Source organism: Mycolicibacterium bacteremicum (assembly GCF_002086115.1).
Classification (GTDB): Bacteria; Actinomycetota; Actinomycetes; order Mycobacteriales; family Mycobacteriaceae; genus Mycobacterium; species Mycobacterium bacteremicum.
Genome location: NZ_MVHJ01000008.1, coordinates 1 through 115,011, shown reverse-complemented (window position 1 = coordinate 115,011; position 115,011 = coordinate 1). Strand labels below are relative to the sequence as shown.

The following is a 115,011-nucleotide window of genomic DNA, read 5'->3' as shown; positions in this document are numbered from 1 at the left end:
ACCCGGTGCTTGCTGTAGTCGATGTAGAGATCGCCGACGGTCAGGGTGAGCTCGGTGCCGCGGGCCGGATCCTCGTCGAAGAGCTCCCGAAGATTCTTCGACGCGATCGCCTCGTGGTGGCGGTGCAGCGAATGCCATGCGGCCGTATCGGTGATGTCAGCACTCATTCTTCTGACCTTAGTGCGGCGTCCGGATCAAAGGTGTACATGATGGATGTATGGGCATTGAAGAGTTGATTTCATCCGTACCCACCGGTCTGTGGATCGGCGGTGAGGAACGCGCAGGTTCGTCCACGTTCGATGTGCTCAACCCCGCCACCGACGAGGTGATCACCTCGGTGGCCGACGCGACCGCCGCCGACGGGATCGCTGCGCTGGACGCCGCGGCCGCCGCGCAGGCCGACTGGGCCGCCACCCCCGCCCGGGAACGCGGCGAGCTCCTGCGCTCGGTGTTCGAAACCCTCACCGCACGAAGCGAAGACCTCGCGACACTGATGACCCTGGAGATGGGCAAGGTGCTCGCCGAGAGCCGCGGTGAGGTCAAGTACGGCGCCGAGTTCTTCCGCTGGTTCGCCGAGGAGGCCGTGCGCATCGACGGCCGCTACACCCACAGCCCGGCCGGAACGGGGCGCATCCTGGTGACCAAGATGCCGGTCGGTCCCTGCTACGCCATCACCCCGTGGAACTTCCCGCTGGCCATGGGCACCCGCAAGATCGGCCCCGCGCTGGCCGCCGGCTGCACCATGATCGTCAAACCGGCGCAGGAGACGCCGCTGACCATGCTGCTGCTGGCCAAGCTGATCGACGAGGCCGGCCTGCCCAAGGGCGTGCTCTCGGTGTTGCCCACCACCAAGCCCGGGGACCTGACCGGCGCGCTGATCGACGACGGCCGGCTGCGCAAACTGACCTTCACCGGATCCACCGGCGTCGGCAAGGCCCTGGTGAAGCAGTCCAGCGACAAACTGCTGCGCACCTCGATGGAGCTCGGTGGCAACGCGCCGTTCGTGGTGTTCGACGACGCCGACATCGACGCCGCGGTGGAGGGCGCGCTGCTGGCGAAGATGCGCAACGGCGGCGAGGCATGCACCGCGGCCAACCGCTTCCACGTCGCCAATACCGTGCGCGAGGAGTTCACCGACAAGCTGGTCAAGCGGATGAGCGAGTACACCCTCGGCAACGGCCTGGAGGAGTCCTCGACGCTGGGGCCGCTGATCTCGGCCAAGCAGCTCGGCATCGTCGCCGACCTGGTCTCCGACGCGGTGTCGCGCGGCGCCGAGGTGGCCGTGGGTGGGGTCGCGCCCGGCGGCCCCGGGCACTTCTACCCGGCCACCGTGCTGGCCGACGTGCCCGCCGACGCCCGCATCCTCAAGGAGGAGGTGTTCGGGCCCGTCGCGCCGATCACCGGGTTCGACACCGAGGAAGAGGGCATCGCCGCGGCCAACGACACCGACTACGGGTTGGCGTCCTACATCTACACGCAGTCACTGGACCGGGCGCTGCGGGTCGCCGAGTCCGTCGAGGCGGGCATGGTGGGCGTCAACCGCGGTGTCATATCGGACGCGGCCGCGCCGTTCGGCGGGATCAAGGAATCCGGGTTCGGCCGCGAGGGCGGAACCGAGGGCATCGAGGAGTACCTGGAGACCAAGTACATCGCCTTCACCCCCTAGTGATTTCGGTGAGGAAACGCGCGGTCAGCGCCCGTTTCCTCACCGAAATCGCGGGGTGACTAGTGGCCGAGCCGGCCGCGGCCCAGCCGCAGCAGCAGCATGGCCAGGTCCTTGCCCTCCGGGCCCAGTTCGCTGTACCGCTCGATGACCTTCATCTCGCGGCTGTGCACCAGCCGGGTGCCGCCGGAGGCCATCCGGGCCTTGCCGATGATGCGGGACACCTCGGCGCGGCGCTTCACCGCGGCCAGGATCTCCGCGTCCAGGCGGTCGATCTCCAGGCGCAGTTCGTCGATGTCGGCGGCCGTCTGCGTTTCGGCACTCACGGGGTTCTCCTCGCTGTTGGTGGGTTCTTGGTTCATCCGGTTCGGGCCTCACACAACAGAGCCCCCGATCCGGACGCGGACCGCGGGGCTGAAGGGAAAGCAGCTAGACCACGGGCACCGCGGACCGGTACCCGTAAAAAAATCGTCGCCGCTGATCGAGCACGAAACGAGTGTGCCACCGAGGGCCGATGCGTGGCAAAGGCCGCCCGGCGGTGAACGTGGGCCGTCACCGTGGATGTCACCGTTCAGCGGTAGATTCGAGACCGAAATGACATCTCTTTTTGACGCGCCGGCTCAGGGGTCCGATACCGAACAGCTGCTCGACGGGCTCAACCCGCAGCAGCGCCAGGCCGTCCTGCACGAGGGCTCGCCGCTGCTCATCGTGGCCGGTGCCGGATCGGGTAAGACGGCCGTGCTGACCAGGCGTATCGCCTACCTGCTGGCCGCCCGCGAGGTCGGCGTCGGGCAGGTGCTGGCCATCACGTTCACCAACAAGGCCGCCGCCGAGATGCGCGAACGCGTCGTCACACTGATCGGCCCGCGGGCCCGCAACATGTGGGTGTCCACCTTCCACTCCACCTGTGTGCGGATCCTGCGCAACCAGGCCTCGCTGCTGCCGGGGTTGAACTCCAACTTCTCGATCTATGACTCCGACGACTCGCGCCGGCTGCTCATGATGATCGCCAAGGACATGGGGCTGGACACCAAGCGCTACACCCCGCGGCTACTGGCCAACGGCATCTCCAACCTGAAGAACGAACTGATCGATCCGGACCAGGCGCTCGCGGACCTGACCGACAGCTCCGATGACATGTCCAAGACCATCGCCTCGGTGTTCGGCGAGTATCAGCGCCGACTGCGGGCCGCCAACGCCCTGGACTTCGACGACCTGATCGGCGAGACGGTGGCGGTGCTGCAGGCCTTCCCGCAGATCGCCCAGTACTACCGCCGCCGGTTCCGGCACATCCTGGTCGACGAGTACCAGGACACCAACCATGCGCAGTACGTGCTGGTGCGCGAGCTCGTCGGCGTCGAGACCACGCCGGACGGCGTGACCCCGGCCGAGCTGTGCGTGGTGGGCGACGCCGACCAGTCGATCTATGCGTTCCGCGGTGCCACCATCCGCAACATCGAGGACTTCGAGCGCGACTACCCGAACGCGACAACCATTCTGCTGGAACAGAATTACCGCTCCACCCAGACCATCCTGAACGCGGCCAACGCGGTCATCTCGCGCAACACCGGCCGACGCGAGAAGCGGTTGTGGACCGACTCCGGGGAGGGCGAGCTGATCGTCGGCTACGTCGCCGACAACGAGCACGACGAGGCACGGTTCGTCGCGGGCGAGATCGACGCGCTGGCCGACCAGAACCAGATCTCCTACAACGATGTCGCGGTGTTCTACCGCACCAACAACTCCTCGCGCGCCCTGGAGGAGGTGTTCATCCGGTCCGGCATTCCCTACAAGGTCGTCGGCGGGGTCCGCTTCTACGAGCGCAAGGAGATCCGCGACATCGTCGCCTACCTGCGGGTGCTCGACAACCCCGGGGACGCGGTGAGCATGCGCCGCATCCTGAACACCCCGCGCCGCGGTATCGGCGACCGTGCCGAGGCCTGTGTCGCGGTGTACGCGGAGAACAGCGGTGGCAGCTTCAACGATGCGCTGCAGGCCGCCGCCGAGGGCCGGGTGCCGATGCTGAACACCCGCTCGGAGAAGGCGATCGCGTCCTTCGTGCAGCTGCTCGACGAACTGCGCGGCCGGCTCGACGGTGAGCTCGGCGACCTGGTCGAGGCGGTGCTGGAGCGCACCGGATACCGGCGTGAACTCGAATCCTCCAGTGATCCACAGGATCTGGCCCGGCTGGACAACCTGAACGAGCTCGTCAGCGTCGCCCACGAGTTCAGCATCGATCTGGCCAACCGGCAGGCGCTGGCAGAAGAGGAAGACCGCGACGAGGACATCCCCGACACCGGGGTGCTGGCCCAGTTCCTCGAGCGTGTCTCGCTGGTGGCCGACGCCGACGAGATCCCCGAGCACGGCTCCGGTGTGGTCACCATGATGACCCTGCACACCGCCAAGGGCCTGGAGTTCCCGGTGGTCTTCGTCACCGGCTGGGAGGACGGCATGTTCCCGCACATGCGGGCGCTCGGCGACCCGACGGAACTGTCCGAGGAACGCCGGCTGGCCTACGTGGGTATCACCCGGGCGCGGCAGCGGTTGTACCTCAGCCGGGCCAAGGTGCGCTCATCGTGGGGCCAGCCGATGCTCAACCCGGAGTCGCGGTTCCTGCGCGAGATCCCCGAGGACCTGATCAACTGGCGCCGGGTGGAGGCGCCGTCGGCCGCGCTGAGCGCACCGCGCGTCGGCCGGTTCGCCGAGAACGCCCGGCCCGCACCGGGTAAGGCGCGCAACCGCGCGATCATCACGCTGGAGCCCGGCGACCGCGTCAGCCACGACAAGTACGGGCTCGGCCGGGTCGAAGAGGTGTCCGGGATGGGCGAGTCGGCGATGTCGCTGATCGACTTCGGCAGCGCCGGGCGGGTCAAGCTGATGCACAACCACGCCCCGGTGCAGAAGCTCTAACCCACCCAGCGGCCGGTGGCCGGCAGCAACGTCGCCACCGTCGCGGCGACCGGCAGCACCGGCATGGCGTACACGACGGGATGCAGCTTGGCGCCGGCCAGGAACAGGCTGCCGAAGATCAGCAGCCCGATGGCCGCGCCGACGATGATCAGCAGCCGGCCCATCCGGCGTCGCAGCAGCAGCGCGATCAGCCCGGCGATACCGGCGCCGGCCGAGATCGCGGTCAGGAAGCCGATCGCGATGCAGAACAGCAGATCGGTGTTCCACCAGCCGGCGATCAGGTCGGTGGCGATGACGGCGGTGGCCCACCCGCTCAGGATGCTCAGAATGGTGGCGATGATCGCCGCGGCCGGGCCGTTGCCGGGACGACGGGGGACGGCCACCGGGACGGGACGCGGGATGTAGGTGGTGTGTCCGGCATCGGTCCCGGACAGTTCGACAGGCGGAACGAGAGCGGTCTGATCGTCAGCCGGTGTGAGCGCCGGGAAGGAGCCGGTCGGGTGCCGGCGGATGATGCGTGGTGATTCGGGTGGGGGATCGAGCGTCACCCCGACCACGGTAGTTAACCGACGTAGTTGCCGGGGGAAAGACCCCGCTGCGCCAGCCACGGCACCGGGTCGATCCGGTTGGAGCCGTTCATCAGCACCTCGAAGTGCAGGTGCGGGCCGGTCGAATTGCCGCGGTTGCCCATGGTGGCGATCTGATCGCCGGCCATCACCCGCTGGCCCTTGCTGACCAGCCAGGTGTTGATGTGGCCGTAGAGGGTGACGGTGCCGTCGGAGTGGCGCAGCTTGACCAGCGCGCCGTAACCGGCGGTCGGGCCGACCTCGACGACGACGCCGTCGCTGGCCGCCAGGATCGGGGTGCCGATCGGGCCGGCGATGTCGATACCGCCGTGCAGCACACCCCAGCGGTAGCCGAAGCCGGACGTCCACACACCCTTGGTCGGCATCGCGAACATCGGGCGGGTCAGCCGCGCCTCGCGGTCGGCGCGCTCGGCGGCGAACGCGGCGGCCTTGGTGATCTCCTCGGCGTGCACCGCGGACGAGGCCACCGGCTGCACCGCGACGATCTGGACCCCGTCCGAGGATCCGGTGATCGAGGCGCCCTCGATGAGCGCGCCGTCGGCGGCCAGCACGGTATCGGGGGCGGGGGTGGCCTCGGCGGGGTTGGACAGCGAGTAGGCGCCGGACGCAGTGGCTCCGGCGGCCATCGCAGCGATCATCAGTCGGCTCTTGACCGCGCCGACGGTCTGCTTGCGGTGCGCCCCGCCGGTGCGGTGCGCGCGCATGTCGATGACGTCGGTGAGCGCGGTGCCGTCGCTGAGGTCGGTGTGGCTGTCGCGGTAGGCGTGGGCCGAGGGCTCACGGTCGGAGGCGAACTCGCTGGGGATGGCCAGGCGCAGCGGCACCAGATCATCGGTGTCGTGCATGTCGTCGAGTTCGGGAGCGGCGATCACCCGCTGCTCCTTGTCGAACGCGGAGCTGTCCCGGAAGTCGAGTTCGTGCAGGTCGCCGAACTCGTTGAACGGGATGATGTCGGTGACTTCGGCAGGACTGGTGGCGGCGTGTCCTTTCGTCGCTGCTCCCCGGGGGGATCGGGACGAACTGTGCTCAGCCAACCTGAATATTCCTTAGTGCCGTGACCTGACCGTTACCAAGACCAAGAGGCACGTTAACCAAATCCCAATGTTGCTGGCAACTTATGAACCCATTCCCTTCCCGAATGTGACCTGTATCACCGGAGGGCGTCGGTGAGATGTACCACATGAACGGCAGGCGGTGCGGGCGCCTGACACGCGGGTGGATACAGTGCCAGCGAGCCAGTCACGGCCATCGGTCAGTCCGGCCCATTACCTGTGAAGTCAGTTCGAAACGTCACCTAGACAGACACCCTTTAGGAAACTCATGGATCTGTTCGAGTACCAGGCGAAGGAACTCTTCGCCAAACACAACGTACCGACCACGCCGGGCCGGGTCACCGAGTCCGCCGAGGACGCCAAGGCGATCGCCGAGGAGATCGGCCGCCCGGTCATGGTCAAGGCTCAGGTCAAGGTCGGCGGTCGCGGTAAGGCCGGCGGCGTGAAGTACGCGGCCACCCCCGCCGATGCGCTGGAGCACGCCAACAACATCCTCGGCCTGGACATCAAGGGCCACATCGTGAAGAAGTTGCTGGTCGCCGAGGCCAGTGACATCGCCGAGGAGTACTACATCTCCTTCCTGCTCGACCGCTCCAACCGCACCTACCTGGCCATGTGTTCGGTCGAGGGCGGCATGGAGATCGAAGAGGTCGCCGCGACCAAGCCCGAGCGCCTGGCCAAGGTGCCCGTCGACGCCGTCAAGGGTGTCGACCTGGCCTTCGCCCGCGAGATCGCGGAGAAGGGCCACCTGCCCGCCGAGGTGCTCGACGCCGCGGCCGTGACCATCCAGAAGCTCTGGGAGGTGTTCATCGGCGAGGACGCCACCCTGGTGGAGGTCAACCCGCTGGTGCGTACGCCGGACGATCAGATCCTGGCCCTGGACGGCAAGGTCACCCTGGACGCCAACGCCGACTTCCGCCAGCCCGGCCACGAGGAGTTCGAGGACAAGGACGCCACCGATCCGCTCGAGCTCAAGGCCAAGGAGAACGACCTCAACTACGTCAAGCTCGACGGCGAGGTCGGCATCATCGGCAACGGCGCGGGTCTGGTCATGTCGACCCTCGACGTCGTCGCCTACGCCGGTGAGAAGCACGGCAACGTCAAGCCCGCCAACTTCCTCGACATCGGCGGCGGCGCCTCGGCCGAGGTGATGGCCAACGGTCTGGACGTCATCCTGGGCGACAGCCAGGTCAAGAGCGTGTTCGTCAACGTCTTCGGCGGCATCACCTCCTGCGACGCGGTCGCCAACGGCATCGTCAAGGCGCTGGAGATCCTCGGCGACGAGGCCAACAAGCCGCTGGTCGTCCGCCTCGACGGCAACAACGTCGAGGAGGGCCGCCGCATCCTGGCCGAGGCCAACCATCCGCTGGTCGTACAGGCCGAAACCATGGACTCCGGCGCCGACAAGGCCGCCGAGCTGGCCAACAAGTAAGGGAGCCAACAAAATATGTCCATCTTCCTGAACAAGGACAGCAAGGTCATCGTCCAGGGCATCACCGGTGGCGAGGGCACCAAGCACACCAAGCTGATGCTCAAGGCCGGCACCCAGATCGTCGGTGGCGTCAACGCCCGCAAGGCCGGCACGACCGTCAAGCATGAGGACAAGGACGGCAACGAGATCGAGCTGCCGGTGTTCGGTTCGGTCGCCGAGGCCATCAAGGAGACCGGCGCCGACGTGTCGATCGCCTTCGTGCCGCCGGCCTTCTCCAAGGACGCCATCATCGAGGCCATCGACGCCGAGATCCCGCTGCTGGTCGTCATCACCGAGGGAATCCCGGTGCAGGACACCGCCTATGCGTGGGCCTACAACGTCGAGAAGGGTCAGAAGACCCGGATCATCGGCCCGAACTGCCCCGGCATCATCACCCCGGGTGAGTCGCTGGTCGGCATCACGCCGAACAACATCACCGGCAAGGGCCCGATCGGCCTGGTCTCCAAGTCCGGCACCCTGACCTACCAGATGATGTACGAGCTGCGCGATCTCGGCTTCTCGACCGCCATCGGCATCGGCGGCGACCCGGTCATCGGCACCACCCACATCGACGCCCTGGAGGCGTTCGAAAAGGATCCCGAGACCAAGCTGATCGTGATGATCGGTGAGATCGGTGGCGACGCCGAGGAGAAGGCCGCCGCCTACATCCAGGCCAACGTCACCAAGCCGGTCGTCGGCTACGTCGCGGGCTTCACCGCTCCCGAGGGCAAGACCATGGGACACGCCGGCGCCATCGTGTCCGACGGTGCGGGTACCGCGGCCGGTAAGCAGGAGGCCCTCGAAGCCGCCGGTGTCGCGGTCGGCAAGACGCCGTCCGAGACCGCCGCCAAGGCACGCGAGCTGTTCAACGCGCTGTAATTCGCTGCGCGCGCTGGGGGCACCTCCCGCTCGCGAACAGACGCAAAACCCCCTTTTCCACCTCGGAAAAGGGGGTTTTTGCGTCTGTTCGGCGAGGGCAGGTCAGGGGCGGCCGCCCAGATGTTCGGCCAGGAACCGCTCGACGGCGTGATACATGTCGATGTTGTTGTCCGGGTTGACGAATCCGTGCCCCTCGTCCTCCTTGACCATGTACTCGACCTCGACACCGCGTTCGCGCAGGGCGGCCACCATGTTGTCGGACTCGGCCTGCACGACGCGAGAGTCGTTGGCGCCCTGCACCACCAGCAGCGGGGTGCGGATCTGGTCCACCCGGGTGATCGGTGAGCGGGCCAGCATATCGGCCTCGGCCGCCGGATCGGCCGGGTTGCCGACATACAGATGCCAGTTGGTGGCCAGGAAGCGCCGTCCGACGTTGGGCAGGGTCTTCATGAAGTTCAACAGGCTGGAGATGCCGACGTAGTCGATGGCGGCGGCGAAGACATCCGGGGTGAAGGTGACACCGACCAGGCTGGCGTAGCCGCCGTAGGACCCGCCGAAGATGGCGACCCGGTCGCGGTCGGCGTAACCCTGTTTGACCGCCCAGTCCACCGCGTCGATCAGGTCGTCGTGCATCTTGCCGGCGAACTCGCCGATCGCGGCCTGGGTGAAGGACTTGCCGTATCCGGTGGAACCCCGGAAGTTGACCTGCAGCACCGCATATCCGCGATTGGCCAGCAGTTGGACGTCGGGCTGATACGACCACACGTCGCGTGCCCACGGGCCACCGTGCACCAGCAGCACCATCGGCAGATCTTTCGGCTCCACCCCGACCGGCAGGGTCAGGTAGCCGTGCACGTCGAGTCCGTCGCGTGCGGTGAAGTGCACGGGCGTCATCGGTGCCAGCGCGGCGGGATCCAGGTTCGGATACGGCCGGAACAGCAGCCGGCTCTCATCGGTGCGGCGGTCATAGAGGTAGGTGACGCCGGGCTCGCGGTCGTGTTGGAAGCTGACGACCCACCGTTGCCCGCTGTCATCGCACGAGATGGCGGACAGGTCACCGTCGGAAAGGCCGGTCAGCCTGTCCAGTACTGCCGCGAAGTCGGAGTCCAGCGCGTGGATCACCTGTCGCTCACCGTAATAGCGGGCGCCGATCAGCTCGCCGGTCTGCTCACTGATGATGAACGGGGACGGCAACATGATCTGGGCCCCGAGGTCGAAGTCGGGGTGGCTGTCCACCTCGGTCTCGGTACCGGTGCCGACATCCAGGCGTACCAGCCGCATCCGGTCACTGCCGTCGTAGGAGCCCAGCCAGATCCCGGTGCCGTCGGGGGTGGGGGCGATCGGATGGATACCCAGCGGGTAATCGCGGCCGTCGTAGACCTTGATGGGCCGCAATGATCCGGTGGCGGCATCCCAGCAGGAGATCTCGACATCGCCGTCGGCGGTCAGGGTGTTGGTGAACAGGTCGCCGTTGGGGCCGGTGACCCACCCGATGGCATTGCCGGGATTCTCGGCCAGCAGGGTGAGTTCGCCGGTGGCGATGTCCAGTTCGTAGGCATCGACCAGCTCTGGATTGCGCGCGTTGTGTTGCACGATGGCCTTGCCCGGCCGCGCCTTGAGCAGCTCGTAGCTGACCCGGGTATTCGGGAACGGCGTGAGATCGACTGCGGCGCTTCCCGGCTCGTCGAGGTCGACGCGGTGCAGGTGCCAGTTCTCGTCACCGCCGGTGTCCTGCATGTACAGCAGGTGCCGCGAGTCGTGGGTCCAGCTGTAGAGGTACACACTGCGGGTCTCGTCGGCGGTGACGCACCGTGGTTCGGTCGCACCGTCGAGGTCCTGAACCCAGATGTTGAGGCGGTTGCGCCACGGCGCCAGGTAGGCGATCCGGGTGCCGTCGGGGGAGATGGTGGCGCCGGCGCGTTCCGGCGGGCTGAAGAACTCCTCGACGGAGATGCGTTGCGGCAGTGTGGTATCGGAGGCGCGGAGGGCCACGTGGGTCCTTTCTATGGGTCGATCGGTGCGCCGATGCGCCCATTGGTGGCGTCGAGCACGGCGCGGTCGATCAACGACAGGATGTCTTGGCTTTCGAATGTCTGCCCGTGGATGACGACGGCGGTGCTGACGTCCTCGTCGACCACCCGTAGGGCGGCGGTGGTGGCGGCTGCGCACAACCGCACGGTCAGGTCCTCGGCGGGCAGGCCGAGGCGTTTGGCGATCACCGGGATGAACCCGCGTTCCATCTCGTCGTGCACCATGAGATAGGCGGTGCGCAGGGCGGGTTCGGTCGCCGACATCGCGGCGATGCGCATGGCCGCCGTCTCGTCGGCGATGTCCTGCTCGGAGAAGGGATGCGCGACGGCATCGGCGCGCATGTGCTGCCCCAGGGACAGGTCGGCGGGCCAGCGGTCGAGCACGCCGATGAAGCGGTGGGTCGATTTGGCCAGCACGGGCTCTACGCACGCTTCCTTCGAGCGGAAGTAGCGCCAGATGGTCCGGGTGGAAAGCCCTGCGGCGGAAGCGATGTCGTCACCGCTGGTGGCCGAGACGCCGTGCTCCCAGAACAGTTCCGCGGCGTGCCGGGACACCCGCAACCGCGCCGCGGCGGCCTTGTCGTCGATTTCTGATCACCTCCTCCTGTCACTTGGTGACATCTCCACCATGTCACTAAGTGACAGATCGGTCAAGCATCAGCGGTCGCGGAAGCGCAGCACCTGGCCCAGCAGCGGATCGGTCAGGTCGTACCACGACGCTCGGCGATCGGTGTCGTCCTTGCGCGAGGTGACCCAATGCCCCTCGGCCAGCCGACCGAGCACGGCAGCCGCTGACTGGTTTGAAACGCCCACCGCCGCAGCCAGATCCGATACCGTGCGCGGCGCGCCGGCGCGGGCGAGTTCGACGATCAGGCGCTGCTCGCCGGGCGGCAACTCCCACAGCCGCTGTTGGTGCAGCGGGGCCAACCGGTCCAGCACCGCTTCGACCGCGGGGGTGACGGCGGCCAGCATCGGGGCGTCGGCGACCTCGGCCAGCAACTGCCAGGTCCGCGGCGCGCCGCCCAGGACGGCATGGATGTCTGCGATCCGGCCGGCGCCCTCGGCCGTGTCCGCGAAGGTGGCCAGGGTGTTGTCGCGCTGTGTGAGGATCCGGGTCACCTCCGGCACGCTCAGGTCTGGCAGCGTCTCGACCATGAACGACCCGTACCAGGGGTACGTCCGGGAGGTCACCGCGGCGAACAGTGCCGGCGCGGTCGCCAGGATCGTGATGGCCGCCGACGTCTCCACCCAGGCGCGCAGGCTGCCCTGCCCGTCGCTGCCCAACCGGTCGAAGACGCGGTCCAGATTCTCCACCGCGAGCAGCAGCATGCGGTCGTCGGCGGCGGCGACGATCAGCTGCTCGATGCCGATGGCGTCCCGATCGCGGCGCATCGACCGGGCCGCGCCGGCGGTGTCGGCACCGATCGCCCGGGCGATCTCCACCAGCAGGTCCAGGTAGCCACCGATGGCCAGGGTGTCCTCCGGGATGAACGCGGGCAGAACGGCTTTCGCGGTGGCGGTATCGGTGAGAGCGCGGTGCACCGCGAGCCGCAGCGTGTGCGTCTTACCCGAACCCCGCCGTCCGACCAGCATCGTGTGCGGGCGGGCGCCGTCGCGGGCGGCGCCCCGGATGCGGGCGGTCAGGGTGTCCAGCAGATCCGCCCGGCCCACGGTGACCGCCTCCAGATCGGCCGGATCGGCGGCGGCGGGGGAGTACACCGGATGCATCATCGCGTCACCGCCTGATGGTGCGCCAGGCCCGTTGCACGAGCGCGGAGGCGAAGCGGTCCCGGTCGCCGGTGCGGATCAGATAGTGGTCGAGTTCCAGGCGCTCGATGAACGACACCAGCTCGTCGCGCCCGGCGACCGGGATACCGGTGCCGCGAACCTGTGTGAACACGGTGTCGACGTCCAGTGGCGCGGCCGCATGGGCGTAGATGTCGAGGAGTTTGGCGATGACCGATGCGTCGGCCCCGTAGTAGTGCGCCAACCGGTCCCGGTAATGACGGAGGTCCCACGGATCGGTCGGATCCTCGATGGCCGCCGTCACCAGCTCGGGGATCTGCCCGGGACCGGGAACGCCACCACCGGCCCGCGCCCGCGCCAGGGAAGCCGCCACCAGGTGCTGGATGTAGTAGGGGACGTTCTCGGCCGACTCGGCCACCGCGGGCGCCACCTGGTGCGCCGTCTCGGCGGTCAGGCCGCCGCCGACGAGCAGGCAGGCGGCCAGATAGGTCGCGTGGTCGGCCCGGATGGGGCCGACGGTGATCTTGCGGATGTCGTTGACGGTGCTGGGGGCATCGGCGGACACGTGATGGAAGCCGATCGATCCGGACAGCACCGTGGCCACCTTGCCGCCGTACTGCTGGCGGAACCGGCGCAGCGTGTGCAGGAAGCTGTCACCGGAGCCGGGCTCCCGGCGCTCCAGGTTGCGGGCGAGCACCGTCACCTCGTCGATGAACAGGACCACCTGACGGTGGCCGGCACGGTCGACGGTGCGCTCGAGCAGCTGATCGAGTGCGGCGGCCGCGCGTCCGTCGCGTTCCACCCGGACCGGTCCGGCCGTCAAGGTGACCCGCAGCCTGGACAACTCCTGCGCCCAGGCCGGTTCGGCTCGGGCCAGCTCGGCGGCCAGCGCGGCGACGAACTCGGCGTAGGTCTCCCGTTCGGCGCTGGCGGCGATGACGACGGCGCCGGCCCGGCGGGCGTCGCGTTGCACCACCCGTGACAACGATGTCTTGCCGTGCCGGCGGTCGCCGACCAGGACCGCCCCGCTGCCGGGCAACGAGTCCATGACGGCCCGGGCGTCCCGCAGGCGGCCGACGACGTCGTCGGGCTGGACGACGCCCCCGACCACCAGCGACATCGGGCGGATGGGCCAGGTCATGGACCGATCCTACGCTCGATCTGTTGTACGACTCAATATTTGTACATATATCCGGTTGTACATCGACACAGTCGTGGACATGACCGCGGGTCCGGGGTCGCCGCTGATCGGTTAGCCTGACGAACTAACACGTGTCAGGAGGTCAGTGATGGTGGATCCACGAACCCCGGTGATCGTCGGTGTCGGGCAGTTCACCGAGCGCATCGACGCCGAGGACTATCGCGGCATGTCGTCGGTGGACCTGGCCACCGAGGCGGCCCGGGCAGCCCTGGCCGACACCGGTGCCGACCCCGACGCGATCGCCGCGGCCATCGAGGTCTTCGTCGCGCTGCGACAGTTCGAGATCTGCACCCCGTTCTCCGAGGCGCCGCTGGGGTGCTCGGACAACTATCCGCGCTCGGTCGCCGCCCGGATCGATGCGAACCCGGCCCGCGCCGTGCTGGAACCTCTCGGCGGACACGGATCGCAGAAGGTGGTCACCGAGTTCGCCGGCGCCATCGCCGCCGGGGACCACGAGGTGGTGCTGGTGCTCGGATCCGAAAACGGTTCGACATTGCGCTATTTCGCGGGCCGCGAGGACAAGCCCGACCACTCCGAGACGGTCGGCGGTCAGCTCGAGGACCGTGGCTACGGCTTCGACCAGTACATGAACGAGTACACCGCCACGCACGGCCTGACCGGCGCGCCCGTGCAGTACGGCCTGCTGGACAATGCACGCCGGGCGCGCCTGGGCGCCACCGTGGCCGATTACCGCCGCGCGATGGCGGAACTGTTCGCGCCGTTCTCGGAGGTCGCGGCCAAGAATCCGCTGGCCTCCTCGCCGGTGCAACGCTCGGTGGACGAACTGGCCACCGTCACCGCCGAGAACCGGATGATCTGCGATCCGTACCCGCGACTGATGGTAGCGCGCGATCAGGTCAACCAGGGTGCGGCGGTACTGATGATGTCGGTGGCCGCGGCGCGCCGACTGGGCGTGCCGGAGGGCAACTGGGTGTATCTGCACGGCCACGCCGACCTCGTCGAGCAGCCACTGCTGGACCGGGTGGATCTCAGTGCCAGCCTGTCGGCGGACAAGGCTGTCGCCGAAGCGCTCCGGGTCGCCGGCCTGACCCTCGACGAGGTGTCCACCTTCGACCTCTACAGCTGCTTCCCGTTCCCGGTGTTCTCGGTGTGTGACTCCGCCGGGCTGGCCACCGACGACCCGCGCGGGCTCACGCTGACCGGTGGGCTGCCGTTCTTCGGCGGCCCGGGCAACAGCTACTCGCTGCACGGCATCGCCGAGACCGTGCTCAGCGCGCGGGAGCGGCCGGGGCAGTTCGGTCTGGTCGGCGCCAACGGCGGTGTGATGAGCAAGTATTCGGTGGGGGTGTACTCGAGCACGCCGGTCGAGTGGGCCGCCGATCACAGTGCCGAGTTGCAGGCGCAGATCGACGAGCAGCCCACCGTCGCGGTCACCCGGCACCCCGAGGGGCCCGGCACCATCGAGACGTACTCGGTGCGGTACGACTGGCCGACGACCACCGGCGTCATCATCGGTCGCCTCGACGCCGACAACAGCCGGTTCATGGCGCTCACGACCGATGCCGATCTGCTCGCGCTGATGGCCGACGGGGATCCGCTGGGCGCGGCGATCACCGTGACCGCGGGCGCGAAGGAGAATTACGCGACGCTCGCCTGAATCGCGAATGTCGGGTTGTGATCGAAGAATTCGTCTGAAATTCGATCACAACCCGACGTTCGTTCTCGCCGAAGCTCAGACCAGCTGGGTGAGCTTGCCGGCCAACCGTTCCACGTAGCCGGCGACCTCGGACTCGGACTTGTCGGGCAGGCCGAACAGCACCTCGGTGACGCCGAGATCGCGCCAGCGGGCCAGTTTTTCGGGATCGGGCTTGAAGTCCAGTGCGACGATCTGCGGGGCGCCCTCGCGGCCGGCGGCGGCCCAGGTGTCCTGCAGCAGCTTCACCGGCCCGTCGATGTCGAAATCGCGCGGGGTGGTGATCCAGCCGTCGGCCGAGCGCGCGATCCACTTGAAGTTCTTCTCGGTGCCCGCGGCGCCCACGAGCACCGGGATGTGTGACTGCACCGGCTTGGGCCAGGCCCAGGACGGTCCGAAGTTGACGAATTCGCCGTCATAGGCGGCTTCTTCCTGGGTCCACAGCGCGCGCATGGCCTCCAGGTATTCGCGCAGCATGGTGCGCCGGCGGCCCGGCGGCACCTTGTGGTCGGCCAATTCGTCGGTGTTCCACCCGAATCCGACGCCGAGGCTGACGCGGCCACCGGACAGGTGGTCCAGTGTGGCGATGGACTTGGCCAGGGTGATCGGATCGTGCTCGACGGGCAGGGCGACAGCGGTGGACAGTCGGACCCGGCTGGTGACCGCCGCCGCGGTGCCCAGCGAGACCCAGGGATCCAGCGTGCGCATATAGCGGTCGTCGGGCAGGGTCTCATCCCCGGTGGTCGGGTGCGCGGCCTGCCGCTTGATCGGGATGTGGGTGTGCTCGGGCACGTAGAAGGTGGTGAAGCCGTGGTCGTCGGCCAGCTTGGCCGCCGATGCCGGGGCGATGCCGCGGTCGCTGGTGAAAAGTACAAGCCCGTAGTCCATGCCAGAATTAGAACGTGTTCTAGTCGATAGGGCAAGGGTGGAATTCCCTCGGTGTTCGACATGACTGCAGGAAGGGCGGGTATGCGGCGGCGCCGCGCCGATCGCGGGCCGTCAGAATTGAACGCGGCGGCCGCGCTGTGGACGGGGCGGCGGCGCGTTCTCAGACTCAGGCAGATCGTTAACCGTGACGGCGGGGTCCGCTGCTGCTGGCATGACAATATGACCACCGAACGCATCGCCGATGAGATCAAGTTCGCCTACTGGGTGCCCAACGTCAGTGGCGGCCTGGTCACCAGCGATATCGAGCAACGCACCGACTGGAACTACGAGTACAACAAGAAGCTGGCGCAGACCGCGGAGAACAACGGTTTCGAATACGCGTTGTCCCAGGTGCGGTACGAGGCCAGCTACGGCGCCGAGTACCAGCATGAGTCGACCAGCTTCAGCCTGGCCCTGTTGCTGGCCACCGAGCGGCTCAAGGTGATCGCAGCGGTGCACCCCGGTCTGTGGCAGCCCGCGGTGCTGGCCAAGCTCGGGGCGACAGCCGATCACCTGTCCGGCGGCCGCTTCGCTGTGAATGTGGTGTCAGGTTGGTTCAAGGACGAGTTCACCCACCTGGGTGAGCCGTGGCTCGAACACGATGAGCGCTACCGGCGCAGCGCGGAGTTCCTGCAGGTGCTGCGCAAGATCTGGACCGAGGACGATGTGGACTTCCGCGGCGACTTCTACCGGATCCACGATTTCACCCTCAAGCCCAAGCCGCTGAACACCCCCGAGCGCCCGAACCCGGAATTGTTCCAGGGCGGCAACTCGACCGCGGCCCGGCGTAACGGCGGCCACTACGCGGACTGGTACTTCTCCAACGGCAAGGACTTCGACGGCATCACCGAGCAGATCGTCGAGGTGCGTGACCACGCCCGGGATGCAGGCCGGGAGGTCAAGGTCGGGCTGAACGGGTTCATCATCGCCCGGGACTCGGAAAAGGAAGCGAAAGAGGTCCTCCGGGAGATCATCGCCAAGGCCAACAAGCCCGCCGTCGAGGGCTTCCGCGGGGCAGTTCAGCAGGCCGGTAACTCCACCGGCGACAAGAAGGGCATGTGGGCCGATTCCTCGTTCGAAGACCTGGTCCAGTACAACGACGGGTTCCGCACCCAGCTGATCGGAACCCCCGAGCAGATCGCCGAGCGGATCGCCGCGTACCGCAAACGTGGTGTCGATCTGATCCTCGGCGGCTTCCTCCACTTCCAGGAGGAAATCGAGTACTTCGGCGACAAGGTGCTGCCGCTGGTCCGCGAAATCGAAAGCTCCGAAATCGGCACCGCGGAGCGCCTCGACGGGGCCCCGGTGCCCGTATCGGTCTGAGTGGCCGCGCCGGCGGGTGCGCTAGCGTGGGTCGAAACCGCCCACACAGGAGAGTCATGACCTACCCACCCGGTGGCCCCGGATATCCGCCTGCACAGCAGGGCAACCAGTACGTCGCACCGACGCAGCAGTTCGGCAAGGTCGGCGAGCCCGAACAGGCCGGACCGAGCAAGCTGCCCGCGTATCTGAGCGCGGCGGTGGCGGTTTTCGGTCTGGGCACCTATGCCTTCAACTTCGGTCCGCTGCTGACCATCAGCAACTCGGACTTCCCGCAGTTCGGCAGCGCCAGCGGCAGCACCCCGGGCCTCGGCCTGGCGGTGGCGGCCTCGGTGCTGGCCGCGCTGCTGGCCGGCATCGGCCTGCTACCCAAGCAGAAGTCCCGCGCCGGGCTGGTGGCCGTCGTCGCGACGCTGTCGCTGCTGCTGGTGCTGGCCGAGGTCATCAACGCCCCGGCCGGGTTGTCGATCGGCTGGGGTCTGTACCTGATCATCGTCACCACGGTGTTGCAGGCCGGCGCCGCGATCGCGGCGCTGCTGTTCGACGCCGGGGTGCTGACCCCGCCGGCGCCCAAGCCGCGCTACGAGCAGCCCTACGGCCAGTACGGCCAGCAGCCCTACGGCTACGGACAACCCCAGGGACAACCCCAGGGACAACCCCAGGGGCAGCATCAGCCGCAGCAGTACGGCCAGCCGCAGCAGCCGCGTCCGGGCTACCCGACGCCGTACGGCACCTACCCCGGTGGCGGCCCCAACACCGGCGGCTTCGCCGGCGCCGGTGGGTCCTACTCGGATGCCAACACCGATTCGCACGCCGCGGGTGGGCATTCCGGCCCGCCGACCCCGCCCACCGGCTTCCCGGCGTTCGGGCAGCCGGGCGGGACGGGTGAACCGACCGGATACGGCCAGCCGCAGGGATCGTCGGCGCCCACCACCGCGGTGCCGACACAGTCGCCGACACCACAATCGCAGTCCGAGTCCGCACCCCAGTCCGGGCCGCCCTCGTCGTAGTCTGGGCGTCGCGCGCCCGGACAAGGCGGACCGGGCGTGCGTGAACCCAGTGTGCGAGGAGCGACCCAGCTAGTGGATAACCGATCGGTCGGCACCCGGCAGGCACGTGACCTGCTGCGGGTGGCGTTCGGGCCGTCGGTTGCCGCGCTGGGGATCATCGCCGCGATCACGCTGCTGCAGCTGCTGATCGCCAACAGCGATATGACCGGGGCCTTCGGCGCCGTGGCCAGCATGTGGCTCGGGGTGCATCAGGTCCCGGTCTCCATCGGCGGGCGCGAACTCGGCGTGATGCCGTTGCTGCCGGTGCTGCTGATGGTGTGGGCCACCGCCCGCACCACGGCGGCCGCGGCGGCCCGCTCCTCCTGGTTCGTCACCCGCTGGGTGGTGGCCTCCGCCCTCGGCGGGCCGCTGCTCATCGCGGCCATCGCGCTGGCGGTGATCCACGACGCCTCCTCGGTGATCACCCAGTTGCAGACGCCCGACGCGGCACGGGCCTTCGCCGGGGTGTTCGTCGTCCACGCCATCGGTGCGCTGCTCGGCGTGCTGATGACCGGTCGGCTGGCCGGCCTGACCTGGCTGCCGCGCTGGTTGCCCGAGGCGCTGCGCGCCGCCGCCACCGGCGTGCTGGCGCTGCTCGGACTGTGCGGTGTGGTCGCCGCGGGGTCGATCATCGTGCACTGGGGCACCATGCACGACCTGTTCGGGATCACCGACTCGCTGTTCGGCCAGCTCAGCCTGACCCTGCTGTCCATCCTGTACATCCCGAACGTGCTGGTGGGCACCGCGGCGGTGGCCGTCGGGTCCAGCGCGCACATCGGCCTGGCCACCTTCAGCTCGTTCACCGTGCTCGGCGGTGACATCCCGGCGGTGCCGGTGCTGGCCGCGGTGCCGACCCCACCGCTCGGACCGATCTGGGTGGCGTTGTTGATCGTGGCGGCCGTCGCGGCGGTCGCGCTGGGCCAGCAGTGCTCCCGGCGGGCGGCGCCGTGGCCGATCGCGCTGGCCAAACTGGCCGTCGCGGCCGGCACGGCCGCCCTGACCATGGCGTTGCTCGGCTACGCCGGGGGCGGCCGGCTGGGCAACTTCGGTGATGTCGGCGTCGACCAGGCCACCTTCGGCCCGGCCGTGTTCGTGTGGTTCGCCGTGGTCGGTGGGCTGACCGTGGTGATGGCCGGTGGGCTGACGCGACGGCCCCGGCGGGCCAGGCCGGCGCCCGTTGCCGACGCCCCCGATGCGGAGGAGACCGACACCGGGGCGTTCGGCACCGGCGCGTTCGACACCGCGGAGGCCGATACCGAGGTCATCTTCCAGGGTGGTGACCCGCGCGGCGCCGACGGCGAGTACCGGGACGAGGACGTCGCGGCGGACGGGTTTGTCGACGCGCAGTTCGTGGATGCGGAGTTCGTGGACGCCGACATCCTGGACGCCGAGATCGTGGACGTCGACGAACCGCGGCAGGTGCGGGCGCGCGTGGAGGACGAGCCGCCGCTGGATCCCGAGGATCACTTCATGGTCGACGGGGACGTACCGGACGTGGTCGCCGATAAGCGCCGCGAGCAGGGCGACTAGGCTGCTGCGCGTGCAGCAGCCAAGCCTCCGAGTGCCGCCCAGCGCACCGGCCCGGCTGGTGGTGCTGGCCTCGGGGACCGGTTCCCTGCTCGACGCGCTGCTGGAGGCCGCGGTCGGCGACTACCCGGCCCGCGTGGTCGCCGTCGGCGCGGACCGGGCGTGCCGGGCCCTGGAGATCGCCGAGTCGGCCGGTCTGCCCACCTTTCAGACCCGCCTTGCCGATCACCCCGACCGGTCCGCCTGGGACGCCGCGCTGACCGAGGCGGTCGCGGCGCATCAGCCGGATCTGGTGGTCAGCGCCGGATTCATGAAGATTCTTGGGCCGCAGTTCCTTTCCCGGTATCCGGGCCGGGTGCTCAACACCCATCCGGCGTTGCTGCCGGCGTTCCCGGGCGCGCATGCGGTGGCCGATGCGCTGGAGCACGGGGTCCGGGTGACCGGTTGCACGGTGCATCTGGTCGACGCCGGCGTGGACACCGGGCCGATCCTGGCCCAGCAGGCGGTGGCCGTACGCGACGATGACACGGAAGAGACCTTGCACGAACGCATCAAGATCGTCGAACGGACGTTGTTGGTGGACGTGCTGGCCGCGCTGGCGACGCGCGGCCTGACCTGGAACGGACGAAAGGCAATCCTGGGATGAGCGAACGTAAGCCGATCCGGCGGGCGTTGATCAGTGTGTACGACAAGACCGGTCTGGCCGATCTGGCTCGCGGCCTGCACGCCGCCGGCGTGAGCATCGTGTCGACCGGGTCGACCGCGAAAACGATTGCCGACGCTGGTGTTCCGGTGACCCCGGTCGAGGATGTCACTGGTTTCCCCGAGGTGCTCGACGGCCGGGTGAAGACGCTGCACCCGAAGGTGCACGCCGGACTGCTGGCCGACCTGCGCAAGCCCGAACACGAGAGTGCGCTGGCCGACCTGGGTATCGCGCCGTTCGAGCTGGTGGTGGTGAACCTGTACCCGTTCACCGAGACGGTGGCCTCCGGCGCCGCGCCCGACGAATGTGTGGAGCAGATCGACATCGGCGGCCCGTCGATGGTGCGCGCCGCCGCCAAGAACCATCCGAGTGTGGCCGTCGTGGTCGACCCGCTCGGGTATGACGGCGTGCTGGCCGCGGTGCGCGACGGCGGCTTCACCCTCGCCGAGCGGAAGAAGCTGGCGGCGTTGGCCTTCCAGCACACCGCCGAGTACGACGTGGCGGTGGCCAGCTGGATGGTCGCGGTGCTGTCCCCCGAAGAGGATGCGGCGGCGCTGCCGCGCTGGGTCGGGTCCACCTCGCGGCGCACCGCGGTGCTGCGCTACGGCGAGAACCCGCACCAGCGCGCGGCCCTGTACCGGGACGACTCGGCCTGGCCGGGCCTGGCCCAGGCCGAGCAGTTGCATGGCAAGGAGATGTCCTACAACAACTACACCGATGCCGACGCGGCCTGGCGCGCGGCATTCGACCACGAGCAGACCTGTGTGGCGATCATCAAGCACGCCAACCCGTGCGGTATCGCGGTGTCCACGACGTCGGTCGCCGATGCGCACGCCAAGGCGCACGCCTGCGATCCGCTCTCGGCGTTCGGCGGGGTCATCGCCACCAACACCACCGTCAGCGTCGAGATGGCCGAGACGGTGGCCGATATCTTCACCGAGGTGATCGTCGCGCCGGCGTATGAGCCCGGCGCGGTCGAGGTGCTGTCCAAGAAGAAGAACATCCGCATCCTGGTCGCCGGTGAACCCGAGGGCACCGCCACCGAGTTGCGCCCGATCAGCGGCGGTCTGCTGGTCCAGCAGCGTGACGCCCTCGACGCCGAGGGTGACGATCCGAACAACTGGACGCTGGCCACCGGCGAGGCCGCCGACGCGCAGACGCTGGCCGATCTGGTCTTCGCCTGGCGAGCGGGCCGGGCGGTGAAGTCCAATGCGATCGTGATCGCCAAGGACGGTGCGACGGTCGGGGTGGGCATGGGTCAGGTCAACCGGGTCGACGCCGCCCGGCTGGCCGTCGAGCGGGCGGGGGAGCGCACCCAGGGCGCGGTGGCCTCCTCGGATGCGTTCTTCCCGTTCCCCGACGGTCTGCAGACGCTGATCGACGCCGGGGTGAAAGCGGTTGTACACCCGGGTGGTTCGGTGCGCGACGACGAGGTGACCGCGGCCGCGACGGCGGCGGGCATCACGCTGTACCTGACCGGGGCGCGGCACTTCGCGCACTAGGCACACGCCCCATCGGCGATCGTCGCCGGCGGCTCAGCGGCCGGCGACGATATCGGCGATCCGCGCGATCGGCGAGCTCGACCGCCGACCGCGGGCCTCCTGTCGGTCGGCGGCCCGGTAGGCCGCGTAGATGCCCTGCACCGCAAGGTAACGCAACGGTTCGAACTCCCACTTGCGGGCGCGGTGGCCGACCCAGGGCAACCGGGTCAGGTCGGTGTCACGGCGCAGCACCAGGTCCGCCAACGTGCGGCCGGCCAGGTTGGTGGCGGTGACACCGGTGCCGACGTAGCCGCCCGCGTATCCGAGTCCGGTGCGGTGGTCGTAGGTCACCGTGGCCGACCAGTCGCGGGGCACACCGAGCACACCGGACCAGGCGTGGTCGATCGCCGCGCCAGCGGCCGCGGGGAAGAACCGGCGCAGCAGTGCGGCCAGACCGGCGATCGCCGATGGTTGCGTCGAACCGTCGGTGTCGACGGTCGAGCCGAACCGGTACGGAATCCCGCGGCCGCCGAAGGCGATCCGGTCATCTGCGGTGCGCTGGGCGTACATGTACACATGCGCGAAATCGCCGAGGGTGTCGCCGTGCTCCCAGCCGACGGATTCCCAGACGCGGGCGGTCAGCGGTTCGGTGACGATCATCGACGAGTTCATCGGCAACCAGGTTCGGTGTTCACCGGCCAGGTTGGCGGTGAATCCCTCGGTGGCGCGCAGCACATGCGCGGCCCGCACCGTGGCCGACACCGTGCGGGCCCGCCCCGGCTCGATCGCGATCACCGGGCTGTTCTCATAGATCGCCACGCCGAGGCGCTGCACGGCATCGGCCAACCCGCGCACCAGCTTTGCCGGATTCACCCGCGCGCAGTGCGGATGCCAGATGCCGCCGAGGGTCCCGGCCACATTGACCCGGGCGGCACTCTCGGAGGCCGACAGCAACTCGACATCGGTGTGCGACCACTGCCGGGCCGCCGCCGCGGCGGCGGTGAGCCGGCGCAGTTGCGCCGGCGTGTAGGCGACGTTGAGCTCACCACCCTTGCGGATGTCGGCATCGATGCCCTCGGCGCGGGCGACATCGATGACCTCGTCGACGGTCTGATTGAGCGCGAGCTGATGGGCGTCGGTGGCGGTACGGCCGGCGGCGGCGGCCATCCGGTCGTGACCGCCGGTGATCGAATTGGTCAGCCAGCCACCGTTGCGGCCGGAGGCGCCGAAACCTGCAAACCTGGCCTCCAGCACGGCGATCCGCAGATCCGGTTGGGCCCGCTTGAGGTAGTAGGCCGTCCACAGACCGGTGTATCCGGCCCCGATGATCGCCACGTCGACATCGATGGAGCCGGTCAGCGCGGGGCGGGGCCGCGGGATGCCGAGCTGTTGCCACCAGAACGAGACACCGCCGTTGACGGTCACTGCGCACCCGCCGATTCCGGCCTGGACGACTGGGCCTGCCAGGCGCGTGCCGCCAGCAGTTCGGGCACCAGTGTCTCGGTGAGCAACCGCACGTCGTCGTCGGTGTCACCGGGGTAGCGCAGCGTGGCGGTGGCACCGGGGACATCGCCACTGACACCGACGACCGTGGTCTTCCGGAGGCCGGTCCACTCGAACATCTGTGCCTCCCAGGCCGACCCGGCGAACACCAGCATCCGCAGGTCGGTGTTCTTGGTGCGGTAGACGTCCACGTGACTCCAGTCGCCTGTCTCGCAACCGATCGCACTGCGCCGCGGCCCCTCCCGCAGCATCAGCGCACCCTGCTGGGCGGAGGAGAATCGTCGTGCCGGCGCGCACAGCTGGATCTCGTCGGGACCCAGGAGCTTATGCGCAACCTCGGGCAGCCAGTTGTCCTCCTCGCCGAGCAGCCATTCGGCGGCGTGCGCGGCCGCTCGGACGGTGCGCACCACGGTGTCGGTCGGCGTGCCGGTGAGGTGGCATTCCAGCGCCAGGTACAACGCCAGCGTGTGCGCGAAGCTGCGGCAGGCGACCCCGCCGACCTCCGGGCCGGCCACCAGATCGACCGTCGCCGAGCACTGCTCGGTGATGGCAGAGCCGGGCGTATTGGTCAATGCCACCGTGGTCGAGGTGGGGTCGATGCGCCGCAGCGCGTCCAGGGTCTCCACCGATCCACCCGTCGCGGAGGTCGCGACGACCAGCGTCGTGGGCCCCCACTGCGGCAGCAGATCGGTCGAGGCGATATCGGACACGGCGCACACGCCGCGGGCGCGCAATCGGGCCGCCGCGACGCCACCGGCATACGCCGAGGACCCCATCCCGAGGTAGACGACCCGGTCGATACCGGCCGGCACCACGTCGGCCCAGGGGTTGTGCGCGGCCAGCCCCTCGGCCAGCGCGGTCAGCGTCTCGGGCTTGCGGGCCAGGTCCCCGGCGAACTCATCGGGATTCAAGGTCGTCACCTTTCAGAAGGGCGGGTAGCGCGGCGTCCGGCACGTACATCCAGCGGGGCAGATGCCGGCCCGCGTAGACGATTTCGCGTAACACCTGCTGGAGCCGGAAGGCGCCCATGGCGTGGGCGGTGAACAGGTGCAGATGGCCGTTCTCGGCGAGGCGGGCCGTATAGGAGTCCAGGAAGGCGGCCCGGGCGGCGCGGCCGATGCGGCGCAACGAGATCGGGTCGAGTTCGTGATACCTGGGTACCACGATCTCGACGTGGGCCAGCGACTGCACCAGGCCCGCCACGTCGAGCGCGGCCGGCGCAGGCAGCGCCCGCTGCCCCGGCGGCAGCACCGGGTTGCCGTCGAAATCGGTGATGACGAAGCGGTCCTGACTGCGCAGCACCTGGCCGACATGCAGATCACCGTGCGCGTCCAGGATAGGTACGCCGACGAGGTCGCCGATACCGGCCAGCGTGTCCGCGATCTGCGACCCGTATCCGTCCAGCACGGCCGCGGTATCCGGCCCGGCCAGGGCCGTTGCCGCCGCGAGGGTTTGGCGCGCACCGTCGAGCCAGCGACCGGCATCCTCGGCTGTCGACACGGTGACGGTGGCGGCCAGTGCGCTGTGCATGTCGGCGACGGCGACACCCACCTCGGCGCACGCGGCGGTGGCCGGGCGCGGATCGCCCGCCTTGGTGGCTGCCGCGAACAGTTCGATACCCCAGGTCCACCCGTCGCTCGCCGCGGGCAGGTAGGCACTCACGCTGGCCACCAGGGTTTCGGCGCCCCCGTCGGGGCACCAGGTCACCAGACCCCACGGTGCGGGCATCGCCGTGAATCCGGCCGCGGTCAGTGTCGACAACCGGCCGGGCGCCGGATGCGGTCCGGGCTCGAGGTGGGTGGCCCACTTGACCACGGCCGCGTCGCCGACGATGACGGATTCGTTGGTCTGGTCGACGGTGATGGCGCGCTCGCCGCGGGTGTCGCGGCGTCCGGTCCAGGACGTGATCACGAACCGGCCCTGCTCGGTCCGGCCGGGTGCCCGGGTGAGCAGGCGGATCAACGCTTCTGCCGTGCCATCACCGGCGCCCGCGCGGCGCCAACCACCGTGCTCCGCGCGGGCCGGCACGGCCGACAGCGCACCGTCCCGGTTGATGACGGCCAGGGCGTGGCCGTCACCGAGAACCAACAGATCGGACGGGTCGAGGTACACGGTCAGGTCGCGGCCGTCCGGTGGGTGTGCCCGATGCGTTCGATGACGTCGGCGGCCACCCGCAGCCCGTCCCGCTGGCGCACCGCGGCACCGATGGCCGCGACGCGGTCCCGCATCTGCGTGTCGGCCAGGATGCGGTCGAGGGCCCCGATGAGTTCGTTGTCGGCGAAGTGATAGGTGTCCAGGCGGACACCCAGGCCGAGTTCGTCGATGCGCTGGGCATTTTCGTACTGGTCCCAGAACAGCGGCAGCACGATCAGGGGCTTGCCGAAGTGCAGTGACTCGGTGGTGGTGTTGTTGCCGCCGTGCGAGATGACGGCGTCGACCAACGGGATGATCCTGGTCTGCGGCAGCATCTGCGCGCCGGTCATGTTGTCGGGCAACGTGATCTTGTCGGCCTGCGGACCCTTGCTGACGATGAACCGGTGTGGTGTCCGGCCGAGTACGTCCACCAACCGCTGCATGAGTGCGACATCGGCCGATCCCAACGATCCCAGCGACAGGAACACCAGTGCGCTGTCCGCGGGGCGGTCGGCCATGGCCGCGGGTAGCTCGTAGTCCTCGTCGGTTTCCCGGACACTGGAATCCAGGCGCGTCCAGGATGCGTCCAGGGGACGACGGTCGGTGTAGTCGGCCTCGGCGGGGTAGACGTACAGTCCGGCCGCCATATCGCGGGGCATGAACTCCAGGTCGGGCAGCTCGGCGCCACCCTGGGCCTGTACCCAGTCGTTGAAGTCGGCCCAGAGCGGGCGCAGCCTGCGGTCGAATTCGGCGCGGTAGTCCTCCCAGGCGGCGGGGTCATCGCTGGGCAACCCGGAGAAGGGCGGCGGGACAGCGCTTCCCGGGATCTCCAGCGGGCTGCAGGACACGATGCGCACGAAGGGCTTACCGGCCGTCGTCAGCGCCGGAAAGATCACCACGTTGTCCTCGACGATCACATCGGGTCGATGGGTGGCGATGATCTGCCGCAGTCGCGGCTCGCAGTACTTCGCCCCGTCGATGAGCGCCTGATAGGTCGGCACGATGAAGGTCTCGAGCTGCTCGATGGTCGGTTTGGCGAACTCCGGCGCCGTTTCGGCGATGAAGTCGGTCCAGAACTGACCGGCGTCCTCGTCGGCACCGTCGGCCGCCGGGGGTGCCAGGTCCACGAGTTCTTCGATGAAGCCGTACTTCTCGATCTTGCCGGCCCACGAGGACTCGGCGGCGAAGACGATCGTGTGCCCGCGCTCGCGCAGCTTGGCGGCCACGCCGATGCACTGATTGGTCGGTCCGTATGCCGATTCCGGCCAGAACATCACGGTCAACGGTTCGGTCATCATGGTCCTTTCACCGATGTCAGGGGCGGGTGCGCGGGAGCGGATGAGCGGTGGCGACGCGCGCATAATCGAGAATGAGGTCGATGCTGGCGTTGGCATCGAGGCTGGGGTGGCGGGCCACCATGCGGTAGCCGTAGGCATCCTCGAGCGCGACGATGTTGCGGGCGATCGCCAGTGACGGCGATGCCAGGGTGAAGGTCCCCTGCGCGGCACCGGATTCCAGGATCACCTGATACATCGCCACCTGCCGGTCGAAGAGAGCGGTCAGTAGGACCGCATACGAGGGGTACCTGCCTGCGGCGCCGCCCAATTCGCAGAGCAGTTTGACGGCGGGATCGTCGGAGTCCACGGGCAGCCCGGATTCGATGGTCATGACCAGCCGACGGTCCGGCTCGGCCACGCCCTCGATGGCCCGCATCCGTTCGTCGTAGAACCGCTCCATGCCGGCCCGGTTGGCCTCGACGAGCAGCGTCTGCACATCAGGGAAGTGGTAGAGCACGGCGCCGGAGGTCAGCCCGGCTTCGGCGGCGACCTGCTTCAACTGGACGTCGGCGCCATGCTTCATGACGGCGCGCTGGGCTGCATGCAGCAGCTTCGCCCGCCGTTCGGAACGACTCACCGGCACCCGTGGACCTCCTGGCAATGTGTTCCGGTCACTCTGCCACGACTCGGCCGATCATGCGCGGTTTCCCTGAACTGCGCATCAGTTTTAGGTTGGCTAGGGCATCTGATGTGCGAATTCACCGCTTGCCAAGATTGAAGGTTGGTGCAACTATCACTCGCCATGAGTGCCGATCTGCGCGACGCCGAGCCACGGCCGGTGTGGTGGGAGGGCGCCGACACCGGCCCCCGGTCCGAGCCGCCGGCGGGCCGGCACAACGCCGACCTGGTGGTCATCGGCGCCGGTTACACCGGTCTGTGGGCGGCCATCGAGGCGCTCACCGACGATCCCTCGCTCGATGTGGTGGTCCTGGAACAGGACTGGGTCGGCTCGGCCGCCTCGGGACGCAACGGTGGATTCGTCTCGGAGTCCCTGACCCACGGCATCGCCCACGGCGAGGCGATGTGGCCCGATGAGGTCGACGAGCTGATGCATCTCGGCCGCCAGAACGTCTCGCAGATCGTCGAATTCGTCGAACGGCACGGAATCGACGCCGACCTGCGCATGGTGGGCAAGACGACGCTGGCCCGCACCACCCACCAGGCGGACGCGCTGCGCGCCGCGGTGCACACCCACACCCGCCGCGGCGAGAAGGTCGAATTCCTCGACCGCGCGGCGGTCCGCGCCGATATCGATTCACCGGCCTTCGTGGCCGGGCTGCGCTCCTACTCGGGCGGGCTGGTCGACCCGATGGCACTGGTGCAGGGACTGCGCCGGGTCGCCGAGTCCATGGGGGCGCGGATCTTCGAACAGACCCGCGCCACCGGTCTGCACGCGTCACCGGGTGGGCTGACCGTCGCCACCGATCGCGCGCAGCTCCGGTGTGCCCGGGTACTGCTGGCCTCCAATGCCTTTCCGCCGCTGCTGCGCCGACTCAAGGCGTGGGTGCTACCCGTCTACGATTACGTCCTGGCGACGGCGCCGCTGTCCGGTGAGCAACTGGCGCGGGTGGGCTGGAGCCAGAATCAGGGACTCACCGATGCGGGCAACGAATTCCACTACTTCCGGCGCACCCGCGACGACCGCATCCTGTGGGGTGGCTATGACGCCGTCTACCACTTCGGTAACAGGGTCGCGTCCGAACTGGAGTTGCGCCACGCCTCACACCGGCTGCTGGCGCAACACTTCCGGCAGACGTTCCCGCAACTCCACGATGTGCCGTTCACCCACCGCTGGGGCGGGGTCATCGATACGACCAGTCGCTTCACGCCGATCTTCGGGACCGCCCATCAGGGTCGGGTGGCCTATGCGGTCGGGTTCACCGGCCTGGGTGTGGCCTCCACACGGTTCGGCGCGCGTGTCGCATTGGATCTGCTGGCGGGCCGGCGCACCGAACGGACCCGTCTGAAGGCGGTGACCGGGATGGCGGTGCCCTTCCCTCCCGAGCCCCTGCGCTGGCCGGCCGTCGCGCTGACGCGCGCCGCACTGGCCCGCGAGGACGAAACCGGCCGGCGGGGAACGCTGCTGCGCGTTCTCGACCGGTTCGGTGTGGGCTTCAACAGCTGAGGAGCGGGAGCACGATGATTGCAGGACGATTCCACCGGGGCCGACGCGTCGAGGGCGGCGGCGACAGTCGGGTGCTGTTGGACCCGGCCACCGGCGAGCCGACCGGTACGGTCGCCGAGGCATCGATGGCCGATGCCGACGCCGCGGTTGCCGCGGCAGCCGACGCGTTCGGCCCGTGGTCGCAGCGCCCGGCCGGAGAGCGGGCCAGGGTGATCCTGCGCTGGGCCGACCTGATCGACGAACACGCCGAACAGCTCACCGCGCTGGAGGTGGCCGAGACCGGGAAGCCGGCGGCCGTCTTCCGGGACGGCGAATTACCCTTCGGCACCGACAATCTGCGATTCTTCGCCGGCGCCGCGCGTTCCCTGGAGGAGACCGGTGCGGGGGTGCTCAGCGCGGGCTACACCTCGATGATCGTGCGCAGGCCGGTCGGTCCGGTCGTGGGCATCGCACCCTGGAACTTCCCGTTGATCATGGGGCTGTGGAAGATCGGGCCGGCGATTGCCACCGGTAACACCATCGTGGTCAAGCCCGCTCCGACGACCCCGAGCAGCACGCTGTATCTGGCCGAACTCGCCGTCGAGGCCGGCCTGCCCGCCGGTGTCCTGGAGGTGGTCACCGGCGCCGAGGGAGTCGGTCAACGGCTGGTCGCCGACCCGCGGGTGCAGCTGATCTCGATCACCGGGTCGACGCGGGCGGGCCGGCAGGTGATGTCCGCCGCGGCCACTCGCGGCGCCCGGGTGCACCTCGAATTGGGCGGCAAGGCACCGTGTCTGGTGTTCGAGGACGCCGATCTCGACGGTGCCGCGCACGGCATCGCGATGGGCGCCACGTACAACTCGGGCCAGGACTGCACGGCGGCGACCCGGGTGTACGCGCATGCGGACATCTTCGATGAGCTGGTCGAGAAGATCACCGCGCAGTTTGCCGCCATCCGGGTGGGGGATCCGCACGATCCCGATACCGATATCGGGCCGCTGATCGGGGTGCAGCATCGGGCGCGGGTGCACGGATTCGTCGAGCGTGCGGTCAGCGCGGGTGCCACGGTGCGCATCGGCGGTGCCATCCCGCAGGGCCGCGGCGCCTACTATCCGCCGACACTCGTCACCGGGGCCGCCCAGACCGACGAGATCGTGCAGGACGAGGTGTTCGGACCGGTGTTGGTGGCCTTGCCCTTTGCCGATGAACAGCAGGCGATCGAACTGGCCAACGACTGCCGGTACGGTCTGGCGTCCTCGGTGTGGACCCTTGACGGTGCCCGCTCGCTGCGGGTGGCCCATGCCATCGAGGCCGGGGTGACCTGGGTCAACGATCACCTGCCGATCGCGTCGGAGGCTCCGCACGGCGGGGTGAAGGCCAGTGGCTTCGGCAAGGACATGAGCCAGGCTGCGGTCGCGGAGTACACCGTGGCCCGCCACATCATGGTCAAACACGCTGCGCGGGCGGCGAACACGTCATTCCGTCCCGCCTGAAACTTCATAGCTGACAGGAGTGTCACCCGCCGCTGCTGCGGCGGGTGAGAGGCGTGTGACCAGATCGCCGCCGATGAACGAAATATGTTGTAGCGGTTGCGAGTTCGCTGCCACCGCACTAACGTCTGTGATCGACGCCACGTCGCCGGATCACCGGTCCGCCACGGCGTCTGACTTCCACCGCACGGTTCACTGCCGAATCGGCGCTTCCAGCCGAGCAAGATCACGACTCGCTCAACCCTTTTCGGAGGTTCGATTCCATGACAACGGACAACCGTCCACCCGCACCGCTACAGACCGAGGTGTTGCCGCGCAAGATGCGTTGGTTCGACGGATTCGCGATGGCGATGACGATGCCGGCCGCGCTGGTGGCCACCCTGGGCGCGTCGATTGCGGGACTGGGCGGTTGGGGCGCGGCCGTACTGTGGGCCATCTCGATGGTGATCGCGCTCGGGGTGAACTGGATCTACATCGAGCTGGCGGCGATGTTCCCCGACGCGTCCGGCGGTATATCGGGCTACGCAGCCGAGGCGTGGAAGCGGCGGGTGCCGTGGTTGGCGCCGCTGGCCGGGGTCGGGTACTGGCTGCCCTGGGGTTCGAACCTGGCGACCTACGGTTCGCTGACCGGTCTGCTGGTGCAGTCGCAGTGGTTTCCCGACCAGCAGTGGACCTACGACATGGGCCCGGTACACCTGAGTTTCCCGATCCTGATCGGCCTGGCCGTCATCTTCATCCTGTACGGCATCAACATCATCGGCGTGCGGGTGACGATGGCCTTCGTCTACGTGACCGCGGCGATCCTGATGGTGCCACTGACCGTGTTCGTCATCTTCCCGCTGTTCAATGCCGACTGGGCGCCGATGGATCTCACCTGGAAGCTCAGCGGATTCGAAGGGCTGCACACCGCGATCGTGTGGCTGTACGTGATGGCGTGGACCACGCTCGGGGTCGAGGTGTGCGCGACATTCGCCTCGGAGTATCGCGACCCGGTCAAGGACACCTCGCGGGCCATCCGGGCCTCGGCGCTGTTCTGTCTCGGGGTGTTCTTCATCGTCCCGCTCACCCTTGGTGGCTTCGCCGGGGAGGCCGCCATCGAGGCCGACCCGTCCACCTTCTTCGTCGAGAGCTTCTCCAGGCTGACCGGCGCGGGCGCGAGTGTCATGGTGCTGTGCCTGATCGGCTCGCTGCTGCTGGTCATGTTGACCTCCGTCGCGGATGCCTCGCGGGTGCTGTTCAACATGGGCAAGGAGGGCATCACGGTCCGCTCGGTGGGCAAGCTGAACGGCCGTGGCGTTCCGGTGCGGGCGCTCAACGTGATGCTGGTGCTCAACGTCGTGCTGCTGGTGGTGCTCCAGCAGCCGCTGGCCATCATCGTGACCGGCAACCTGGGTTACATCCTGGCCCATGTCCTGGCGGTGTCCGGTTTTGCGTTGCTGCGCAAGGATCGCCCCGACGCGCCGCGCCCGATCCGGCTGCCGGATGCGTTCGTGCCGCTGTCCATCGCGCTGACGGTGGTGCTCGTGGTGATGCTGGTCGTCGGTGCCACCGGATTCTCGATCACCGGTTACGGCGGCATCCTCGAACTCGGTATCGCGGTCTCGATCCTGGCCTTCGGTGTGCTGCTGTGGTGGTTCGTCCAGCGCCGCGACCGCGCGCTCGCCGACAGTGGTGCCGCGCCAACCGATTAAGCGGCCTTGCTGGCCTTGCCGGTGACGTGTTCCACGAAGGAGGCGATCTCGGCGATGGCGCGCCGGGCATCGGGGTTGACGTCGAAGGACAGCTGGAACATGTGCATCGCCTTGTCCCACACCTGGACCCACACCGGCACGCCGGCTGCCTCCAATTGGTCGGCAAGGACGAAGGTGTCGTTTCGCAGCATCTCGTTGGTGCCGATCTGTAACAGGAACGGTCCGAGCCCGGCGGCGTTGGACTCGGCGGGCATGACCGGCACCGGCCGGGTCCCGTTCACCGTCGCGAACACGTCATAGATGAACTTCACCGTCATGAACGGGAACAGCACGTCGCGATGCTGCTTGAGCGCCCGGTACTTCAGATCCATGTCCGCCGATGTCAAGGCCGACAACAGGATCTGCCCGGCCGGCACCGGTAGCCCGGCGTCGCGTACGGCCAGTGCGGTGTCGGCGGCGATCAGTCCGCCGGCCGAATCACCGGCGAACACGATGCGCCCCGGCGCGAAGCCGAGATCCAGGGCGCGCCGGTAGGCGTCGAGACCGTCCTCGACAGCCTCCTCGATGGTGGCCTGCGGCGCCAGCCGGTAGCCGACGTTGAGGACCCGGGAACCGGTTTCGGCCGACAGCTTGGAGACGAATCGGCGATGGGAGTTCAGCCCGAGCGTGACCAGGGCCGAGCCGTGGAAGTAGATGATCAGGTCGGTCGAGTCGCGCGCGGCCGGGGCGGCCACCCATTCGGCCGGACAGTTCGGCAGCGCCTCGCGGGTGACCGTGGTGCCGGGCAGTGCACCGATCACCGACAGCGGCCGGTCGATGACGTCGAGGTGGGCGCGTTGCACGCCATCCGGCCAGACGCGGTTGACCGCAAGGCCCAGCAGGGTGGCCATCCCCAGGAGCGGCCGCAGCGTGAGGGCGGTCAGCACACCCAGCAAGCGCGACTGCCAGGACGCCGGTCCGAAGTGCATCGTCATCGGCCGGTTGTGCCATTCGAGCAAATTCACGGTACCGATGGTACTGGGTAGTTCGCGATGGGCGAAAGCGCCCGTTCGCCGGGTGACCATGCCAGGGGCCGCCGGCAGTCGTAGCGTGGAGGTCGTGACATCACCTAACGACTTGCCCCGTACTCTCGGCGAGCTGCGCGCCTCCGGTCATACCGAGCGCGGGATCAAGGAGGAGATCCGGACCAACCTGCTGGCCCGGCTCGCGGATGGTGACGATATCTGGCCCGGCCTGTTCGGTTTCGAGGACACGGTGCTGCCACAGGTCGAGCGCGCGCTGATCGCCGGACACGATCTCGTCCTGCTCGGCGAGCGCGGGCAAGGAAAGACCCGGTTGCTGCGCTCGCTGGTGAACCTGCTCGACGAGTGGACCCCGGTGATCGAGGGCTCCGAGCTGCACGAGCACCCGTACTCGCCGATCACCCCGGAGCAGATCCGCCGCGCCGCCACCTCCGGTGACGATCTGCCGGTCGCCTGGGTGCACCGCAGCGAGCGCTACACCGAGAAACTGGCCACCCCCGACACCAGCGTCGCCGACCTGGTCGGTGACATCGACCCGATCAAGGTCGCCGAGGGGCGCAGCCTGGGCGATCCGGAGACGATCGCCTATGGGCTGATCCCGCGCTCGCACCGCGGCATCGTCGCGGTCAACGAACTGCCCGATCTGGCCGAGCGCATCCAGGTCGCGATGCTCAACGTGATGGAGGAGCGCGATATCCAGGTGCGCGGATACACGCTGCGGCTGCCGCTCGACGTGCTGGTGGTCGCCAGCGCCAACCCGGAGGACTACACCAACCGCGGCCGCATCATCACCCCGCTCAAGGACCGCTTCGGTGCCGAGATCCGTACCCACTACCCGCTGGAACTCGATGCCGAGGTCGGTGTCATCGCCCAGGAGGCACACCTGAGCGCCGAGGTGCCCGAACACCTGCTCGCCGTGGTGGCCCGGTTCGCCCGCGCGCTGCGCGAATCCACCGCCGTCGACCAGCGTTCCGGGGTGTCGGCGCGGTTCGCGATCGCCGCGGCCGAGACCGTCGCCGCCTCCGCCCGTCACCGGGGCGCGATCCTCGGGGAACAGGAGCCGGTCGCCCGCGTCGTCGATCTGGGCACCATCATCGACGTGCTGCGCGGCAAGCTGGAGTTCGAATCCGGCGAGGAGGGCCGCGAGCAGGTGGTGATGGAACACCTGCTGCGCCGGGCCACCGCCGATACCGCGGCCCGCGCCCTCGGCGGACTGGACGTCGGCCCGCTGGTCGCCGCCGTGGAGGAGGGCTCGCCGGTGACGACGGGGGAGCGGGTCAGCGCCAAGGATGTGTTGGCCGCACTGCCCGACCTGCCGGTCATCGACCAGATCGCCGAACGCCTCGGTGCGCACAGCGAGGGGCAGCGGGCCGCCGCGGTCGAGCTGGCCCTGGAGGGGCTGTACCTGGCCAAGCGCATCGACAAGACCTCCGATGACGGTGAAACCGTCTATGGCTAAACGCAGTTCGCGATACTCGCGGTACACCGGCGGGCCCGACCCGCTGGCGCCGCCGGTTGATCTGCGCGAGGCGCTGGACCAGATCGGTGAGGACGTGATGTCCGGCTCCTCGCCGCGTCGCGCCCTGCAGGAGCTGATGCGCCGGGGCACCCCGAACATGCCCGGCGCCGACCGGCTGGCCGCCGAGGCCAACCGTCGTCGCCGGGAACTGTTGCAGCGCAACAATCTCGACGGCACGCTCGCCGAGGTCAAGAAGCTGCTCGACGAGGCCGTGCTGGCCGAGCGCAAGGAACTCGCGCGCGCGCTCGACGATGACGCCCGGTTCGGTGAGATGCAGATCGAGGCGTTGTCGCCGTCACCGGCCAAGGCTGTGCAGGAGCTCGCCGACTACGACTGGCGTTCGGCCGAAGCACGGCAGAAGTACGACCAGATCAAGGATCTGCTCGGCCGCGAGATGCTGGACCAGCGCTTCGCCGGCATGAAGGAGGCGCTGCAGAACGCCACCGACGAGGACCGGCAAGCGGTCAACAAGATGCTCGACGACCTCAACGACCTGTTGGAGAAGCACGCCAGGGGTGAGGACACCGACGAGGACTTCGAGAAGTTCATGGCCGAACACGGCCGACATTTCCCGGACAACCCCCGCAACGTCGACGAACTGATGGACTCGTTGGCCAAACGTGCCGCCGCCGCCCAGCGCTTCCGCAACAGCCTCTCCGAATCCCAGCGCGCCGAGCTGGACGAGCTGGCGCAGCAGGCGTTCGGGTCGCCGTCGCTGATGAGCGCGCTCAACCGGCTCGACGCCAATCTGCAGGCCGCCCGGCCCGGGGAGGACTGGGGCGGTTCGGAAGAGTTCAGCGGCAACGACCCGCTGGGAATGGGTCAGGGCACCCAGGCGCTGGCCGACATCGCCGAGCTGGAGCAGCTGGCCGAACAACTCTCGCAGAGCTACGCCGGGGCGACCATGGAGGATGTCGACCTCGACATGCTGGCCCGCCAGCTCGGTGACGAGGCCGCCGTGAACGCCCGCACGCTGACCGAGCTGGAACGCGCGCTGACCGAACAGGGCTTCCTGGACCGCGGCTCCGACGGCCAGTTCCGGCTCTCACCCAAGGCGATGCGCCAACTCGGCCAGACCGCGCTACGCGATGTGGCACAACAGCTCTCCGGCCGGCACGGGGAACGCGACACCCGTCGCGCAGGTGCCGCGGGTGAGCTGACCGGCGCCACCCGTCCGTGGGCCTTCGGGGACACCGAGCCGTGGAACGTCACCCGCACCATCACCAACGCCGTGCTGCGCACAGCGGGCGCCGGCAGCGTCGAGCGGCCGGTGCGGATCAGTGTCGACGACGTCGAGATCTCCGAGACCGAGACCCGCACCCAGGCGGCCGTCGCGTTGCTGGTGGACACCAGCTTCTCGATGGTGATGGAGAACCGCTGGCTGCCGATGAAGCGCACCGCGCTGGCGCTGAACCATCTGGTGAGCACCCGGTTCCGCTCCGACGCGCTGGAGATCATCGCCTTCGGCAGGCACGCCCGTACCATCAGCGCGGCCGAGTTGACCGCCCTGGAGGGCGTGCGCGACCAGGGCACCAACCTGCACCACGCGCTTGCGCTGGCGACCCGGCACCTGCGGCGGCATCCCAACGCCCAACCGGTGGTGCTCGTGGTCACCGACGGTGAGCCGACCGCGCATCTGGAGGACTTCGGCGACGGGGCCGAGGCATTCTTCTACTACCCGCCGCACCCGCGGACCATCGGGCTGACCGTCAAGGGCTTCGACGATCTCGCCGCACTCGGCGCGCAGCTCACGATCTTCCGTCTGGGCAGCGACCCGGGGCTGGCCCGGTTCATCGACCAGGTCGCCCGCCGGGTCGGCGGCCGCGTGGTGGCCCCTGATCTGGACGGCCTGGGTGCCGCGGTGGTGGGGGACTATCTACGGGCCCGCAAGCGCTGAGGGTTTCCCGTCACTGCGCTTGCGCGCGCGATTTCAGCAAAGGGTGTTCAGGTGTTCTTGCGCTTCTTGCGTTTGATACCGACGCTGCCCCACAGCGAGAAGCCGCGGATGGTGACCCGCGGGGCGCCCGGTGTGCCCTGCTCGCCGACGTGATCGAAGGAACCCATCACCCCGTGGCCCCGGATCGCGACGTTCACCTCCGGCGGCACCAGGATGGTCTGACCGCCGAAGATCGAGATCGAGTGGATCTCCACATCGGGTGAGGTGAAGTCGGCATACCGCAGATCGATGACACCGCCGCCGAACAACGCGAACGATGTCAGCCGCTTCGGGACGTTCCACCGGCCGCGCCGTTCGAACCCACTCAGAATGGCCAGGAGCAGCGTCGATGGCGCGGGCTTGCGGGGTCCGCAATTCGAGGTGGTCGCGAAGTCGGGCAGGTCCGCCGACAGCCGTGCGAGCTCGCCGTGCGTGGTGGCGGCATAGGCCTTGGCCAAGCGCTGCTCGTACTCGTCGATGCTGAGCCGACCCTGCGCGGCGGCATCGGTGAGCAGCTGGGCAGCCTGCGCCCGATCGGCATCGCCGGCTCGGGGCGAACCGGGTTCGGCGGCTGAGGTGCTCATCGGTGACGAGCCTACGACGCATACTGCTGAATGCAAGCTCGTGGGCAAAACTGCTACGGCAAACATCCCCGCTGGGGTGCCGGTCTGGCAAACGGTCGCGGCGCCGTCACGCCCACGACGGCTGACGTTTCTGCAGGAAGGCGAGCATGCCCTCGCGCGCCTCGTCGGAGACGAACAGCCGCGCAGATTGCTCGGTGAGCCGCTCGGCGTGCGCGTCGAAGTCGGCCAGCACCGCCGCGGTGGTGAGCGCCTTGGACACCGCCAGCCCCTGCGGCGAGGCCTTCGCGATGTTCGCGGTGAGTCCGGCGACGGTGGTGCCGACGTCATCGGCGGCCATGGTGATCAGTCCGATGTCCGCAGCCTCGGCCGGTCCGAACTTCTCCCCGGTGAGGAAGTACCGACCGGCGGCGCGCGCGGAGAGCCTCGGCAGCAGCGTCAGCGAGATGATCGACGGCGCCACCCCGATCCGCGCCTCGGTCAGGGCGAATGTGCTCGACGGCCCGGCCACCGCGATATCGCAGGCGCCGAGAAGGCCCATGCCGCCGGCCCGCACGTGCCCGTCGACGGCCGCGATCACCGGGACCGGCAGCTCCAGGATCGCGCGCAGCAGCCGGGTCATCTCGCGGGCCCGGTCGACCGCCACATCACCCGGATCCCGGCCGGCCGCCTCGGACAGGTCGGCGCCCGCACAGAACGTCGTGCCGGTGTGGCCGAGCACCACGGCCCGCACATCGGCGGCCGCGGCGTCGGCGAATCCCTGGTGGAGTTGTTCGACGAGCGCGGTGGACAGCGCGTTGTGGTTGTGCGGGGAGTTCAGTGTCAGGCGCGCGACCCGACCCTCGACCGCGTAATCGACCGACATCGCTTGAGGTCCCTTCGTCAGTACGACCTGGGCAGGCCGAGCGAGGTCTGCGCCACGAAGTTCAGGATCATCTCGCGGCTCACCGGCGCGATACGCGCCAGGCGGGACGCCGTCAGCACCGAGGCGATGCCGTACTCCTTGGTCAACCCGTTGCCGCCCAGGGACTGCACGGCCTGGTCGACCGCGCGCACCGACGCCTCACCGGCGGCGTACTTGGCCATGTTCGCCGACTCGGCGGCACCGAAGTCGTCACCGCTGTCGTACAGCGCGGCCGCCTTCTGCATCATCAGCTTCGCCAGCTCGATCTCGATGTGGTTCTGCGCCAACGGGTGCGCGATGCCCTGGTGCGCACCGATCGGCGTCTTCCACACCTGGCGGGTCTTGACGTACTCGGTGGCCTTGCCGATGGCGAACCGGCCCATCCCGACCGCACTGGCCGCCCCCATGATGCGCTCGGGATTCAGCCCGGCGAACAACTGGGCGATCGCGGCGTCCTCGGAGCCGACGAGTGCGTCCGACGGCAGGCGCACCTCGTCGAGGAAGACCTGGAACTGGTATTCGGGACTGAGGATCTCCATCTCGATCTTGGTCCAGGACAGGCCCGGGGTGTCGGTCGGCACCACGAACAGGGCCGGCTTCAGGTTGCCCGTCTTGTGGTCCTCGGTGCGGCCGACGACCAGGATGGCCTGCGCCTGGTCGACACCGGAGATGTAGACCTTCTGACCCGACAGGATCCAGTCACTGCCGTCGCGGCGCGCGGTGGTGGTGATCTTGTGGCTGTTGGACCCGGCGTCGGGTTCGGTGATGGCGAACGCCATGGTGATCGAACCGTCGGCGATACCGGTGACCCAGTGCTTCTTCTGCTCCTCGGTGCCGAACTTGGAGATGATGGTGCCGTTGATGGCGGGGGAGACCACCATCATCAGCAGCGGACAACCGCCCGCCGACATCTCCTCCATCACCATCGACAACTCGTACATGCCGGCGCCACCGCCGCCGTACTCTTCGGGCAGGTTCACCCCGATGAAGCCCAGTTTGCCTGCCTCCGACCATAATTCGTCGGTGTGCTGTCCGGCGCGGGCCTTCTCCAGGTAGTAGTCCTGGCCGTAGTTGGCGGCCATCGCGGCGACGGCCTTGCGCAGCGCCTGCTGCTCCTCGGTTTCGATGAATCCGGTCATGACATCTCCTTTTCTGGGCCCGACTCCGGACCGTGGATACGGGCGAGCACGGTGCCGACCTCGACCTGTTGGCCGGCCTGCACATTGAGTTCGGCGAGCACGCCGTCACCCGGTGCGGCGATGGTGTGCTCCATCTTCATCGCCTCCAGCCAGATCAACGGTTGGCCCGCGGTGACGGTGTCACCGGCGGCGGCGCCCACCCGGACCACCGATCCGGGCATCGGGGCCAGCAGTGATCCGTGCGCCACCGCCGCATCCGGATCGGGGAACCGCGGCAGCCCGGTCAGCCGGGCCGTGCCCAGCGCCGAGTCGACGAACACCTCTGCGCCGTAGCGGGCGACGTCGAAGGCGTGCTCGGCGCCCTCGACCGCTAACACCACGCGCGCCGGGCCGCTCGACACCACGGCGACGTCATCGCGGTCGGGCACCTCGACCCCGCCGCGCCCGAAGCGGTAGCGGACCAGGTGCTCCCGGTCATCGGCATCGCGGAATGTGCGGGACTGGTAGCCGGAGAACAGGTTGCGCCATCCACTCGGTGCGGGGCCGAAAGCCCGTGCGGTGGCCCGGTTGTGCGCGGCGTCGGCAATTGCGGCGGCCAGTGCCGCGAGCGCGCTGATGTCCCTGCCGGCGGCCAGTTGGACCAGCCCGTGGGTGTCGAAGAAGGCGGTGTCGGTGTCGCCGGCGATGAATGCCGGATGGCGCAACACGTTGACCAGCAGGTCGCGATTGGTGCCCGGGCCGTGGATCACGGCGCGGGACAGCGACTCGGCCAGGACGGCGGCGGCCCGCTCCCGGGTGGCGGCGAAGGAGATCACCTTGGCCAGCATCGGGTCGTAGAACACCGAGATCACCGATCCGTCGACCACACCGGAATCCAGTCGCACGCCCGTGCGGCCCAGCGTGTCGAACTCGGCGCGCGCGGCCGGCACGGCGAATCGGTGCAGCGCGCCGGCCTGGGGCTGCCAGTCCTTGGCCGGATCCTCGGCGTACAGCCGGGCCTCGATCGCATGCCCGCGGGCCGGCGGGGGCTGGGTGGGCAGGCGGGCGCCGTCGGCGACGTCGATCTGCAACGCCACCAGGTCCAGGCCGGTGGTCTCCTCGGTGACCGGATGCTCCACCTGCAGCCGGGTGTTCATCTCCAGGAAGAAGAAGTCACCGTGTCCGTCGGCCATGAACTCGACGGTGCCCGCGCCGGTGTAACCGATCGCGCCGGCGGCCAGCCGGGCGGCATCGAAGAGCTTGTCCCGCATGCCCGGAGTCCGCTCGACCAGCGGGGACGGCGCCTCCTCGATCACCTTCTGGTGCCGACGCTGGATCGAGCACTCCCGCTCACCCACGGCCCACACGGTGCCGTGCCCGTCGGCCATCACCTGCACCTCGATGTGATGACCGGCGGTCAGGTAGCGCTCGCAGAAGACGGTCGGATCACCGAATGCCGACTGCGCCTCGCGTTGGGCCGCGGCCACCTCGGCCGGCAGCGCGGACAGGTCGCGCACCACCCGCATGCCGCGGCCGCCGCCACCGGCGGACGCCTTGATCAGCACCGGCAGCTGGTCGGCGGTGACCGAGTCGGGGTCCAGCTCGGCTAGCACCGGCACACCGGCGGCGGCCATCAGCTTCTTGGCCTCGATCTTGGAGCCCATGGCCTGCACGGCGGGCACCGGCGGTCCGATCCAGGTCAGCCCGGCGTCCTGCACCGCCGCGGCGAAATCGGGGTTCTCGGAGAGGAACCCGTAACCCGGGTGCACCGCGTCGGCACCGGCGGTGCGCGCCGCGGTGATCAGCTGGGCGGCATCGAGATAGCCGTTACGGCCCTCGAGCCGGACCCGGACGTCGGCCTCGGCGACATGCGGGGCGTCGGCGTCGGGATCGGTGTACACCGCGACGGTCCCGATGCCGAGGCGACGGCAGGTGGTGAACACCCGGCGGGCGATCTCACCACGGTTGGCGACGAGAATCTTATGAATCATCGCTGTGCTCTCTGCTCTTCGCGCAGGCGCTCATCGCAACCTCCTACATCCGGAAGACGCCGAAGTTCGACGTCCCCTCGATCGGGCCACTGGCGATGGCGGACAGGCACATTCCCAGCACGGTGCGGGTATCGCGCGGGTCGATCACCCCGTCGTCGTAGAGCCGCCCGGATAGGAACATCGGCAACGACTCGGCCTCGATCTGCGCCTCGACCGCGGCGCGCAGGGCGGCGTCGGCGGCCTCGTCGACCTGCTGACCGCGCGCCTCGGCGGCGGCCCGACTGACGATCGAGAGCACACCGGCCAGCTGGGTGCCGCCCATCACCGCGGACTTGGAACTCGGCCAGGCGAACAGGAATCGTGGGTCGTAGGCGCGCCCGCACATGCCGTAGTGCCCGGCACCGTACGAGGCGCCGATCAGCAGCGAGATGTGCGGCACCGTGGAGTTGGAGACGGCGTTGATCATCATCGATCCGTGCTTGATCATCCCGCCCTCCTCGTACGCCCGGCCCACCATGTAGCCGGTGGTGTTGTGCAGGAACAGCAGTGGGGTGTCGGACCGGTTGGCCAGCTGGATGAACTGGGTGGCCTTCTGGGACTCCTCGGAGAACAGCACCCCGCGCGCATTGGCCAGGATGCCGACCGGGTAGCCGTACAGCGTGGCCCATCCGGTGACCAGCGACGAGCCGTACAGCGGTTTGAACTCGTCGAAGTCGGAGCCGTCGACGATACGGGCGATCACGTCGCGCGGGTCGAAGGGGATGCGCAGGTCGGCGCCGACGATGCCGAGCAGTTCCTCGGCGTCGTACTCGGGTTCGGTGACCGGCCGCGGCGCCGGTCCCTGTTTGCGCCAGTTCAGCCGCGCCACGACGCGGCGACCGATGCGGATGGCATCCAGTTCGTCGTTGGCCAGGTAGTCGCCCAGACCCGATGTGCGGGCGTGCATCTCGGCCCCGCCGAGCGACTCGTCATCGGATTCCTCGCCGGTGGCCATCTTGACCAACGGCGGGCCGGCCAGGAACACCTTGGAGCGGTCCCGGATCATCACGACGTGGTCGGACATGCCCGGGACGTAGGCGCCGCCGGCGGTGGAGTTGCCGAAGACCAGCGCGACGGTCGGGATGCCTGCCGCCGAGAGCCGGGTCAGGTCGCGGAACATCTGCCCGCCCGGGATGAAGATCTCCTTCTGGGTGGGCAGGTCGGCACCACCGGATTCCACCAGGGAGATGACCGGCAGCCGGTTCTCCATCGCAATCTGATTGGCGCGCAGGATCTTCTTGAGCGTCCACGGATTGCTGGTGCCGCCCTTGACCGTCGGGTCGTTGGCGACGATCAGGCATTCGGTGCCCTCGACGGCGCCGATACCCGTGACGACGCTGGCGCCGACGGTGAAGTCGCTGCCCCACGCGGCCAGCGGGCTCAGCTCCAGGAACGGGGAGTCGGGGTCGACCAACAGCTCGACACGTTCCCGCGCGGTCAGCTTGCCGCGGGCGTGGTGACGGTCGACGTATTTGGCGCCACCGCCGGCGAGGCTGCGCTCGTGCTCGGTCGCCAGTTCGGTCAACTTGGTCGTCATCGCCTCGGCGGCCTCGGCGTAGGCCGGCGAGCGCGGGTCCAGGGTGGACTTCAGGCGTGTCATTGGAACCCCAGCGTCTTGGCGGCCAGCGAGGTCAGGATCTCGGAGGTGCCCCCGCCGATACCCAGGATGCGCATATCGCGGTATTGGCGCTCCACCTCGGATTCGGCCATATAGCCCATCCCGCCGAACAACTGGACCGCCTGGTTCGCCACCCATTCGCCGGCCTCGACGGCGGTGTTCTTGGCGAAGCACACCTCGGTGATCAGATTGGACTCACCGGCCATCTCGCGTTCCACCAGCCGATGGGTGTAGACGCGGGCGACGTCGATGCGACGGGCCATGTCGGCCAACGTGTTCTGCACGGCCTGCCGGGTGATGAGCGGTCTGCCGAACGTCTCGCGGTCGCGGCACCACTGCACGGTCAGGTCCAGGCAGCGCTGCGCACTGGCGTAGGCCTGCGCGGCCAGTCCGACCCGCTCGCTGACGAACGCGCCGGCGATCTGGAGGAAGCCGGTGTTCTCCGCGCCCACCAGGTTCGCGGCGGGCACCCGCACGTCGGTGTAGGACAGTTCGGCGGTATCGCTGGACCGCCAGCCCATCTTCTCCAGCTTGCGGCTGACCTCGAAGCCTTCGGAGTTCTTGTCGACCACCAGCAGCGACACCCCCGCGGCACCCGGGCCGCCGGTGCGCACCGCGGTCACCACATAGTCGGCGCGCACGCCGGAGGTGATGTAGGTCTTGGCGCCGTTGACCACGAACTCGTCTCCTGAGCCGTCCCGCACCGCCCTCGTCGTCAGATGCCCGACATCGGATCCGCCCCCGGGTTCGGTGATGGCCAGCGATCCGATGAGCTCGCCGCTCAGCGTCGGACGCACGTAGGTCTCGATCAGCCGCTGGTCGCCCGAGGCGATCATGTGCGGTACCGAGATGCCGCAGGTGAACAGCGAGGCGAACACCCCGCCGGGCACACCGGCCTGGTGCAACTCCTCGCAGATGATCACCGCGTCGGCGCTGTCACCACCGCCGCCGCCGACCGCTTCGGGGTACGGCGCGCCGAGCAGTCCCGCGGCACCGGCCGCCAGGTGCAGCTCGCGGGGCAGTTCGCCGACGCGTTCCCATTCGTCGACGTGCGGCAGGATCTCGCGTTCGGCGAAGGCCCGCACGGTCTTTCGTAGATCCTCGCGTTCGGGGCCGTGCCAGATGCTGGTCACAGGCTCGTCCTCATCACAACAACTCCTCCGGGATGTCGACATATCGGGATCTCAGCCATTCGCCGAGACCCTTGGCCTGGGGGTCGAACCGTGCCTGGTAGGCCACGCCGCGCCCCAGGATGTCGTCGATGACGAAGTTCACGGCACGCAGGTTGGGCAGTACATGCCGGGTGACCGGCAGGGCGGAAGTCTCGGGCAACAGTTCGCGCACCTTGTCGACGGTCAGAAAGTGCGCCAGCCAAGCCCATTGCTCCTGCGTACGCACCCAGACGCCGACATTCGCCGATCCGCCCTTGTCACCGCTGCGGGCGCCGATGATGCGGCCCAACGGTGCGCGGACGGTGGGGCCGACGGCGGGCGGGGCGGGCAGTGCGGGATCGGCCACCGCGGCCAGTTCGCGGGTGTCGGCCGCCGGGGCGATCGGGACGCGGGTGCCGTCGGCGTGCACCGCGATGTGGGGCACCTCGGCGGCGTCGACGTATCCCGGGGTGAAGATCCCGTACACCTGGCCGTCGCCCGGGGGCGCGGTCGCGGTGAAGCCCGGATAGCTGGCGAGAGCGAGTTCGACACCGGCAGAAGAAAATTGGCGTCCCACGACGGCCGGGTCGGGGTCGCGGACCACGCAGTGCAGCAGCGCGCTGGCCGCCTCCTCGGTGTCGGCATCGGCGTGATCGGTGCGCGCCAGCGTCCATTCCAGTTCGGCCGGAAGGGTTTTCAGCGCTCCTTCGAGCTGGCGGCGCACCAGCGCGGCCTTGGCCTCGATGTCCAGCCCGGTGAGCACGAACGTGGTCGCGTTGCGGAAGCCGCCGATGCTGTTCAGTGACACCTTGAGTGTCGGCGGTGGGGCCTCGCCGCGCGCACCGGAGACCCGCACCCGGTCGGGCCCGTCCTGGTGCAGGGTCACCGAATCCATCCGCAGTGTCACGTCGGGGTTGGCGTACCGGGCGCCGGTGATCTCGTAGAGCAGTTGGGCGGTGACGGTGCCGGTGTCGACCAGCCCGCCGGTGCCAGGATGCTTGGTGATGACCGCGGAGCCGTCGGCGCCGATCTCGGCGATCGGAAACCCCGGGTGGTCCAGATCCGGCGGGAAGAAGGCGTAGTTGCCACCGGTGGCCTGGGTGCCGCATTCGATGATGTGTCCGGCGGCGACGGCACCGGCCAGCGCGTCGTGGTCGGTGGCCGTCCAGCCGAAGTGGGCGGCGGCCGGGCCGACGATCACCGAGGCGTCGGTGACCCGGCCGGTGACCACGACATCGGCCCCGGACTGCAGACAGTCGACGATGCCCCAGGCGCCGAGGTACGCGTTGGCCGAGAGCACGCTTCCGAACCCGAGCTCCTCGGCCCGGCCCACCAGGTCGTCACCTTCGACATGGGCGACGTTCACCGTGAGTCCAAGCCGGCCGGCGAGTTCGCGGACGGCGGCGGCCAGGCCGGCCGGGTTGAGCCCGCCGGCGTTCGCGACGATCTTCACCCCGCGGTCCAGCGCGAGCCCCAGATTGGCCTCCAGCTGGCGCAGGAACGTCTTGGCGTAGCCGAGGTCGGCGTTGCGGGCGCGGTCACGTGCCAGGATGAGCATGGTGAGCTCGGCGAGGTAGTCGCCGGTCAGATAGTCGAGTTCGCCGCCCTCGAGCATCTCGCGCATCGCCGACATGCGGTCCCCGTAGAAGCCCGAGCAGTTGCCGATCCGCACCGCTTCCGACGCCACCCGCACTCCCATCGCTTCTCCGACCAACCGGTCAGTAGATTAGTCGGTACCGGCGGTATCGAGTCAAGGGGTCGGGCCCGATCCGGCCGCCGCCCCAGTCTGGCTCAGCCGGTGGCGCCGATTCGGCGGTTTGGAGGCATCCCGCGGTGCGGGCTATCCTGTACTGCACATTGCCGTCGCTGTTGCTGCGCGGCGGAAACCCCGCAAGAGGAGATCTCGAACATGGCTGTGCCCAAGCGCCGGATGTCGCGCTCGAACACCCGTAGCCGCCGCGCGCAGTGGAAGACCGAGGCCACCGGCCTGGTCAACGTCACCGTCGCCGGCGCCCAGCGCAAGGTGCCGCGTCGCCTGCTCAAGGCCGCCCGCCTGGGTCTGGTCGACCTCGACCGCAAGTAGGACGGCGCGCCTCTCAGGTCGCTCTCAGATGGAGGGGCGACACTGTGGCTGTGCGCATTCTTGTCGTTGACGACGATCGCGCGGTGCGCGAGTCCCTGCGCCGGTCGCTCTCTTTCAATGGTTACTCCGTCGAGCTCGCGCAAGACGGTGTCGAAGCCCTGGAGGCCATCTCCAGCGACCGACCGGACGCCTTGGTTCTCGATGTCATGATGCCCAGGCTGGACGGCCTCGAGGTGTGCAGGCATCTGCGCAGCACCGGTGACGATCTGCCCATCCTGGTCCTGACCGCCCGCGATTCGGTGTCCGAGCGGGTCGCCGGCCTGGACGCCGGAGCCGACGACTATCTGCCCAAGCCGTTCGCGCTGGAGGAACTGTTGGCGCGGATGCGGGCGTTGTTGCGCCGGCGGGCGGCCCCGGAGGAGACCGCCGACAACCGCGCGCTCACCTTTTCCGATCTGAGCCTGGACCCGGTGACCCGCGAGGTCACCCGTGGTGATCGCGCCATCAGCCTCACCCGCACCGAGTTCTCGCTGCTGGAGATGCTGATCGCCAATCCCCGCCGGGTGCTGACCCGCAGTCGCATCCTGGAAGAGGTGTGGGGCTTCGACTTCCCGACATCGGGAAACGCGCTGGAGGTCTACGTCGGCTACCTGCGTCGCAAGACCGAGGCCGAGGGTGAACCCCGGTTGATCCACACCGTGCGCGGCGTCGGGTACGTGCTGCGCGAAACTCCGCCGTGAAACTGAGGCTGCGCCCGCTACCCCGGCGAGATGCCGACGGCCCGACCCCGCGCCGCTACACCCGCAACGTCAGCGCGGTCTCGCTGCGCTGGCGCGTGATGCTGCTGGCGATGTCGATGGTGGCCATGGTCGTCGTGCTGATGGCCGTCGCGGTGTACGCCGTGGTGTCGCGCTCGGTCTACGACGATATCGACACCCAGCTGCACAGCCGGGCCCAGTTGCTGATCGAGAGTGGCTCGCTGGCCGCCGATCCCGGTAAGGCGATCGAGGGCACCGCCTACTCCGATGTGAACGCGATGCTGGTCAGCCCGGGCCGCTACATCTACACCGCCAACCAACAGGGGCAGACGCTTCCGCTGGGGGCGCCCGAGAAGGCGGTGGTGCAGGGCGATCTGCTGATGTCGCTGCGCACCGCCAACAATCAGCGGGTACTGGCCGTGCACCTGGCCGACGGTAATTCGCTGTTGATCTCCAAGAGCCTGGCACCCACCCTGGCGCTGCTCAACCGCCTCGGTACGGTGCTGGCGATCGTCGGTGCCTCCGGCATGGCGGTGGCCGCCATCTCCGGTGGCATGGTGGCCCGCGCGGGGCTGCGGCCGGTGGCCAGGCTGACCCAGGCCGCCGAACGCGTCGCCCGGACCGATGATCTGCGCCCCATCCCGGTGGTCGGCACCGATGAGCTGGCCCGGCTCACCGACGCCTTCAACATGATGTTGCGCGCGCTCGCGGAATCCCGGGAGCGCCAGGCCCGCCTGGTCACCGATGCCGGGCACGAGTTGCGTACCCCGCTGACCTCGCTGCGCACCAATGTCGAGCTGCTGATGGCGGCGATGGCCCCGGGGGCGCCGCGGTTGCCCGACGGCGAGATGGCCGAGCTGCAGGCCGACGTGATCGCCCAGATCGAGGAATTGTCCACGCTGGTCGGCGATTTGGTGGACCTCACCCGCGACGATGCCGGTGTGCTGATCCGGGAGAAGGTCGACCTGCCCGATGTGGTGGACCGGGCGCTGGAGCGAGTCCGGCGCCGCCGCAACGACATTGACTTCGACGTCCAGTTGATCGACTGGCAGGTCGACGGTGACGCCGCCGGCCTGTCGCGGGCGGTCCTCAACGTACTCGACAATGCCGCCAAGTGGAGTCCGCCCGATGGCCGGGTGCTGGTCCGGCTGTGGCAGCGTGACGCCCTGCATGCCGAACTGGCCATCACCGATTACGGACCCGGAATCCCGCCGCACGAACGCGACCTGGTGTTCGAGCGCTTCTACCGGTCCACCTCGGCGCGGGCCATGCCGGGATCGGGCCTCGGGCTCGCGATCGTCAAACAGGTTGTGCTCAAACACGGTGGCACCCTCTCCGTGGAAGAGGCCGTGCCCGGCGGTGACCCGACCGGCACCTCGGTGCGCATCGTGCTGCCCGGCCGGCGGGTGTTGCCCGACGGTGACGGTGGTGCGGCGACCGCCCCGGTGCCGACACGCGGGGACTGAGCGTTGGACGCGGCGGGTGTGGGCACCCACAATTGACGGTGCGGACGAAACCGTGGGGGGAATTCTTGGGTAATTCACGGGGGTCAGGCGGGTATTTCTCTAAGTGGATTCTCAGCCCGATTCGGCACTGTGAGCCTGGCCGACGCGTTGTACGTAGTAACCGAACCGCTGAGAAGAGAGAGCGCCGAGACTTATGACGAACCACCCGAGGTACACCCCGCCTCCGTCCCAACCGGGCGGCTATGAGCCCGGCTATGAGGCGCGGTCCACGGGCTACACCGGTGGTTACTCGCAGCCCTATGACTGGCGGTACGCCCAGCAGCCCCAACCCCATCAGCAGCACGGCCAGCAGCCCCGGCCGCAGTACGATCCGTACCGGCCGGCGCAGACTCCGCCGGCGGGTCCCCAGAAGCGTTCCCGCGCAGGCGTTTTGACCGCCGGTGCGGTCGCCATCGCGGTGGTGTCGGCGGGTATCGGTGGCGGGGTGGCCCTGCTGGCCGCCCCGGATTCGCCGACCACCAGCTTCTCCAGCAGCAGCGGCGCGACCCCCGGCCAGCCGGCGGCCAGCGTGCCGGCCGGATCGGTCGAGCAGGTCGCGGCCAAGGTGGTGCCCAGCGTGGTGAAGCTGGAGACCAACCTGGGCCGGGCCTCCGAAGAGGGGTCGGGCATCATCCTGTCCAGCGACGGGCTGATCCTCACCAACAACCACGTGGTCGCCACCGGGGACACACCGGGCGGTCGGCCGCAGACCAAGGTGACCTTCGCCGACGGCCGCACCGCGCCGTTCCGGGTCGTCGGTACCGATCCGAGCAGTGACATCGCCGTGGTCCGGGCTGAGGGCGTCTCCGATCTGACCCCGATCGCGCTGGGCTCCTCGGCGGATCTGCGGGTCGGCCAGGACGTGGTGGCGATCGGTTCGCCGCTCGGCCTGGAGGGCACGGTCACCGTCGGCATCGTCAGCGCGTTGAACCGACCGGTGGCCGCCGGCGGGGACAGCCGCAATCAGAACACCGTGCTGGACGCCATCCAGACCGATGCCGCCATCAACCCCGGAAACTCCGGTGGCGCGCTGGTCAACATGAACGGTGAGCTGGTCGGCGTGAACTCGGCGATCGCCACCCTGGGCGGGGAGTCCGGTGCGTCGCAGAGCGGTTCGATCGGGCTGGGCTTCGCCATCCCGGTGGATCAGGCCAAGCGCATCGCCGACGAGCTGGTGCAGAGTGGCACCGCCTCGCACGCCTCGCTGGGCGTGCAGGTCGGTAACGACGCCTCGGTGGACGGCGCCAAGATCGTCGAGGTGACCCAGGGTGGTGCGGCCGCAGCCGCCGGCCTGCCCAGCGGCGTCGTGGTGACCAAGGTCGACGACCGGGTGATCAACAGCGCCGACGCGCTGGTGGCGGCCGTGCGCTCCAAGGCCCCCGGCACCAAGGTGACCTTGACCTTCGACGGTCCCGGCGGCTCCCAGACGATGGACGTGACGCTCGGTAAGGCCGCCCAGTGACCCGCGAGGTGACGCTGCCGCCGGAGACGGTCACCGAGCTGGCGGCGACCTTGTCTGCAACCCTGTCGTCGTCCGGATATACGGTGGCAGGCATGGAACAGGCAGGGGATTTGGTCGGTCGCGCGCTCGTGGTCGTCGTCGACGACCGCACGGCGCACGGGGACGAAGAAGATCACAGCGGACCGCTGGTCACCGAGCTGCTCGGGGAGAGCGGATTCCTGGTCGACGGCGTGGTCGTCGTGTCGGCCGACGAGGTCGAGATCCGCAACGCGTTGAACACCGCGGTGATCGGCGGGGTCGACCTGGTGATCTCGGTCGGTGGTACCGGGGTCAGTCCGCGCGATGTCACCCCGGAGGCCACCGTCGAATTGCTCGATCGTGAGCTGCTCGGCATCTCCGAGGCGCTGCGCGCATCGGGGCTGTCCGCCGGCATTGTGGACGCCGGCGTGTCCCGCGGTCTGGCCGGTATCTCGGGCAGCACGCTGGTGGTGAACATCGCCGGCTCGCGAGCCGCGGTGCGCGACGGGATGGCGACGCTCGGCCCGCTCGCGGTTCAGGTGATCGGCCAGCTGTCCCGACTGGACATCTGACGCCCGGGTGCATGGTCGAAATATGGCAATCATGCAGGTCCGTGCACCCTTCCCCGGGTGGCCGGGTTACAGCCAGGTGAACATCCTTCCCATCGAAAAAGTGACGTTCGTCACAGGGTTCGGGTTGCTGTGACCGCGTCTGGACGTCCGTCGCGCGATGCAGTTAACGCGGTCTTCGGAGAGGAACTTCCCAGTACCACCCGGGATGAGCGCGACAGCGATCATCGCGAGGAAAGCGGCGACCGGGATCGCTGGCTGCGCGACAACGTGCCGCCCCACCACGGCTGAGCAGTGTTTTCGCCGAGAACGGCTGGAATCTTCCTGATTCCAGCCGTTCTCGGTGTTTGTCCCGACATGCGCGGCAAAGCTGAGAGCAGTATCTTGCTCCGCTGCCGGCGCGGTTCACAGGTCACCGGCACTGCAATCCCAGCAAACCGGCAGGAAGTGTGGCCGGGTGCCGAGCCGAAAACCCGCACGCATTGCCGCGTGGATGCCGCACCGTTATGTTGCTCGATGTCAACGATGAGTAAATCGTAAGAACTAAATGTGGAGTTTCTAATTCCGATCACATGCAGCTCTTGCGAGGTGTGAAGTTCCGGTTTAGGGCCGGGGTGGCACATCAACAACACGGTGGACAAAACCGTCGGCACAGCTTAGGGAGAACATGAAGGCATTCAGTCGGGTGTTTCTCGCGATGATCGCGGCTATCGCGGCGATGTTCGTGAGCACGGGCACCTCGAACGCAGGTCTGGACAACGAGCTCAGCCTCGTGGATGGCAAGGACCGGACGCTGACCATTCAGCAGTGGGACACGTTCCTCAATGGTGTGTTCCCGTTGGATCGCAACCGGCTGACCCGTGAGTGGTTCCACTCGGGTAAGGCGAAGTACATCGTGGCCGGCCCGGGTGCCGAGGACTTCGAGGGCACGTTGGAGCTGGGTTACCAGGTTGGTTTCCCGTGGTCGCTGGGTGTGGGTATCAACTTCAGCTACACCACTCCGAACATCGCGTTCGACGGTCAGGACTACGGCTACGCCGGTCCTGCGGGCATTGACTTCGATGTGATTCCGGCGATCGTGACCCCGCCGCTGTTCCCGGGTGCGTCGATCAGCGCCGATCTGGGCAATGGCCCCGGTATCCAGGAAGTGGCGACCTTCTCTGCTGAGGTGGCCGGTGCCGAGGGTGCTGTGGCGGTGTCGAATGCTCATGGCACGGTGACCGGTGCTGCCGGTGGTGTGCTGCTGCGTCCCTACGCTCGTCTGATCGCGGCCGAGGGTGACAGCGTGACCACCTACGGCGAGCCCTGGAACATGAACTGACCGTTCGCCCCTGATCCGACGTCACCATGTGGTCCGCGCTCCGGCAGGCGGGCCACATGGTGCCACCGGGACCCCACAAGAACGGAAGGCTGAAATTCATGGCTGCATTCACCAAGATCGCGGTCGTCGGCATCGGTTCGTTCGCCGGCGCCACACTGCTGGCCGGCCTCGGCGCCGCCACCGCAAGTGCCGAGGTTCAGGAGTCGGCGCCCGCGCCGTATGTCACCAGCCGGCAGGCCATCCTGATCGATGACAACGCGCTGCGCGTCGCCGACTACGGCGAGGCCCGCGGGTTCGGTGACACCCGCAACGCCGACGCCGGCATCGTGCACGCGCAGGGCGAGGGTGTGCACGTCGACACCGTCAAGGCGGTGCCCGGCACCAAGGCCGCGCCGTTCAACCTGGAGGCCAACGGCGCATTCGTCTTCAGCCCGCCCATCGGCGACTGGTGACAACGCGATAACCTCGTTTCGACAAAGACACCCGGCCGGTTCACCGGCCGGGTGTTTTGCTGCGCAGCGCCCGGCACCCGGTCGGAGGAGCAATCCGGGCTGGTCGGCAAACGACGGTCCGGCGATGTCCGATAACCGCTTGCGCAGCCCGCGGTGGCCTGCCCGGTCGATGTTGACGAGCCAGGACGCCCGGGTGCCACACAGTTTTCGCGCGTCCGTCTGACAGGCTTATCCATGCAGGTCACCGCATTGTTCTCAGTGGTGAAAGTAAACGCGGGATGAACAATTCCCGGGAAAAATGTGGTCTTTGTCACTGTAACGACACGGTCGGATGGAGCGTGGCTAACGCGTAGGTGGTCCGCTCCGACTCGGAAACGGTGCCCTGCTGGTGACAGTGCCACTGACCAGTGGCGCGTACACGGCGCTGCGGATCACGTACGTTGTCGGTTTGACCAGGACTTTTATCTGACCGGCGGTGCCGCGTGGTTGGTCCTGGGACGGTATTCGAGGTTGCGCGCGCGCTTCCGGCCGACAACCGTTACATTCCCGCCCGTCGTCGTCGACCCCGCCGAGCCAGCAAACTTTGATCCCGCCACCCGCACGTAGGTGACACATCACCGCACGCGTTGCCGGGCCGGTGCCGCCCCGCTAAATTTCACCCGTCAACAATTAGCGAACGGTGAGAACAGCGTGTGGATTTCTCAGATCCGCTCACACGATCGGCTCTCAACGGGCTCGCCGAGTTAGGGAGAACATGAAGGCATTCAGTCGGGTGTTTCTCGCGATGATCGCGGCTATCGCGGCGATGTTCGTGAGCACGGGCACCTCGAACGCAGGTCTGGACAACGAGCTCAGCCTCGTGGATGGCAAGGACCGGACGCTGACCATTCAGCAGTGGGACACGTTCCTCAATGGTGTGTTCCCGTTGGATCGCAACCGGCTGACCCGTGAGTGGTTCCACTCGGGTAAGGCGAAGTACATCGTGGCCGGCCCGGGTGCCGAGGACTTCGAGGGCACGTTGGAGCTGGGTTACCAGGTTGGTTTCCCGTGGTCGCTGGGTGTGGGTATCAACTTCAGCTACACCACTCCGAACATCGCGTTCGACGGTCAGGACTACGGCACGCTCGGCCCCGCGGGCCTGGACTTCGATGTGATTCCGGCGATCGTGACCCCGCCGCTGTTCCCGGGTGCGTCGATCAGTGCCGATCTGGGCAATGGCCCCGGTATCCAGGAAGTGGCGACCTTCTCTGCTGAGGTGGCCGGTGCCGAGGGTGCTGTGGCGGTGTCGAATGCTCATGGCACGGTGACCGGTGCTGCCGGTGGTGTGCTGCTGCGTCCCTACGCTCGTCTGATCGCGGCCGAGGGTGACAGCGTGACCACCTACGGCGAGCCCTGGAACATGAACTGACGTTCGCCCTGTAGTAACTGGCTGTGGAACAGGCGGCCTCTTGGAGATGACCAGGGGGTCGCCTGTTTCGTCTCGCAGCCACGTTGCACTGCAGACCACGAGCCGACATGTAAGGATCGTCGGCGTACTGGGTCTTCAACCCATGAGCCGCACACCGGCCCATCTCGAACCACACACTTGCACAGCAGAGAGGAAAGCCGAATGGCCACGCATACGATCGGGCGCTTTCGGAACGTCAAGAAGCCGGCCGCCGTTGCGCTCGGCGCCGCCGCCATGGGCGCCGCGTTCGCGGGTCTGAGCGCCGGGACGGCCAGCGCCGAGGTGCAGGAGTCCGCACCGGCGCCGTATGTCACCAGCCGGCAGGCGCTGCTGGTCGACGACAACGCGCTGCGCGTCGCCGACTACGGCGAGGCCCGGGGCTTCGGTGACACCCGCAGTGCCGACGCCGGCATCGTGCACGCCCAAGGTGAGGGGGTGCACGTCGACACCGTCAAGGCGGTGCCGGGTACCACCGCGGCGCCGTTCAACCTGGAGGCCAACGGCGCATTCGTCTTCAGCCCGCCCATCGGCGACTGGTGACAACCGCGTAGCGACACCACTTACACAGCGAGCGCCCGGCCGGACCATCCGGCCGGGCGCTTTGCTGTTGCCGCCCAAGCGGCAACCTCGGTGTATTACGCGCGCTACTATTTGGGTACCAGATGTTAACTCTGGGAAACAGCTGTCGAAAGTGGTGGACATGGCCTCGTCGAAGAAGCTCGCGGTGCTCGGTGTCGGTTCGTTCGCGGGAGCGATGGTGCTCGCCGGGCTGGGAGCCGGTACCGTCGGGGCCGAGGTCCAGGAGTCGGCTCCCTCGCCGTACGTCACCAGCCGGCAGGCCATCCTGATCGACGACGACGCGCTGCGCGTCGCCGACTACGGCGAGGCCCGCGGGTTCGGTGACACCCGTAATGCCGACGCCGGCATCGTGCACGCGCAGGGCGAGGGGGTGCACGTGGATACGGTCAAGGCGGTGCCCGGCACCAAGGCCGCACCGTTCAACCTGGCCGCCAACGGCGCGTTCATCTTCAGCCCGCCGATCGGCGACTGGTGATCATCATCTGACCGACATACGCAAAACGCCCGGCTGATATCAGCCGGGCGTTTCGCGTTTCTGGACGCTCAGGTCGTGGCGTTCGGCACGTCGGGGTCCAGGCGCTGCCCGGCCGTCGGGCCCGGCCGCTGGGCCAGCAGATCGCGGATCTCGGTCAGCAGCACCACCTCGGCCTCGACCGTCTCCTCTTCCTTCTTGCGGAACTTGCTGAACGGCAACACGATCACGAAGTAGATGACGGCGGCCACCAGGACGAAGTTGATGGTCGCCGACAACAGCACGTTGAGATCGATGGTCTGCTCACCGCCGATGGGGATGCGCAAAATGCCGTAATCTGAACCCTCGCCCGCTCCGATGCGGTCGATCAGCGGTTGCAGGATGCTGTCGGTGAAGCTGGTGACCAGCGCCGTGAAGGCGGTGCCGATGACCACCGCGACCGACAGGTCGACGATGTTGCCGCGGAGCAGGAACTCTTTGAAACCTTTGAGCATTGCGGGGACCCTTCCAGCAGTGTGCGGTTCAGCCAGTAAGCGAAAACACTAACCGAGCACCCGACCGGCGGCGGCTCAGTGAAATGTGACCGTGATCTGTCCGGTGAGGGCGGCGCCGGCGACCGCGTTGGCCGCCGGCCGGGGCAGGACGACGAGCACCACCCGCTGGGCGGGCCCGCCCGGTTCCGCGGAGACCATGGCCACCACCGCCCGGGTGGCGATCACCTCGGGTCGGGCATCGGCGTCACCGACGGCCAGCACATCCACGACGTCGCCGGGACGGATCAGCTCGACCAGCGCCTCATCGGCCAGTGCGATGGGCACGATGCGCGCGTCCGGTCCCGCGGTGGCCTCGGTCAGCCTGCTGCCGAGCAGTCGGACGTCGGTGAGCACCTCCCCGCGGCGGGCGGGCGCGGTCAGGTGGGCGCCGAGCACCTCCGTTACTTCGGTCTGCGCGCCCTCGGGAATCGTTGTCGCCAAACGTGATTCCAGCATCACGTCGGTCGCGGTCAGGGGAATCCCGGGGACCAGGTCGCCCGCGGCAACCACCACATCGGCGCGCTCACCGGCCGGGTCGGGCCGTAGCGCGGCCACGGCGGCGAGCAGCACGAGAAGTCCGGCGGCGACCCGGCGGGCGGCGACCGTCCGTGTCCAGTCGGGACGCAGCGCCGCGCGCAGCCGCGACAGCGCACTCGGATTCAGCGATTCCCCCATCCGGCCACGCTAGGCCGGTGCGGGGCGTGACGGCAGCAGGACTTCTACCGCCTGTGGATAACTTCGATCAGCTGGACGCGGCGGCCGGCGTGGAGCTGGGAGACGAGGAGGACGAGGACGACGTCGAGGACGTGCTCGAGCTCGACGACGATCCGGAGTCCGAGGAGCTCGACGACGATGTCGACGAGGTCGACGAGGAGCTGTCACTGCTCTTGGAGCTGCTGCTCGACGACGACGAATCGCGGCTGTCGGTGCGGTAGAACCCGCTGCCCTTGAAGACGACGCCGACCTTGCCGAACAACTTGCGTAGCCGTCCGTTGCACTTGGGGCAGGCCGTCAGCGAATCGTCACTGAACGCCTGGACCACGTCGAACCGATTGTCACACTCGGTACACGCATAGGAATAGGTAGGCACGACACCCTCCGAGACAGTCAAACTAATTGGCACTCTACCGGCTCAAGTGCCAGAACCGCTATGTGGCCCCGGTCATTCCCGGCCCGCGCCCCCGACGGGCACCAGGCCGAGGCCGGGGGTGAGCGCGTGCGTCATCGGCACGTCGTGGGGTTCGACGGGTAGCGCGTCGAGCAGTTCGTCGTCGCGCACCACCGCGATCCGCCGGGCGGCCGGGTCCGCCAGCCCCAGCGCGCGGTCGTAGAAACCCGCACCGCGCCCCAGTCGGGTGCCGTCCCGGGCCACGGCGAGCGCGGGCACCAGCAGGATGTGTGCCTCGGCGATGGCCTCCGGTGGCAGCCACGGCCGCGCTGGTTCGCGCAACCCGAACGGTGCGGACACCAATTCGCCGGGCCGGTACGGCGCCCACTGCATGGGCCGGCCGGTGCGCGCGATCGGCAGCAGGATCCGCACGCCGGTGAGGTTGTCCAACAGGGGTACCCCCGCGCTGCCCGCACCGGGTTCGGACCCCACCGGGATGTAGGCGACCACGGTGTCCGCGCCGGCGGTAAGTTCGGTTATTTGCGTTTGCAGCGACCGCGTTTCGCGCTCGCGGTCACGGTCGGCGAGGGCCCGGCGAGCCGCGAGGATCTTCGATCGCAGTGCCGGTTTCGGCAGAGTTGCCACGTTTGCGCCCACACCCTTCGCCTGAACCTCCAACGGGCATTACTGTGTCAACGATGACACAGGCACAGGTACCGATTCCGCGGACGGCAGTCGTTCCCGCGGCCGGTCTGGGGACCCGTTTTCTCCCGGCGACCAAGACGGTCCCCAAGGAACTGCTGCCGGTGGTGGACACCCCCGGCATCGAGCTGGTGGCCGCCGAGGCGGCCGAGGCCGGGGGCGAGCGGCTGATCATCATCACCTCCGAGGGCAAGGACGGCGTCGTCGCGCACTTCGTCGAGGACCTCATCCTGGAGGGCACGCTGGAGGCCCGCGGCAAGCACGTGATGTTGGAGAAGGTGCGTCGCGCGCCGGCGTTGATCAAGGTCGAGTCGGTGGTGCAGGCCGAGCCACTGGGCCTGGGCCATGCGGTCGGTTGCGTCGAGGAGAAGCTGGCGCCCGACGAGGACGCCATCGCCGTGCTGCTGCCCGATGACCTGGTGCTGCCGACCGGCGTGCTGGAGACGATGAGCAAGGTCCGCGCCAAGCGTGGCGGTTCGGTGCTGTGTGCCATCGAGGTGCCCGGCGACGAGATCAGCGCCTATGGCGTCTTCGATGTCGAGGTCGTGCCCGACGCGGCCAACCCCAATGTGCTCAAGGTCAACGGCATGGTCGAGAAGCCCAAGGCCGAGGATGCGCCCTCGCCCTACGCCGCGGCCGGGCGCTACGTGCTGGACCGGGCGATCTTCGACGCCCTGCGCCGCGTCGACCGGGGCGTCGGCGGCGAGATCCAGCTCACCGATGCCATCGCGCTGCTGATCGAGGAGGGCCATCCGGTCCACGTCGTGGTGCACCGCGGCTCCCGACACGACTTGGGAAATCCCGGCGGCTACCTCAAGGCTGCGGTTGACTTTGCGCTAGAGCGCGACGACTACGGACCGGAACTCCGGCGCTGGTTGGTCGAGCGATTGGGCCTGGCCGGGAACTGACGACGCACGGCGGGTCTTCGAAGCGGAGAAAGGCATGCAGTGCGTTCGGTTGAGGAGCAGCAGGCTCGAGTAGCGGCCGCTGCGGTGGCTCCGCGGCCGGTGCGCGTGGCGATCGCCGAATCCCAGGGTCTGATGTGTGCGGAGGAGGTCGTCACCGAACGGCCGCTGCCCGGGTTCGATCAGGCCGCGATCGACGGATACGCCGTCCGCAGCGTCGATGTGCTGTCGGTCGGTGGCACCGATGATGACGGGCTGAACCGGGAGGTCAGCCTGCCGGTGGTCGGCGAGATCGAGGCCGGCGCGCGCACCCCGAGCAGGCTGCAGCCGCGCCAGGCCGCCCGGGTGCAGACCGGCGCGCCGATGCCCACCCTGGCCGATGCGGTGCTGCCCCTGCGCTGGACCGACGGTGGCCAGTCCCGGGTGCGCGTGCTGCGCGGGGTCCGGTCCGGGGCCTACGTCCGGCGCACCGGCGATGACGTGCAACCCGGCGATGTCGCGGTGCGCGCCGGGACGATCATCGGCGCCGCGCAGGTCGGTCTGCTGGCCGCGGTCGGACGCGACAAGGTCATGGTGCACCCCCGGCCGCGGATGTCGGTCCTCTCGGTCGGCGGTGAACTGGTCGACGTGTCGCGCACGCCCGGCAACGGCCAGGTCTACGACGTGAACTCCTACGCGCTGGCCGCGGCCGGTCGCGATGCCGGGGCCGAGGTCAACCGGGTCGGGATCGTCGACACCGATCCCGCCGCGTTGCGTGAGGTGGTCGAGGGCCAGATCAGTCGATCCGAGGTGGTCGTCATCGCGGGTGCGGTCGGGGGAGCGGCGGCCGAATCGGTGCGGGCCGTGCTCGCCGAACTCGGCGAGATGGAGGTCGCCCGCATCGCCATGCACCCGGGGTCGGTGCAGGGCTTCGGGCAGCTCGGTCGCGACGGTGTGCCGGTGTTCCTGCTGCCCGCCAACCCGGTGAGTGCGCTGGTGGTCTTCGAGGTGATGGTGCGTCCGTTGATCCGGATGTCGCTGGGCAAGCGCCAGCCGCTGCGCCGCGTCATCCAGGCCCGCACGCTGGCGCCGATCACCTCGGTCGCCGGTCGCAAGGGGTATCTGCGCGGCCAGCTGATGCGCGACCAGGACACCGGGGAGTATCTGGTGCAGGCACTCGGCGGCGCGCCGGGCGCGTCCTCGCATCTGCTCGCCACGCTCGCCGAGGCGAACTGTCTGGTGATCGTGCCCAGTGAGGCCGAGCAGGTTCGTACCGGCGAGGTCGTCGACGTCGCCTTCCTGGCGCAACGCGGCTGACGGCCGTGGGCGCGTGAACCGCTGGCGTACCAGTCCCGCACACCCGGGCTGGCCGGTCCCGGTGGGGCCGCTCCGCGTGCCGGCCGGGGTGGTGACGCTGCGCCCGGTGCGGCTGCGCGACGGCGCCCAGTGGAGCAGGCTGCGGCTCGCCGAGCGCGCCCACCTGGAGCCGTGGGAACCCAGCTCGGAGGTGAGTTGGGAAGCGCGGCATGCTCTTTCGTCGTGGCCCGCGGTGTGCTCGGGTCTGCGCGGGGAGGCACGCCGCGGTCGGATGCTGCCGTTCGTCATCGAGTTGGACGGGCAGTTCGCCGGCCAGCTCACCATCGGCAACGTCACGCACGGCGCGCTGCGCTCGGCGTGGATCGGCTATTGGGTGACCAAGCAGTTCAACGGCGCCGGGGTGGCCACCGCCGCTCTGGCGCTCGGGCTGGACCATGCGTTCGGCCCGGTGATGCTGCACCGGGTGGAGGCCACCGTGCGGCCGGAGAACGTGGCCAGCCGGGCGGTGCTCGCCAAGGCCGGGTTCCGGGAGGAGGGCCTGCTCAAGCGCTACCTCGACGTCGACGGCGCGTGGCGCGACCATCTGCTGGTGGGTATCACCATCGAGGAGGTCGACGGGTCGGTCGCGTCGATGCTGGTGCGGGCCGGCCGGGCCAACTGGGCCTGACATTTCGGCGAAACTCGCGTACCCGGGGTTCGCGCGGGGGCAAATACCCCGAAATTGCGTGATCCAGCGATACCAATTGTTACTCGTGTGACTTATGTGGCTGATGGTGCTTGTATCCAGAGAATTACAGGTGTGTAATTGACCTCGGCGCGCCGCAGATGGATGCGCAGGTCACGGACCTAGCCTGAAGGGGAAAGGAGCAGGCATCATGCCAAGCATCCCCCAATCTCTACTGTGGATCTCGCTCGTCGTTCTCTGGCTTTTCGTGCTGGTGCCGATGTTGGTGAGCAAGCGCGACAACGTCCGGCGCACAAGCGATGTCGCATTGGCGACCCGGGTGCTCAATTCGGGCCGCAATGCGCGACTGCGCCGCCCTCGGGCCAGCGCCGGTCACGTCAGCGATCCGGACTGGAAGCCGGCGGCCGCCGACGAGTTCGACGCCGACCTGGAGGCCGAGCTCGACGATGAGCCCAAGGCGCGCAAGCGGGCCGTCGTGCTGGCCGCCGCCACCGAGGAGCCCGCCGAGTCGCCGTACCTGGACGTCGACGTCGTCGATGAGGACTCCGGCGCGTTGCCGGTCGGCTCGCTGCGCGCCGACACCGCCGATGAGCCCGAGACCGACGAGCTGACACTGGATTTCGGCGCCGACGAGGCAGCACCCGAGCCGGCGCCCGCGACGGTGGCCGAGGATGAGGTTGCCGAGCCGGCCGCCGCAGCCGACGACCTGCGCGACGACGACTACGAGTACGTCGAGGACACCTCCGGGCTGGAGGCCGAGGACGGTCTGGTCGACGACGATGAGCCTGCGCTGGCCGAGTCGATGGCCGCCGCCCGCCGCAACCGCTACGAGTCCAAGACCGCGCAGGCCGTCAGCGCCCGCAAGTACACGTTCCGCAAGCGGATGCTGCTCGGCATGTCGGTGACGCTGCTGCTCGCGGTCGTGCTGGCGCTCGTGGTCGCGCCGACGCTGTGGTGGCTGGCCGGGCTGACCGGTGCCGTCACCGTGCTCTACCTGGCCTACCTGCGCCGTCAGACGCGCATCGAGGAGCAGCTGCGCCGTCGACGCGCACAGCGGATGATGCGGTCCCGGCTGGGCGTGGAGAACACCGAGGACGGCGATTTCGACGTCGTGCCGTCGCGGCTGCGCCGGCCCGGTGCCGCCGTGCTCGACATCGACGACGAGGACCCGATCTTCGAACACCTCGAGTACACGTCCTTCTCCCGGCACTACGACCTGCCCCGCGCGGCCGGACAATAGCCACCGGTTTCGGCTGCCGCGGGTGTTCCTGGTAGCCTCCTATCCGGTCAAGGGGCTATAGCGCAGTTGGTAGCGCGTCTCGTTCGCATCGAGAAGGTCAGGGGTTCGATTCCCCTTAGCTCCACAGAGTTTGAACAGGTCACACCAGCCCGAGGCTGTTCTCGTTGCGTCGGCCCAGGATGGCGCCGAGGCCCAGCATGCCGAGTGCCAGCCCGAGGTGCAGCCAGTTGTCGGCGTCGTTGACCGGAACGAAGTTCATCGCGCTGTGGTGGTCGATCACCAGTCCGTACAGGAACAGCACCAGGTAGATCGCGCCACCGCCGATGAGGTACCCGCGCGCGGCGTTGAATGTCCGGGCCAACGCGATGCCGGCCACACCGAACGCCAGATGCACCAGGTTGTGCAGCACCGACACGTTGAAGATGCCCAGCAGGGCGGCCTCGGAATGATGCCCGGCGAACGTCAGCTGGTCGTAGTTCGTCGTGATGCCGGGGATGAATCCGAGGATGCCCACCAGCAGGAAGACGGCGCCGACAGCCAGCGCCGCCTTCTGGACCGGGGTGCGGGTGGGTGCGGTGGACGTGCGCGAGTGGGGGGTGGTCACGGGAGTTCCTCACGGTAGGCGGCTCGCCGAGTCGCTGACTCCCGCTGTCTTGAGGATGCCCGACGATGATCGCGGCGTACCCGAGGGCCGGCGCGGCAAACGTCGGCGTCGCGGTTCAGCCGAACGACATCCCGGTGAGCTTTTCTGAGACCTCCCACAACCGCGCGGCGCCCGGACTGTCACGCAACGGCTTCCACAGCTTCTGCGCCCCGGGCGGCCCGCCGGCGTTGCCGGGCCACTGGGGTCCGTAGAACACGCCGGGGTCGGCCGCGGTGGCCGCCAGCAGCGCAGACAGCGGCGCGGTCTCCACGGTGCCCACCAGCAGACCGCGCGCCGACAGCCAGCGGATGATCCGCACGCCGGTGGTGTCCTCGGCGCGGCCGACCTCGGGACGCGCGGCCAGCAGACTGGTGGGCGCGACGCCGGGGTGGGAGATGTTGCTGGTGATGCCCCAGCCCTCGGCGGCGCTGCGGCGCGCGAGTTCCAGACCGAACAGTCCGCAGGCGATCTTCGACTGCCGATAGGCTGACATGCCGTCGTAGGTCAGATCCCAGTTCAGGTCCGTCCAGTTGATCGCACCGCTGCGCGCGGCGACGCTGGTCTGCGAGGTGACACGGGCCCGCCCGGCCCGCAGCAGCGGAAGCAACTGTGCGGTCAGCGCGAAGTGCCCGAGATGATTGGTGCCGAACTGCAATTCGAACCCGTCGGCGGTGGACTGGCGGTCGGGTGGGGTCATCACGCCGGCATTGTTGATCAACAGGTGGATGGGTGCGCCCTCGTCGCGCAGCCGCTCGCCGAGCGCGGCGACCGACGACAACGCGGACAGGTCCAGCGATTCCAGCCGCACCCGGGCCTGCGGATGGCGGGCCCGGATGGCGGCCGCGGCGGCTTCACCCTTGGCGGTGTTGCGGACCGGCATGATGACCTCAGCGCCGGCTCCGGCGAGGCGGGTGGCGATCACCGTTCCGATACCGTCGCTGGCCCCGGTCACCAGCGCGCGGCGTCCGGTCAGATCGGGCAGGGACACTTCGAACTTTTCACGTGGCATACCCACGACACTGCCCGGCCGGTACACCCGTAACCACGGACTGTCGATCCGTGGATGAGTGGGCGCGCGGGCAGCACAATGGCTGACATGATCGATCGAGCGGCGCTGGCGGACTTCCTGACCCGACGTCGCAGTGCCCTGCAACCCGAGGATGTCGGCCTGCCGCGCGGAGCCCGCCGCCGCACCAGCGGGCTGCGCCGCGAAGAGGTGGCCGCGCTGTGCCACATGTCGGCCGACTACTACTCGCGCCTGGAGCAGGAACGTGGCCCGCAACCGTCGGAGCAGATGATCGCCTCGATCGCCCAGGGGCTGCACCTGTCCCGCGACGAACGCGATCACCTGTTCCGGCTCGCCGGGCACCGGCCACCCCCGCGCGGCTCGGTCGGTGACCATATCAGCCCCGGCATGCTTCGCATCTTCGACAGACTGACCGACACCCCGGCCGAGATCGTCACCGAACTGGGGGAGACGTTGCGCCAGACGCCGCTGGGCATCGCACTGATGGGCGATCTGACCCGGCACACCGGACCCTCGCGCAGTATCGGGTACCGGTGGTTCACCGACCCGGCGGCCCGCGACATCCATCCGGTCGAGGATCACGAATTCTATTCGCGGATGTATGTTTCCGGATTGCGTGGCCTGATCGCACTTCGCGGCCCGGAGTCCAGGGCGGCGCAGCTGGCCGAACTGCTGCACGCGCAGAGTGCGGAGTTCGGCGACTACTGGGGCCGGCACGAGATCGGTGTCAAACCGCGAGAGGTGAAGCGCTACAACCATCCCGAGGTCGGTGCGCTGGAACTGAACTGTCAGATCCTGCTGGACCCGGAGGAATCGCACACGCTGCTGGTCTTCACCGCCGCCCCCGGCAGTGACAGCTACGAGAAGCTGCAACTGCTGTCGGTGGTGGGGGCGAACTAGGATGGGGTCGGTGTCACCGGACTGGCTGGTTCACCCGCGAAAAGCGCTGGGCGCACTGCACTTCGGCATGTCCGCGGCGCAGGTGGACGCTCTGTCGGCCACGTATGGCGAGGTGACCACCCGGATGGACGACACGATCTCCGACGATATGCTGCGCGACACCCTGGAGACCTTCGGCGACGGGCTCAGTGCGGCGGAGAAGCAGGAACTCATCGCCGCCTACGCCGAGGTCGCCGTCGACACCGACGGCATGGTGACCGAGACCCGCGGCGAGCCGGGCCTGGTTCTCCGCTACCAGCACGACCGGCTGGTCGAGATCATGCCGGCCATCGGGCAGCGCCCGCTGTTCATCGACGGCACCGACCTGTTCTCGCTGGACGGACTGCAGGCGCTGATGCTGCTGGAACGGCGCAACGGCGGTCCGGGACGGTATGCCGGTACCGAAGCGGCGTTCGACGGTCTGGCCATCTCGACGGACGGATTCTGTGTCACCGATCCGGCCGGGGTACAGGTCCTCGACGGTTCCGACGAGCGTTTCCGGCACCGGACGGTGATGCTGCGGCCGGCGCCCTACCGGCCGGAGGATGAGCTGGACCGATACGTCACCCATCGGTTCCTGGATCAGATCGGCATGCGGTAGCCGAGACTCCGGCGAGTGAACACGATGCAGTGACCTCCCCGGAGGCGGTGCCGGATCGCTCTACAGTCAGCCCATGAGCGCTTGGCTTGTCGGCCACATCCCCGCGGGTCTGCTGCTCGTGCTGCTGATCCTGCTGATCGCCGGTGGTGCGGTGCTGCTGCAACGGACCGTGCGCCGGCGCTTCCCGCACCTGCAGGGTGAGGATCACAACGACGTCACCAGGTTCACCTACGGGGTGATCGGCTTCGTCTACGCCTTCTTCATCGGCTTCGTGGTGTCCTCGATGTGGGGGCATATCAACACCGCCGACGCCAACGCCCGCGCCGAAGGCGCTGCGGCAGTGCAGTTGGCAAGGGACGCGGCGGCTTTCGCCGATGACGACGCCGCGCGGGTGCGCGCGGCGCTGACCGCCTACGGGCGGGCGGCGCTGGCGGAATGGCCCGGCGGTGGTGGCGGCGCAACCGATGCGGACCGGGCGCTGGCCGAGGTGTACCGGGCCTACGAGCAGGTGGTGGTGACCACCGACAGCCAGAAGAGCAGGCTGGCAACCTCGTTGAGCAATCTGGACAAGGTCAGCCAGGCCCGCACGGTGCGGACGCTGCAGGCCCGCGACGATGACGGCGCGCCCTGGCCGCTGTGGGGCGTCATCTTTCTGACCAGCACGCTGGTGCTGGGGACCGCGATCATCTACGGGGTCGAGAAGCCCTCGATGCACTATCCGATGGTGGCGATCGTCGGCGTACTGGTGGCCACCAATCTGTTCCTGGTGCTGCAGTTGTCGCACCCGTTCATCGGTGATGCGGCCACCACACCGGACCCACTGCGCGAGTTCGTGGCCGTGCTGCAGACCCCAGGTGATTAGAGCCGGTACATCTCGCGTGCCATCGCGGCGTCCTCGATGAACGCCTCGCGGGCCACGGCGCGATGGCTGGACTTGTGCCGCCGCGGCGCAGATTCCGTGAGCAACGTCGCCTTGATGCGTGCCAGCCATACTCGGAACGTGATGCGCGGCAACGGTATCGCCGCGACCGGTGATCCCCTCAGGGGTTGTGCTTGAGTCATGCTTCGACGCTACGAATCCCGCGCCGCCCGGGCATCGTGCCCGAGGGCGATCTTGATGTCCGACCGTGGTAGGAGACCGCCCCGCCCAGGGCATGAGAGCCGGCTCACAACGGCGTCGCGGCGGCCCTCTCAGCTGGGTTCGCCCGACCGGCCCGTCAGGTGTGCCCGGACGTCCTCGTCGAGCTCGACCCCGAACGATCGCAGCATCCAGCCCAGCGTCTCGTACGCGCCGACGGTGAAGATGACGTCCAGGATCTGCGTGGTGTCCAGGAACCCGGTCAGCCTCGCCCAGGTGGTCTCGGAGACGACCCCGTCGTGCACCAGTTCGTCGGCGCAGCGCAGCAGCGTGGCATCGGCCGTCGACCACAGCGAGGAGTCCGGTCCCCAGGCGATCTGGGCGACCTCGTCGCGGGAGATGCCGACATCTCCGGCGATCACCACGTGCTGGGCCCACTCGTACTCCGATTGCCGCAGGACCGCGGTGCGCAGGATGAGCAGTTCCCGCTGCCGCGGGGTCAGCGACGTCGCGGCGAGCAGGTGTCCGTTGAACGTGAAGAAGGCGTGCGCCAGTTCGGGATGATGCGCCATGGCGCCCAGCACGTTGAGGCCCTTCGGGCGCCCCTCGGTGGGCAGCGGGGGATGGCGGCGCACCGGCGGGTTCATCGCTGCGAGGGCGTCGCGCATCTCGGCCGGCCACTGTTTCGGTGGCAGCGGGTCAACACGGGTCATGAAAGCGGCATCCTCTCGTTGCGCTGGCACGGCCGGTAACGGCGTTCTCCAAAGATTGCACAACGATCCCGGAAACGGCGAATGCGACGCTACTGCCGTTCCCGGGATGTCAGGACCAACAACAGCGTCGCATTCGCCGAAGCGGTGCTCGGTCGCCTCAGCTCGCGGCGGGCGCCTGCATTTTCCAGAGGTCGTTGGCCAGCAGTCGCTGCAACCTGTCGATGACCGCCGCGACCTCGTCATCGGTACCCACGAAACCGGCGTAGAAGCCCATCCCGAACATCAGCACCAGCAACATCTCGATGAGCGCGTTGGCGTCGGTTTCGTCGGCCAGCTGGCCGTTTGCGATGGCGTCGCTGACGGCATCGGCGAGAAAGGTGCGGATTCCGTCGCGCGGGGCGTAGTCGTCGTTCTTCAGTTCCGGGTGGCGGTAGGCCTCCAGCATCGAGGTCACCAGGAACGCCGCGGCCGAGTCGATCTCGCGGTGCGCGGCCAGCATGCCGCTCATCAACGCGGACAACTTGTCCAGCAGGGTGGTCTGGCCGGCGGCCGCTGCCACGCCCGCCTCGATCAATGCGGTATTGGTCGTGTCCAGCACATTTTGGTAGAGATCGCGCTTGTTGGTGAAGTAGTGATTGATTGCCGGACGGGTCAGATCGGCCCGTTCTGCGATCTCCTGGAAGGTCGACGCGTCATAGCCGAGCTCGCTGAAGACCTGCCGGGCCGCGAAGATGATCCGCTCGCGGGTTTCCGCTCCGTTGGCTGCTCGTGGGCGCCCCCGAGTGCGGCGCAGCGCTTGTGTCATACGCGGAGTTTGCCACAGATTACTGACCTGTGCGTAGAAAACGCCACGAACTGCTGTTTTTGCGCGTTCCATAGCAAATGTGATCTTGATGTTTGTTGCCGGGCCCGTCGGGCGCGCCGTAGCCTCGTGGGGTGTCCGGAGTGACCGCTGTGCGCGCCGACGAACTGGCCTCCCTGGAGTTCTTCGCCGGCTGCTCGGTGGCTGCGCTGGGGCCGTTGGCCGCGCAGCTGCAACCGCTGGCGGCCGAACCCGGGCAGGTCCTGATGCGCCAGGGCGAGACGGCACTGACCTTCCTGCTGATCGGCACCGGGCGGGCCGAGGTGACCCACGTCGGCGACAACGGGGAGACGATCACCGTCACCCTCGAGCCGGGTGTCGTCGTCGGCGAGATCGCCTTGCTGCGCAACAAGCCGCGCACCGCCACCGTGGTCGCCGCCACGCCGCTGACCGGATGGGTCGGCGGGACCGATGCGTTCGCCGCGCTGCTCGAACTGCCGGGTGTGATGCCACGGGTGGTCCGTACCGCGCGTCAGCGGCTGGCCGCCTACCTGACCCCGATCGAGATCGCATTGCGCGACCACCTGGTGTTGCACCTGCGCCCGGTACTACCCGGCGACAATGTCCGCACCATCGACGGTCCCATCGAGTTCTCCGCCGAGACGCTCTATCGACGGTTCCAGAGCACCCGGGTGCCCACCCCGTCGCTGATGGCCTACCTGTTCGAGGTCGACTACGTCGACCACTTCGTCTGGGTGATGACCGCCGGCCCGGACGGGCCCGTCGTCGCCGACGCCCGGTTCGTCCGGGAGGGTCATGGCGCTCCCACCGCCGAGGTGGCGTTCATCGTCGCCGACATCTACCAGGGCCACGGCATCGGCACATTCCTGATGGACGCGCTGGCCGTCGCTGCGCACGTCGGGGGTGTCACCCGGTTCTCGGCGCGGGTGCTCACCGACAACTACGCCATGCGCGCCATCCTGGACCGCGCCGGGGCGCACTGGGTGCGCGATGATCTCAACGTGGTGATCACCGAGATCGATGTCCCGCCCGCCGCGGCGCTGTCCCTTCGACCCGAGATCTACGACGAGATCGCCGACCTGGCGCGACGCGTGATGCGGTCGATGGGATGAGGCCCGCCCTGAACAAGGACACCAAGGTCTGCATCTCGCTGGCCGCCCGGCCCAGCAACATCGGCACCCGGTTCCACAACTACCTGTACGACGAACTCGGCCTGGATTTCCTCTACAAGGCCTTCACGACCAACGACATCGTCGCCGCGATCGGCGGGGTGCGGGCGCTGGGCATCCGCGGCTGCTCGGTGTCGATGCCGTTCAAGAGCGATGTCATGGCCCTCGTCGACGACATCGAAGACTCGGCGCGGGCCATCGAGTCGGTCAACACGATCGTCAACGACAACGGGCACCTGACCGCCTCGAACACCGATTACCTTGCCGTGCAACAACTCATCGCCCAGCACGGGCTCGACGGTGATGACGCCGTCATCATCCGCGGCAGCGGCGGGATGGCCAACGCGGTCGCCGCCGCGTTCGCGGGGGCCGGCTTCACCGGCGGTCACATCGTGGCCCGCAACGGCCAGACCGGACGGGCGCTGGCCGACCGGATCGGCTGGGACTACGCCGCCGAGGTCGGGTCGCTGCGGGCACCGATCCTGGTCAACGTCACCCCGATCGGGATGGCCGGGGGTCCGGAGGAGACCGCACAGTCCTTCGACGACGACGCGATCGCCGCCGCCTACGCGGTGTTCGACGTGGTGGCGATGCCCTCGGAGACCCCGGTGATCACCGCGGCCCGGGCGGCGGGCGTGCAGGTGATCACCGGCGCCGAGGTGATCGCGCTGCAGGCGGCAGAACAGTTCGAGCGCTACACCGGGGTGCGGCCGACCGCCGAACAGATCGCCGCCGCCTCCGCCATCTCTAGGGCGTGATCGTCGTTTCCTGATCGAGTGCGGCGGTCGCGTCCATCAGCGGGCCCATCTGCTCCTCGGTGCCCTCGGCGTTGACCTGCAGCACGAACAACCCGTCGTCGGCGGGGATGATCGTGGTCTTCTGCGCCACCAGCAGCGTCTTGCCGTCCTTGACGTAGGTGCCGCCGACCTGCACGGCGTCGAAGCCGCCGAACTTGCCGGGCTCACCGTCGTTGCCGCCGTTGTACTCCGGCAGATTCTTCAGCTCGTTAGGTGCGTACTCCAGCACCTTGGCGCCATCGACATCGCCGGTGAGCTTGGACAGGATCGCGGTGATCGTCGGCGGGGGCGGCGGCATGGACGGATCGGTGTAGACGATCTGGCTCCAGGCCCACTCCGGGGTGGACGGGCCGGCGTCGATCCATCCCGGCGGCGTCGGCAGGTTCACCGACGGCGTGCCCGGATCGCCGCGCTTCACCTGGGCCTCGGTGATGCCGTTCTCCTGGATGTACTGCGCGATGGTGAGATTGGCCGCGTCCGCGGGCGCGGCGGCACCGGTGCTGGTCTCCTCGGCCGCGGCCGCCGAGGAGGTGGTTTCCGCGGCGGCCGAATCCGATTCGGTCTTGGTGTCGGATCCGCAGCCGGCCAGGGCCAGGCTGAGCACCGCAGCCGCGACGGCGGCACCGCGGGCGGTGGTCTGCTTGTTCATCGGTTCTCCTGTCGTGGGCGATCTCGCTCGGGACGTTACAGGGCTGGACAGGAACCGACCGGCTGTCCGGAAATGCGCCCGCAGAACGCCGGCGCGCCCGCTGCGGTGTGGTACCACAGCGGTGTGCGTGGCTACGCGATGTGCCTGGGTGTGGTGCTGGTGGTCAGCGGATGTGGCGCCGGTCCGCAGCCCGAACCCACCGGGGCCACGACACCGGCGGCCACGTCGGCCGCGCCGAACCCGGCCGCGATCGAACGAGTCCGCTCAGACCTACCGCCGGGCTACGAGGTGGCCGAGCTGCCCGGAAATGCTGCGCCCGCGGCCTTCTGGGGCGTCAAGCCGGACTGGACCGCCGATCCGCCCCAGTGCGCGGTGCTGGCCGATCCCGGCGCCGGGGCGCCCACCCACGGCTGGTCGGCGTCGGGTCCGGGCGGCATCATCCACGCGGTGGTGGCCGGGCCCGGCGCGAGGCCTCCGATCCCGCCGGGGTGCGCGGCCTGGACGCTGACCGGCGGACGCACCACGGCCGCCGTCAGCGCCGTCGGCGGCCCCGACATCGCCGACACGCCGACGGTGGCGATGGCGGCCGTCGCCACCACCGTCGTCGAGGGTGGCACCGAAACCCGCTCGCACGCCGACACCGCCACGGCCTTCCTGCACTCCGGTTACGTCGTCTTCGTCACCGTCGTCACCGATCCCGGCTCGGCACTGCCCACGCTCGGGCCCGATGTGGCGGCCCGGCTGCTGGTCTCGGCGGTGGCCGGGATCAGTGGCCGGCCCGGGTAGATTGGCGGCGATGCTGACGTCACGGGCCCTCGCCCTGGTTACCTGCGCCGCCGCGCTGACGGCGTGCACCTCATCCGACGCCGGGCACACCGACATCGCCAACGTCTTCGAGGTCAAGTCCACCTTCGACTCCGGGTTCCAGGTCACCACGTCCGGGCCCACCGGGATCGACCCGAAGCTGCTGGCGCCGCAGACGGTGCCCGCCGGGGTGAAGATCGAGCCGGCCGACTGCGCGAAGTTCGCCGCCGGCCTGGCCATTCCCCAAGGTGCGCAAGGCAATATGGCCGCCACCACCGCCGAGGGCAAGGGCAACCGCTTCATCGCCATCGCGGTCGAGACCTCCGAGCCGGTACCGCCCAACGATCCCGGGCCCAACTGCCAGATGGTGGCGTTCGGCGGGCCGGGCGTGCGCGGGCTGGTCGAGGTCGTCGAATCCCCACAGATCGAGGGGGCGCGGGTGCTGGGCACCCACCGCGTGGTGCAGACCACCATGGACGGCAAACCGCACAGCGGCGAATTGTTCAACTACGTCGCGAGCTTCGACTCCTACCTGGTGATCGTGACCGCCAACCCACTGGTGGTGCCCAACACCCCGGTCGCGCCGGTGGACACCGCCAAGGCGCGCGAGCTGCTGACTGCCGCGGTCGCCGCGGTACGGGGCTGACCCGGATCTGCGCCAGCCCGGCTAACGCACGTCGCGCACCCGGAACTGGATGCTGATCCGCGGCCCGGTCGGCCGGGCCGTCTTGGGGACCGCGTGCTCCCAGGTGCGCTGCGCCGATCCGCCCATCACCAGCAGATCGCCGTGCGCCTGGGGCAGGCGCAGGCTGCGCCCGCCGCCGCGCGGGCGCATCGCGAAGACCCGGCGGGCGCCCAGGCTGACGATCGCCACCATGGTGTCCTCGGTGCTGCTGCGGCCGACGGTGTCACCGTGCCAGGCCACACTGTCGTTGCCGTCGCGGTACAGGCACAGTCCGGCACTGGTGAACGGTTCACCGAGTTCGCCGGCATAGATGTCGTTGAGGCGGACGCGCAACCGGGCGATCGCGGGGTGCGGGGCGGGTCCGGCGGACAGATCGTGGAAGCTCACCAGGCGCGGCACGTCGAGCACCCGTTCGTACATCTGCCGGCGCTCGGCACGCCACGGCACCGCCGCCGACAGCTCGTCGAACAGCGTCTTGTCGTCGTCCAGCCAGCCGTTGAGCCAGCCGGCGCGCACGTCGATCCAGGCACCCGCGCCCAGATCTCGACGTTCCGAATGGTCGAAGAGCGACCCTTGGACGGCCAGAGACACGACACGAGACTATCGCACACCTGTTCGAAATCACAGGTTGGCGGCGCCGGGTCCCCGATCGGCCAGCACATCCTCGGGATTGGCCAGCTGACAGGACCTGAGGCTCAGGCATCCGCACCCGATACAGCCGGCCAGGTTGTCGCGCAACCGCTCCAGATGCAGGATGCGGTCGTCGAGATCCTGGCGCCAACCCGCCGACAACCGGGCCCAGTCCTTGCTGGTCGGGACGCGGTCATCCGGCAGGGTGGCCAACGCATCCCGAATCCGGGCCAGCGGGATGCCCAGGCGCTGTGACATCCGGATGAACGCGACCCGGCGCAACGTCTCGCGGCGATAGCGACGCTGGTTGCCCGAGGTGCGCCGCGAGACGATCAGGCCCTCGCGCTCGTAGAAGTGCAGCGCAGAGACGGCCACTCCGCTGCGGAGTGACATCTCACCGGGCGTGAGCTCATGCGTCTCCATACACCTCAACCATAGTTGAGTTAACGTTGCCTTCGTGGAAGCGATACCGCTGGGTTCCAACTCGGAGGTCGGCAGGCTGCGCACGGTCATCCTGCACCGCCCCGGCGCGGAGTTGCAGCGGCTGACCCCGCGCAACAACGACACCCTGCTCTTCGACGGGCTGCCCTGGGTGAGCAAGGCCCAGGAGGAGCATGACGCCTTCGCCGCGCTGCTCACCTCGCGCGGGGTGGAGGTACTACTGCTGGGCGATCTGCTGGCCCAGGCGCTGGCCTCCGGGGCGGCCCGGATGCACGGAATCTCCGCCGCCGTCGACCCCCGACGGTTGGGAGTGCCGCTGGCCCACGAGCTCTCGGCCTATCTGCGCACGGTGGACCCGGCCACCCTGGCGCACCTGTTGATGGCGGGCATGACCTTCGACGAGTTGCCGTTCGCGTCCACCGAGTTCTCGCTGGTGCGCCGCATGCACCACGGCGGCGATTTCGTCATCGACCCGCTACCCAATCTGCTGTTCACCCGCGACTCGTCGTTCTGGATCGGGCCGCGGGTGGCCATCACCTCGCTGGCGCTGCCCGCCCGGGTCCGCGAGACCTCGCTGACCGACCTCATCTACGCCCACCACCCGCGGTTTTTGGGGGTGCGGCGGGCCTACGAGTCCCGCTCCGCCCCCGTCGAGGGCGGTGATGTGCTGCTGCTGTCGCCCGGGGTGGTCGCGGTCGGTGTCGGCGAGCGGACCACCCCCGCCGGCGCGGAGGCGCTGGCGCGCAGCCTGTTCGACGACGATCTGGCACACACCGTGCTGGCCGTGCCGATCGCCCAGGAGCGTGCCCAGATGCACCTGGACACCGTCTGCACCATGGTCGACGTCGACGCCGTGGTGATGTACCCCAACATCGTGGACTCGTTGTCCGCCTTCACCATCCACAAGGTGTCCGGTGGCGGGGTGAAGATCGACCGGGCGGCGCCGTTCGTGGCGGCGGCCGCCGACGCGATGGGCATCGGCAAGCTGCGCGTCATCGACACCGGGCTGGACCCGGTGACGGCCGAGCGCGAACAGTGGGACGACGGCAACAACACCCTGGCGCTGGCGCCGGGCGTGGTGGTGGCCTACGAGCGCAACACCGAGACCAACACCCGGTTGGCCGACTCCGGTATCGAGGTGCTGCCCATCGCGGCGTCCGAGTTGGGCACCGGCCGCGGCGGTCCGCGCTGCATGTCCTGCCCGGCGGCGCGCGACCTGCTCTGAACGCATATGTTTGCCCCGATCTGGGATGGGGCAGCATGAAGTACATGCCAACGCTGCTGTGGTTCCGGCGCGACCTGCGGTTACGCGATCTGCCCGCCCTGCTGGACGCCGCGAAATCCGACGGTGCCGACGGGCAGGTGCTGGCCTGCTATGTGCTCGATCCGCGCTTGCACGCCAGTTCCGGACCGCGGCGGTTGCAATATCTCTACGACGCGCTGCGTGACGTCGCCGATCAGCTCGACGGCAGGCTGTTGGTCACCGAGGGGCGCCCCGACGAACGAATCCCGGCACTGGCCAAGGCGATCGACGCGTCGGCGGTGCACGTCTCCGGGGACTTCTCGCCGTTCGGGGTGCGTCGCGACGAGGCGGTGCGCGCCGCGCTCGGCGACATCCCGCTCGAGGAGAGCGGCTCACCGTATCTGGTGTCGCCGGGACGGGTCACCAAGGACGACGGCACTCCCTACAAGGTGTTCACCCCGTACTTCCGGGCCTGGCGCGAACACGGCTGGCGGGCCCCGGCCAAGACCGGACCCACCACCGCGACATGGGTCGACCCCAAGGACGTCGGGCGCGGCGCCAAGCGCACCGACATCCCCGCCGGCGAGGCCGAACTGGACCTGCCCGCGGGCGAGACCGCGGCGCACAAGGCGTGGAAATCGTTCGTCAAGAACAAGATTGCCGACTACGGCGATGACCGCAACCGACCCGACATCGACGGCATCAGCCGGATGTCGGCGCACCTCAAGTTCGGCGCCATCCATCCGCGCACCATGGCCGCCGACCTCACGTCGGGGGAGGGCCCGCAGGCCTATCTGCGCGAGTTGGCGTTCCGCGACTTCTACGCCACCGTGCTGCACGCCTGGCCGCGCAGCGTGTGGTGGAACTGGAACAAGGCCTTCGACGCCATCGCCGTCGACGAGGACGCCGACGCCGAGAAGCGTTTCGCGGCGTGGAAGGCCGGTAAGACCGGTTTCCCGATCGTCGATGCCGGCATGCGCCAGCTGTCCGAATCCGGGTTCATGCACAACCGGGTCCGGATGATCACCGCGTCGTTTCTGGTCAAGGATCTGCACCTGCCCTGGCAGTGGGGTGCGCGCTGGTTCCTGGAGCAGCTGGTCGACGGGGACATGGCCAGCAATCAGCACGGCTGGCAGTGGGCCGCCGGCTGCGGCACCGACGCCGCCCCGTACTTCCGGGTGTTCAACCCCGACACCCAGGGCAAGAAGTTCGACCCCGACGGCGCGTATGTGCAGCGCTGGGTCCCCGAGTACGGCAGCGACGACTACCCCGAGCCGATGGTCGACCACAGCGCCGAGCGCAAGGAGGCGCTGCGCCGCTACGAAGCCATCAGGTAACTCTCCAACCCGGCGAGCGTGCGTGTCTGCACCCCAACACGCCGCGTTCGCAGCAGAGAAAGCGCACGCTCACCGCGCAGTACAGACGCGCGAGAACCTCACCGCCAGGACGGCAGCCAGATCTGCATATGCCAGGTGGCCTGCGAGATGGGTAGCCCGGTCAGGATCGGGTACAGCCAGGCGAAGTTCGTGATCACCAGCGCCACATAACAACTCACCGCGATCAGACCCAGCGTCCGTCGTTCGGAATTCTGCCGTGGCTGGTAGAGGATGTCGCCGAGGATCAGCGCTATCAGCATCACCAGGAACGGCGCCATCGCGGTGGCGTAGAAGAAGTACATCTGCCGGTCGATGGCGAAGAACCACGGGATGAAACCGGCGCCGTAGCCGACCAGTACCGCCGCGTAGCGCCAGTCGCGGCGCACGAACGCCCGCCAGCACGCCCACAGCAGCACCGGCACCGCGATGAACCACATGGTCGGCGTGCCGACCAGCATCACCGCCTTCACACAGGACTCGGCCCCGCACCCCGGCACGTTCTGCTGGTCGATGGCGTAGAGCACCGGGCGCAGCGACATCGGCCAGGTCCACGGTTTGGACTCCCACGGATGGTGATTGCCCGCCGCGTTCGTCAGCCCGGAATGGAAGCGGTACACCGACGCCGTGTAGTACCAGAGCGAGCGGATGGCATCGGGCAGGAACCCGCCCTCGCCGATGGTGCGGCCCACCTCGTGCCGGTACACGCCGGTCTCGGAGGCGAACCAGCGCGCATAGGAGGCCAGATACACCGCGAACGGGATGAGCACCAGCGCGTACACCGACGGCCCGGCATCGCGGCGCAACGCCCCCAGCCAGTGCCGCGGCACCCGGTAGGCGCGGCGGGCGGCGATGTCGAAGGCCAGCGTCATCACCCCGAAGAACGCGATGAAGTACAGCCCGGACCATTTCGTCGCGCACGCCAGGCCCAGCAGCACCCCGGCACCGAACCGCCACCACCGCACACCCAGACGCGGTCCCCACGGCGTGTCCGCGGCGCGGCCCTCCAGCAACGCGATGTGCAACCGCTCGCGCACCTGGTCCCGGTCGACGATCAGCGCGCCGAATGCCGCGACGACGAACACCACCAGATACACGTCCAGCAGGGCGGTGCGCGCCGAGACGAAGCTGACACCGTCGGCGATGATCAGCAGCCCGGCGATCGCACCGATCAGGGTGGACCGGGTGATCCGGCGGACGATGCGGGCGACCAGGATCACGATGACGACGCCGCACACCGCGCCGCTGAACCGCCAGCCCAGACCGGTGTAGCCGAACAGCCACTCGCCGACGCTCATCAGCATCTTCGACAGCGGTGGGTGCACCACCAGGCCGTAGCCCGGATTGTCCTCGATGCCGTTGTTGTGCAGCATCTGCCAGGCCTGCGGCGCGTAATGCTTCTCGTCGAAGATCGGGGTGCCGCCGTCGGTCGGCGACCCCAGGTTCAGGAACCGGGTCAGCGCGGCCAGCGCCCCGATGATCGCGGTCATCACCCAGCCCTGCAGCCGGTCGACGGGCCCGAAGTCGGGGACCGGGACAAGCGGTCCGGGACTGATCACGGGTGCGGCGCGCTCCGATTGCACGGTGTCAGGAGCGGTCATCACCGACGATCGTAGGCTTTGCAGTTGTGGAACCCCCGGTCGCTACGCTCCTACCCGCCGAAAAATCGGCCGGCCGACTGCTCCTGGGGGCCACCCCGTTGGGTCAGCCCGGCGACGCCTCGGCCCGGCTGATCCGCGCCCTGGCCGGGGCGGACATCGTCGCCGCGGAGGACACCCGGCGGGCGCGGTCGCTGGCCACCGCGCTGGAGGTGACACCCGCGGGGCGGGTGCTCAGCCTCTTCGACCAGAACGAGGCGTCGCGGGTGCCGATGTTGGTCGACGAGATCGCCGCCGGCGCCACCGTGCTGCTGATCAGCGATGCCGGGATGCCACTGATCAACGATCCGGGCTACCGACTGGTGACGGCCTGCGTGGCGGCCGGGTTGACGGTCAGCTGCCTGCCGGGTCCGTCGGCGGTGACGACGGCGTTGGCGGTCTCCGGGCTGCCCGCCGACCGGTTCTGCTTCGAGGGGTTCGCGCCGCGCAAACAGGTCGCCCGGCGCAGCTGGCTGAGCGGGCTGGCCACCGAGGAGCGCACCTGTGTGTTCTTCGAGTCGCCGCGGCGGCTGGCCGACACGCTGGCCGACGCCGTGGCCACCCTGGGCGGCGACCGGCGCGCCGTGGTGTGCCGGGAGCTGACCAAGACCCATGAGGAGGTCCGGCGCGGGACGCTGGCCGGGCTGGCGGACTGGGCGGCCGCCGGGGTGCTCGGTGAGATCACGGTCGTGCTGGCCGGTGCGCGGCCGACGGCCGATCTGCACACCCTGGTGGCACAGGTGACCGACCTCGTCTCCGACGGTATGCGGGTCAAGGATGCGTGCGCGCAGGTCGTTGCGGCCAATCCGGGCGCGCCGTCCAAGCGTGAGCTCTACGATGCGGTGTTGAAGTCGCGCGACTGAGCCTGCGGGGGTGTTCGGTATGAGTACGACGATGTTCGTGGTGTTGCTGGTGGTCGGAATCCTGGTTGCCGTCGGCGCACTGATCGCCATTCCGCTGCTGTGGTGGTTGCCGCGTCGCAGCGCGGCCGTCAGCGCACAGTTCGGTGCCGAGCTGGCCGGTGAGACCCTGGTGCGCGGACCGGAGAAGGGGTCATACCGGGGAGCCACCGCACCGGGTTATCCGACCGTGAAGAACGCCGGGTTGATCGCGCTGACGCCGCGGCGGCTGCTGTTTCGCACCCTGACCGGTAAGACCATCGAGGTCCCGGTCGCCGAGATCACCGGGGTGCGGGAGTCGACCGTGTTCAAGGGGTCGGTGGTGGGCGGACAGACCCATCTGATCATCGACACCGCCGCGGGGGAGATCGCGTTCTACGTCTTCTCCGGCAACGCGGCGTGGGTCACCGCACTGACCGGGCTACAGCCGGCACCCTGACCCAGCGCGACGATGGAGGCCGCCTTGTGCAGGCACTCCTGCCACTCGGCGGCCGGGTCGGAATCGGCGGTGATGCCGCCCCCGACGCCGAGGACCGCGTTGCCGGCGGCATCGAATTCGACGGTCCGGATGGCCACGTTCAGTTCGGTACCGGCCGAAGGCGAGGCCAGTCCCACCGTGCCGCAATAGATTCCGCGATGATGCTGCTCCCAGTCGCCGAGCAGCTCCCGGGCCCGGCCCTTGGGCGTCCCGGTCACCGACGCGGGCGGAAACGTCGCCTCGAGCACCGCGGACATGGGCGTGGCGACCGGGATGCGCGCGGTGACGGTCGAGACCAGATGCCACACCCCCGGTGCGGGACGGATCCGCAGCAGTTCCGGCACGGCGACCGATCCGGTGACGGCGAGCCTGCCGAGATCGTTGCGCACCAGGTCGACGATCATGATGTTCTCGGCGACGTCCTTGACCGAGGCGCGCAGCAGCGCGGGTGATTCATCAAGGGGCAGTGTGCCTTTGATGGGGCTCGACGAGGTCGCCTCGCCGCGGCGGCGCAGGAACAGCTCCGGCGACAACGAGGCCACCGCACCCCAGGGCCCGGCGATGAAGGCCGCGCGCGCCGGGGCGGTGCGCGCCACGGCGTCGACGAAGAAATCCAGCGGATCACCGGTGAGCCGGCCCCGGAATTGGGTGCACACGCAGGCCTGGTAGACCTCGCCTGCGCCGATCGCGTCCAGGCAGGCGGTCACGCCGACCAGGTGCCGGTCGCGGTCGGGTGCGGTCCAGGCCAACCGGTACGGCCGCGCCGGCGTGCCGGAGATGCCGGAGAGCCAGTCGGGAAGTTCTTTGTCGGTGAGACTTTCGTGCCACCACTGGCCGTCGGCGTCCTGGCGCAGCACCGAGTCCGACCAGCCGCCGGCGGCCTGCGGGATACGCGGTGGCCCCGGCCCGTCGGGATAGGACAGGTAGCCGAACCAGCCGCCGCCGACCGTGTCCGAGGTGCCCGGGTAGGCCTCGAACAGCTCCGCGGCGGGTTCGGCGGCCAGCGACGGCGCTATCACCGCGCGAGAGCCGAACCAGTCGCCGATCAGCGCGGCCGGCGGCGCCATGCCGTGCCGGGCAGCGGCATCGGCGACCCAGCGCAACACCTCGGGGGCGTTGCCCAGGTTGCCGAGCCGGTCGATGCGCACCGGTCCAGCTTTCCAGAGGCTAGCGGCCGATGGCCCTCGGGATAGCCGCGGTGGTGAGCTTGTCCGGGTTACGCATGGCGTAGAAGTGCGAGATCTTGCCCTCGGTGATCTCGACGGTGATGACGCCCTCGAAGCTCTCGCCCAGGTAGAGGTTGAGGGCGGGAGCGTTGTTGTACGTGGTGTATTCGACGCGGCCCTGCTCGCCGGACAACCGGAACAACCCGATGATGAGGCGGGCCACCCGGTCCGCGCCGTGCACCGGCCGCCGGGCGGCGCTGACCTTGCCGGCGCTGTCGGCGGTCCAGACCACATCGGGTGCCAGCATCTCGACCAGGCCGGCGACATCGCCGGTGGCCGCGGTGAGCAGGAATTGGGTGGTGAGCTGCTCGCTGACCGAGCTGTCGACCGGTTCGTAGCGTTTGCGCCGGGCGTGCACGTGCTCGCGGGCGCGGTGCGCCAATTGACGCACCGCGGCCGCGGATTTGCCGACCGCCGCGGCGATTTCGTCGTGACCGAAGCCGAACACCTCACGCAGCACGAACACCGCGCGCTCGTCCGGGGACAGCGTTTCGAGCACCACCATCATGGCCATCGAGACCGATTCGGCCAGCACGATGTCCGCGGCGGCGTCCGGTGCGTCCACCCGCAGCGGTTCGGGTAGCCACGGCCCGACGTACTCCTCGCGCCGGCGGGCCTGCGCGCGGAGCGTGTTGAGCGACTGCCGGGTCACCAGCTGGGCCAGATAGGACTTGGTGTCACGCACGGTGTCCAGGTCCACCTCGGCCCAGCGCAGATAGCTCTCCTGCAGCACATCATCGGATTCGGTTGCCGAGCCCAGGATTTCGTAGGCGATGGTGAACAGCAGCGGGCGCAGCGCGGTGAAGCGCTCGGCGTGCTCGCTCATGCGGTTGCCTCGCAGGCTCGGCTCCCGCATGCCGTGCCGATGATTCGCTCGCAAGCTTCGCTCATGCTCACGCCGTCTCCAGCTGCAGCGCCTTGGCGCGCTTGGCGCTCTTGAGCCAGAAGTAGGCACCGGGCTTGCGGGCCTCCTTGCGCAGGAACGCCAGGGTGCCCTTGCACACCTGCTCCTTGACCAGGGCGGCGGCCCGGCCGCCGAGGTACAGCCGGATCGGGGTGTCGTCGGTGCGCGCGAGCTGGATGGTGCCGCCGGCGCGGCCCAGGCTGATGCACTGGCCGGTGAAGGCCTGGCTGATCGGGGCCGGATCGGTCCCGGCGATGCGCGCCAGCACGGTGTTGGCGGCCTGGGCGCCCAACGGCAGCGCGGCCTGGCAGCTCATCCGCAGTGGCACCCCGGACGGGGCGGCCGCGTCCCCGGCGGCGACAATACGGTCGTCGTCGATGCTGGTCAGCGTCTCGTCGGTGAGCAGCCGGCCCAGGTCGTCGGTGCGCAGACCGCTCGCCGCGGCCAGCGCGGGCACGCCGAATCCGGCGGTCCAGACGGTGGCGGCACTGGGCAGGACCCGGCCGTCGGACAGCGTCACGTCGGCCGCGCCGACGGCGGTGACGGTGGGCCCTTCGATGACCGTTGCGCCGAGCTTGGCGAGCTGCTTGGCCACCGACCGGCGCCCGGGCGCACTCAGTGAGGGCCCGAGAACCGGCCCGGCGACGAGTGTGACGGTGCGGCCGGCTTCGGCGAACTCCGCCGCGGCCTCGATCCCGGTGAGGCCGCCGCCGACCACGACGACCGGCGCGGCGGCCGGTACGCCGAGCAGGCGCGCGGCCAGCCGCTGGGCATCCTCCAATTCGCCGACCGCGTAGGCGAATTCGGGTGCTGAACCGCCGGTGCTGCCGACGGCGTAGATCAGCTGGTCGTAGTCGAGCGCAGCGCCGGACGCGAGCTCGACCCGGCGGGCCGCGGTGTCGATCCGGTTGGCCGTGTCGACCACCAGCCGCACGCGTGCCCCGAGCAGCTCGGCGTAGTCGGCGACGGCGTCGTCATTGCCGATCGCCAGCTGGTGCAGCCGGATCCGCTCGACGAACTGCGGGCGGGCGTTGACCAGGGTGACGTCGACGTCGTCGCGCTGCAACAGGTGGTTGGCGGCCAGCGCGCCGGCGTAACCGCCGCCGATGATGACGATGCGAGCCGTGATCTCGGTCATGATGTCTCCTTGTTCTGGGCGGGTCATGCCCTCAAGACACCGGCGCCGCAGGATGTGTGACACCGCCACGGCAAGTGTGGCTCAGATCACTAAATCAGACCGAGGGCCAGCATCGCATCGGCCACCCGGATGAATCCGGCGATGTTCGCGCCGGCCGCGTAATTGCCGGGCTGGCCGTACTCGTCGGCGGTGGCCAGGCAGGTGTGGTGGATGCGGCCCATGATCCCGGCCAGGCGCGCCTCGGTGTCGTCGAACGTCCAGGAGTCCCGGGACGCGTTCTGCTGCATCTCCAGCGCACTGGTCGCCACCCCGCCGGCGTTGACGGCCTTGCCCGGTGCGAAGGTCACCCCGGCCTCCCCGAAGTGCTTGACGGCCTCGGGGGTGCACGGCATGTTCGCGCCCTCGGCGACGATGCGGCAGCCCGACTCGATGAGCGCGGTGGCGTCGGCGCCGTTCAGTTCGTTCTGGGTCGCGCACGGCAGCGCGATATCGCAGGGCACCTGCCACACACTGTGCTGCGTCACGAACCGGGCCGACCCGCCGCGGGCGTCGGCGTACTCGCCGATGCGGGCCCGGCGCACCTCTTTGATCTCCTTGAGCAGTTCCAGGTCGATCCCGGCCTCGTCGACGATGTAGCCGCTGGAATCCGAGCAGGCGGTCACGATGCCGCCGAGGGACTGCACCTTCTCGATCGCGTAGACGGCCACATTCCCCGAACCCGAGACCACGACCTTCTTGCCGTCGAACGAATCCGAGGTGGCCCGCAGGATCTCGTCGACGAAGAAGACCGTGCCGTATCCGGTGGCCTCGGTACGGACCTGGGATCCGCCCCAGCTCAACCCCTTTCCGGTGAGCACGCCGGCCTCCCAGCGGTTGGTGATCCGCTTGTACTGACCGAACAGGTAACCGATCTCGCGTGTCCCGACGCCGATGTCGCCGGCCGGGACGTCGGTGTGCTCGCCGATGTGCCGGTACAGCTCGGTCATGAACGACTGGCAGAACCGCATGATCTCGTTGGTGGAGCGGCCCTTCGGATCGAAATCGGATCCGCCCTTACCGCCACCGATGGGCAGCCCGGTCAGCGAGTTCTTGAAGATCTGTTCGAAGCCGAGGAATTTGACGATGCCCAGGTACACCGACGGGTGGAAGCGCAGGCCGCCCTTGTAGGGTCCCAGCGCGGAGTTGAACTCGACGCGGAAGCCCCGGTTGATCTGCACCGCACCGGAATCGTCGATCCACGGCACCCGGAAGATGATCTGCCGTTCGGGCTCGCACAGCCGGCGGATCACTGCGTTGTCGGCGTACTCGGGGTGTTTGGCCACCACCGGTCCGAGGCTGGTGAGCACCTCGTAGACGGCTTGGTGGAACTCGGTCTCGCCCGGATTGCGCTGCGCCACTTCGTCATAGATGTCGTGCAGCCGCTCGTGCAGGCTGGTCATGGCGCATCCACCTGGTAGCGCGGGAACACCCCTTCGGGCTTGGGCAGCGCAGTGCCCGGCACCAGCCGGGTGCCGATCGCAGTGAGGTCGCGGGCCTGCGGTGCCTGGCCGAGCAGGTCGAGCAGTTTGGCCGTTGCGGTCGGCATCACCGGTTGGGTGAGCAGGGTGGCGATGCGCACCGTCTCCAGCGTCGTGTACAGCACGGTGCCGAAACGGTCCTGCGCCTCGGGGGTATCGGTCTTGCGCAGCACCCACGGTTGCTGCGCGGAGAAGTACCGGTTGGCCGCGCCGAGTACCGACCAGATGGCGTCCAGCGCCAGGTGCATGGCCTGCTGGTCGTAGCATTCGCGCACCCGGTCGGCCAGCGCATCGGCGGCGGCCAACAGGTCGTTGTCCTCGGGTGTGAACGCGCCGGGCAGCGGGACCACCCCATCGAGGTTCTTGTTCACCATCGACAGCGAACGCTGCGCGAGGTTGCCCAGTTCGTTGGCCAGATCGGCGTTGACGCGGCCGATGATCGCTTCCTCGCTGTAGCTGCCGTCCTGGCCGAACGGCACCTCGCGCAGGAAGAAGTAGCGCACGGCATCCACACCGAATTCGTCGACGAGCACCAGGGGGTCTACCACGTTGCCCAGCGATTTACTCATCTTCTCGCCCTTGACGTTGATGAACCCGTGGGCGAATATCCGCTTCGGCAGCGGTAGTCCGGCCGACATGAGGAACGCCGGCCAGTACACCGTGTGGAACCGGATGATGTCCTTGCCGATCATGTGCAGGTCGGCGGGCCAGTATTTCTCGAAGTCCTCCGAGCTGGTGTCCGGGAAGCCGACACCGGTCAGATAGTTGGTCAGCGCGTCCACCCACACGTACATGACGTGATCGGGATGGTCCGGCACCGGCACACCCCAGTCGAATGTGGTCCGTGAGATCGACAGGTCGCGCAGCCCTCCGGAGACGAAGCTGACGATCTCGTTGCGGCGCACATCGGGCCCGATGAACTCGGGATGCTCCTCATAGAGCGCCAGCAGCCGATCGGTGTACTCGGAGAGCTTGAAGAAATAGGTCTGTTCCTCGGTCCAGGTGACCTCGGTGCCGGTCTCGATAGCGGTGCGCGTGCCGTCCGCGGCCAGCTGGGTCTCGTCCTCGTTGAAGAAGCGTTCGTCACGCACCGAGTACCAGCCCTGGTAGCTACCCAGGTAGATGTCACCGGCATCGTTCATCCGGCGCCAGATCTCCTTGGACGCCTCGTAGTGGTCGGCATCGGAGGTCCGGATGAAGCGGTCGTAGGAGGCGCCGAGGCGTTCCTGCATGCGTTCGAAGACATCGGAGTTGCGGGTGGCCAACTCGGCGGCGGTGATACCCAGCTTGGCCGCCGTCTCGGCCATCTTGAGGCCGTGCACGTCGGTGCCGGTGAGGTAGCGCACGTCGTATCCGTCGAGGCGCTTGAACCGGGCGATGGCGTCGGTCGCGATGTACTCGTAGGCGTGGCCGATGTGCGGGTCGCCGTTGGGGTAGGCGATGGCCGTGGTGATGTAGTAGGCGGGGGCCGGGGTGCGCGCCCCCGCGCCGGTGCGAGAGTCAGTCATTTGGCTCTCACCTTAGGGTGTGGTCGTGAGCTCGAAGAGAGAGAAGCCGCCCGCTCCGGAGCCGCTGACCCCGCTGATCGACGCGCACACCCACCTCGATGCGTGTGGCGCGCGGACCGCCGCGGACGTCACCGCCATCCTGGACCGGGCCGGGGCGGTCGGCGTGCAGGCCGTCGTCACCATCGCCGACGATCTGGAGGCCGCCGGCTGGGCCGCGCAGGCCGCCGACTGGGACCCCCGGGTCTATGCCGCGGTCGCGCTGCACCCCACCCGCGCCGATGCCCTCGACGATGCCGCCAAGGCCGAGCTGGAGACGCTGGCCGCGCATCCGCGGGTGGTGGCGGTGGGGGAGACCGGCATCGACATGTACTGGCCGGGTCGCCTCGACGGCTGCGCCGACCCCGCGCAGCAGCGCGAGGCCTTCGCCTGGCACATCGACCTGGCCAAGCGCACCGGCAAGCCGCTGATGATCCACAACCGGGACGGCGATGCCGAGGTGCTCGACGTGCTGGCCGCCGAGGGTGCCCCGGACACCGTGATCTTCCACTGCTTTTCCTCCGACGCCGAGATGGCCCGCACCTGCGCCGGGCACGGGTGGCTGATGAGCCTGTCGGGCACGGTGAGCTTCCGCAATGCGCATGCCCTGCGCGAGGCCGCCGCCGTCATCCCGCCGGAACTGCTGCTGGTGGAGACCGACGCCCCGTTCCTGACCCCGCACCCGTTCCGCGGCGCACCCAACGAGTCGTACTGCCTGCCCTACACCGTGCGGGCGCTGGCCGACATCCTGGACCGCCCGGCGGTCGAGGTGGCCCAGACGACCTTCACGAATGCGCTCCGGACATACCGCTTCGGTACCCTCACGAGTTGGCGCGGTTGACGTAACTTCGTTACCGTCCTGTTATCGAACCTGGGACAGCGGTGGCTCGCCTTGCCGGCCGCCCGGTGCCGCGCTCACACGTCGGGAATCAAAGCTTTGAACGTACTGAACAAACTTCATGAAACGCGCTCGCCCGCATTGCGGCTCCTGGTCGGCGCGCTCCTGCTCACCCTGGTGTTTGCCGGCGGCGTCGCGGTGGCCTCGCACAAGACCGTGACGCTCAATGTCGACGGGTCCCCGCTGACCGTGGCGACCATGAAAACGCGGGTCATCGACGTCGTCGAGGAGAACGGTTTCACCGTCGGTGAGCGCGACGATCTCTACCCCGTCGCCGACGCGCAGGTACACGACGCCGACATCATCGTCCTGCGCCGCAGCCGGCCCCTGCAGATCTCGAAGGACGGCCAGGGCAGCACGCAGGTGTGGACCACCGCGGCCACCGTGCAGGAGGCGCTGGCGCAGCTGTCCATGACCGACACCGCCCCCGCCGCCGCCTCCCGCGGCACCCGTGTTCCGTTGGCGGGCATGTCTTTGCCCGTCGTCACGCCCAAGACCGTGCAGCTCAACGACGGCGGCAAGGTCAGCACCGTGCGGCTGGCCGCCCCCAACGTCGGCATGCTGCTCGAAGCCGCCGGGGCGCCGCTCCAGCAACGTGACACCGTGATTCCGGCGGCCTCCGCCCCGGTGGTCGACGGCATGCGGATCGACGTGACCAGGGTGCGGATCGAGAAGGTCACCCAGCAGGTGCCGCTGCCCCCGGTCAGCAACCGTATCGAGGACCCGACGCTGAATCAGAGCCGGCAGATCGTGGAGGATCCGGGCACCCCGGGCCTGCAGGATGTCACCTTTGCTGTCGCGCGCGTCAACGGCCAGGAGACCGGCAGGCTGCCAGTAGCCAATGTCGTCGTGAATCCGGCGCGCGAAGCTGTGCTGAGAGTCGGGACGAAACCGGGGACCGAGGTGCCCCCGGTGTCGCAGGGCCACATCTGGGACGCCCTCGCCGGATGCGAATCCGGAGGTAACTGGGCCATCAACACCGGCAACGGATATTTCGGTGGTGTCCAATTTGATCAAAACACCTGGGAGCGACAGGGCGGTCTGAGGTATGCTCAGCGCGCGGATCTGGCGACTCGAGAAGAGCAGATCGCGATTGCTGAAGTAACGAGGGCGCGTCAGGGTTGGGGCGCCTGGCCGACATGTAGCGCGAGATTGGGGTCAAGGTGACCATCCGACTGCTCGGGCGTACCGAGATCAGGCACCTGGCACGGGAGATCGACTTCCGTCCGAGGAAGGCTTTCGGACAGAACTTCGTCCACGATGCCAACACCGTCCGCCGTATCGTGTCCGCCTCCGGTATCCACCGACAGGACTGTGTGCTCGAGGTCGGTCCCGGCCTGGGCTCGCTGACCCTCGGCCTGCTCGACCGGGGCGCCCGCGTGACCGCCGTCGAAATCGATCCGGTGCTCGCCCGCCAGCTCCCGAAGACCATAGCGAACCACTCGCACAGCGAGATCGGCCGGCTGACCGTGCTGAACCGCGACATCCTGACCCTGAAGTCCGGTGACCTGGACGAGCAGCCCACCGCGCTGGTCGCCAACTTGCCCTACAACATCGCGGTGCCCGCGCTGCTGCACCTGATGGCGGAATTCCCGTCCATCAAGACCGTCATGGTGATGGTCCAGGCCGAGGTCGCCGAGCGGCTGGCCGCCGAGCCCGGCGGCAAGGACTACGGCGTCCCGAGCGCGAAGATCCGCTTCTACGGTGAGGTGCGCCGGTACGGCATGGTCTCGCCGACCGTCTTCTGGTCGATTCCCCGGGTGTACTCCGGACTGGTCCGCATCGACCGGTACGAGACGTCCGAATGGCCCACCGATGCCGAGTTCCGCGAGCAGGTGTTCAACCTGATCGACATCGGCTTCGCGCAGCGTCGCAAGACCTCGCGCAACGCGTTCGCCGAATGGGCCGGTTCCGGTAATGCCTCGGCCGAGCGTCTGCTGGCCGCGAGCATCGATCCGGCCCGGCGCGGTGAGACGCTGTCGATCAAGAACTTCGTCACCCTGCTGGAGCGCTCAGGTGAGCTGGCACCGGCGCCGAAGCCGGCCCCGGCCGAGCAGATCGCCGAGACCGAGTCCTCGGCTAACTCCGTGCAGGCGTAATCACCGTCCGGATCTCCGGACTCAACCCGGTGAGCGCCGCTTGGATCCGTCGAATGTGATCCTTGACACACCGCTGTGGCAAACCTTAGTGTCGGTGCACAGCGGCGGGATCGACGAGGGGTATCTCACCACTTGTGCCTTCGGTGCTCGCGGCACAGCGGTAGTGTCGTGCGGTGTCTGCTTCTGACGGAGATACCGCCACCGAATGGGTGGCCTCGGGTTCGGTGACCGTACGGGTTCCGGGCAAGGTCAATCTCTATCTTGCGGTCGGGGACCGTCGTGACGACGGCTACCACGAACTGACCACCGTCTTCCATGCCGTGTCGCTGTTCGACGAGGTGACCGTCCGTACGGCGGACATGTTGACGCTGGAGATGCTCGGTGAGGGCGCCGAGGGCCTGCCCGTCGACGGCCGCAACCTGGCCTGGCGGGCCGCCGAACTGATGGCCGAGCATGTCGGCCGGGCGCCGGAGGTGGCCATCACGATCACCAAGTCCATCCCGGTCGCGGGTGGGATGGCCGGCGGCAGCGGCAACGCTGCGGCCGTGCTGGTCGCCATGAACACGCTGTGGGAACTCGGGGTGCCGCGTCGGGATCTGCACGCGCTGGCCGCCCAGCTGGGCAGTGACGTGCCCTTCGCCCTGCACGGCGGCACCGCGCTGGGCACCGGCCGCGGTGAGGAACTGGCCACCGTGCTGGCGCGCAGCACCTTCCACTGGGTCTTCGCCTTTGCCCACGACGGCCTGTCCACGCCGGCGGTGTTCGGCGAGATCGACCGGCTCCGCGACGATCCGCAGTGGAGTGGGCCGCCGCGACTGGACGATGCCGAACCGCTGCTGGCCGCGCTGGCCACCGGCGATCCGCACGTTTTGGCGCCGCTGCTGGGCAACGACCTGCAGCCCGCGGCGCTGAGCCTGCGCTCGGATCTGCGCCGCACGTTGCGCGCCGGAGCCGAGGCCGGCGCGCTGGCCGGCATCGTCTCCGGGTCCGGCCCGACATGTGCCTTCCTGTGTACCTCGGCCGCCCATGCCGTCGATGTGGGTACCGCGTTGTCGGGGGCGGGCGTGTGCCGCACGGTGCGGGTGGCCAGCGGTCCGGTGCACGGCGCACGCGTGGTGCCCGAGCCGGTGCGCTGACACCGACGGTGCGCCGGTTAAACCTCCGCACGTGTGACACATGCCTCAATCGGCGCGATGGTTTGGCAGTTACTTAAGGGTTCTTTAAGATGGGCTCGGTGGAAACTGGCCGGCGAGCAAAAGGCCGGTGACCACCGAAATGAGACACAACTGCTTCCCAATTGTGTGTGCGCGCCTCTGCTGAAGAGTGCACCTGCAGGCGGAATATAGGGAAACGCGCGAGGAACCTGGAGCCGACGACGACGTCGCTTCGGCCCCAGTCACCCCAGGAGGTTGCCGTGAGCCGCTTTACCGACAAGATGTACCGCAGCGCCCGGGAGAGCACGCGGGGCATGGTCACCGGCGAACCCTACGAGCCGGTGCGGCACACCTGGGCCGAGGTGCACGAGCGCGCCCGCCGGGTGGCCGGTGGTCTGGCCGCCGCCGGAATCGGACACGGTGACTCGGTCGGCGTGCTGGCCGGCTTCCCGGTCGAGATCGCACCCACCGCCCAGGGAGTGTGGATGCGCGGCGGCAGCCTGACGATGCTGCACCAGCCGACCCCGCGCACCGACCTCGCCGTCTGGGCCGAGGACACCATGACCGTCATCGGCATGATCGAACTCAAGGCCGTCATCGTCTCCGAGCCCTTCATCGTCGCCATCCCGGTGCTCGAGGAGAAGGGCATCAAGGTCCTCAAGGTGGCCGACCTGCTGGCCGCCGAACCGATCGACCCCGTCGAGACCGGCGAGGACGATCTGGCGCTGATGCAGCTGACCTCCGGCTCGACCGGGTCCCCGAAGGCCGTGCAGATCACCCACCGCAACATCCACTCCAACGCCGAGGCCATGTTCATCGGCGCCGAGTACGACGTCGACACCGATGTCATGGTCAGCTGGCTGCCCTGCTTCCACGACATGGGCATGGTCGGCTTCCTGACCATCCCGATGTACTTCGGTGCCGAACTGGTCAAGGTCACCCCGATGGACTTCCTGCGCGACACCCTGCTGTGGGCGCGCCTGATCGACAAGTACAAGGGCACCATGACCGCGGCGCCGAACTTCGCCTACGCGCTGTTCGCCAAGCGGTTGCGCCGCCAGGCCAAGCCGGGCGAGTTCGACCTGTCGACCCTGCGCTTCGCGCTGTCGGGCGCCGAGCCCGTCGAGCCCGCCGACGTCGAGGACCTGATCGACGCGGGCAAGCCGTTCGGCCTGAAGGCCTCGGCGATCCTGCCCGCCTACGGCATGGCCGAGACCTGCCTGGCGGTGTCGTTCTCCCCGTGCAACGCCGGCCTGGTCGTCGACGAGGTCGACGCCGACCTGCTGGCCGCGCTGCGCCGGGCGGTGCCGGCGAGCAAGGGCAACACCCGCCGGCTGGCCTCGCTGGGTCCGCTGCTGCGCGACCTGGACGCCCGCGTGGTCGACGAGGACGGTGCCGTGCTGCCGGTCCGCGGCGTCGGCGTCATCCAGCTGCGCGGTGAGTCGGTCACCCCGGGCTACATCACCATGGCCGGCTTCCTGCCGACCCAGGATGAGAACGGCTGGTATGACACCGGCGACCTCGGCTACATCACCGAGGAAGGCAACGTCGTGGTCTGCGGCCGCGTCAAGGACGTCATCATCATGGCCGGGCGCAACATCTACCCGACCGATATCGAGCGCGCCGCCGGCCGCGTCGAGGGTGTGCGCCCCGGTTGCGCCGTCGCGGTGCGCCTGGATGCCGGCCACTCGCGCGAAACCTTCGCCGTCGCAGTGGAATCCAACGCCTACCAGGACCCGGCCGAGGTGCGTCGCATCGAGCACCAGGTCGCCCACGAAGTGGTGACCGAGGTCGACGTGCGGCCGCGCAACGTGGTCGTGCTCGGGCCGGGCACCATCCCGAAGACGCCGTCGGGCAAGCTGCGCCGGGCCAACTCGGTCGCTCTCGTCACCGGCTAGATTCCCCCTGGACTTCCCGGCGAGCGTGCGTGTCTGCGGGCAACACGCCGCCACCCGCGCCGAGTGTGCGCACGCTCGGCTGCCGAAGGCAATCCGTATCGTGGTGTGATGGAACGGTCCTCACACGTCGTGCTCGGCTGGTTCGGTGTGCTCGGGGCCGCCATCTCGGTGGTCGCCATCCTGTCACTGGACGCGATCCTCGGCGGTGAGTCGCACCGGCCCGGCCGCACCCTGCGCATGGCGACCATCTCCGAGTACATCTACACCACCGGCGACTGGGCGTTCCTGACCGGCGTGCTGGCCCTCGCCCTCGGGTCGGTCCTGCTGCTGGTCGGCCTGATCGGCGCCGGGCTGGTGAGACCGTGGTCGCCCGGCTCGATCCTGATGTCGCTGTGGGTGACCGGCCTGGTGGGTGTGGCCGCCTTCCCCAAGAACAACTGGGAGATCGGGCCCAGCACAAGCGGATCGATCCACCGGGCGGCCACCCTGCTGGCGTTCGTGTCGTTGCCCGCGGCGGTGCTGGCCATCGCCCGGCGCCACCGCGGTGCCCGCCCGGCCGTCTGGCTCGCCTACGGTTCCATCGCCTGGCTGTCGATCCTGTTCGGCGCCATCGCGGTCGCCATGGTCACCGATCTGCGCTGGTATCGCATCATCCCGTTGGGCATCGTCGAACGCGGCATCGTCGCCTTCGAGGTCGCGGCCCTCATCGCGCTGGGAGTCTGGTTGATACGCGGGGAGTTCCACGTCGAGAAGCGGTTGGAATCCGGCTGAGGCCAATGCTGCACAGCGTGGTCGGCCGTGCCCGACAATGGCACGGTGCAGCGCGACCTGCGGATCTGGGCGTTCGGCGACGCGCACGTCGGCACCGACCTCCAGCACGGCCGCGAGAGCCTGGCCGACGCGATCCGGCATTCCGAGGAATTCGGCTGGGATATCGCGATCGACGCCGGCGACATGTCCGGCGCGCATCACAGCCTGCCCGATGATGCCGAGGGCTCAGAGGTCAGAAGGCAACTGGGAGCGCTGAACAGCCATCGCCGCGAGGACATCTACTCGGTATGCGGCAACCACGATCGCAACGGCCTCGACGAACCACAGGCCTCGTGGTGGCGCAAGTGGATCGACCCGACCGGGGAGCACACGGCGTTCTCCGGCGTCGATGCATCACGGCGGCGCTACCCGGTCGAGGGCACCTGGGAACGCTACTCCTTTCGGGTCGGCAACCTGCTGTTCCTGATGATGAGCGATATCAACGAGCCGTCCCAGACCGTCGGCCGCGGCACGCTCGGCGGTAACCCCGGTGGCGTGGTCAGTGCCGAGACGTTCGACTGGTGGGTGGACATGGTTGAGCGCCATCGTGATTCGTTGATCGTGACGGTGCACCACTACGTCCTCAAGGACACCACGGTGGCCTCGGGGGAGTGGGAAGGGGTGCGCATCGACGATGACGGCACCCTGCACGAGCACTACCACCGGCCGTTCGCCCAGGGCACCCCGCAGGGCGCGTCGTATCTGTACTGGGTGGGCTCGAAGCCGGACTGCGGGGCGTTCGAACGGTATCTGGAGGATCACCCCGGTGCGGTCGCGCTGTGGATCGGCGGGCACACCCACACCCACCCGGACGACGACCGCGGCGGCAAGACTCACATCGAGAAGCGGTACGGCGGAACATATTTCATGAACGTGGCATCGTTGAGTCGGTATCACATGCCGATCACGACGCTGCCGATCAGCCGATTGCTGACGTTCACGCCGGGTAGTTCACGGCTGCGGGTGCAGTGCTATCTGCACACCGACCAGTACGCCCCGCAGGGGTGGTACGACACCGCGGAGCGGACGCTGGATCTGAAAGCCCCGTTCGTCTGGTGAGCGTGCGTGAACTCCGCAGTTGACGCGGCGTGTCGGGCAGCAGACACGCACGCTCGCCGGGAAGAGGGGAGAGGCGGGAGTTACCAGGCGTGGACGATGTTCTGGGCCGGTTCGAGGCCCTGAGACAGCAGCAGTTCGGTCGCATCGGCGGCCTGCTCGCACACCAGCCCGACCTCCGGGCGCTCGGCGGAGCTGAACGGCTCGAGCACGTATGCGGCCGGGTCCTTGCGCCCGGGCGGCCGGCCCACGCCGATGCGCACGCGCTGAAAGTTCTTGGTGCCCAATGCCGCAGCGACCGACCGCAAGCCGTTGTGGCCGCCCTCGCCGCCGCCGAGCTTGAGCCGGATCCGGCCGAAGTCGATGTCGAGTTCGTCGTGCAGGATCACCACGTCGGCGGGGTCCACCGAGTAGAAGTTCGCCAACGGCCCCACCTGGCGGCCGGATTCGTTCATGTAGACGCGCGGCTTGGCCAACACGACGGCCCGACCGCCGAGGCGACCAGTGGTCGCCTCGGCGCCGGACTTCTTGTGCAGCTTGAAACCCGAACCGATGCGTTCGGCCAGTATGTCGGCCACCATGAACCCGAGGTTGTGTCGGGTCGTGGCGTATTTCGGCCCGGGGTTGCCCAGGCCGACCACCAGCAGGGGTTCGGCCACGTCGATCCGTGGCTATTCGGCGGCTTCGGCGTCTGCCTCGGCCTCGCCCTCGGCGGCATCCTCTTCGGCCTCGGTGGCGGTCTCGTCGACCTCGCCGGCACCCTCGGCCTCGAGCTCCTCGGCGGTCGGCGCCGCGACGACGTTGACCACCAGGGTCTCGGCATCGACGACGAGCGTCACACCGTTGGGCAGTTCCAGCTGGCCGGCGGTGATCTGGGTGCCGACCTCGGCCTCCTCGACCGACACGGTCAGCTGCTCGGGGATGGACAGCGCCTCGGCCTCGATGGCGATGGTGTTGGCCTCCTGGGTGACCAGGGTGCCTGCGGCGGCCTCACCCTCGACGACCACGGGCACGTCGACCTGGACCTTCTCGCCACGCTTCACGACGAGCAGGTCGACGTGCTGGATGTTGCGGCGCACCGGGTGGATGTCGAGGGCCTTGGTCAGCGCGAGCTGCTCGGTGCCGTCGATGTCCAGGGTCAGGATGGCGTTGGTGCCCGAGTGGCGCAGCACGGCGGCGAAGTCGTGCGCATTGAGCTCGAGGTGCTGCGGGTCGGTGCCGTGGCCGTAGAGCACGGTGGGGACCTTGCCGTCGCGCCGGGCCTGGCGCGAGGCGCCCTTGCCGGTGCGCTCGCGCACGGTGGCGGTCAGCTTGTTGGGGGCCGAGTTCTTGGCAGCCATGTTGTCTCTCCTGTAGCCGGTTCACACACGGCCAGGGTCCAACGAAATGGGATCCCGTCGATAACGGTGTTTTGGTAACCACCCTCGCCGTGACGTCAGCAAAGGGTAGCCGACAAGCCCCTCAGATCTGAAATTCGGTGCCCGTGAGCTGCGCGGACAGCGCCCACAGCGCCGATGCCGTGGCGGCGTTGCGGGCCAGCGGGCTGCGCGGGCTCTGACCGGTGGCGCCCCGCATGCCGAACCGGGGACCGATGAAACTGTCCCCGGGTATGTCGGCGGCCGCGGCGTACAGCGTCTGGCGCGCCCCGAAGTCGGCGTCGGTGGCCAGCTTGTTGGCGGCCACGAAGATCTTGTCACCGGTCGGGTTGCCGGTCTGTCCCTGCAGGTTGGTCGCCGAGTAGCCGGGGTGCGCGGCCACGGCGCGCACCGGCGAACCGGCCGCGGTCAGCAGGCGCTGCAGCTCGGTGGTGAACAGCAGGTTGGCCAGCTTGGACTGTCCGTAGGCCAGCCATGCCGAATACGGCCTGGCCTTCCAGTTCAGATCCTTGAGGCTGATGACGCCGAGCAGATGCATCATCGAGGACACCGTCACCACCCGGTCGGTGATCTTGGGCAGCAACAGGTTGGTCAGCGCGAAATGGCCCAGGTGATTCGTGCCGATCTGGCTCTCGAACCCCTGCTCGGTCCGGGCGTAGGGGACCGCCATGATCCCGGCGTTGTTGATCAGGACGTCGACGGCCTCGGTGCCGGCCGCGAAGGCGCGCACCGAGTCCAGGCTCTGCAGGTCGAGCGCGCGCACGCTCACATCCCCGGTCATCTGCGCGGCGGCGTCTTCGCCCTTGGCGGTGTTGCGGACGGCCAGGGTGACCGCGGCGCCGACCCTGGCCAACTCGCGGGCGGTGACCAGGCCGAGGCCGCTGTTGGCGCCGGTGACGATGACACGGCGGCCGGCGAAGGACGGCAGATCGGCGGCGGTCCATGAGCTCATGGCTGCCACCCTAGCTACGTGGCCCGCACGTCGAACCCCGAGATGATCTTCTCGATGTCCGGACCGTCCTTCTGGGCATCGTCGGCGAAGCTGGTGACCGTGAACTGCACCAGGTACTTCTGGGCCTTGGGTGCGGCCTGACCCGGCGCGGGCGCCTTGGGCTGGGTCCCGGTGGCGAAGACGATGCGGTTGTAGGTCTGCATCCGCTGCCCGCTGATCTCATAGGTGCCCTCGATCATCGAGGACGGGAAACCCTTGAAGTCGTCCCGGGAACCGTTGAGCTTCTTGAAGTTCGGTGACACCTCGGCGTCGACGTCGGCGTGCTTGAGAGCCTCGGCGGTATCGAAATCACCGTCGAGGGTGAACACCATCAGCATCGCCGTCGGGTAGGTCTCGCCGTCGGCGATCACCCGGGTGCCCGGTGCCATGTTGGTGTTGACGTAGTCCTGCCAGCCCTCGGGCCGGGGCACGGTGACGGCCAGATCGGTGAGCTTCTCCGGGGCCACCGGTTCACCCTTGACCCCGACACCCTCCAGGTATGCCGACAGCGGGACCGTCTCGTCGGACATCTCCTGGGTGGGCCGGGCCGGCGTGGTGGACAGCAGCGACTGGTAGTCGGGGGTCGCCTCGCCGCATCCGGCCAGCGTCAGGCACGCCAGAACAGCCGCCGCGAACCTCTTCACAACAGGTCGCGGACGTTCTCGATCGGGCGGGCCAGTCGGGTGCCCTTGTCGGTGACGACGAACGGCCGCTCGATCAGGATCGGATGTTCGACCATGGCGTCGAGCAGTTCGTCATCGGAGGCATCGGCCAGATGCAGTTCGGCGTAGAGCGATTCGCGTTTGCGCACCGCCGCGCGGACCTCGATGCCGGCATCGGAGATCATCCGCACCAGCTCGTCGCGCGACGGCGGGGTCTTCAGGTACAGCACGATTTCGGGCTCGATCCCGTTGTCGCGCAACATTTCCAGGGTCTTGCGTGAGGTCGAGCACTTCGGGTTGTGCAGAATGCGGGCGGCCGCCATGTCCGATACTCCTCGGGCGCGCTCGTCGCTAGGCGGAACCGTCGAAGAGCCCGGTCACCGAACCGTTGTCGAACACCGCCCGGATGGTGTTGGCCAGCAACGGGGCGATGGACAACACCGTCAGCGACGGGAAGCGCTTCTCCTCGCCGATGGGCAGCGTGTTGGTCACGATGACCTCGCGGGCGCCGCAGTCGGCCAGACGCTGGGCCGCCGGGTCGGACAGCACACCGTGGGTGGCGGCGATGATCACGTCCTTGGCGCCGTCCTGGCGGAGCAGCTTCACCGCGCCGGCGATGGTGCCGCCGGTGTCGATCATGTCGTCGGTGAGGATGCAGGTCTTGCCCTTCACATCGCCGACGACACGGTTGGACACCACCTGGTTGGGCACCAGCGGGTCACGGGTCTTGTGGATGAAGGCCAGCGGCACACCACCGAGGGAGTCGGCCCACTTCTCCGCGACACGGACGCGGCCCGAGTCGGGGGAGACGACGACCTTGTCGGCATCGGCGTAGTTCTCCGCGATGTAACCGGTCAGCAGCTTCTGGGCGCGCATGTGATCGACCGGGCCGTCGAAGAAGCCCTGGATCTGATCGGTGTGCAGATCGACGGTCACGATGCGGTCGGCGCCGGCGGTCTTGTACAGATCGGCGACCAGGCGGGCCGAGATCGGTTCGCGGCCGCGGTGCTTCTTGTCCTGCCGGGCGTACGGATAGAACGGCAGGATCGCGGTGATCCGCTTCGCGCTGCCGCGCTTGAGCGCGTCGATCATCAGCAGCTGTTCCATCAGCCACTGGTTCAGCGGCGCCGGATGGCTCTGCAGCACGAAGGCGTCGGATCCACGGACCGACTCGTCGAAGCGGACGAAGATCTCGCCGTTGGCGAAGTCCCGCGCGGTCTGCGCGGTCACCGGGACGTCGAGTTCCTTGGCCACCTGCTCGGCCAGCTCGGGGTGCGCCCGGCCGGAGAACAGCATCAGGTTCTTGCGGTTGTCGGTCCAGTCGTGGCTCATGCGTGGTGCCTCCGCGGTTCGGCGTTCCAGCCGGTCGGGGATCGATACGGGGCAATCGTACGGGCCAGTAACCGGAGCGCGCCCCCGGGTTACCGGATTGCCAACATCAGGCGTCGGGTTCGGGTGCCCCGGCCTTTCGGGCGGCTTCGGCGGAGGCACTTGCTGGGCGCTTGCGCAGCACCCAGCCCTCGATGGTGCGTTGCGCATTGTCCGAGACGGCCAGCGCGCCGGGCGGGACATCGTCGCGCAGCACCGTCCCGGCCCCGGTGTAGGCACCGTCGCCGACGGTCACCGGCGCCACGAACATGGTGTCCGAACCGGTCCGGACATGCGATCCGATGGTGGTGCGGCGCTTGGTCTCGCCGTCGTAGTTGACGAAGACGCTGGAGGCGCCGATATTGCTGTGCTCGCCGATGTCGGCGTCCCCGACATAGGTCAGGTGCGGCACCTTGGTGCCCGCCCCGATGGTCGAGTTCTTCGTCTCGACGAACGCGCCGAGCTTGCCCCGCGCGCCCAGCGTGGTGCCCGGGCGCAGATAGGTGAACGGCCCGACGGTCGCGCCGGCGCCGATCACCGACAGCTCGCCGTGGGTGCGGATGACGGTGGCGCCGTCGCCGACCTCCATCGCGGTCAGGGTGGTGTCCGGGCCGATGATGCAGTTCGCGCCGATCGCGGTGGGCCCGAGCAGCTGGGTGCCGGGGGCGATGACGGTGTCCGGGCCGATCTCCACCTCGACGTCGATCCAGGTGGTGGCCGGGTCGGTGACGGTGACCCCCGCCCGCTGGTGGGCGACGATGGTGCGCCGGTTCAGCTCGGCGCCCAGTGCGGCGAGCTGAACCCGGTCGTTGACGCCGGACACCAGCGCGGTGTCGGCGACGTGTTGGGCCTGCACCGGCAGGCCCTGCTCGCGGATCAGCGCGATCGCATCGGTGAGGTACAGCTCACCCTGGGCGTTGTCGGTGCGCAGCCGGGTCAGCGCCGCGCGCAGCGCGGCGGCGTCGAACGCGTAGACCCCGGAGTTGATCTCGGCGACGGCGCGCTGCGCGGCATCGGCGTCGGCGTGCTCGACGATCGCGGTGACCGCGCCCTCGCCGTCGCGGATGATCCGGCCGTAACCGGTGGGGTCGGCCAGGGTGGTGGTCAGGATGGTCGCGCCGGCGTCGGCATGCGTCGCGGTCAGGCCGGCCAGCGTCGGCCCGTCGAGCAGCGGGACGTCGGCGGTGGTGACGACGACGGTGCCGGCGAAGTCCTCGGGCAGCCCGGTCAGCCCGACGGTCACGGCATGCCCGGTGCCCAGCTGCTCCTCCTGTACGACGGCCACCGCGGTGCTGTTGACCCGCTGCACCTCCGCGCTGACCTGCTCGCGACCGTGGCCCACCACCACCACGACGTGCTGCGGGGTCAGCGCGGCGACCGCGTGCAGGGTGTGGGCCAGCATGCTGCGCCCGCCCAGCGGGTGCAGCACCTTCGGGATGGCCGAGCGCATCCGGGTGCCCGCGCCCGCGGCCAGGATGATCACGGCTGTTTCGGTGCTGGACACGTCTTCCTCCTCCGCGACCGAGGAGTGCCTGCCCGCGGACACACCGTCGACGCTGTCGGTTTAAGGTCGCTCGCGGCAGTTGAGCTCCGTCGCCAGGACTCGAACCTGAACTATCTGAACCAAAATCAGAGGTGCTGCCGATTACACCACGACGGACCGATCATCCCGAGACTCTAGTGCAAGCCGACTAGGCTGGCCGTCGTGGCAGCTCCCGAAAAAGACGTCCGCGCGCCGCGCGCCCGGATGACCGGCAGCGAACGCCGCCAGCAGCTCATCGAGATCGCCAAGTCGCTGTTTGCCGAACGGGGTTTCGACGGCACCTCCATCGAGGAGATCGCCCAGCGCGCCAACGTCTCCAAACCCGTGGTGTACGAGCACTTCGGCGGCAAGGAGGGCCTCTACGCCGTCGTCGTCGACCGGGAGATGTCCGCACTGCTCGACGGCATCACATCCTCGCTGACCAACAACCGCTCGCGGGTCCGGGTCGAGCGGGTCGCGCTGGCGTTGTTGACCTACGTCGAGGAACACACCGACGGATTCCGGATCCTGATCCGCGATTCACCGGCCGCCATCACCTCGGGTACCTACGCCACCCTGCTCAACGACGCCGTCAACCAGGTGGCCTCCATCCTGGCCGGGGATTTCTCCCGCCGCGGGCTGGACCCCGACCTCGCCCCGCTCTACGCCCAGGCACTGGTCGGCTCGGTGTCGATGACCGCGCAGTGGTGGCTCGACGTCCGGGAGCCGAAGAAGGAAGTGGTCGCCGCACACGTGGTCAACGTGGTGTGGAACGGGCTGACGCATCTGGAGTCCGACCCGCAGCTGCACGAGGAGTAGCGCGCGCCCGGGCGCGACGTCGGTCACTACCGACCGGCGCCTACCATGGATGCATCATGACCGCACCGGGGCACACTCATGTCCAGATCCCGATCGCGGGGCTCGTCGATCTGGCGCTCACCTCGCCCACCTTCGTCGACCTGATCGACCGCGCGCAGGGCCGGCCGGACTCGCTGGCGATGGTCGGCCCGGCCAGCGCACGCCTGTTCACCGCCGCCGCGCTGGCACGCACCGGTCCGCTGCTGGTCGTCACCGCGACCGGTCGCGAGGCCGATGACCTGACCGCCGAACTCAAGGCGGTGCTCGGCGAGGCCGTCACCCTGTTCCCGTCCTGGGAGACGTTGCCGCACGAGCGGCTCTCACCCGGTGTGGAGACCGTCGGCGCCCGGATGCTGGTGCTGCGCCGGTTGGCCCGCCCGGACGACGAGCACCTCGGGCCACCGCTGCAGGTGGTGGTCACCACCACCCGCTCACTGCTGCAGCCGATGCTGGCCGGCCTGGGTGCCATCGAACCGGTCACCCTGGCCGTCGGCGCCGAGTCCGACTTCGACGACACCATCGCGCGGCTGGTCGAGCTGGCCTACACCCGCGTCGACATGGTCGCCAAGCGCGGGGAGTTCGCGGTCCGCGGCGGCATCCTGGACATCTTCCCGCCGACTGCCGAACATCCTGTGCGGGTGGAGTTCTGGGGCGACGAGGTGTCCGAGATGCGGATGTTCTCGGTGGCCGATCAGCGCTCCATCACCGAGATCGAGATCAGCCGGGTCGACGCGGTGGCCTGTCGCGAGATCCTGATCACCGACGAGGTCACCCAGCGTGCGGCCCAGCTCCTCGACGCCCAACCCCAGACCGACAACACCATCGCTGGGTCGATCGGGGACATGCTGGCCAAGCTGGCCGAGGGCATCCCGGTCGACGGTATGGAGGCGCTGCTGCCGGTGCTGCAGCCCGATGAGCTGACACTGCTGACCAGCCATCTGCCGGCCGGGACCCCGGTGCTGGTGTGCGACCCGGAGAAGGTGCGCTCCCGCGCCGCGGACCTGATCCGCACCGGCCGCGAATTCCTGGAGGCGTCCTGGTCGGTGGCCGCCGTCGGCGGTGACGCGCCGATCGACGTCGAGTCGTTGGGCGGCTCCGGATTCCGCGAGCTCGACGAGGTGCGCGCCGCCGCGGGCCGGTGGTGGACGCTGAGCCAGCTCACCACCGAGTCGGCAGTCGAACTCGATGTGCGCCCCGCGCCGAGCGCACGCAGCCAGCACGCGGTCGACGAGATCTTCGCGATGCTGCGCGCGCACGTCGCGACCGGTGGTCACGCGGTGGTGGTCACCCCGGGTACCGGCACCGCGCACCGTGTCGTCGAGCAGCTCGGCGAAGCCGACACGCCCGCAACGATGTTGGAGTCCGGCGCACAGCCGACCGCCGGCGTGGTGGGGGTGCTCAAGGGGCCCCTGCACGACGGGGTGATCATCCCCGGGGCGAACCTGGTCGTCATCACCGAGACCGACCTGACCGGTAACCGGGTCGCGGCCACCGACGGCAAACGCCTTGCCGCCAAACGACGCAACGTCGTCGATCCGCTGGCGCTCACCGCCGGCGACCTCGTGGTTCACGACCAGCACGGCATCGGCAAGTTCGTGGAGATGACCGAACGGGTGATCGGCGGGGCCCGGCGAGAATACCTGGTGCTGGAATACGCCTCGGCCAAGCGCGGCGGTGGCACCGACAAGCTGTACGTGCCGATGGACTCGCTGGATCAGCTGTCGCGCTACGTCGGTGGGCAGGCGCCCACCCTGAGCCGGCTCGGTGGCAGCGACTGGACCAACACGAAGACCAAGGCCCGCAAGGCGGTTCGCGAGATCGCCGGGGAGCTGGTCTCGCTGTACGCCAAGCGGCAGGCCGCACCCGGGCACGCGTTCGGTCCGGACACCCCGTGGCAGGCCGAGATGGAGGATGCGTTCGGCTTCACCGAGACCATGGACCAGATGACCGCCATCACCGAGGTCAAGGCCGATATGGAGAAGCCGGTCCCGATGGACCGGGTGATCTGCGGTGACGTCGGCTACGGCAAGACCGAGATCGCGGTGCGGGCGGCGTTCAAGGCGGTGCAGGACGGCAAGCAGGTCGCGGTACTGGTGCCGACGACGCTGCTGGCCGACCAGCATCTGCAGACCTTCACCGCCCGGATGGCCGGCTTCCCGGTCACCGTGAAGGGGCTGTCCCGGTTTACCGACCCCGCCGAATCCAAGGCCGTGCTGGACGGAATGGTCGACGGCTCGGTCGATGTCGTGATCGGCACCCACCGGCTGCTGCAGACCGCGGTGCGCTGGAAGGACCTCGGACTGGTCATCGTCGACGAGGAACAGCGCTTCGGTGTCGAGCACAAGGAGCACATCAAGAGCCTGCGTACCCATGTCGACGTGCTGACCATGAGCGCCACCCCGATCCCGCGCACGCTGGAGATGAGCCTGGCCGGTATCCGCGAGATGTCGACCATCCTGACCCCGCCCGAGGAACGCTTCCCGGTGCTGACCTACGTCGGCCCGCACGACGACAAGCAGGTCGCCGCCGCGCTGCGCCGCGAACTCCTGCGCGACGGGCAGGCCTTCTACATCCACAACCGGGTCAAGTCCATCGATCAGGCCGCGGCCCGGGTGCAGGCGATGGTGCCCGAGGCCCGCGTCGTGGTGGCGCATGGGCAGATGGCCGAGGAGACGCTGGAGAAGACCGTCGAAGGTTTCTGGAACCGTGAATTCGACATCCTGGTGTGCACCACCATCGTCGAGACCGGACTGGACATCTCGAATGCCAACACCCTGATCGTGGAGCGTGCGGACACCTTCGGGCTGTCCCAGCTACACCAGCTGCGTGGCCGGGTGGGCCGCAGCCGCGAACGCGGGTACGCCTATTTCCTGTACCCGCCCGAGATCCCGCTCACCGAGACCGCGCACGACCGGCTGGCCACCATCGCCCAGAACAACGATCTGGGCGCCGGTATGGCGGTGGCGATGAAGGACCTGGAGATCCGCGGGGCGGGCAACGTGCTGGGTGTCGAACAGTCCGGGCACGTCGCCGGGGTCGGGTTCGATCTGTACGTGCGGCTGGTGGGCGAGGCGGTCGAGGCCTACCGGGCGGCCGTCGACGGGAAAACCGTTGTGGCCAACGAGGAACCGAAGGACGTCCGGATCGACCTGCCGGTGGACGCGCACCTGCCACCGGACTACATCGCCAGCGACCGGCTGCGCCTGGAGGCCTACCGGCGGCTGGCCGCCGCCTCCGACGATGCCGGGATCGCCCGCGTCATCGACGAACTCGTCGACCGCTACGGCCCGCTGCCCGAGGCCGCGCTGCGACTGGTGGCGGTCGCCCGGTTGCGGCTGCTGTGCCGCGAGTACGGCGTCACCGAGGTGTCCACCGTGTCCGACACCACGCTGAAGGTCTCGCCGCTGACCCTGCTCGACTCCGGTCAGATGCGGCTGAAGCGGATCTATCCGGGTGCGGCATACCGGGCCACCACCTCGACCGTGCAGATCCCGATCCCGCGGGCCGGCAGCGGGGTCGGCGCACCGCGGATCCGCGACCTGGAGCTGTTGCAGGCCGTGGCGGGCATGCTGCTCGCGCTGGACGGCCGCCCCGCCGACGAGGTCGACATCACCGGTGGCGCTGCGGCTTCCGAGGTCGGGGGGACCAGGTGACGGTCGTCCTGGTGGACCCGCGCCGGCCCTCGCTGGTGCCGGTGGAGGCCGTCGCGCTGCTGGCCGGGCAGGTGCAGTACACCGAGGAGATGCCGATCAAGGTGCCGTGGTCGCTGCCGTCGGCGCGGCCGGTGTTCAGCGACGGCTCCGAACCCGCGCCGGTGCTGCTGTCCTCGGACCCGGAGCATCCCGAGGTGAAGGCCCGGCTGGCCGCCGGTGCCACGCTGATCGCGGCGCCGAGCCCGCAGGTCGGGGAGCGCCTGGTCGACGCGGTCGCGATCATGGACCGGTTGCGCACCGACGGTCCGTGGGAGAGCGAGCAGACCCACGACTCGCTGCGCCGGTATCTGCTGGAGGAAACCTACGAGCTGTTCGACGCAATGCGCAGCGGCGACGCCGAGGAGCTGCGGACCGAGCTCGGAGATGTGTTGCTGCAGGTGCTTTTCCACGCCCGCATCGCCCAGGACGCACCCGAGCATCCGTTCGACATCGACGATGTGGCCGACGCGCTGGTGCGCAAGCTCGGCAACCGTGCCGCCGGGGTGCTGGCCGGCGAGTCGGTGTCGCTTGCCGAGCAGTTGGCGCAATGGGAGGAACGCAAGCTGGCCGAGAAGGTGCGCGACTCCTGCATGGATGACGTACCGACCGGCCAGCCCGCACTCGCCCTGACCCAGAAGGTGCTCGAGCGGGCGGCGGGTGCGGGACTGCCCGACGAGTTGATTCCCGACACGCTGCGTGAGGTGCGCATCGGGCCGGATACCGACGCCGAGAACCTCTTGCGCACGGCGACGTTGGCGTTCATGGACACCGTGCGCGCCGCCGAGCAGGCGGTCCGGGCGGCCCGCGGCTCCGACACCATCGGCTCGACCCCGCCGCAGCCCATCGGCGCCGATGAGTGGCGCGCGCACTGGCCTGCCTGACCGCTCGTGATCAGGCCAGCAACCCCTGACCCAGCCAGCCGCCCTCGGCCACCCCGGGCAGCATGGCGAATGTCGCCGAGCCGACCGTGGTGATCCACTGGTTCATCGCATCCGCCTGCGCCAACCGTTCCTGCACCGGGACGAACTGCCGCGCCGGGTCGGCCAGGTAACACGCGAACACCAGCCCGCTGTCGGTGGTCACCCCGGCCGGCGGCGGATCGTCGTAGTTGTACGGCCGGCGCAGGAATCGCTCGTCCTCGGTGCGGTGATGCGCCAGCGCGATATGCGAGTTCGGCGGGATCACCGGGATGCCGTTGACCTGGGCGGCCAGATCGGGCGCGTCGTCCTCCCGGGCTCCGGTCAGAGGTGCACCGGTGTCCAGCCGGCGGCCCACCGCGAATTCCTTGCTGGCCCGGTCCAACTCGTCCCAGGTGTCCAGCTCCGCGCGCACCCGGCGCAGCACCAGGATGGTCCCGCCGGCGAACCACGGTTGGGCCGCCCCGTCATCCCACACGTGCCGGGCGAACTCGGCAGGGGTGCGCAGGTTCGCGGTGCCGTCGACCTGACCCATCACGTTGCGCATGGTGGACCCGGATGCGTCGGCGCCGTGCGCATTGCGGAACCCGCGCTGCCGCCAGCGCTGCACGGTCATCGCCCGCACGTTCTTGAGCAACACCCGGCTGGCATGTGCGACCACCATCGGATCGTCGGCGCAGATCTGCAGCAGCACATCGCCGCCGACGAACGCCCGCTCCAGTCGGTCGGTGGAGAACGCCGGCAGGTCGATCGCGGTGGGTGGCTTCCGGTGCGCCAACCCGATCCGATCGAACACCGCCGGGCCGAGACCGACACTGACCGTCAGCCGGGCCGGCCGCAACGCCAGCTCGGGTTCGGTGTCGGCCAGCGCCGGGCGCCCCTGGGTCAGCCGGGCGGCATCGGCACTCCACAACCGCAGCACCGCGGTCAGCGTCTCGCGCGGGCTACGTCCCGGCTCGTCGCGCAGGTCGAGTGCGACGAACAACGCGTGCGCCTGCGCCGGCGTGGCGATACCTGACTGGTGGGCGCCGTGGAAGGGCTCCACGGCGCCACCGAAGCCCTCGACGGTGGCGGATTGTGCTGCGCCGCACCGGGTCAGCGCGGCGCCCGCGGCCAGCGCGGCGGCGCCCCCGGTCAGCAGGCGCCGCCGGTTCACCTCAACCATGGCTGCCGTGGCCGGGCTGGTATTCCTCGTTGGCACCGGCGAAATCGCGGACCTGCGCGGTGACGGGCAGCGAGGAGCCGTCCTCGAAGACCAATGTGACGGTGACATCGGTACCCGGCGACAGCGGTCCGGTGAGGTCCATCAACATCACGTGATCCCCGCCGGGGACCAGGTCGTGACTGCCGCCGCCGGCTATGACGAATCCGCCGTCCTTGGGTCGCATGGTCTTACTGCCGGACTCGCCCACCACCTCGTGCATCTCGATGATGTTCGCCGCGGGCGAGGTGCCATAGGTGATCCGCGCCTCGCGGTCGCCGTCGTTGGTCAGCGACCCGAACATCGCCGCCATGCCGTCATCGGTGGCGGCGGCCCACTGATCGTGGATCGACACCTGCTCGGCCATCGGACGCTCGTCGGCGGCGGGCGATCCGCACGCCGAAAGCAGCACGGCCGCAACGAGAATCATCAGCTTACGCATCGGCGGACTCCTTGCGCAGTGTGGCGGACCCGATGGCCAGATCCAGCAGTATGAATGCGATCAGCGAGACGCCGAGCAGGGGCAGGAACCAGCCCACCGCCCCCGCGCCGATCACCACCGCGCCGATGGCCCACGGCGGCAACCGCTTCAGCGCACCACGCAGTGGTGGCCGACCGACCGCCCAGCGCGATCCGCGGGTGGGTCGTCGCTGCCACCACATCCGGTAGCCGCCGATGATCACCCCGACCAGTGCCACCGCGATGCCGAGCAGCAGCAACTGGTTGAGCAGCCCGAAGAGCAGGCCCATGTGTCCGCGGATCCCCCAGTCGGCCAGCATCGCCACACCCGAGTAGTCGCGCCAGTAGTCCACCGACCCGCGCACGGTGTTGTTCACCGGATCCACCGACGCGGCGTTGGTGGTCAGCCGGTAGGGCTTGTCGATCTCGGTGACCACGACACCCTGGCCGGGTTCGGTGGGCAGGGTGATCTCCAGGGGCGGGTGCACACCGACGCGGGCCGCGGCACGCAGCACCCCGTCGTAGTTGACCGCAGCCGGGTCGCCGGCCGGGGCAGCCGACGCGCCGTGACCGGCGTGGTCGCCGTGGTCGCCGTGGTCGCCGTGGGCGTCCCGGCCCGGGGCGGCCGGGGTGAGGTCGGTGTTCAGCTGTGGTCGTTTCCACTCCATCGCCGAGCGCAGTTCGGTGACGTGCGCTCCGGCGTAGGTGGACCAGGTGATGCCGGTCGCCGACAGGAACAACAGTCCGGCCAGCAGCCACACGCCGGTGGCGCCGTGCCGGTTCATGGTGCGGGCACGGCCCTTGCCGCCGCCGGCCCGGAAGATCCGCGCCTGCCGGCCCCGGCGCCGATCGCCCGCGGCCTTGGTCAGCCACAGCGCCAGCCCGCCGAGTGCCACGACCCACAGCCAGGAGGCCGCGAGCTCGCTGTAGATGCGACCCGGTTCGCCGAGGTTGAGATGGCGGTGAAAGCCGTCCAACCACGTACTCACCGGCAGGTAGCCCAGCCAGGTGGCCTCGTCGCCGAGAACCCGGCCGGTGTACGGATCCACGAACACCGCCCGCTGCAGCTCCGCATCCAGGGCGGGGTCGGCGAAGTACACCCGGGTGGATTCGCCGGGCTCGGCGGCCGGACGCAGCCCGGCCATGGCCAACTGCGGGAATGCGGTCTGTGCGGCGGCGGCCTGTGCGGACAGTGGCAATGCCTGCCCGGACGGGGTGACGGTCAGGATGTCGCTGTAGACGACGCGTTCGATGGTGGGGGCCATCGCGTACAGCCCGCCGGTGAGGGCGGCGATCAGGATGAACGGTGCCACCAGCACACCGGCGTAGAAGTGCAGGCGCAGCACGAACGGGCGCCAGTGTCGTCGGGGTGCTTCGGCGGTGGGTGGTGCGGATTCGACGGTGTCGTCGGGCAGGGTCATGAGAAGCCTTCGGCTCAAGGTGATGGGTGGGTGCGAACGCACACAGCGCCCCGGCCGGTTTTCGGCCGCGGGCGTACATGAGGTCAATGGTGTGGACCGCTACGCGGTCGCGACGCCACCCATCGGCGGGGCACGCATGCCCAGTCCGGGAGCCAGCAGAACAGATTGGGCGACAACGTTGTTGGTGCGCCGACGGATTCGCGGCGCGGTCGGTGCAGCGGTGCGGGCGGCGAACAGGCGCAGCCAGCACAGCACCGAGGCGCACACCCGGTAGAGATGCTCGACGGCGGCGATCGCGATGCCGAGGACCACCGCGGCGGCGGCGTGCGCGGTGAGCATCGACGGCGTCAGCCCGAGGCCGCCGTGGTGTCCGCCGGCCACGGCGAGCACGAGGTGGCCGAGCAGCTGGGCCGCGCCGAGCGCAACTGCCAGGACGGCCACCTGGGCGTGCGGGTTGGCGACGGTGACGGAACCGGCCGCGGCACCGGCGGTCGCGCAGACCAGTAGCGCGGCGACCAGGGCGGCGCCATGGGGGAAGGTGCCTGCGGCCGCGGCGTGCGCGCCGACGGTGGTGACGGCCGCGCTGATGCCGACGAGCACGGCACGTAGCCCGTGCGCGCGTGCGGTCGGCGTCGTCACCAGGCGGACTCTACTACGCCTGCTAGTAGACGTTCAGTCCAGCAGCGCATCGCCGAGGAACCGGTCTTCGCCGGTCACCCCGGGCAGCACGAAGAAGAAGCCGCCGCCGACCGGCATGATGTACTCCTCCAGCGGTTCGCCCTTGAGCCGCTCCTGCACGGCCAGGAAACCCTTCCGCAGGCTGCGCTGGTAGGCCACGAAGGCCAGCCCCTGATCCAACCGGCCCGCCCCGTCGAAACCGCGCGAGTAGTTGAATCCCCGGCGCAGGATCAGGTTCTGCTCGGTCTCCGGGGTGCGGGGGTTGGCCAACCGGATGTGCGCGTTCAGCTTGATCCGCAACCCGTCGGGGTCGGACGCATAATCGGGGTCGTCGAATTCCCCTGTCATCCCGAGCGGGGCGCCGCTGACCTTGGCGCGGCCGATCAGCGCCTCCTGCTCGACGAGCTGGGTGCGGTCCCAGAATTCGACGAAGTTCCGGATGATGCGCACCGCCTGATAGGTGCCACCGACCGCCCATTCGGGTTCGCCGCCCGGGCCGACGTCCTCGGGCCCCACCCAGACGTGCCGGTCCATCACGGTCGCATCGGCGACGTCGAGGTTGGCGGTGCCGTCCTTGAATCCCAGCAGATTGCGCGGGGTGGTCGCCTCGGCGGCCTTGCCGGCGCCGATGCCGCGGGCGTAGCCGTCGATCATCCAGCGCAACACCAGATCGCTGCGGGTCCGGCGCATCAGCTGGCGCAGGGCGAACTGCATGGTGTCGTTGTGGCCGGACTCGAAGATGATCGAGATGTCGCCGTGCGAGAGTTTCGGGTCCAGCCGGTCGTTGGCCAGGAACGGCATGGTCTCCAGCTCGCGGGGCTTGCGGTCGGCCAGCCCGAAGCGCCGGTCGAACAGTGAGGCCCCGACCCCGACGACGATGGACAGGTTGTCCGCAGGCGGATGCTCGCCGAGGATTCCGGAGTCCACCGGCGGGTAGGCCGGGTCGCGCTGCTCGGGCGGGCGGCCGGCCATCAGGCCCCGGATCTCGTCGGTCAGCTCCTGCAGCGTCGACCGGAGTTCGGCGCGGTCACGGGCGTGCACATTGAACGACGCCACCAGTCCCTGCTCCGGGATGGGCAGGGCGGTGATGCCGGTCTGGTGGGCACCCTCGAAGTCGATGAACCGCTGCGCGCTCTGCGGCTGCTCGGGGGTGTCCTGCGCGCACCCGGCCAGTGCCGCCGCACCGGCTGCGGCACCGGCTCCGAGGGCGCCGGTGACGAATCCGCGCCGAGAAATCCGCGTCACTGCAGTTTGAGCACTCCCGAGACCTGGGACAGGTTCTCCGAAAGGCCCGCGAGTTCGGATTTGAGCGTGTCGATCACCTCGGGGGTGACGGTGACCTCGGGGCAGCGCGCCGACGGGTACGGGTCGTTCTCGGTGCAGAACAGCACCCAGCCGTCACCGCGGCGCAGCGGGCCCAGGGTGTCGAACACCGAGTTGATGCCGGCCTCGATCTTGCCCAGCAGCGCCGGGTCGGCCTCCACCAGTGCGGGGTTCAGCTTGCCGATCGCGTCGCGGGCGCCCTGGACGTTGGCGTCGAAATCCCACAGGTCGGTCTTGGCGTAGCGGTCCTCTTCGCCGGTGATCTTGCCCTCGGAGACCTCTTCGATCAGTTCCGCGGCACCGTTGGAGACGTCCACCGGGGTGACCTCGACGGACGGGAACTGGGCCTTCAGTTCGGCGATATCGGCGTCGAGCTGGTCGGCGAACGGTGCACCGCCCTCGGTGGTGTTCTTCTCGAACAGCAGGTACTCCAGGCGGTGCCAGCCGGTGAACTCGGGATCGTCGACACCGGCGAAGTCGTCGACGCGGGCGTCGATCTTGCCGTCGATCTCCTCGACCAGCCCGGCGATCGGTTCGATGCGCTCCCACGGCGCTCGCGAGGGCGCATAGGCGTCCTGGGCGGCCTTCAGGTCGCCGGCGCGCACCGCGTCAGTGAGCACCTTCACCGCGGTGACCAGTTCGTCGATCTGGGCGACGGCGTAGGCCTTGTATTCGGCGGCCGCCTTCTCGGTCAGCGGATTGGGCGCCGCGGCAGCCGAACTGCTGGTCGACGCGCCCGAGGAGGCGCTGGCAGTCGAGCTTTCTGCGCCGTTGTTCGAATCACCGCCCGAACATCCGCTGAGAATCAGGGCGGCTGCCACAACGGGGATCTGCCAGGCAAAACGGTGCGTCATCGAACCTCCTTGGGGGACTTCGAGCACAGTACATGTTCGACCAGGATTGGATAGGCATACCTGGGTCAAGACGAGCGATCAACTGCCCGTGTCGCCACCACCGTTACTCTTGTTCGGGGGTGTGGAATCCCCCGTTGCCTTGAGGGAGTGCCTTGTCGGACGTGCGGAGTGGGGCTGGGAGTGTGTCCTCCCCGGCGCCGACCATCGATCCGGTGCAGTCGGCCCCGCGACGCACGTTCGCCGCATTCTGGCGGGCCCGCTGGTTACGGGCGGCCCTGGTGCTCGCGGCGGCGCTGCTGCTGTTGGCGTCCAGTTGCTCCTGGCAGAGCGGTGAGGTCATCCCCGACGGTGTCCCGCCACCCCGCGGGGCCCCGGTCCCGGCGATCGACACCAATGCCGACGGCCGGCCCGCCGACCAGCTGCGGGAGTGGGCCGCCGAGCTGGCCCCGAAGGTCGACATCCCGGAGCAGGCGCTGCAGGCCTACGCGTATGCCGCGCGGGTGGCCGAGGTGGTCAACCCCAAGTGCAATCTGGCCTGGACCACGCTGGCCGGCATCGGCATGGTGGAGAGCCACCACGGCACCTACAACGGGGCGACGATCGCCGCCAATGGCGATGTGCGCCCGCCCATTCGGGGTGTCCAGTTGGACGGGACGATGGGCAACATGCAGATCCTGGACACCGATCAGGGCCTGCTGGACGGGGATCCGACCCTGGACCGGGCGATGGGTCCCATGCAGTTCATCCCGGAGACCTGGCGGCTGTACGGGGTGGACGCCAACAACGACGGCGTCATCAGCCCGGACAACTTCGACGACGCGGCCCTGTCGGCGGCCGGCTACCTGTGCTGGCGCGGCAAGGACCTGTCCACCCCACGCGGATGGATGGAGGCGTTGCGCGCCTACAACCTGTCCAACCAGTACGCGCGCGGTGTGCGTGACTGGGCGACCGCCTATGCCGAGGGCCACCCCCTCTGATCACGCCATGCTGATTCACAACCTCTAGGCTCTTACCGTCCGCACGCCATCCCAAGACCGATTTCCAGGAGGAACCCGTGCCCATCATCGAACAGGTCGGAGCCCGCGAGATCCTCGATTCGCGCGGCAACCCGACCGTCGAGGTCGAGGTGGCCCTGATCGACGGAACCGTTGCCCGCGCGGCGGTGCCCTCGGGCGCGTCCACCGGTGAACACGAGGCGGTCGAGCTGCGCGACGGCGGCCCCCGCTACCTGGGCAAGGGCGTCGAGAAGGCGGTCGAGGCCGTGCTCGACGAGATCGCCCCGGCGGTCATCGGTCTGTCCGCCGATGATCAGCGCCTGGTCGACCAGGCGCTGCTGGATCTGGACGGCACCCCGGACAAGTCGCGGCTGGGCGCCAACGCCATCCTGGGCCTGTCGCTGGCGGTGGCCCGCGCGGCCGCCGATTCGGCCGGCCTGCCGCTGTTCCGCTACGTGGGCGGCCCGAACGCGCACATCCTGCCGGTGCCGATGATGAACATCATCAACGGCGGCGCGCACGCCGACACCGGGGTGGACGTGCAGGAGTTCATGATCGCCCCGATCGGCGCACCCACCTTCAAGGAATCGCTGCGCTGGGGCGCCGAGGTCTACCACTCGCTCAAGTCGGTGCTCAAGAAGCAGGGTCTGTCCACCGGTCTGGGCGACGAGGGCGGTTTCGCCCCGGACCTGCCCGGCACCAAGGCCGCGCTGGACCTGATCGGCACCGCCATCGAGGGTGCGGGCCTGAAGCTGGGCTCCGACGTGGCGCTGGCACTCGATGTGGCGGCCACCGAGTTCTACACGCAGGGAACGGGTTACGCCTTCGAGAAGGAGACCCGCAGCGCCGAGCAGATGGCCGAGTTCTACGCCGGCCTGCTCGACGCGTACCCGCTGGTGTCGATCGAGGATCCGCTGTCCGAGGATGACTGGGACGGCTGGGTGGCGCTGACCTCCGCGATCGGCGACCGGGTGCAGCTGGTGGGTGACGACCTGTTCGTCACCAACCCCGAGCGCCTGGAAGAGGGCATCGAGAAGGGTGCGGCCAACGCGCTGCTGGTGAAGGTCAACCAGATCGGCACGCTCACCGAGACGCTGGACGCGGTCTCGCTGGCCCACAACAGCGGCTACCGCACGATGATGAGCCACCGCTCCGGTGAGACCGAGGACACCACCATCGCCGACCTGGCCGTGGCGGTCGGCAGCGGTCAGATCAAGACCGGTGCCCCGGCTCGCAGCGAGCGGGTGGCCAAGTACAACCAGCTGCTGCGCATCGAGGAAGCCCTCGGCGACGCCGCACGCTATGCAGGCGATCTGGCCTTCCCACGGTTCACGCCTGCGAGCCAGTAGTTTCGGCTCATGCCCGACGCGAAACGGCCCGATCCGCAGCGGAAGTCGAGCCGCGGCCCTGCCCGCAGGCCGGGCAAGGCGGGTGGGGCGGGCCGTCCGCGCGGGTCGTCGGTGCGTCGGGAACCCAAGGCCATCGAGAGCCGGCAGGCCCGCGAGGCCCGGCAGGCGCCCGGTCCGGCGGAGACGCCGGACACCGTCGCCGAGGCCATCCGCCGCTCGGTCGCCGAGACCACCGACGCGCAGTCCGATCAGCGGTTCGGGTCGGCGGCCCGGCGGGCGGCGATCCTGGCCGCGGTGGTGTGTGTGCTGACGCTGACCATCGCCGGGCCGGTCCGCACCTACTTCGCCCAGCGCACCGAAATGAACCAGCTGAAAATGGTTGAGGCACAATTGCGTTCACAGATCGCCGATCTCGAGCAGCAGAAGATCAAGCTCGCCGATCCGGTGTTCATCGCCGCGCAGGCCCGCGAGCGACTGGGCTTCGTGATGCCCGGTGACATCCCGTATCAGGTGCAGTTGCCACCGTCGGCGGTGGTGGAACCCGACGCCGGCCCGCAGGCGCCCACCGCGGTCAACACCGACCCCTGGTACACCTCGTTGTGGCACACCATCGCCGACGCACCGCACGGCGCCACGCCCGCGATCACGCCCGCGCCGGTGCCCGCACCCCCCGTGGTGCCCGACCCCGCACCCGCCGGTGGTTGACCAAGCCGATCTGGACGCCGTCGCCCGCCAACTGGGGCGAGCACCGCGCGGTGTCCTGGAGATCGCCTACCGCTGCCCCAACGGCGAACCCGCCGTGGTGAAGACGGCGCCCAAGCTGCCCGACGGCACCCCGTTCCCCACGCTGTACTACCTGACCCATCCGGCGCTGACGGCGGCGGCCAGCCGGCTGGAATCCTCGGGTTTGATGCGCGAGATGACCGAACGGCTGGCCGAAGACCCGGAACTGGCCGCCGCCTACCGGCGTGCGCACGAATCCTATCTGGCCGAGCGGGACGCCATCGAGCCGTTGGGCACCGACTTCACCGGCGGCGGCATGCCCGACCGGGTGAAATGCCTGCACGTCGTGATGGCGCACGCGCTGGCCAAGGGCCCGGGGGTCAACCCGTTCGGTGACGAGGCGCTGGCGGTACTGGCCGTCGAACCGGCGATGGCCGGAATCCTGGATCGTGAGGTGTGGACGTGAGGGTCGGCGCGGTCGACTGCGGTACCAATTCCATCCGGCTGCTCATCGCCGAGGGCGGTGCCGACGGATTGTCCGATGTGCACCGCGAGATGCGCATCGTCCGGCTGGGGCAGGGGGTCGACGCGACCGGCGAGTTCGCCCCGGAAGCCTTGGCGCGCACCGAGGCAGCGCTGGCCGACTATGTCGCGCTGATGCGTGAGCACGAGGTGGCCCGGGTGCGGATGGTGGCGACATCGGCGGCCCGCGATGCCGGCAATCGGGACGAGTTCTTCGCCATGACCGCCCGGTTGCTCGGGACCGTCGCCGACGGGGCGGTCGCCGAGGTGATCACCGGCACCGAGGAGGCGCAACTGTCCTTCCGCGGTGCCGTCGGTGAACTCGACCCGACCGCGGCACCGTTCATCGTGGTCGATCTCGGGGGCGGCTCCACCGAACTGGTGCTCGGCGACGGAGACGGGGTGAGCGCGTCCTTCTCGGCGAACATCGGGTGCGTGCGGATAAAGGAGCGTTGCCTGCACACCGACCCCCCGACGGCCGATGAGGTAGAGCAGGCGCGCGCGGTGGTGGCCGAGCGTCTCGACGAGGCGCTGCGCGCGGTCCCGGTCGAGGGCGCGCACACCTGGGTGGGGGTGGCGGGCACCTTCACCACGCTGGCCGCGCTGGCACACCGGTTGCCGGTATACGACCCGGCGGCGATTCACCTGTCCCGGACCGGATTCGGCGCGCTGCTGGACGTCTGCTCGGATCTGCTGGGGATGACCGCACGGCAGCGCCTCGAGCTGGGACCCATGCACGAGGGGCGTGCCGATGTGATCGCCGGCGGCGCGATCGTGGTGCAGGAGTTGGCCCGGGTGATGTCCGAGCGGGCCGGTATCGGCGAACTCGTGGTCAGCGAGCACGACATCCTGGACGGAATTGCGCTGTCCATCGCTTAGCGTGTTACGGATGGGTTCTTGAGGAGGGAGTGGCGTGAGCACGTGGAATTCAAGCGGAGGACCTCCGCCGATCGTCCCGCGTCCGCCGTCCCGCGGTGGCCCGAAGGTGGGGCCGATCGTGGGGATCGCCGTCGGTGTGATCGCCATCGGTGCCGGGGTCGCCTATTTCGTGCTCAAGCCCTCGTCACCGGATGAGGCTGCCGCACAGGAGACTTCGGTGGCCGCCGAGTCTTCGGCCGCCCCGTCTGGTGAGCCGAGCGAGGATGCCAACGCCCGGCTGATGAAGGCGCTGCCGAGGGGCTACCCGCAGGGTGCCTGCGAGCCGGTGGCGCGGCTGGAGGGTGCGCTGGCGACCATCGCCTGCACGGTCAACCGGGATCCCGGTGGTCCGATGTCGGCGACCTACTCGTTGCTGTTGGACAGCGCGGCGCTGAAGGCGGCCATCGACGACCTGGGGACCACCTCGACGGTGGTGGACTGCCCGGGCCGGATCCAGTCGCCGGGGCCGTGGCGGCACAACGCCTCGCTGCACGAGGTCAGCGGAACGCTGATGTGCGGTATCCAGAACGACAATCCGATGTTGGCGTGGACCAACTTCGACGCCCAGCTGTTCGCGGTGACGCAGGGCCGTCCGGGCGGACCTACCCTGGACAATCTGTACGCCTGGTGGAGCACGCATTCCTGACCCGACCTGACAGATGACAACGGCGCCCCGGTCCGAAAGGACCGGGGCGCCGTTGTTTTCAGCTCAGCAGGGGCCCTCAGGCGGCGGGCGGTGCCACCACCGGGGTGGTGGTCGGAGCCGCGCCGGCGGGCAGCGGGGTGCCCTGGCTGCCGGCCTCGGCCGGGGCGGGTGCAGGCACCGCGGCCGGGGCG

At 68.9% G+C, this 115,011-nt stretch carries 109 protein-coding genes and 2 tRNA genes (1 of these 111 only partly in view); 57 read left to right on the top strand and 54 right to left on the bottom strand.

The window, feature by feature from the left end:
• On the bottom strand, positions 1-167 hold the 5' end (the start) of the coding sequence (pgi, locus tag BST17_RS11895; RefSeq protein ID WP_083058099.1) for a glucose-6-phosphate isomerase. 1,483 nt of this gene lie to the left of the window's left edge; only the first 167 of its 1,650 coding nucleotides appear in the window; its start codon is at positions 165-167; its stop codon lies beyond the left edge, outside the window.
• 50 nt (positions 168-217) lie between these two features.
• Here pgi and BST17_RS11890 point away from each other — a divergent pair, with 50 nt between their 5' ends.
• On the top strand, positions 218-1,666 hold the full coding sequence (locus BST17_RS11890; RefSeq protein ID WP_083058097.1) for an NAD-dependent succinate-semialdehyde dehydrogenase: 1,449 nt from the start codon (positions 218-220) through the stop codon (positions 1,664-1,666).
• Between the two features lie 59 nt (positions 1,667-1,725).
• On the opposite strand, the gene BST17_RS11885 is transcribed toward BST17_RS11890, so the two are convergent.
• The gene (locus BST17_RS11885; protein WP_083058096.1) at positions 1,726-2,025 is read right to left on the bottom strand and encodes a chorismate mutase; all 300 of its coding nucleotides are present in this window, start codon (positions 2,023-2,025) and stop codon (positions 1,726-1,728) included.
• A gap of 232 nt (positions 2,026-2,257) precedes the next feature.
• Here BST17_RS11885 and pcrA point away from each other — a divergent pair, with 232 nt between their 5' ends.
• Entirely contained in the window at positions 2,258-4,573 is a 2,316-nt protein-coding gene (pcrA, locus tag BST17_RS11880; RefSeq protein ID WP_083058094.1) for a DNA helicase PcrA, read from the top strand.
• Here pcrA and BST17_RS11875 read toward each other — a convergent pair.
• Both BST17_RS11875 and BST17_RS11870 read right to left on the bottom strand, forming a co-directional pair.
• Complete coding sequence (locus BST17_RS11875; protein WP_109750114.1) at positions 4,570-5,121, bottom strand: hypothetical protein; 552 nt, start codon at positions 5,119-5,121, stop codon at positions 4,570-4,572. The genes pcrA and BST17_RS11875 overlap by 4 nt on opposite strands.
• A 14-nt stretch (positions 5,122-5,135) precedes the next feature.
• Entirely contained in the window at positions 5,136-6,194 is a 1,059-nt protein-coding gene (locus tag BST17_RS11870) for a M23 family metallopeptidase (protein WP_083058091.1), read from the bottom strand.
• A 286-nt stretch (positions 6,195-6,480) separates the two neighbouring features.
• On the opposite strand from BST17_RS11870, the gene sucC reads away from it, so the two are divergent.
• Positions 6,481-7,644 carry an ADP-forming succinate--CoA ligase subunit beta gene (sucC, locus tag BST17_RS11865; protein ID WP_083058090.1) on the top strand — a complete coding sequence of 388 codons (1,164 nt, stop codon included), beginning with the start codon at positions 6,481-6,483 and terminating at the stop codon, positions 7,642-7,644.
• Positions 7,645-7,659: 15 nt separating this feature from the next.
• On the top strand, positions 7,660-8,562 hold the full coding sequence (gene sucD / locus BST17_RS11860) for a succinate--CoA ligase subunit alpha (protein WP_083058088.1): 903 nt from the start codon (positions 7,660-7,662) through the stop codon (positions 8,560-8,562).
• A gap of 102 nt (positions 8,563-8,664) precedes the next feature.
• On the opposite strand, the gene BST17_RS11855 is transcribed toward sucD, so the two are convergent.
• From BST17_RS11855 to BST17_RS11840, 4 genes are all read right to left on the bottom strand, one after another.
• Positions 8,665-10,554 carry a S9 family peptidase gene (locus tag BST17_RS11855; RefSeq protein WP_207573620.1) on the bottom strand — a complete coding sequence of 630 codons (1,890 nt, stop codon included), beginning with the start codon at positions 10,552-10,554 and terminating at the stop codon, positions 8,665-8,667.
• A gap of 11 nt (positions 10,555-10,565) precedes the next feature.
• Positions 10,566-11,147 (bottom strand): TetR/AcrR family transcriptional regulator, encoded by a 582-nt coding sequence (locus tag BST17_RS11850; protein WP_083058087.1) that lies wholly within the window; start codon positions 11,145-11,147, stop codon positions 10,566-10,568.
• Positions 11,148-11,249: 102 nt separating this feature from the next.
• Positions 11,250-12,323 carry a MarR family transcriptional regulator gene (locus BST17_RS11845; RefSeq protein ID WP_083058085.1) on the bottom strand — a complete coding sequence of 358 codons (1,074 nt, stop codon included), beginning with the start codon at positions 12,321-12,323 and terminating at the stop codon, positions 11,250-11,252.
• A 4-nt stretch (positions 12,324-12,327) separates the two neighbouring features.
• Positions 12,328-13,479 (bottom strand): P-loop NTPase family protein, encoded by a 1,152-nt coding sequence (locus tag BST17_RS11840; RefSeq protein WP_234807643.1) that lies wholly within the window; start codon positions 13,477-13,479, stop codon positions 12,328-12,330.
• Positions 13,480-13,624: 145 nt separating this feature from the next.
• Between BST17_RS11840 and BST17_RS11835 the strand changes: the two genes are divergently transcribed.
• Positions 13,625-15,157 carry an acetyl-CoA acetyltransferase gene (locus BST17_RS11835; protein ID WP_083058083.1) on the top strand — a complete coding sequence of 511 codons (1,533 nt, stop codon included), beginning with the start codon at positions 13,625-13,627 and terminating at the stop codon, positions 15,155-15,157.
• A 75-nt stretch (positions 15,158-15,232) separates the two neighbouring features.
• Here the strand turns inward: BST17_RS11835 and BST17_RS11830 are convergent, their stop codons facing one another.
• The gene (locus tag BST17_RS11830; RefSeq protein WP_083058081.1) at positions 15,233-16,081 is read right to left on the bottom strand and encodes an LLM class F420-dependent oxidoreductase; all 849 of its coding nucleotides are present in this window, start codon (positions 16,079-16,081) and stop codon (positions 15,233-15,235) included.
• Positions 16,082-16,300: 219 nt separating this feature from the next.
• Between BST17_RS11830 and sfnG the strand changes: the two genes are divergently transcribed.
• From sfnG to purH, 5 genes are all read left to right on the top strand, one after another.
• Entirely contained in the window at positions 16,301-17,443 is a 1,143-nt protein-coding gene (sfnG, locus tag BST17_RS11825; RefSeq protein ID WP_083058079.1) for a dimethylsulfone monooxygenase SfnG, read from the top strand.
• A gap of 56 nt (positions 17,444-17,499) precedes the next feature.
• The gene (locus tag BST17_RS11820; protein ID WP_083058077.1) at positions 17,500-18,450 is read left to right on the top strand and encodes a DUF5336 domain-containing protein; all 951 of its coding nucleotides are present in this window, start codon (positions 17,500-17,502) and stop codon (positions 18,448-18,450) included.
• Between the two features lie 72 nt (positions 18,451-18,522).
• On the top strand, positions 18,523-20,019 hold the full coding sequence (locus BST17_RS11815; protein ID WP_083058076.1) for a cell division protein PerM: 1,497 nt from the start codon (positions 18,523-18,525) through the stop codon (positions 20,017-20,019).
• A gap of 10 nt (positions 20,020-20,029) precedes the next feature.
• Positions 20,030-20,662 carry a phosphoribosylglycinamide formyltransferase gene (purN, locus tag BST17_RS11810; RefSeq protein ID WP_083058074.1) on the top strand — a complete coding sequence of 211 codons (633 nt, stop codon included), beginning with the start codon at positions 20,030-20,032 and terminating at the stop codon, positions 20,660-20,662.
• Entirely contained in the window at positions 20,659-22,221 is a 1,563-nt protein-coding gene (purH, locus tag BST17_RS11805) for a bifunctional phosphoribosylaminoimidazolecarboxamide formyltransferase/IMP cyclohydrolase (protein WP_083058072.1), read from the top strand. Before purN ends, purH begins: the two co-directional genes overlap by 4 nt.
• 33 nt (positions 22,222-22,254) lie before the next feature.
• On the opposite strand, the gene BST17_RS11800 is transcribed toward purH, so the two are convergent.
• From BST17_RS11800 to BST17_RS11780, 5 genes are read right to left on the bottom strand one after another with little or no spacing between them, the layout of a single operon-like run.
• On the bottom strand, positions 22,255-23,625 hold the full coding sequence (locus BST17_RS11800; RefSeq protein WP_083058070.1) for an NAD(P)/FAD-dependent oxidoreductase: 1,371 nt from the start codon (positions 23,623-23,625) through the stop codon (positions 22,255-22,257).
• Entirely contained in the window at positions 23,622-24,614 is a 993-nt protein-coding gene (locus tag BST17_RS11795) for an SIS domain-containing protein (protein WP_083058284.1), read from the bottom strand. Before BST17_RS11795 ends, BST17_RS11800 begins: the two co-directional genes overlap by 4 nt.
• Positions 24,601-25,815 (bottom strand): glucosamine kinase, encoded by a 1,215-nt coding sequence (locus tag BST17_RS11790; RefSeq protein ID WP_083058068.1) that lies wholly within the window; start codon positions 25,813-25,815, stop codon positions 24,601-24,603. The genes BST17_RS11795 and BST17_RS11790 overlap by 14 nt, the downstream gene beginning before the upstream one ends.
• 2 nt (positions 25,816-25,817) lie before the next feature.
• Positions 25,818-27,131 (bottom strand): glycosyltransferase, encoded by a 1,314-nt coding sequence (locus BST17_RS11785; protein WP_083058283.1) that lies wholly within the window; start codon positions 27,129-27,131, stop codon positions 25,818-25,820.
• 19 nt (positions 27,132-27,150) lie between these two features.
• Positions 27,151-27,750 (bottom strand): TetR/AcrR family transcriptional regulator, encoded by a 600-nt coding sequence (locus tag BST17_RS11780; protein ID WP_234807642.1) that lies wholly within the window; start codon positions 27,748-27,750, stop codon positions 27,151-27,153.
• Positions 27,751-27,915: 165 nt separating this feature from the next.
• On the opposite strand from BST17_RS11780, the gene BST17_RS11775 reads away from it, so the two are divergent.
• From BST17_RS11775 to BST17_RS11765, 3 genes are all read left to right on the top strand, one after another.
• Positions 27,916-29,298 (top strand): NAD(P)/FAD-dependent oxidoreductase, encoded by a 1,383-nt coding sequence (locus BST17_RS11775; RefSeq protein ID WP_083058065.1) that lies wholly within the window; start codon positions 27,916-27,918, stop codon positions 29,296-29,298.
• Positions 29,299-29,312: 14 nt separating this feature from the next.
• Positions 29,313-30,770: an aminobutyraldehyde dehydrogenase gene (locus tag BST17_RS11770; RefSeq protein WP_083058064.1), complete on the top strand. Its 1,458-nt coding sequence runs from the start codon at positions 29,313-29,315 to the stop codon at positions 30,768-30,770.
• Between the two features lie 260 nt (positions 30,771-31,030).
• A complete protein-coding gene (locus BST17_RS11765; protein ID WP_083058062.1) occupies positions 31,031-32,458 on the top strand; it encodes an APC family permease in 1,428 nt (475 codons plus the stop codon).
• On the opposite strand, the gene BST17_RS11760 is transcribed toward BST17_RS11765, so the two are convergent.
• A complete protein-coding gene (locus BST17_RS11760; RefSeq protein ID WP_083058280.1) occupies positions 32,455-33,462 on the bottom strand; it encodes an alpha/beta hydrolase in 1,008 nt (335 codons plus the stop codon). The two genes, BST17_RS11765 and BST17_RS11760, sit on opposite strands and share 4 nt — an antisense overlap.
• A gap of 94 nt (positions 33,463-33,556) precedes the next feature.
• Between BST17_RS11760 and BST17_RS11755 the strand changes: the two genes are divergently transcribed.
• Both BST17_RS11755 and BST17_RS11750 read left to right on the top strand, forming a co-directional pair.
• On the top strand, positions 33,557-34,939 hold the full coding sequence (locus tag BST17_RS11755; protein WP_083058281.1) for a sigma 54-interacting transcriptional regulator: 1,383 nt from the start codon (positions 33,557-33,559) through the stop codon (positions 34,937-34,939).
• Complete coding sequence (locus tag BST17_RS11750; protein WP_083058060.1) at positions 34,932-36,896, top strand: vWA domain-containing protein; 1,965 nt, start codon at positions 34,932-34,934, stop codon at positions 36,894-36,896. The genes BST17_RS11755 and BST17_RS11750 overlap by 8 nt, the downstream gene beginning before the upstream one ends.
• Before the next feature lie 47 nt (positions 36,897-36,943).
• On the opposite strand, the gene BST17_RS11745 is transcribed toward BST17_RS11750, so the two are convergent.
• The 7 genes from BST17_RS11745 to BST17_RS11715 all read right to left on the bottom strand — a co-directional run bounded on the left by BST17_RS11745 (position 36,944) and on the right by BST17_RS11715 (position 46,036).
• Complete coding sequence (locus BST17_RS11745; protein ID WP_083058059.1) at positions 36,944-37,519, bottom strand: DUF1707 SHOCT-like domain-containing protein; 576 nt, start codon at positions 37,517-37,519, stop codon at positions 36,944-36,946.
• 106 nt (positions 37,520-37,625) lie between these two features.
• The gene (locus BST17_RS11740) at positions 37,626-38,381 is read right to left on the bottom strand and encodes an enoyl-CoA hydratase family protein (protein WP_083058057.1); all 756 of its coding nucleotides are present in this window, start codon (positions 38,379-38,381) and stop codon (positions 37,626-37,628) included.
• 17 nt (positions 38,382-38,398) lie between these two features.
• Complete coding sequence (locus BST17_RS11735) at positions 38,399-39,559, bottom strand: acyl-CoA dehydrogenase family protein (protein ID WP_083058056.1); 1,161 nt, start codon at positions 39,557-39,559, stop codon at positions 38,399-38,401.
• Positions 39,556-41,529, bottom strand: coding sequence for an ATP-binding protein (locus BST17_RS11730; RefSeq protein WP_083058054.1), 1,974 nt, complete (start codon positions 41,527-41,529; stop codon positions 39,556-39,558). The genes BST17_RS11735 and BST17_RS11730 overlap by 4 nt, the downstream gene beginning before the upstream one ends.
• 43 nt (positions 41,530-41,572) lie before the next feature.
• Positions 41,573-43,168, bottom strand: coding sequence for an acyl-CoA carboxylase subunit beta (locus BST17_RS11725; protein WP_083058053.1), 1,596 nt, complete (start codon positions 43,166-43,168; stop codon positions 41,573-41,575).
• Positions 43,165-44,319: an acyl-CoA dehydrogenase family protein gene (locus BST17_RS11720; RefSeq protein WP_234807641.1), complete on the bottom strand. Its 1,155-nt coding sequence runs from the start codon at positions 44,317-44,319 to the stop codon at positions 43,165-43,167. Before BST17_RS11720 ends, BST17_RS11725 begins: the two co-directional genes overlap by 4 nt.
• Before the next feature lie 13 nt (positions 44,320-44,332).
• Positions 44,333-46,036 (bottom strand): acyclic terpene utilization AtuA family protein, encoded by a 1,704-nt coding sequence (locus BST17_RS11715; RefSeq protein ID WP_083058050.1) that lies wholly within the window; start codon positions 46,034-46,036, stop codon positions 44,333-44,335.
• Positions 46,037-46,246: 210 nt separating this feature from the next.
• Here BST17_RS11715 and rpmF point away from each other — a divergent pair, with 210 nt between their 5' ends.
• The 10 genes from rpmF to BST17_RS11665 all read left to right on the top strand — a co-directional run bounded on the left by rpmF (position 46,247) and on the right by BST17_RS11665 (position 55,006).
• On the top strand, positions 46,247-46,420 hold the full coding sequence (gene rpmF / locus BST17_RS11710; protein WP_083058048.1) for a 50S ribosomal protein L32: 174 nt from the start codon (positions 46,247-46,249) through the stop codon (positions 46,418-46,420).
• 50 nt (positions 46,421-46,470) lie between these two features.
• Entirely contained in the window at positions 46,471-47,160 is a 690-nt protein-coding gene (locus BST17_RS11705; protein WP_083058047.1) for a response regulator transcription factor, read from the top strand.
• 98 nt (positions 47,161-47,258) lie between these two features.
• A complete protein-coding gene (locus BST17_RS11700) occupies positions 47,259-48,644 on the top strand; it encodes a HAMP domain-containing sensor histidine kinase (protein WP_234807654.1) in 1,386 nt (461 codons plus the stop codon).
• A gap of 193 nt (positions 48,645-48,837) precedes the next feature.
• Positions 48,838-50,145, top strand: a complete 1,308-nt coding sequence (locus tag BST17_RS11695; RefSeq protein WP_083058045.1) for a S1C family serine protease — start codon at positions 48,838-48,840, stop codon at positions 50,143-50,145.
• Between the two features lie 92 nt (positions 50,146-50,237).
• On the top strand, positions 50,238-50,735 hold the full coding sequence (locus tag BST17_RS11690) for a MogA/MoaB family molybdenum cofactor biosynthesis protein (RefSeq protein WP_083058277.1): 498 nt from the start codon (positions 50,238-50,240) through the stop codon (positions 50,733-50,735).
• Positions 50,736-51,399: 664 nt separating this feature from the next.
• Complete coding sequence (locus tag BST17_RS11685) at positions 51,400-52,053, top strand: porin MspA (RefSeq protein ID WP_083058044.1); 654 nt, start codon at positions 51,400-51,402, stop codon at positions 52,051-52,053.
• 98 nt (positions 52,054-52,151) lie between these two features.
• Positions 52,152-52,505, top strand: coding sequence for a hypothetical protein (locus BST17_RS11680; protein WP_083058275.1), 354 nt, complete (start codon positions 52,152-52,154; stop codon positions 52,503-52,505).
• A 754-nt stretch (positions 52,506-53,259) separates the two neighbouring features.
• Entirely contained in the window at positions 53,260-53,913 is a 654-nt protein-coding gene (locus BST17_RS11675) for a porin MspA (protein ID WP_083058042.1), read from the top strand.
• 201 nt (positions 53,914-54,114) lie between these two features.
• Entirely contained in the window at positions 54,115-54,492 is a 378-nt protein-coding gene (locus BST17_RS11670) for a hypothetical protein (protein WP_083058041.1), read from the top strand.
• Positions 54,493-54,652: 160 nt separating this feature from the next.
• Complete coding sequence (locus tag BST17_RS11665; RefSeq protein ID WP_083058273.1) at positions 54,653-55,006, top strand: hypothetical protein; 354 nt, start codon at positions 54,653-54,655, stop codon at positions 55,004-55,006.
• Positions 55,007-55,074: 68 nt separating this feature from the next.
• Here BST17_RS11665 and mscL read toward each other — a convergent pair whose 3' ends face one another.
• The 4 genes from mscL to BST17_RS11645 form a co-directional block, all read right to left on the bottom strand.
• Complete coding sequence (gene mscL / locus BST17_RS11660; RefSeq protein WP_083058039.1) at positions 55,075-55,497, bottom strand: large-conductance mechanosensitive channel protein MscL; 423 nt, start codon at positions 55,495-55,497, stop codon at positions 55,075-55,077.
• Positions 55,498-55,572: 75 nt separating this feature from the next.
• Positions 55,573-56,211: an SAF domain-containing protein gene (locus BST17_RS11655; RefSeq protein ID WP_083058038.1), complete on the bottom strand. Its 639-nt coding sequence runs from the start codon at positions 56,209-56,211 to the stop codon at positions 55,573-55,575.
• Between the two features lie 67 nt (positions 56,212-56,278).
• The gene (locus BST17_RS11650) at positions 56,279-56,626 is read right to left on the bottom strand and encodes an FmdB family zinc ribbon protein (protein WP_083058036.1); all 348 of its coding nucleotides are present in this window, start codon (positions 56,624-56,626) and stop codon (positions 56,279-56,281) included.
• Positions 56,627-56,698: 72 nt separating this feature from the next.
• Entirely contained in the window at positions 56,699-57,289 is a 591-nt protein-coding gene (locus BST17_RS11645; protein ID WP_083058271.1) for a 5-formyltetrahydrofolate cyclo-ligase, read from the bottom strand.
• Positions 57,290-57,342: 53 nt separating this feature from the next.
• Here BST17_RS11645 and BST17_RS11640 point away from each other — a divergent pair, with 53 nt between their 5' ends.
• The 5 genes from BST17_RS11640 to BST17_RS11620 all read left to right on the top strand — a co-directional run bounded on the left by BST17_RS11640 (position 57,343) and on the right by BST17_RS11620 (position 61,596).
• Positions 57,343-58,254 carry a UTP--glucose-1-phosphate uridylyltransferase gene (locus BST17_RS11640; protein ID WP_083058034.1) on the top strand — a complete coding sequence of 304 codons (912 nt, stop codon included), beginning with the start codon at positions 57,343-57,345 and terminating at the stop codon, positions 58,252-58,254.
• A gap of 39 nt (positions 58,255-58,293) precedes the next feature.
• Positions 58,294-59,547, top strand: coding sequence for a molybdotransferase-like divisome protein Glp (gene glp, locus BST17_RS11635; RefSeq protein WP_083058033.1), 1,254 nt, complete (start codon positions 58,294-58,296; stop codon positions 59,545-59,547).
• 13 nt (positions 59,548-59,560) lie between these two features.
• Positions 59,561-60,214, top strand: a complete 654-nt coding sequence (locus tag BST17_RS11630; RefSeq protein ID WP_083058031.1) for a GNAT family N-acetyltransferase — start codon at positions 59,561-59,563, stop codon at positions 60,212-60,214.
• Between the two features lie 208 nt (positions 60,215-60,422).
• Positions 60,423-61,472 carry a divisome protein SepX/GlpR gene (gene sepX, locus BST17_RS11625; RefSeq protein WP_083058029.1) on the top strand — a complete coding sequence of 350 codons (1,050 nt, stop codon included), beginning with the start codon at positions 60,423-60,425 and terminating at the stop codon, positions 61,470-61,472.
• A gap of 51 nt (positions 61,473-61,523) precedes the next feature.
• Positions 61,524-61,596, top strand: a tRNA-Ala gene (locus tag BST17_RS11620).
• Between the two features lie 15 nt (positions 61,597-61,611).
• Here BST17_RS11620 and BST17_RS11615 read toward each other — a convergent pair.
• Both BST17_RS11615 and BST17_RS11610 read right to left on the bottom strand, forming a co-directional pair.
• On the bottom strand, positions 61,612-62,076 hold the full coding sequence (locus BST17_RS11615) for a DUF4383 domain-containing protein (protein ID WP_083058028.1): 465 nt from the start codon (positions 62,074-62,076) through the stop codon (positions 61,612-61,614).
• Positions 62,077-62,191: 115 nt separating this feature from the next.
• Positions 62,192-63,124, bottom strand: a complete 933-nt coding sequence (locus BST17_RS11610) for an SDR family oxidoreductase (RefSeq protein WP_083058268.1) — start codon at positions 63,122-63,124, stop codon at positions 62,192-62,194.
• Positions 63,125-63,211: 87 nt separating this feature from the next.
• On the opposite strand from BST17_RS11610, the gene BST17_RS11605 reads away from it, so the two are divergent.
• The 3 genes from BST17_RS11605 to BST17_RS11595 all read left to right on the top strand — a co-directional run bounded on the left by BST17_RS11605 (position 63,212) and on the right by BST17_RS11595 (position 65,544).
• Entirely contained in the window at positions 63,212-64,042 is an 831-nt protein-coding gene (locus BST17_RS11605) for a helix-turn-helix transcriptional regulator (RefSeq protein WP_083058269.1), read from the top strand.
• Between the two features lies 1 nt (position 64,043).
• A complete protein-coding gene (locus BST17_RS11600; protein ID WP_083058027.1) occupies positions 64,044-64,682 on the top strand; it encodes a hypothetical protein in 639 nt (212 codons plus the stop codon).
• A 73-nt stretch (positions 64,683-64,755) separates the two neighbouring features.
• Positions 64,756-65,544: a bestrophin-like domain gene (locus BST17_RS11595; RefSeq protein WP_083058026.1), complete on the top strand. Its 789-nt coding sequence runs from the start codon at positions 64,756-64,758 to the stop codon at positions 65,542-65,544.
• Here the strand turns inward: BST17_RS11595 and BST17_RS29005 are convergent.
• The 3 genes from BST17_RS29005 to BST17_RS11585 form a co-directional block, all read right to left on the bottom strand.
• Complete coding sequence (locus tag BST17_RS29005) at positions 65,541-65,744, bottom strand: hypothetical protein (RefSeq protein WP_133053540.1); 204 nt, start codon at positions 65,742-65,744, stop codon at positions 65,541-65,543. The two genes, BST17_RS11595 and BST17_RS29005, sit on opposite strands and share 4 nt — an antisense overlap.
• 129 nt (positions 65,745-65,873) lie before the next feature.
• The gene (locus tag BST17_RS11590; RefSeq protein ID WP_083058024.1) at positions 65,874-66,473 is read right to left on the bottom strand and encodes a carboxymuconolactone decarboxylase family protein; all 600 of its coding nucleotides are present in this window, start codon (positions 66,471-66,473) and stop codon (positions 65,874-65,876) included.
• Positions 66,474-66,630: 157 nt separating this feature from the next.
• On the bottom strand, positions 66,631-67,278 hold the full coding sequence (locus BST17_RS11585; protein WP_083058022.1) for a TetR/AcrR family transcriptional regulator: 648 nt from the start codon (positions 67,276-67,278) through the stop codon (positions 66,631-66,633).
• Positions 67,279-67,409: 131 nt separating this feature from the next.
• Between BST17_RS11585 and BST17_RS11580 the strand changes: the two genes are divergently transcribed.
• Positions 67,410-68,408, top strand: coding sequence for an acetyltransferase Pat (locus BST17_RS11580; RefSeq protein WP_083058021.1), 999 nt, complete (start codon positions 67,410-67,412; stop codon positions 68,406-68,408).
• A complete protein-coding gene (locus BST17_RS11575) occupies positions 68,405-69,223 on the top strand; it encodes a shikimate 5-dehydrogenase (protein ID WP_083058019.1) in 819 nt (272 codons plus the stop codon). Before BST17_RS11580 ends, BST17_RS11575 begins: the two co-directional genes overlap by 4 nt.
• On the opposite strand, the gene BST17_RS11570 is transcribed toward BST17_RS11575, so the two are convergent.
• Positions 69,213-69,911 carry an envelope biogenesis lipoprotein LpqN gene (locus tag BST17_RS11570; RefSeq protein ID WP_083058018.1) on the bottom strand — a complete coding sequence of 233 codons (699 nt, stop codon included), beginning with the start codon at positions 69,909-69,911 and terminating at the stop codon, positions 69,213-69,215. The two genes, BST17_RS11575 and BST17_RS11570, sit on opposite strands and share 11 nt — an antisense overlap.
• Before the next feature lie 72 nt (positions 69,912-69,983).
• On the opposite strand from BST17_RS11570, the gene BST17_RS28745 reads away from it, so the two are divergent.
• Together BST17_RS28745 and BST17_RS11555 are read left to right on the top strand one after the other, a co-directional pair.
• Entirely contained in the window at positions 69,984-70,697 is a 714-nt protein-coding gene (locus BST17_RS28745) for a DUF5642 family protein (protein ID WP_234807640.1), read from the top strand.
• Positions 70,698-70,707: 10 nt separating this feature from the next.
• Positions 70,708-71,361, top strand: coding sequence for a DUF5642 family protein (locus BST17_RS11555; protein WP_109750108.1), 654 nt, complete (start codon positions 70,708-70,710; stop codon positions 71,359-71,361).
• 21 nt (positions 71,362-71,382) lie between these two features.
• Here the strand turns inward: BST17_RS11555 and BST17_RS11550 are convergent, their stop codons facing one another.
• Both BST17_RS11550 and soxR read right to left on the bottom strand, forming a co-directional pair.
• Positions 71,383-71,991, bottom strand: coding sequence for an alpha-ketoglutarate-dependent dioxygenase AlkB (locus tag BST17_RS11550; protein ID WP_083058012.1), 609 nt, complete (start codon positions 71,989-71,991; stop codon positions 71,383-71,385).
• Between the two features lie 30 nt (positions 71,992-72,021).
• A complete protein-coding gene (gene soxR / locus BST17_RS11545; RefSeq protein WP_083058011.1) occupies positions 72,022-72,453 on the bottom strand; it encodes a redox-sensitive transcriptional activator SoxR in 432 nt (143 codons plus the stop codon).
• Positions 72,454-72,496: 43 nt separating this feature from the next.
• Here soxR and arcA point away from each other — a divergent pair, with 43 nt between their 5' ends.
• Both arcA and BST17_RS11535 read left to right on the top strand, forming a co-directional pair.
• The gene (arcA, locus tag BST17_RS11540; protein ID WP_083058266.1) at positions 72,497-73,696 is read left to right on the top strand and encodes an arginine deiminase; all 1,200 of its coding nucleotides are present in this window, start codon (positions 72,497-72,499) and stop codon (positions 73,694-73,696) included.
• A 44-nt stretch (positions 73,697-73,740) separates the two neighbouring features.
• Positions 73,741-75,051 carry a cryptochrome/photolyase family protein gene (locus tag BST17_RS11535; protein WP_083058265.1) on the top strand — a complete coding sequence of 437 codons (1,311 nt, stop codon included), beginning with the start codon at positions 73,741-73,743 and terminating at the stop codon, positions 75,049-75,051.
• A 98-nt stretch (positions 75,052-75,149) separates the two neighbouring features.
• Here the strand turns inward: BST17_RS11535 and BST17_RS11530 are convergent, their stop codons facing one another.
• Positions 75,150-76,688, bottom strand: coding sequence for a dolichyl-phosphate-mannose--protein mannosyltransferase (locus BST17_RS11530; RefSeq protein ID WP_083058009.1), 1,539 nt, complete (start codon positions 76,686-76,688; stop codon positions 75,150-75,152).
• Positions 76,689-76,714: 26 nt separating this feature from the next.
• On the opposite strand from BST17_RS11530, the gene rsmI reads away from it, so the two are divergent.
• Together rsmI and BST17_RS11520 are read left to right on the top strand one after the other, a co-directional pair.
• Entirely contained in the window at positions 76,715-77,587 is an 873-nt protein-coding gene (gene rsmI, locus BST17_RS11525) for a 16S rRNA (cytidine(1402)-2'-O)-methyltransferase (RefSeq protein WP_083058008.1), read from the top strand.
• A 19-nt stretch (positions 77,588-77,606) separates the two neighbouring features.
• Positions 77,607-78,062: a hypothetical protein gene (locus BST17_RS11520; protein ID WP_234807639.1), complete on the top strand. Its 456-nt coding sequence runs from the start codon at positions 77,607-77,609 to the stop codon at positions 78,060-78,062.
• Here the strand turns inward: BST17_RS11520 and BST17_RS11515 are convergent.
• From BST17_RS11515 to metG, 5 genes are all read right to left on the bottom strand, one after another.
• Positions 77,999-79,249 carry an aminodeoxychorismate synthase component I gene (locus BST17_RS11515; protein ID WP_083058005.1) on the bottom strand — a complete coding sequence of 417 codons (1,251 nt, stop codon included), beginning with the start codon at positions 79,247-79,249 and terminating at the stop codon, positions 77,999-78,001. The two genes, BST17_RS11520 and BST17_RS11515, sit on opposite strands and share 64 nt — an antisense overlap.
• Positions 79,250-79,268: 19 nt before the next feature.
• The gene (locus tag BST17_RS11510; protein ID WP_109750107.1) at positions 79,269-80,153 is read right to left on the bottom strand and encodes an RNA polymerase sigma-70 factor; all 885 of its coding nucleotides are present in this window, start codon (positions 80,151-80,153) and stop codon (positions 79,269-79,271) included.
• A 67-nt stretch (positions 80,154-80,220) separates the two neighbouring features.
• A complete protein-coding gene (locus BST17_RS11505) occupies positions 80,221-81,369 on the bottom strand; it encodes an NAD(P)/FAD-dependent oxidoreductase (protein WP_083058002.1) in 1,149 nt (382 codons plus the stop codon).
• A gap of 89 nt (positions 81,370-81,458) precedes the next feature.
• The gene (gene gdhA, locus BST17_RS11500) at positions 81,459-82,808 is read right to left on the bottom strand and encodes an NADP-specific glutamate dehydrogenase (RefSeq protein ID WP_083058000.1); all 1,350 of its coding nucleotides are present in this window, start codon (positions 82,806-82,808) and stop codon (positions 81,459-81,461) included.
• Positions 82,805-84,394 carry a methionine--tRNA ligase gene (metG, locus tag BST17_RS11495; protein WP_083057999.1) on the bottom strand — a complete coding sequence of 530 codons (1,590 nt, stop codon included), beginning with the start codon at positions 84,392-84,394 and terminating at the stop codon, positions 82,805-82,807. Before metG ends, gdhA begins: the two co-directional genes overlap by 4 nt.
• A 25-nt stretch (positions 84,395-84,419) precedes the next feature.
• On the opposite strand from metG, the gene BST17_RS11490 reads away from it, so the two are divergent.
• The 7 genes from BST17_RS11490 (at position 84,420) to BST17_RS11460 (ending at position 92,348) form a co-directional block, all read left to right on the top strand.
• Positions 84,420-85,271 carry a TatD family hydrolase gene (locus tag BST17_RS11490; protein ID WP_083058263.1) on the top strand — a complete coding sequence of 284 codons (852 nt, stop codon included), beginning with the start codon at positions 84,420-84,422 and terminating at the stop codon, positions 85,269-85,271.
• 96 nt (positions 85,272-85,367) lie between these two features.
• Entirely contained in the window at positions 85,368-86,495 is a 1,128-nt protein-coding gene (locus tag BST17_RS11485) for a resuscitation-promoting factor (RefSeq protein ID WP_083057997.1), read from the top strand.
• Entirely contained in the window at positions 86,492-87,427 is a 936-nt protein-coding gene (gene rsmA, locus BST17_RS11480) for a 16S rRNA (adenine(1518)-N(6)/adenine(1519)-N(6))-dimethyltransferase RsmA (RefSeq protein WP_083057996.1), read from the top strand. Before BST17_RS11485 ends, rsmA begins: the two co-directional genes overlap by 4 nt.
• Before the next feature lie 173 nt (positions 87,428-87,600).
• The gene (locus BST17_RS11475; protein WP_083057994.1) at positions 87,601-88,563 is read left to right on the top strand and encodes a 4-(cytidine 5'-diphospho)-2-C-methyl-D-erythritol kinase; all 963 of its coding nucleotides are present in this window, start codon (positions 87,601-87,603) and stop codon (positions 88,561-88,563) included.
• Positions 88,564-88,841: 278 nt separating this feature from the next.
• Positions 88,842-90,479, top strand: a complete 1,638-nt coding sequence (locus BST17_RS11470) for a fatty acyl-AMP ligase (RefSeq protein ID WP_083057993.1) — start codon at positions 88,842-88,844, stop codon at positions 90,477-90,479.
• Positions 90,480-90,587: 108 nt separating this feature from the next.
• Positions 90,588-91,250 (top strand): DUF998 domain-containing protein, encoded by a 663-nt coding sequence (locus BST17_RS11465; RefSeq protein WP_083057991.1) that lies wholly within the window; start codon positions 90,588-90,590, stop codon positions 91,248-91,250.
• Between the two features lie 27 nt (positions 91,251-91,277).
• Positions 91,278-92,348 (top strand): metallophosphoesterase family protein, encoded by a 1,071-nt coding sequence (locus BST17_RS11460; protein WP_083057990.1) that lies wholly within the window; start codon positions 91,278-91,280, stop codon positions 92,346-92,348.
• Positions 92,349-92,428: 80 nt separating this feature from the next.
• Here BST17_RS11460 and pth read toward each other — a convergent pair whose 3' ends face one another.
• From pth to BST17_RS11420, 8 genes are all read right to left on the bottom strand, one after another.
• Positions 92,429-93,004, bottom strand: a complete 576-nt coding sequence (gene pth / locus BST17_RS11455) for an aminoacyl-tRNA hydrolase (protein ID WP_083057988.1) — start codon at positions 93,002-93,004, stop codon at positions 92,429-92,431.
• Between the two features lie 12 nt (positions 93,005-93,016).
• Positions 93,017-93,685 (bottom strand): 50S ribosomal protein L25/general stress protein Ctc, encoded by a 669-nt coding sequence (locus BST17_RS11450; RefSeq protein WP_083057987.1) that lies wholly within the window; start codon positions 93,683-93,685, stop codon positions 93,017-93,019.
• 121 nt (positions 93,686-93,806) lie between these two features.
• On the bottom strand, positions 93,807-94,673 hold the full coding sequence (locus BST17_RS11445; protein WP_083057986.1) for an oxidoreductase: 867 nt from the start codon (positions 94,671-94,673) through the stop codon (positions 93,807-93,809).
• 14 nt (positions 94,674-94,687) lie between these two features.
• Positions 94,688-95,356: an LpqN/LpqT family lipoprotein gene (locus tag BST17_RS11440; protein WP_083057984.1), complete on the bottom strand. Its 669-nt coding sequence runs from the start codon at positions 95,354-95,356 to the stop codon at positions 94,688-94,690.
• On the bottom strand, positions 95,353-95,697 hold the full coding sequence (gene arsC, locus BST17_RS11435) for an arsenate reductase (glutaredoxin) (RefSeq protein WP_083057983.1): 345 nt from the start codon (positions 95,695-95,697) through the stop codon (positions 95,353-95,355). The genes BST17_RS11440 and arsC overlap by 4 nt, the downstream gene beginning before the upstream one ends.
• Before the next feature lie 28 nt (positions 95,698-95,725).
• A complete protein-coding gene (locus BST17_RS11430; RefSeq protein WP_083057981.1) occupies positions 95,726-96,706 on the bottom strand; it encodes a ribose-phosphate diphosphokinase in 981 nt (326 codons plus the stop codon).
• A 106-nt stretch (positions 96,707-96,812) separates the two neighbouring features.
• Positions 96,813-98,192, bottom strand: a complete 1,380-nt coding sequence (gene glmU / locus BST17_RS11425) for a bifunctional UDP-N-acetylglucosamine diphosphorylase/glucosamine-1-phosphate N-acetyltransferase GlmU (RefSeq protein ID WP_234807653.1) — start codon at positions 98,190-98,192, stop codon at positions 96,813-96,815.
• A 138-nt stretch (positions 98,193-98,330) separates the two neighbouring features.
• A tRNA-Gln gene (locus tag BST17_RS11420) sits at positions 98,331-98,402 on the bottom strand.
• An 87-nt stretch (positions 98,403-98,489) separates the two neighbouring features.
• On the opposite strand from BST17_RS11420, the gene BST17_RS11415 reads away from it, so the two are divergent.
• Genes BST17_RS11415 through BST17_RS11405 form a run of 3 tightly spaced genes read left to right on the top strand, consistent with a single transcriptional unit; the run spans position 98,490 to position 103,695 of the window.
• Positions 98,490-99,083: a TetR/AcrR family transcriptional regulator gene (locus BST17_RS11415; protein WP_109750097.1), complete on the top strand. Its 594-nt coding sequence runs from the start codon at positions 98,490-98,492 to the stop codon at positions 99,081-99,083.
• A gap of 56 nt (positions 99,084-99,139) precedes the next feature.
• Complete coding sequence (gene mfd / locus BST17_RS11410) at positions 99,140-102,775, top strand: transcription-repair coupling factor (protein ID WP_083057978.1); 3,636 nt, start codon at positions 99,140-99,142, stop codon at positions 102,773-102,775.
• Positions 102,772-103,695, top strand: a complete 924-nt coding sequence (locus BST17_RS11405; protein ID WP_083057977.1) for a nucleoside triphosphate pyrophosphohydrolase — start codon at positions 102,772-102,774, stop codon at positions 103,693-103,695. Before mfd ends, BST17_RS11405 begins: the two co-directional genes overlap by 4 nt.
• A 10-nt stretch (positions 103,696-103,705) precedes the next feature.
• On the opposite strand, the gene BST17_RS11400 is transcribed toward BST17_RS11405, so the two are convergent.
• The 6 genes from BST17_RS11400 to BST17_RS11375 form a co-directional block, all read right to left on the bottom strand.
• Positions 103,706-104,896, bottom strand: a complete 1,191-nt coding sequence (locus BST17_RS11400; protein ID WP_083057975.1) for a Dyp-type peroxidase — start codon at positions 104,894-104,896, stop codon at positions 103,706-103,708.
• Entirely contained in the window at positions 104,889-105,374 is a 486-nt protein-coding gene (locus BST17_RS11395; RefSeq protein WP_083057974.1) for a copper chaperone PCu(A)C, read from the bottom strand. The genes BST17_RS11400 and BST17_RS11395 overlap by 8 nt, the downstream gene beginning before the upstream one ends.
• On the bottom strand, positions 105,367-106,812 hold the full coding sequence (locus BST17_RS11390) for a PepSY-associated TM helix domain-containing protein (RefSeq protein WP_083057972.1): 1,446 nt from the start codon (positions 106,810-106,812) through the stop codon (positions 105,367-105,369). The genes BST17_RS11395 and BST17_RS11390 overlap by 8 nt, the downstream gene beginning before the upstream one ends.
• 99 nt (positions 106,813-106,911) lie before the next feature.
• The gene (locus BST17_RS11385) at positions 106,912-107,451 is read right to left on the bottom strand and encodes a hypothetical protein (RefSeq protein ID WP_083057971.1); all 540 of its coding nucleotides are present in this window, start codon (positions 107,449-107,451) and stop codon (positions 106,912-106,914) included.
• A 33-nt stretch (positions 107,452-107,484) separates the two neighbouring features.
• Positions 107,485-108,735 (bottom strand): Dyp-type peroxidase, encoded by a 1,251-nt coding sequence (locus BST17_RS11380; protein ID WP_083057969.1) that lies wholly within the window; start codon positions 108,733-108,735, stop codon positions 107,485-107,487.
• The gene (locus tag BST17_RS11375; RefSeq protein WP_083057967.1) at positions 108,732-109,667 is read right to left on the bottom strand and encodes an EfeM/EfeO family lipoprotein; all 936 of its coding nucleotides are present in this window, start codon (positions 109,665-109,667) and stop codon (positions 108,732-108,734) included. Before BST17_RS11375 ends, BST17_RS11380 begins: the two co-directional genes overlap by 4 nt.
• A gap of 212 nt (positions 109,668-109,879) precedes the next feature.
• Here BST17_RS11375 and BST17_RS11370 point away from each other — a divergent pair, with 212 nt between their 5' ends.
• The 6 genes from BST17_RS11370 to BST17_RS11345 all read left to right on the top strand — a co-directional run bounded on the left by BST17_RS11370 (position 109,880) and on the right by BST17_RS11345 (position 114,820).
• Positions 109,880-110,644 (top strand): lytic transglycosylase domain-containing protein, encoded by a 765-nt coding sequence (locus BST17_RS11370; RefSeq protein ID WP_083058260.1) that lies wholly within the window; start codon positions 109,880-109,882, stop codon positions 110,642-110,644.
• 77 nt (positions 110,645-110,721) lie between these two features.
• Positions 110,722-112,011, top strand: coding sequence for a phosphopyruvate hydratase (gene eno, locus BST17_RS11365; RefSeq protein ID WP_083057966.1), 1,290 nt, complete (start codon positions 110,722-110,724; stop codon positions 112,009-112,011).
• A 9-nt stretch (positions 112,012-112,020) separates the two neighbouring features.
• Positions 112,021-112,716, top strand: a complete 696-nt coding sequence (locus tag BST17_RS11360; protein WP_083057964.1) for an FtsB family cell division protein — start codon at positions 112,021-112,023, stop codon at positions 112,714-112,716.
• Complete coding sequence (locus tag BST17_RS11355) at positions 112,709-113,200, top strand: DUF501 domain-containing protein (protein ID WP_083057963.1); 492 nt, start codon at positions 112,709-112,711, stop codon at positions 113,198-113,200. The genes BST17_RS11360 and BST17_RS11355 overlap by 8 nt, the downstream gene beginning before the upstream one ends.
• Positions 113,197-114,135: a Ppx/GppA phosphatase family protein gene (locus BST17_RS11350; protein WP_165762266.1), complete on the top strand. Its 939-nt coding sequence runs from the start codon at positions 113,197-113,199 to the stop codon at positions 114,133-114,135. Before BST17_RS11355 ends, BST17_RS11350 begins: the two co-directional genes overlap by 4 nt.
• Positions 114,136-114,253: 118 nt before the next feature.
• Positions 114,254-114,820, top strand: a complete 567-nt coding sequence (locus BST17_RS11345; RefSeq protein WP_133053539.1) for a hypothetical protein — start codon at positions 114,254-114,256, stop codon at positions 114,818-114,820.
• The last annotated feature ends 191 nt before the right edge of the window (positions 114,821-115,011 follow it).

Bases quoted from the DNA above. Each gene is read 5' to 3' on its own strand.
- BST17_RS11890 (WP_083058097.1), top strand. From the start codon at position 218: ATGGGCATTGAAGAGTTGATTTCATCCGTACCCACCGGTCTGTGGATC.
- BST17_RS11885 (WP_083058096.1), bottom strand. From the start codon at position 2,025: ATGAACCAAGAACCCACCAACAGCGAGGAGAACCCCGTGAGTGCCGAA.
- pcrA (WP_083058094.1), top strand. From the start codon at position 2,258: ATGACATCTCTTTTTGACGCGCCGGCTCAGGGGTCCGATACCGAACAG.
- sucC (WP_083058090.1), top strand. From the start codon at position 6,481: ATGGATCTGTTCGAGTACCAGGCGAAGGAACTCTTCGCCAAACACAAC.
- sucD (WP_083058088.1), top strand. From the start codon at position 7,660: ATGTCCATCTTCCTGAACAAGGACAGCAAGGTCATCGTCCAGGGCATC.
- BST17_RS11845 (WP_083058085.1), bottom strand. From the start codon at position 12,323: ATGATGCATCCGGTGTACTCCCCCGCCGCCGCCGATCCGGCCGATCTG.
- BST17_RS11840 (WP_234807643.1), bottom strand. From the start codon at position 13,479: ATGACCTGGCCCATCCGCCCGATGTCGCTGGTGGTCGGGGGCGTCGTC.
- BST17_RS11830 (WP_083058081.1), bottom strand. From the start codon at position 16,081: ATGGACTACGGGCTTGTACTTTTCACCAGCGACCGCGGCATCGCCCCG.
- sfnG (WP_083058079.1), top strand. From the start codon at position 16,301: ATGACCACCGAACGCATCGCCGATGAGATCAAGTTCGCCTACTGGGTG.
- BST17_RS11820 (WP_083058077.1), top strand. From the start codon at position 17,500: ATGACCTACCCACCCGGTGGCCCCGGATATCCGCCTGCACAGCAGGGC.
- purH (WP_083058072.1), top strand. From the start codon at position 20,659: ATGAGCGAACGTAAGCCGATCCGGCGGGCGTTGATCAGTGTGTACGAC.
- BST17_RS11785 (WP_083058283.1), bottom strand. From the start codon at position 27,131: ATGACCGAACCGTTGACCGTGATGTTCTGGCCGGAATCGGCATACGGA.
- BST17_RS11775 (WP_083058065.1), top strand. From the start codon at position 27,916: ATGAGTGCCGATCTGCGCGACGCCGAGCCACGGCCGGTGTGGTGGGAG.
- BST17_RS11770 (WP_083058064.1), top strand. From the start codon at position 29,313: ATGATTGCAGGACGATTCCACCGGGGCCGACGCGTCGAGGGCGGCGGC.
- BST17_RS11765 (WP_083058062.1), top strand. From the start codon at position 31,031: ATGACAACGGACAACCGTCCACCCGCACCGCTACAGACCGAGGTGTTG.
- BST17_RS11750 (WP_083058060.1), top strand. From the start codon at position 34,932: ATGGCTAAACGCAGTTCGCGATACTCGCGGTACACCGGCGGGCCCGAC.
- BST17_RS11745 (WP_083058059.1), bottom strand. From the start codon at position 37,519: ATGAGCACCTCAGCCGCCGAACCCGGTTCGCCCCGAGCCGGCGATGCC.
- BST17_RS11740 (WP_083058057.1), bottom strand. From the start codon at position 38,381: ATGTCGGTCGATTACGCGGTCGAGGGTCGGGTCGCGCGCCTGACACTG.
- BST17_RS11735 (WP_083058056.1), bottom strand. From the start codon at position 39,559: ATGACCGGATTCATCGAAACCGAGGAGCAGCAGGCGCTGCGCAAGGCC.
- BST17_RS11730 (WP_083058054.1), bottom strand. From the start codon at position 41,529: ATGATTCATAAGATTCTCGTCGCCAACCGTGGTGAGATCGCCCGCCGG.
- BST17_RS11725 (WP_083058053.1), bottom strand. From the start codon at position 43,168: ATGACACGCCTGAAGTCCACCCTGGACCCGCGCTCGCCGGCCTACGCC.
- BST17_RS11715 (WP_083058050.1), bottom strand. From the start codon at position 46,036: ATGGGAGTGCGGGTGGCGTCGGAAGCGGTGCGGATCGGCAACTGCTCG.
- rpmF (WP_083058048.1), top strand. From the start codon at position 46,247: ATGGCTGTGCCCAAGCGCCGGATGTCGCGCTCGAACACCCGTAGCCGC.
- BST17_RS11700 (WP_234807654.1), top strand. From the start codon at position 47,259: ATGCTGCTGGCGATGTCGATGGTGGCCATGGTCGTCGTGCTGATGGCC.
- BST17_RS11695 (WP_083058045.1), top strand. From the start codon at position 48,838: ATGACGAACCACCCGAGGTACACCCCGCCTCCGTCCCAACCGGGCGGC.
- BST17_RS11690 (WP_083058277.1), top strand. From the start codon at position 50,238: ATGGAACAGGCAGGGGATTTGGTCGGTCGCGCGCTCGTGGTCGTCGTC.
- BST17_RS11685 (WP_083058044.1), top strand. From the start codon at position 51,400: ATGAAGGCATTCAGTCGGGTGTTTCTCGCGATGATCGCGGCTATCGCG.
- BST17_RS11680 (WP_083058275.1), top strand. From the start codon at position 52,152: ATGGCTGCATTCACCAAGATCGCGGTCGTCGGCATCGGTTCGTTCGCC.
- BST17_RS11675 (WP_083058042.1), top strand. From the start codon at position 53,260: ATGAAGGCATTCAGTCGGGTGTTTCTCGCGATGATCGCGGCTATCGCG.
- BST17_RS11670 (WP_083058041.1), top strand. From the start codon at position 54,115: ATGGCCACGCATACGATCGGGCGCTTTCGGAACGTCAAGAAGCCGGCC.
- BST17_RS11665 (WP_083058273.1), top strand. From the start codon at position 54,653: ATGGCCTCGTCGAAGAAGCTCGCGGTGCTCGGTGTCGGTTCGTTCGCG.
- mscL (WP_083058039.1), bottom strand. From the start codon at position 55,497: ATGCTCAAAGGTTTCAAAGAGTTCCTGCTCCGCGGCAACATCGTCGAC.
- BST17_RS11655 (WP_083058038.1), bottom strand. From the start codon at position 56,211: ATGGGGGAATCGCTGAATCCGAGTGCGCTGTCGCGGCTGCGCGCGGCG.
- BST17_RS11640 (WP_083058034.1), top strand. From the start codon at position 57,343: ATGACACAGGCACAGGTACCGATTCCGCGGACGGCAGTCGTTCCCGCG.
- sepX (WP_083058029.1), top strand. From the start codon at position 60,423: ATGCCAAGCATCCCCCAATCTCTACTGTGGATCTCGCTCGTCGTTCTC.
- BST17_RS11610 (WP_083058268.1), bottom strand. From the start codon at position 63,124: ATGCCACGTGAAAAGTTCGAAGTGTCCCTGCCCGATCTGACCGGACGC.
- BST17_RS11605 (WP_083058269.1), top strand. From the start codon at position 63,212: ATGATCGATCGAGCGGCGCTGGCGGACTTCCTGACCCGACGTCGCAGT.
- BST17_RS11600 (WP_083058027.1), top strand. From the start codon at position 64,044: ATGGGGTCGGTGTCACCGGACTGGCTGGTTCACCCGCGAAAAGCGCTG.
- BST17_RS11595 (WP_083058026.1), top strand. From the start codon at position 64,756: ATGAGCGCTTGGCTTGTCGGCCACATCCCCGCGGGTCTGCTGCTCGTG.
- BST17_RS29005 (WP_133053540.1), bottom strand. From the start codon at position 65,744: ATGACTCAAGCACAACCCCTGAGGGGATCACCGGTCGCGGCGATACCG.
- BST17_RS11590 (WP_083058024.1), bottom strand. From the start codon at position 66,473: ATGACCCGTGTTGACCCGCTGCCACCGAAACAGTGGCCGGCCGAGATG.
- BST17_RS11585 (WP_083058022.1), bottom strand. From the start codon at position 67,278: ATGACACAAGCGCTGCGCCGCACTCGGGGGCGCCCACGAGCAGCCAAC.
- BST17_RS11575 (WP_083058019.1), top strand. From the start codon at position 68,405: ATGAGGCCCGCCCTGAACAAGGACACCAAGGTCTGCATCTCGCTGGCC.
- BST17_RS11570 (WP_083058018.1), bottom strand. From the start codon at position 69,911: ATGAACAAGCAGACCACCGCCCGCGGTGCCGCCGTCGCGGCTGCGGTG.
- BST17_RS28745 (WP_234807640.1), top strand. From the start codon at position 69,984: ATGCGCCCGCAGAACGCCGGCGCGCCCGCTGCGGTGTGGTACCACAGC.
- BST17_RS11555 (WP_109750108.1), top strand. From the start codon at position 70,708: ATGCTGACGTCACGGGCCCTCGCCCTGGTTACCTGCGCCGCCGCGCTG.
- soxR (WP_083058011.1), bottom strand. From the start codon at position 72,453: ATGGAGACGCATGAGCTCACGCCCGGTGAGATGTCACTCCGCAGCGGA.
- BST17_RS11535 (WP_083058265.1), top strand. From the start codon at position 73,741: ATGCCAACGCTGCTGTGGTTCCGGCGCGACCTGCGGTTACGCGATCTG.
- BST17_RS11530 (WP_083058009.1), bottom strand. From the start codon at position 76,688: ATGACCGCTCCTGACACCGTGCAATCGGAGCGCGCCGCACCCGTGATC.
- BST17_RS11520 (WP_234807639.1), top strand. From the start codon at position 77,607: ATGAGTACGACGATGTTCGTGGTGTTGCTGGTGGTCGGAATCCTGGTT.
- BST17_RS11510 (WP_109750107.1), bottom strand. From the start codon at position 80,153: ATGAGCGAGCACGCCGAGCGCTTCACCGCGCTGCGCCCGCTGCTGTTC.
- BST17_RS11505 (WP_083058002.1), bottom strand. From the start codon at position 81,369: ATGACCGAGATCACGGCTCGCATCGTCATCATCGGCGGCGGTTACGCC.
- gdhA (WP_083058000.1), bottom strand. From the start codon at position 82,808: ATGACCAGCCTGCACGAGCGGCTGCACGACATCTATGACGAAGTGGCG.
- metG (WP_083057999.1), bottom strand. From the start codon at position 84,394: ATGACTGACTCTCGCACCGGCGCGGGGGCGCGCACCCCGGCCCCCGCC.
- BST17_RS11465 (WP_083057991.1), top strand. From the start codon at position 90,588: ATGGAACGGTCCTCACACGTCGTGCTCGGCTGGTTCGGTGTGCTCGGG.
- BST17_RS11450 (WP_083057987.1), bottom strand. From the start codon at position 93,685: ATGGCTGCCAAGAACTCGGCCCCCAACAAGCTGACCGCCACCGTGCGC.
- BST17_RS11445 (WP_083057986.1), bottom strand. From the start codon at position 94,673: ATGAGCTCATGGACCGCCGCCGATCTGCCGTCCTTCGCCGGCCGCCGT.
- arsC (WP_083057983.1), bottom strand. From the start codon at position 95,697: ATGGCGGCCGCCCGCATTCTGCACAACCCGAAGTGCTCGACCTCACGC.
- BST17_RS11430 (WP_083057981.1), bottom strand. From the start codon at position 96,706: ATGAGCCACGACTGGACCGACAACCGCAAGAACCTGATGCTGTTCTCC.
- glmU (WP_234807653.1), bottom strand. From the start codon at position 98,192: ATGCGCTCGGCCATCCCGAAGGTGCTGCACCCGCTGGGCGGGCGCAGC.
- BST17_RS11415 (WP_109750097.1), top strand. From the start codon at position 98,490: ATGACCGGCAGCGAACGCCGCCAGCAGCTCATCGAGATCGCCAAGTCG.
- mfd (WP_083057978.1), top strand. From the start codon at position 99,140: ATGACCGCACCGGGGCACACTCATGTCCAGATCCCGATCGCGGGGCTC.
- BST17_RS11400 (WP_083057975.1), bottom strand. From the start codon at position 104,896: ATGGTTGAGGTGAACCGGCGGCGCCTGCTGACCGGGGGCGCCGCCGCG.
- BST17_RS11395 (WP_083057974.1), bottom strand. From the start codon at position 105,374: ATGCGTAAGCTGATGATTCTCGTTGCGGCCGTGCTGCTTTCGGCGTGC.
- BST17_RS11390 (WP_083057972.1), bottom strand. From the start codon at position 106,812: ATGACCCTGCCCGACGACACCGTCGAATCCGCACCACCCACCGCCGAA.
- BST17_RS11375 (WP_083057967.1), bottom strand. From the start codon at position 109,667: ATGACGCACCGTTTTGCCTGGCAGATCCCCGTTGTGGCAGCCGCCCTG.
- BST17_RS11360 (WP_083057964.1), top strand. From the start codon at position 112,021: ATGCCCGACGCGAAACGGCCCGATCCGCAGCGGAAGTCGAGCCGCGGC.